Origin of the sequence: Mycoplasmopsis mustelae (assembly GCF_004365095.1) — a bacterium.
Lineage (GTDB): Bacteria > Bacillota_I > Bacilli_A > Mycoplasmatales > Metamycoplasmataceae > Mycoplasmopsis > Mycoplasmopsis mustelae.
The window spans coordinates 288358-403700 of sequence record NZ_SOCN01000001.1; the positions used below are offsets into that span (position 1 = coordinate 288358).

A 115343-nucleotide genomic window follows, 5' to 3' on the forward strand; every position below is an offset into this window, starting at 1 on the left:
TAATTAATAACAAAACACATAGTGATATAATTTCAACTATTAACAAAAACATTAAAAAGAAATCTAACAAAAACAAAACTTTCCCGGGCATGCAAAAATTTAATTTTAAAGGTACAAAATTTATTGGGGTTGCTACCGGTGGAACAAGTGCACAAAACAGATTATTTGAAGTAAAGAATCCAGAATGATTTGATAAAATTATCTCAAAAGATCCTAGTAAATCACTCGTTTTTAGTGAATCAACATTTGATAATAAAACCAAAATTCTATCTTTTGTTTATTATTTAAAAGATGAAAATTCACACACTAAATATACACAAGTTATAGATTTAAATTAAAAAACACAACTCAAACAATTGTGTTTTTTAATTTAAACAATTTAATTCAAAATTTGCAATTAAATTTGTTTGTTCTATCATTTCTCCGGTCTCACGAACTGGTGTAAATTCAATTTTTTTATAATGACTTTCTGGTAGAATAAAAACCAAAACATCACTGATATACCCAGATTTAGTGATTAAATCTATGTCTACTTCTAATAATGGATCACCAACAGAAACTTTATCACCTTGAGAAACTAAAATATTTAATCCTTGTCCTTCTAATTTTACAGTATTAATTCCAAAATGAACTAAAACATGTGCTTTATTTTTCGTTTCTATACAAATTGCATGCTTACTAGGAAATACCAAAACCACTTCGCCCGATACTGGCGCCAAAACCTTTTGTAAACCAGAAGGAGTTTGAAATTCAACCCCAAAACCTACACCCAATGCACCTTGTGAAAAAGCCGGATCTTTAATATCAACCAAATTAATAAATTTACCCGAAATAGGACTAAATAACTCATTTTTTATTTCTGGTTCTACATTTTTTTTACCAAATAATTTTGTGAAAAATCCCATAATTTCCTTTATTTAAAGTTTAAGTATTTTTGAATTTTTTCAAATTCTTCTGGTTGATATTTAGCTAAATAAACTGCACCAACTTTTTGAAATAAAATTGCATCTGCTATTTTTTTTGTATCTATTTGATTTAACATTACGGGATTAATTGAAAGTTGCACTCTCTGAACTTCTTCATTAAGTTCTTGTGAGCTAATGAATAAGTTAAATTTTAATGCTACTGCGTTTAATCAATAAAAATCTTCTAACGATTCGCGAACAATTTGTTCTTTATTACCCTCAAAATCTTTTGTAAAATTAAAACCTTTAATATCACTTTCTATTAAATCTTTAGGTAACAAAAGTTTTGGATTGTGTTTTTTTAAATCTAATAAAACATTTACTCCATATTTAAATATTGAATTTACAACTACTTCTTCAGTTAGATTTTGGTGCATAAATTCACGTAGTTGTGCAATAGTTTGAACTTTTTCAATTCCTAAGTCAATGACATTTGCATCGGTAAGTTTTTCGTTTGTATAAAAAAATACTCCTAATATTTTTATTTTTTTGGTATCTTGGTTAATTTCAAAGTCAAATTCAGCATCTAACTCTTTATTTAACAATGCTGCTTCTAAGGTTTTTGCATCTTTTGAATTTGCAATAAGTTCAAACTTTTGTTCGAGATTGGCTTTTACATCAGTTATCAATAAAACTACATGATCGTTCTCTTGAATTTTTCCTTCTTTACGATATTTTCTTAATTGATATTTTTGAATATAGTTTTCTATAAAGTCATTGATTCTTTCTTCGGAATCAGTAAGTTTAAATTCTTGTGGTTGAAAATCAAAATTAATTTTATCTAAAAACCCTTTTGGTAAATAATAAGTTTTCAAATCAAAAGATAAAGACTCTAGATTCATTTCCACGTTTTCAATAATTGGCATAAAATGCAATTCTCCCGAATCACGATTTTGCACGTTTTCTCTAAATAATTTTTCTCGTTCGAGTGTTACAACACCTCTTAGCGCAAAATCTAAAATATCTTTTTGAGTAACTTTTTTTTGTTTTTTTTCTTCATTTAAAAACTTTAAGGCCAAATTTTGATTATTAATTCATTGATTTTTTTGTACAACTATGCTTGTGATTTTAGATCTCATATTAAGCTCCTTTAATATAAATTTTACTATAATCTATTATTTCAAATACGAGAATTTTAATTTATGTATAATTATAAAATGCAACCAAAACTCAATGAAATACAAAGACAGATCCAAGGACTTGTTAATAAATTAAATCAGTGAGATTGAGAATACCACCAACTAGGCAACCCTAGTGTTTCAGATCAAGTTTATGACAATGAATATAAAACATTAGAAAGTCTCGAACAACAGTTTCCACAATTTATTTTACCTAATTCACCTACCCAAAAACTAGGTGAATGAAACTCAAATAAGTTTGCAAAAATCAGTCATAAAAAACCAATGTTATCGCTAAATAAAGCTTATAGCAAAGAAGATGTTTTTAAATTTTTAAATGATATTAAGCAAAAAGTAAATATTTCTGATTTAGCGTTTAATTTAGAACCTAAAATTGACGGTTTATCAATCGCACTAAAATATCAAAATGGAAAATTAATACAAGCCGTTACACGCGGAAATGGTGTACAAGGTGATGATGTTACTGAAAATATTTTTCAAATTAATTTGCTACCTAAAAAAATTCCTTATTCAAAGGATATTGAAATACGTGGTGAAATTTATTTATCTAAAACACGTTTCAAGCAACTTAATGAAAATTTAGAAAAATTAGGTAAAAAAGTTTTTGCTAACCCAAGAAACGCAACAGCCGGAACATTAAAATTATTAGACAAAAACATCGTTAAAGAACGCGGATTATCCATTCTTGCTTATGATATAGTAAATGCAAACGAACATCAATTTAATTACCAAAGCGAAATTACACAAAAATTAAAAAATTGAGGTTTTCCAGTAAGTCCATATATGCATCATAGTAGCGATTTTAATGAAATTTGAAGATATGTACAAGACTTTAAAAATTTAAAAAATGATTTTGAGTTTGAATGCGATGGGTTTGTTATTAAATTAAATAATCTACAATATTGAGATTTATTAGGGCACACATCTAAATTTCCTAAGTATGCTCTTGCTTTTAAATATGAAACCGAAGAAAAAATTGGAACCATCAAAGAAATAACAACAACAGTAGGTAGAACCGGAAAAATTACCTATGTAGCTAATTTTGAAGAAAAATTAGAATTAAACCAAACCCTTGTTTCTAATGCTACTTTGCATAATTATGAATATATTTTAGATATGAATATTAATATTGGTGATAAAGTTTTAGTAATTAAATCAGGCGAAATCATTCCGAAGGTAATTGCATTAGTTAGAAAAAATTCTGAAAATGCATTTGCTAAAATTTCAAATTGTCCGGCATGTGGTTCATTATTAATTGAAAAAGATGGACAAGTTGATCAATTTTGTATTAATGAAAATTGTAGTGAGCAACGTATACGTGCTTTAATTCATTTTTGTTCTAAACAATGTGCAAATATTGAAACCTTGGGTAATGAAATTGTGCGCTTTTTATATCAAAATAACTTTATTATTGATTTTGTTTCAATTTTTGAACTTAAACAACATAAAGAAGCAATTACAAAGTTTAAATCATTTGGAAATACTAAAAAAAATAACGAATTTAAAAAAATTGATAATATTTTAAATTCTATCGAGAAATCTAAGAATATCAAGTTAGCTAACGCTTTATTTGCAATTGGTATTGCAAATATCGGGCAAACTGTTGCGCAACTAATAGCACAAAAAATAACTAAATTAAGTGATCTAATAAACATTAATTTAGATATATTGTTAGAAATTAACACCATTGGTCCAATTATTGTTGAAAGTATAAAACAATTTATATCCAAAGAAAACAATCGTATGCAATTAATTGCCTTAGATGGTATATTTAATTATCAAAGCGAAAGCAAAGGAAGTGATAAATTAGCAAATTTAGTATTTGTAATTACTGGTACCTTATCACAAAATCGCGATTGGTTTAAAAATGAAATTTTAAGAAGTGGTGGTAAAGTTTCAAGTAGTATTTCAAAAAATACCAATTACTTATTAGCTGGCGAAAATGCTGGTTCAAAGTTAGATAACGCTTTAAAGTTGGGTGTTAAAGTTATCAATGAGCAAGAATTTATGGATATATTAAAAGCAGCATAGTTGCTGCTTTTAATATTATTATTTGCTTGAATTTAAGGCTAATTGCACTAAGGTTTTTACCATTGCTCCGGTAGGTTTTCCACCTACTTCTGCGGTTCCAGCTACATCTAAGTGGATGTACTCTACACCTTCTGTAAATTCTTTTAAGAACATTGCAGCAGATGAACTTCCTCCACCCACACCAGATAAATCAGTGTTTTTTAAATCCGCTACAACAGAATTACGAATTTCTTTTGCGAACGCTTCATCTAAAGGCATTCTTCATACCAATTCGTGTTGGCTTTCGGCTGCTTCTTTAAGTTCTTCTCAAGCTTTATCACTAGTTGCCCAAACTCCGGTATAAGTATGTCCTAAGGATACTAAAATTGCTCCAGTTAAGGTTGCTACATCTACTAAACGAGTTGCTTTTAGATTTCTTACAGCATATGTTAGTCCGTCTGCCATTACTAAACGACCTTCAGCATCGGTGTTGTTAACTTCAACAGTTTTACCATTCATACTAGTTCACACAGAATCAGGTAATGAAGCATCACCGTTAACACGGTTATCGGTAATACACATAATAGCGGCAACATTGGTTTTTGGTTTAAGTTGTGCGATAGCTTTTAAAGCGCTCGCTACAAAGACTGAACCAGACATATCAAATTTCATCCCAAGCATTACACGACTTGGTTTTAATGAATATCCACCTGAATCAAAAGTAATTCCTTTTCCTACATAAACTGTTTTTTCTTCTGATTCTGGATTTCCGTTATATTCAATAACAACCACTCTTGGTTCATACACGCTTCCACGGTTTACTGATAATAAAAGTCCCATTTTGTGTGCTTCAATTGCTTTTTTATCTAAAACTGTAACTTTTAAGTTGTCATATTGTTTTAAGTCATCAACAACTGCTTGTGCTAAAAATTCTGAATTACAAATATTAGGTGGTAGTATTTGTAAATTTCTTGCAAAATTTACTGCGTCTGCTAAAACATTTGCGGTATGTAGTTTTTCTGCATATCTAACTTCATCAGCTAGTGATAAAAAGCTTACTGAATGTTTTTCTGGTTTAGGTCCAGTTTTTGCTGAATAAATTTCAGCAGTTGTAAATTTAAAAGCATTTGTAAAGGCATCGACTACACAAGGGATGCAAACTTTACCACGCACAAAACTGTCTAAGTCAATTTGTAAACATCTTACTTGGTTTGCAAATAAATTTTTTGCAAACTTACTTACTACATCATAGTTATATTTTTGCTCATCTGCAAAATAAACTATTGCTTCATTTGTATCAAAATACTCTGTTAAAACTCCATCTTTTTGCACTAATGTTTCAGGAAATTTATCACCTTTAAACACTGCTTTAACTAACATAGATGAGTTTCTTGATTTTTCTACTTTTACCATTTAAACTCCTTTCGCATTTATTATATCAATTTCAAATTATTTTTGTAATTTTATCAACAAATCTAATTAAAAACATCATTGTAGTGATAATACTACAATGATGTAATATAAATTTATAATTTATGCTTGTTTAGGTAACAAATCCTTATTTTTAACTAAAAAGTCATTTGCTTCTTTATAACTTAAAGAGCCTTGAAGTTTAATAACAGAATTTTTAGGAACTACCAGAACTTGGAACAGAACCTCATTTTCATTTACTTTTGGTGTATATTCATTCAATGAAAAATTATAATTAAAAACTCTGTCTGATATTGTAGCAATAGTTATATTATTATCTTTTTGCTCATATTTAACCATTTGATCTGGTGTGTTAAATGATAAATAAGTTTTATTAATAATCATTCTTTGAACTAAAATTTTATTTTCTTTTAAAGTTGTTTCAATATCTCTATTCTCTATGTATTCTTGTTTAAAATACTTCCTAATTTTATCTGTGTCTATTTTTAGTGCATTATCATTTGCAATTTTTTGTAGCGGTGTTAGTATGATTTTGTTAAAATCATCCATATTCTCTATTGACTCAATTTCAGTATTTATAGTTAAATTCTTTATAGATTCATTATTTAATTTACCTAAAAAAGAAAATGGTTTAAATGTAACATTTTGATTTTGCTGAATTTTTTGAATTAACGTAAGTTTTTTATCAATTTCATATTCTTTGATGAAGTTGTCTAATTTATACTTAAATTCATTATATAAATCATTTAGTAATTTAATATTTTCTTTTTGACTTGTTTCAATAATTTTATATGTTTGTGTTTTTGGTATTAATATTACAGTAAAAACGTTTCTATTTGCTATTAACAATTTTGGTTCATCATAACCGAATTGATTATTAACATATTCTGGATTAATCTCAAGAATACTTATTTGATTTTCTTTTTTATTACTTGTATCTATAAGAAAGTAATTTAAAAAGGATGCTGAGTAAGCGTTGCTTGATTCGAACAATAAAATATCATTTTGTGCAAGAATTTCTTCTATTGTTTGTCCTTTTAAAAAGTCAGATTCAAAGGTTTGTTTAATTTTTGCATCTGACATTGATTTTGGTAAATTAAAGTCCTTATATAATGTATTGATTTTATTTATGATAAATTCATTAAAATCACTAATAGATTTAATTCTTTTATTTGAGGTTCCATCTAAGAAATGAAAGTTTCTATATTCATTTACAAATTCTGAAAATTTAGGAAAAAATTGGTCAAAAATAATACTGTTATTTGTTGTTATATTTTGTTTTTCTTGTTTTAATCTAATTAAATCACTAAAATATGCTGTTTTTCTTGGTAGTGAATTTATATAATTTGTTCCTGAATTTAGACACGACGAAACAATAGCAGTAGTACCAGATAAAAATGATCCTAATAAAATAAATTTCATTTTTTTAGTCTTGAATAACATATGTAAAAGCCAACCTATCTGGAACAGAATTTTTAAATAATGCGGAACTCTTTCTTCTTACTACTAATCTATAATTTCCTGAATCAATAGTCCTATATGCGATCAATTCATCATTAGATGAAGTAGATTCTGAACTTGCTATAACTTTTCAGCCAGAATTTCAATTATATTTTTCTAAAAATAAATCATAATTAGAAAATCAAGAATCTTGTCTTTTTCTTGTTTCATTTAGTTTTAATCAGTCCTCGTTCTTGTGAGATAAATTCCAGTTATTTGTATCTTTTTTTAATCTTTCAATTTCTACTACATTAGCAATAGTTCCACCTATTAATCCTAAAAAAAATCACCAATTAACATTTGGATTATAAGTTGGAATTCCTTCTTTGTTTTTTAGTAAACCTGCATTAAACAACCATGATAACGATGCTTTTATTGTTTTACCTTTCTCGACAAAAAAAGTCTTATTTATTGATATCTCATCATTTGTATTTTCATAATCTACTGTTACTAAATTTAAATTTTTAACTGCTTTGAGCATTTTTTCATAATCTGGTATTCCTGCACCATACTTGTTACTGAACCCATTTTTATTTATTTTCTGATTTTTATCTGTCGTCGAGATAGATGAAGCACTTAAAATACTTTTAACAGCAGGAATTCTATAAATATCTGTATCTATATCCGGATTAGTTCTTAATAAAGTTGAAATAATACCTGTTATAGCGGGTGCTGCCAAACTTGTTCCGGTTTGTAATTCATTCTCATACTTAAATTTATATCCACTAGGAGCAACAACAAACGGTTTAGCTATCTGGGGATTACCGGAATCTAATTTATAGTTAGAATAATCTGCTAGTCTATTTTCTTTTATATCAAAATTATAGTTTCTATCAAGTGCGCCAACAACAATTGAGTTATATGATAGTTGATAATCATTTATCCATCCCCTTACTTTTATGTTTTTATCTTTTTCTATCTCTTCATCATTATTTTCATTTCCTGCTGCAAAAACATTTACTACACCATATTTTCTTGAAAGATAATCCAAAACATAACTGTTCTCATCATATAATTTATAAAGTGTATCATCAGATTTACCATAACTATGATTTATTAATTTCAATTTTTTGTCTTTTACCATTTTTTCTAATCACTTTTGTCATTCACCTTGTTTATTAGTATAATCAGAAAATACAATCTTTGATTTAGTGTCAAAACCTTCATCACCTGCTGCTATCGATGAAACCAATATAGGGTGCTTTTTTTCTGTCGAATATTTATCTTGTAAAAATTCTATTCCATTTTCATTAAAATTATTAGTTATACTTTTGCCGAATCCATAATCAAACTCAAAAATACCAAGTCTTGTTTCCCTAGAACTATTGGTTTTTAAATCCCTTTCCCTTTGTTTTGTAAAATTTAATATTTTAAACGCATCATCTTTGTTTAAGATATCATATTTTGTATCATCATAATAATAACCACCACCATAATCATCATTATAGTATCAATCATGGTGATAGTTAACCATTTCAGGAGTATGAATTTGTGTGTTTTTAAATAATATAAATTTATATATTTTTTTGTTTTCTTTTGTTTTATTTACAAACTCCTCTCTTTGTTTTTCTGTATCAAAATACATTCAAACAATCGGTGTTTCATCACTAATGATGTACTGTTTAAACCTTAAACCCACTCTTTTTAGCGATTCGATAAATCCTTCATTTTGCTTCTTGATGTAATTAGAATCAAAAAAATCATCGGTTGAATCAAAATTATGATTTAAAAGTAATTTTAATTCAAAATCATTGTCTATTTTCTTTTCTACATTAGTAGATAATAAACTTTTTTGTAAATTAAAGGTATCCCTAACCTCCAAATTTAGTCCGTTTGTTTTTTCATACCACATTTTTCCATCATTTTTTTGTTGATGACTAAATATAAAAACTGGTGAAATACTAACTGCGAATAGTGATGTACCTAATAATAACTTAACTTTCTTTTTCATTGTTTTCCTTTTTAATATTTATTATGTTGACAAAATTTTAAAAGGATAATCATAAACTTAACATTAATTTTATATATAAAAATAAATTTATTTTATTCTTCCATATTCCATTTTTTACTTTTGTCTATATTATTTTAACATAGATTTTTTTGTGTTATCAAAAGGATAATAAAAACTAAATTTCTATAGAATAATCTTTATTATTGCACTGATGATAATATTTTTCATTTTTGCATAATTTTAATTAAAAAATTTTTTTGAATGTAAAATAGTTTTATGAAAATAAAATTTAACATTGCAAATTCAAAAGAATTAACTGATTTTGAAAAGAAGAAAAGAAATATAATAATTGCTATTTCAGAAAACTATAATGAGACAAACAAAAAACTAGCTATAAAACTCGGAATTTCTATAAGAAGTGTTTTTTTATTATAAAAAAGAAATAAGAAATTCTATCGGAACCGGAGAATCAATAAATATTGCTCTCTCTCTCACAAAAATAAATTTATAGATAAAAAATTAAAAATTAGTGATAAAGAAATTATAGAAATTTTCAAATTATACAAACAAACTACACTGAATTTAGTTGATATTGAATTAACTTCAAACGAACTTACAGTAAAAGAGTTTTACACAAATTTCTTAGACGAAAAACACAGAAGCAAAATTTCATATCAACATTTAATAAAAAGATTTAACCTTTTAGGATTAACAGCATCACATACAACAAAACTAGGTAGAAAAATAGCAAAAAACTCCGTTAAAAAGATTGATAAAAAACACGATCTTATACTATTTAACATTGAAAAGTTGGAAAAATTAGCTAAAAAGAAACGTGTATTATTAGAAAAATCAAAGAATTTATCATTCGGGGAAATAATAGAAATCGATGCACAAGAAGAACCATATTTAAAAAATGAAGAAAAAGTAACCATATATCATGCAATAGATTCTGCAACCGGATATTCACTCGCTATTCATATTGGTAAATAAGAAACAAACGAAGGATATAGAAATTATTAGAAAAAGTATTCTTAAAATTTTGTTTTCCTAAAAAGATTTATGCTGATAAAAGACGTACATTTTGAGGTAGCGAAGATACAGAAACAATGCTTTCAAAAACTTTAAGAGAGAAAGGAATTGAAATAGTTTATTCTAGCAATCCAACTCACAAACCACACGTAGAAAGCTCATTTAGAACTCTTTTAGACAAAATCTTAACATTTAAAGTAAAAAGAAATATAAAAACTTTTAATGAATTAGTAAAAGCAGAAGATAATTTATCAATTTTATTACAACGAAACTTTAAGTAAAAAGGTGAATAAAAAAATGTTTTTGACAAAAACGGAAGAAAAAATTCTAATTGACTAATATTCATAGAAATACCAAGAAAAATTAATAATGGTGTAGTCAGATACAAGAACAAAAATTTAGCTCCATTTGATACAGAAGGAAATCGAAAATATATAGATAGAAAAACTGATATTTCTTTTGTTATGAATTCTGATTTGAGTTTATTTTTTAAAATCGGCAGAACATTATTTACAGCAAAAGAATTAGATGGTAGATGGTTAACAGAAAATGAAAGTTGAGCACTATCGAAAGGTTTAGATATATCTAGACATGAAGTTTAAAGAATGTCTCAACTAATACAAAGTAATAAATCATTTTATGAAACAATGAAAAAATATGCTAATAAATTATTAGAAATTTTTAATAAAAATAATGTTAAAGATGAAGAAATAAAAAACGCAATTAACAACTTATTAGACGAGTTAGATGAATTGCGTATATTTGTTAAAAAAATTATAAATAATTAATTAAACAAATTAATTATAAAACCTTTTTAAAAACCACTCGAAAATATATGAGTTGTTTTATATAAAAACGAATAAATTTTAAAGTGAAATTTTTTTTCATTAAAATTAGAAATTTATGCAAATTTACTAGTTACTTTACACTTATATTTACTAGGACAGGTGGATGGTACCACCCACCTGTCCTAGTAAAATCATAGTATCTATATTTGTTTGTGTTTGCTTAGTTTCAAGTTTATCATTTATCACTGTTTTAATTAAAGGTGGTTGAGTTAATAATAACTTATCATAACTAATAATTCTATCTGTTTCTGAATAAATTTATAATTTATTTATGCTTGTTTAGGTAACAAATCCTTATTTTTAACTAAAAAGTCATTTGCTTCTTTATAACTTAAAGAGCCTTGAAGTTTAATAACAGAATTTTTAGGAACTACCAGAACTTGGAACAGAACCTCATTTTCATTTACTTTTGGTGTATATTCATTCAATGAAAAATTATAATTAAAAACTCTATCCGATATTGTAGCAATAGTTATATTATTATCTTTTTGTTTATATTTAACCATTTGATCTGGTGTATTAAATGATAAATAATTTTTATTAATAATCATTCTTTGAACTAAAATTTTATTTTCTTTTAAAGTTGTTTCAATATCTCTATTCTCTATGTATTCTTGTTCAAAATACTTCCTAATTTTATCTGTGTCTATTGTTAGTGCATTATCATTTGCAATTTTTTGTAGCGGTGTTAGTATGATTTTGTTAAAATCATCCATATTCTCTATTGACTCAATTTCAGTATTTATAGTTAAATTCTTTATAGATTCATTATTTAATTTACCTAAAAAAGAAAATGGTTTAAATGTAACATTTTGATTTTGCTGAATTTTTTGAATTAATGTCAGTGTTTTATCAATTTCATATTCTTTGATGAAGTTGTCTAATTTATACTTAAATTCATTATATAAATCATTTAGTAATTTAATGTTTTCTATTTGTTTTGTTTCAATAATTTTATATGTTGCAGCTTTTGGTATCAATACCGCCGTAAAAACATTTCTGCTTGCTATTAAATTTTGTGGTACTTTATATCCAAATTTATTATTAACATATTCTGGATTAATCTCGAGAATACTTATCTGGTTTTCTTTCTTATCATTTGTATCTATAAGAAAGTAATTTAAAAATGATGCTGAGTAAGCATTGCTTGATTCAAATAATAAAATATCATTTTGTTCAAGAATTTTTTCTAACGTTTGTCCTTTTAAAAAGTCCGATTCAAAGATTTGTTTAATTTTTGCATCTGACATTAATTTTGCTAAATTAAAGTCTTTATATAATGTGTTGATTTTATTTATGATTAGTTCATTAAAATCACTAATAGATTTAATTCTTTTATTTGAGGCTCCATCTAAGAAACTAAAGTTTCTATATTCATTTACAAATTCTGAAAATTTAGGAAAAAATTGGTCAAAAATAATACTGTTATTTGTTGTTATATTCTGTTTTTCTTGTTTTAACCTAATTAAATCACTAAAATACACGGTTTTTCTACCGAGTGAGTTTATATAATTATTTACTGAATTTACGCACGATGAAACAACAGTAGTAGCAACAGATAAAAATAATCCTAATAAAATAAATTTCATTTTTTTAATCTTGAATAACATATGTAAAAGCCAACCTATCTGGAACAGAATTTTTAAATAATGCTGAACTTTTTCTTCTTACTACTAATCTATAATTTCCAGAATCTGTAGTCTTATACGTAATTAATTCATCATTAGATGAAGTAGATTCTGAACTTGCTATAACTTTTCAACCCGAATTTTGATTATATTTCTCTAAAAATAAATCATAATTAGAAAATCAAGAATCTTGTCTTTTTCTTGTTTCGTTCATTTTTAATCAATCTTCATCCTTATGAGATAAATTCCAGTTATTTGTATCTTTTTTTAGTCTTTCAATTTCTACTGCGTTAGCGATAGTTCCTCCTAGTAAGCCTAAAAAGAATCATCAATTAACGTTTGGATTATAATTCGGGATTCCTTCTTTGTCATTAAGTAAACCAGCATTAAACAACCAAGATAATGATGCTTTTATTGTTTTACCTTTTTCAACAAAGAAAATATTATTTCTTGATATTTCGTTATTTGTATTTCCATAATCTTCTGTTATTAAGTTTAAATTTTTAACCGCTATAAGCATCTTTTCATAATTAGGTATGCCGGCACCATACTTATTGCTAAACCCATTTTTATTTATTTTTTGATTCTCATCTGTAGTAGCAATTGATGAAGCACTTAAAATACTTTTAACTGCCGGAATTCTATGAGTATCAATATCTATACCCGGATTAGTTCTTAATAAAGTGGAAATAATACCTGTTATTGCGGGTGCAGCAAAACTTGTTCCGTTTTGTGTCTCATTCTTATATTTAAATTTATACGAACCAGGAGCGACAACAAAAGGTTTTGCTACTTGTGGATTATTAGGATCTAATTTATAATTAGAATAATCTGCTAGTCTATTTTCTTTTATATTAAAATTATAGTTATCATTAAGAGCACCAACAACTATGGAATTGTATGCTAATTGATCATCATTTATTCATCCCCTCACTTTTATGTCTTTATCACTCGCAACCTCTTTATCATTGTTTTCATTTCCTGCTGAAAAAACATTTATTACACCGTATTTTCTTGAAAGATAATCTAAGACATAACTTTCCTCGTTATATAGTTTAAAAACAGTGTCGTCGCCTCTACCATAACTATGATTGATTAACTTCAATTTTCTGTCTTTTACCATGTTTTCTAATCGCTTTTGTCATTCACCTTGTTTATTAGTGAAATCAGAAAACAAAATCTTTGATTTGGTGTCAAAACCTTCATCACCTGCTGCAATTGATGAAACCAATATAGGGTGTTTTTTTTCTGTTGAATATTTATCTTGTAAAAATTCTATTCCATTTTTATCAAAATTATTAGTTATGCTTTTGTTAAACCCATAATTAATTTCAAAAACACCAATTCGTGAATTCGTAGAACCAGTTGTAATCAAATCCCTTTCCCTTTGTTTTGTAAAATTTAATATTTTAAAAGCATCATCTTTGTTTAAGATATCATATTTTGTATCATCATAATAATAACCACCACCATAACCATCATTATAGTATCAATCATGGTGATAGTTTACCATTTGAGAAGTATGAATTTGTGTGTTTTTAAATAATATAAATTTATATATTTTTTTATTTTCTTTTGTTTTATTTACAAACTCTTCTCTTTGTTTTTCTGTATCAAAATACATTCAAACAATCGGTGTTTCATCACTAATGATGTATTGTATAAAATTTAAACCATCTCTTTTTAGTGATTCAATAAATTCTTCATTTTGCTCCTTAATGTACTTAGAATCAAAAAAATCATCGCTTGAATCAAAATTATGATTTAAAAGTAATTTTAATTCAAAGTCATTATCTATTTTCTTTTCTACATCAGTAGATAATAAACTTTTTTGTAAATTAAAGGTCTCCCTAACCTCCAAATTTAGTCTGTTTGTTTTTTCAAACCACATTTTTCCATCATTTTTTTGTTGACGATTAAATATAAAAACTGGTGAAATACTAACTGCAAATAGTGATACACCTAATAATAACTTAACTTTCTTTTTCATTGTTTTCCTTTTTAATATTTATTGTTGTTAACAAAATTTCAAAAGGATGTCATAAACTTAACATTAATTTTATATATAAAATAAATTTGTTTTGGTATTCCATATTCCATTTTTTACTTTTGTCTATATTATTTTAACATAGATTTTTTGTGTTATCAAAAGAATAATAAAAACTAAATTTCAAAAAATCAAGTTTTATGTCGTTTAATTTTGTAATTTTAAAGCAAATTCTACTAAAGTTGCAACTAAAACACCTTGTGGTTCACCATTAATATCTGCAGTTCCTGCAACATCACAATGAATAAAATCCACCCCTTTAGTAAATTCTCTTAAAAATAGTGCTGCTTGATTGGAATCAGAGCGCACTGTCTTAGATCAGTTTGCTAAATCTGCAACTTTTGAACCTTTGTTTCCTTTATTAAAATCTTCATGAAGCGGCATCCTTCAAACTTTTTCCTGCATTCTAACTGCAGCTTGATTAAATAAATCTCATTTAGTGTCACTAGTTGATCAAACTCCAGTATAAATATTCCCTAAAGTTACTAACATGGTCCCGGTTAAGGTGGCAACATCGACCAAAGTAGTAGCTTTTAATTTCTCGGCCGCATAAAATAGCCCATCAGCAAGCACTAAACGTCCTTCTGCATCGGTGTCAACTACTTCTACTCATTTACCACTCATTGATTGATAAACATTTTCAGGTAATGATGCATCACCATTTAAGCGATTATCAGTGATGCACATTACGGCAGAAACATTAATTTTTGCACACATCTGTGCTAACACTTTAACTGCATAAGCAACAATCACAGAACCAGACATATCATATTTCATTCCAGACATATGATACCCCTTAGTGTTTACTCCACCCGTGTCAAAAGTAATTCCTTTACCAACAAATGACAACATTTCTTCACTATGTATGTCTCCTTGATATTTAACAACCACAACTCTAGGTTCGTGAGTGCTACCTCGATTAACTGATAAAAGTAATCCCATATTTAAGTCCTGAATTTCTTTTTTTGTTAAGACTTGTACTTCTAAGCCTGGAATTCCACTAAAATCATTACTTATTTCTGTGGCTAATTGTTCAGAATTTAAAAAGTTTTCTGGTGTAATTTGTAAATTGCGAACTTTTGTAACTGCTTTGGCAGTTAACATCATTTGTTCAATAACTGATCTTGCATCCTCATTAACTTCTTGCATATAAATGCTTAATTCTTTAAGCTGCGTTTGTTCTGGGTTTGAATGTTTTGCAAATAGGGTTGCTCTTACAAAATATGCTCCTAAGATAAACAATCTCAGCAATTTTTTATAACAAAAGCGTTGTGCAAATGCTTCCAAATCAATTTGATAATCAAAATTAATTTTTGCCGAAAACTCTCTAAATCAGGTTTTAATAGCATCTAAATTCTGATCTTTTGTCGCTAAATAAACATACGCAACTTTTTCAGATAAATTATTAGTTACATAAAATTCCTTTTGCGCCACATAGCTTGGAAATGTATCTCCTTGAAATGCTGGTTTAAGCAATAATGCTTGTTGTTGTCTTTCTGTTAAAACTTTAATCATTTTTTGTTCCTTTCCTGTTCATATACATGTTAATTGCATCAGATGCTAATTTACGGTATGCACGAATTAATCCGCTTGCACCTAATTTCTGTCCGCCAAAATATCTCACTACAACTACTAAAATATTCTTTAAATTCTTCAATTGAATTAATTCAAAAATCCTTTTTCCTGCAGTATTTTTTGGTTCACCTCCATCACTAAATGCTGCCGTTTCCGCTCCGTTTTCATTTATAACATATGCATAAGTGATATGAGTTGCATCTTTATGGTCACCTTTAACAATATTTTTTATAAAATTAGAAACACAACTTTTTTCGTGAACTTCCATACAATATCCAATAAATTTAGATCTTTTAACTACTGACTCTGTTTGTATAATCGGAATATCTTTTTGCTTAGTCATAAGTTACTCCTTTCAAATTCTTAACTCATTGTAAAAAGTGTTTGAATGCTTTTTGTATATCTAGTTTACCTTTGTGTTTATAAAAATTAAATTCTTGCGCATATTCATAAAAATGTCCATAAATACTAGTTTCATCAAAATCGGGTGTCATTTTGATTTCTTGTAGTTTCTGTGGATAATATTTAGATAGCAAAATCCAAATTTTAGTACATACATACTCTAAAGCGTATATATCGGATTTAATACTCCCAATCATTAATAATTTTATTGCAACTTCTTGATCATCAAATTTAGGTAGCAAAATTCCAGGAGTATCTAAAAATAAAAACTCTTTATTAATAACTCATTGTTGTTGTCGAGTAACACCTGGATAGTTGGCTACTTTTAAATTTGCTTTCTGAGAAAGCAAATTAATTAAAGTACTTTTGCCACAATTTGGAACTCCAACAACAAAGGATTTAATTTTAGTTGAAATGATTCCCTTTGCCTTGTTTTTTGCAATTCGTTCTGCGCTCATTTCTTTAAGTTTTTTTAAAATAATATTTTTGATATTAGCTTTGCGTAAATCCAACCATAAAATCTCTGAATTTCCAAAACGTTTAGCAATTGCTGTTTTTTTAGATGTATCCATTAAATCGCTTTTACTAACAATAAATAATCTCGGTTTTAGTGGAGCTACTTGATCAAAATCTTCATTATATGAACTAATTGGACATCTAGCATCTAAAACTACAATAATAATATCAGCCAATTGTGCATTAGTCTTTAATTCTTTGAATCCTTTTGCCATATGTCCCGGAAATCATTGAATTAAGTTTTGATAATTATCTTGCATTTGTATCCTTTTGCGTAATTTGTAGTTTTGTTTTTAATTCATTTTTTTCAAATTCTAAAGTGTTAATTTTAGTTTGCATATCTTGAATTTTTTGTGTTTGTTTTTGAATTAGCAAATCTTTCTGTGCAATTTCAGAATCCAAAAGTGAAAGTTCTTGATTTAAGTTAATAAAAATTTCATCAACTTCTTCAATATTATAGCCTTCTAAAATAATATGTATTTTTCGTGTTTTAATTTTATTAACCATATTATTAATTAATTTATGTTTCATTATCCATTCCTTATTTTATTTAAGACAATTGCTGCAGCAGATGCTACATTTAAACTTTCGAAAGAAATCGGAATATAAATTGATTCATCTGCTAATTCTTGTATTTTTGTTGTTATCCCTTGTCCTTCATTTCCTAAAATTATAATAATGTTTTTTTGTTGAAATTTAACTGCATTTAATGCCTTGGCGTGCTGATTTAAAATTGTTTGATAGAGATAAAAATCTTTTTTCAATCGCATTAAATCACGATATAAATCCTTTGTTTGTAAAATATTAACTTCAAAAATCGCTCCTTGACTGCTACGAATCACTTTTTCCGAATAAGGATCTAAATTTTCTATTAAAACACTGTCGAAATCAAATGCTTTAGCTAAACGAATAATTGTACCCACATTCCCTGGGTCTTGTAGGTTATTTAGTGCAATGATTTTGTTTGCTTTATTAGTTATTAATTTAGTTTTATCGCATAATGCCACTACTTTTGAAGCGCTTGATGTATTTGAAAGATATTCAAACAAATAATGTGATAATTTAGTTGCTTGCGGATATAAATTAGAATTTTCGCTTTCAAAAAGTTGGATAACAATACCTTTTTGTAACGCTATTTCAATTAGATGCTCACCAAAAATTACAAACTTTTGTTCTTGATCACGATATTTCTTATTTTCTAATTTTTTAAGATACTTAATTAAAGGATTTTGCTTACTTGTAATGCTTGTCATAAGTTAATAAAAAATCTTTTCCTTTTTCAACTTCATATAATGATAAGTCTTGAAAATCTAATTGTCGCATTACCTCAAAACCTAAAATACATACACAATTAGCTAAATTAATTGATCGCATTTGTGAAACCATTGGAATCCTTAAACAACTGTCTAAATGATTTGATAAAATCTCCTTATTAATTCCAGTAGACTCTCTTCCGAACATTAATCAAATTTCCTTATTTTGCTGATAAATCTGCTTAAAATCGACATCAGTATAAGTTTTAAGCCCATATCTAGTGATATAATAAATCTTTTTGTCATAATATTTATTATAAAATGCTTCATAATTTTCATGCACTTCATGTGGAATATCAGAAAGCATTCTGCCTGCTCCATAACGTTTTAATCATTTTGGATGCAAATCAAAACCCAATGGTTTAATAATGTGTAATTTAGCACCTAATGCAAAGCAGGTACGAATGATATTTCCTGTATTTGGACAAATTTCAGGTTGATATAAAACCACATTTAACATAAAACTCCTTTGACAAATCACATCAATAAATCAAAAATCTAATTCATACTTGTGTTTAGGATTATTATTTTTAAGGATGTTTAAATACATTTTAAGTTGACTACTTCTTCAAATTTAAATCAAATAAATATGTTTGTTCAAATTTCTTTACCACAAAAAATTATTTAAGGTTTATTTCATGACTACAAATAGAATGAAAGTTCAAAATGATAATTCATTGTGCCTTACTTTCGCCCGTTCTTGTTTACTTTGTTTTTTTTTTTTTTTTACAAGTACTACTACAACGGTTGCCTTTTAATATATCTTATGTTAAATTATATTTTTATAAAATTGTAGATAAAGAGTTTTGATTGTGCCCTCTAATAAAAATAGAAAACAGTAATTTAAGACATTTTTATTGGTAATTCTAATAAATTCAAAAGTCCTTGTACATTGTTTTCAGTTTAGGTGCATTTTAATTTATGTTAAACTAAATATATGGTGGGTCGAGCTAAAAAATTTTTTTAGATTTTTTTCTCTAATAAAATATCTTTTACAAGTTCTTCAAAACTTAAATTAAGATTAAAATAAAATAGTTAAAAATATTTCTTATAAAAACATAATTATTTTTTTAGAAAATTTTCCAACTATAAAGCGCATATTTTTTAGATTATAATTATCGTGCTTTTGTATATTAATTTATAGATAAAAAAAGATCTCAAAAGAATAATTTTAGTTAAAAACACCATTTCTTAATAACTAAAAAATTATGTTGGCACCTTTTCATTAATTGTTTTCAAAAAATAAAATCATCTCTATTTGTCTGATTTTATTTAAAAATCAAAACACTTTGGATAATATTAAAATTCTATAATATTTTTAAATCTCTATTACATTTCTTTAATCCAAGAAAACGAATTAATTCGATAACTTTAGATCTGATTATTAATCACAATAAAATTATCCTAATCATGTTTTCTTTCATTATTACTCAATTTTAGTGGAATTATAATTTGACATTTTTGTTATTTTTAAATAAATCTACTTTACGTTCTGTTTTCTCTTTAATTCGTATAAAATTGCTACGATGTGATCAGAGTAAAACAGCTAAGGCTAGTAGATAAAAAATAAAAGTAATATAGAAAAGATTTGTTTTTAATCAAAACATATCTCCATATCCATTAAAATATCCTAAAATATCAGCTGATATTCATGGAATTAAGGCAAATAAACCACTAATACTTGCCGCTAAAGCACTAGATAATGAAACATATTTTCAAAAATATAACACTATAAAATACACAATGATAAAAATAACTACTAAAATAATATTTATGGTTACTAAAATCCCAATAATAGAAGCAACGCCTTTTCCGCCTCTAAAATCAAAGAAGACGGGTCAAACATGTCCAATTAGATTACCAATACCTGCAATAATCGGAAATAGATATAGCTGATGAGTAATTAAACTCACAGCCCTAAAATCTACCAATTCATCTGAATTTTTTAAACGAGACTGAATATCTTTATTAATTACATAAGAAATTCCAAATGCAATTAACACTGCAAGAATACTTTTAAAAATATCAATAAACAAAATAAGTGCTGCTATTTTACTTCCTAATACGCGTTTTGCATTTGTATAACCGGCATTTTTTGAATGATGTTCTCTAACATCTATTTTAAAAAACTTTTTACCTATAATTAAAGAAGTATTTAATGAACCAATTAAATATCCTAATAACAAAAACATTAAATTTGTAATAATGCTTAAAAACGTAACCATCAATTATCCTTTCGCCATCATTTATACTTTTATTATAGTTATTTATATTAAAAAAATATAAATAATTATATAATAAGAAAATGAAACAAACAAAACAATTTGAAATTAATATTGTGCAACTTCCAGACGCTGTTTTACGTAAAAAATCCAAGGATGTACCAATTCCGCTACGACCCGAGGATGTTGAATTAGCAGAAAAAATGATCTATCACATTGATGATTCACAACAAAAAAACAGTCAATTTCGTGCCGGTGTCGGTGTTGCGGCGGTACAATATGGAATTTTAAAAAACGTTTTTTATGTTTATGTAACAGACGCAAACAATCAAGTGGCGTTTAAAGATGTGTTATTTAATCCAAAAGTATTTGCTCGTAGCGATAAGCAAATCGCATTAAGTGAAGGTGAGGGTTGTTTGAGCGTAAAAGAAAGCCACCCAAACCAAGAAGGTTTAGTGCATCGTAGTTATAAAATTGTTGTTGATGCATATAGTTATTATCAGAGAAAATATTTAAGATATGAACTACAAGGATATTTAGCAATTGTTTTTCAACATGAATTAGATCACTTAAACGGAAAACTGTTTATTGATCGCATCAATAAAAAAGATCCATTTTTAAAAAAGAAAAAAGCTATCTATTTATAAAGGAATTAAATGACATTAACTATCAATAATTATTTTCAAGCAAAACAAGAATCTAGTAATTCGCTTGATACATTAAAAAATATTTTATCTTGAATGGCTCAAAAGGGAAGTTCAATTAATTTTGAAGTGTTATGGGTGGTCTTTTTCATATTTTTAATTATTGCTTTTCTAATTGGAATTTGATTTAATTGAAAATACTTAATTGTTAAAGCAGTTATCATCATACTTACAATTATTTCAGCCTTTGTTTCGAGTGCAATTTTAAAAAACATTATAAATAATGATCCAAAATTAAAAGATTATAGTTCATTAGTAGGTTCATTAGTAACTATCATAACGATTTTATTTTATCTTTCACTAAGCTTGGTGTGTTGAATTGTATACTTTATCATTTGAATTATTTTATTTTTTGTTCGTTTTAAAAAACCAAAACGTAAAAAAAGTAAATTAGTTCGCTTTTTGGTGGGCGGTTTAGGTAATGTAGTAATTAGCATTCCTGGTAGTTTAATTCTTTTTAGTTTATTTTCAGCAAGCGAAAATAATCAAAAATCAACCTCATCATTAACTACAATTTCAAATGCTTTTACAACCAAGATAATGACCGCAAACCAAGGAGATTCAATTGCAGGCCTAGGAAACACTATCTTAAACGGAATTTTAGCAGCCGATGAGCTAAAAAACTTATTAGAAATTTTTAAGCTTTCACCACAAGAACGTAGCAAAGCACAAACAAAAGAAGTTGCAATAAATATAATGCGTATTGTACGTTTTTTAGAAGACCCCAGATTTAATTCTCTACTCAACCTAGCACTTAAACGCATTAATTTAACTAATTTATTTCAAAATTTAAACGAAGAAGCTTTTGAAAAAATTAAAATAAAAATAAAAATTAAAACTAAGGTTGCTTTTTCTTCTTCTCTTTTACGTAATCAACAAAAGGCGCGCGAATTAATTACTAGTTATATCAAAGAAAATACTTCTGAAGTCTTGCAACAGTATGTCATTGGTGATTCAAAAAATATTTTTGCCTTTTATCAAAGCTTAATTAAGCATATAAATCCTAAAATTGCCAGCAAAATTAATACTTATATTTTAAATATAATCAAAGAAAATAACGAACTAAATAAATATATTGATGTTAGTGTGGTTGCTAATGCAATTCTTGATGAAATTAGAAAACATAATTTTTATCAAAAAACACAAGCTAAAACAAACATTACTCCGATAGAGGTTAAAAATGTTTAAACCTAAACAAAATTTTGAAGAACTTCAAATTAAAACTGCGCAAGTTCCTTTAGATGTTGACAAAGAAAAGCGCGAAGAAGAAAAATATCGTGATGATAGAGGTTTACTCAATCCGGCTAATAATAAAATAATTATTAAAGAAAAATTTATTCGTCGTGTTGGTGCAATATTTTGAGGAATTATTTTATTAATTGCTATTATTGCTATTTTATTAATTTATTTTTTATCAACAGTTAAAGATAAAAGTTCAGGAATTGCCTTATATATCATTTTTTCTATATTAATTTTATTTGCTTTGTTTTTTGGAATTCGCTCTTTAATTAATTTTTCTGCTTGAAAACGCACCGAAGCAAATTTTCGTAGGGATTATAAAGAAGGTGAGACAGCATCAAATATGATGTTTGTGGAAACTTACAAAAACCTTAGTTTAAAAGGGTTAAGATTAAAATGAATTTACATCTTTTTTAGCACATATTTTATTTTATTTAATCTATACGTCTTCATTTTTTGAAAAATCGATGTGGTAGAAATCGGAGCTAAGCCGCAAATTCAAAACGGCCAAATTGTTTCTAATAGTTTTTACATAATCATACATTTTGCACGACAACTAGATAAAGCTTTCGGTAGTGTTAAGGTTCTTTTAATTATAGATTTAGTAATAGAATTTATCATTAGTGTATTATTCGTCGCAGTCCTACTTTATGATCATAAACGCATTCAAGATATAAGTGCTTTTTTTGGAAGCAACGAAGCAAGTGTTAAAATAGCTGAAAGCGTTAGCGAGCGCAAACGAAAAGAAAATAGAGCTTGATTGATAACATATATCATTATCTTTATTTTAATTGTATTAATTCCTTTTGCTTGAATTTTATTCTTGATATACAGACGTTTTATTAGGAGAAAAAAATAATGAAATTATTAGTTTTTATTGAAGACTTTTTTAATGATATTGAATTAGTTACTCCTTTATCTATCTGAAAAAAATCAAATAAATTTAGTCAGATTGATTTTTATCACCATAGTTTAAAATCCGCTAGAGGTCAATTTGGTTTTGCTCAAATTAATAATATTTTAAACGATATAAACTTAGATGAATATGATTTAGTTTTTATTCCTGGTGGTCGTGGTGCTCAAGATTTACGTAAGAATTTTGATGCATTGGATAAAATCAAAAAACTACTTAAACAAGAAACAAAAATTGCGATGATATGTGATGCTCCAAATGTATTATCAGAACATAAAATTATAGATTCTTCTTTCACCTCATTCCCCAGTGATTGAAGTAAAGAATTTAGAAAAGATAACTACATCAAAACTGATTTAGTAATTACTTCAAAATTTATGAGTGCCAGTTCCGCAGCCGTAGCTGAAAAATTAGCTTACTGTGTCTTAGCTAATATCTTCAGCCAACAAGCAGCAATTGATACATTCAAGTCTATCACAGGTACTACAGATATAACCTATTTAGAACATTTATTAATAAAATAAGATTAATTTGCATAAACTATAAATTTAGTTTATGTTTTTTTTATATTCCAGATAGCAATTAATGATTGATTATATCAATGTATGATATAATCATAACATGTCAACAATAGCAATATCAATAGTGGTTTTTAGTTGAATTGCGGCAGCAGTGGTAGCATCACTCGGAATTCCACAACTTATATCTTTATTAAAACATAAAAAAACAGGAAATGTAAACTTTGCTTCATTTTGAATATTTCAAACCGGAATTTTATTATGAATCATTTGATCATCATTAGGACATAAAAATTTACTCAATGCTTTTGTGGCAAACTCAATAAGCATTGTTTTCTATTCAATAATGATTTATTTGTTATATCATTATAAACAAGAATTTGGTAAAAAACAAAAATTTTTAGCGGCAGCAGGGTTATCCATATATCTTATAATCTGAATAATTTTTATTATTTTAAATCAAACCTTAAAATTCAGATGATCAACTCAAACACAATTAATTTTAGGATTGATATTCCCATCATTAACTACTTTAGCTTTCTTTCCGCAACTTATATATTCATTTAAAAAGAACGAATGAAAAGGAATCTCATATTGAATGTTTTTGGTATATGAAATCAACAATATTGTTTGAATCATTTTTTGAATTTTAAACATTGTCTCTACAGAAGAAAAACAGGCATTTATTGGTGGTTTAGTATGACAAATTATTTCATTTATTTTATTTGGTATTCAGTTCACATTTACATTAAGAGACCACATCTTAACTAAGAAAAAATCTGTAATTGAAACAGACTTTTAATCTTAATTGTTTTGTTTTACAACCAGTATTTAATGTTGATATTTAAAAAAATTTCTGTTGTTGAGAATAAATTAAATTAAATAATCTAAAAAGTCAAATTATAAATAAACATAAGCAGAAATAATAAAAAGGTAATTTAAATATATAAATGCTCTAAAAAAATTAAAAATTAATTACGAATATCAAAAACCGATAAATTTGTATCCAAATTTTGAAATTAAATTACCTGAATTAACTTCTTTTCAAAGAAAATAAATCCTTTTATATATTCTTTTATTTATATTGTCATCATAATCGCGATTGCATATTTTATGAAAACTTTTAAGATAAAATATAAAGTAAGTTTTATCTATTTTCATTAAATATTTCAAACACATAAAGTACTCTTTCTTATAATCAATAATAGTTTCTCTAAGTTTTATTTTATATTGTTTAATTGAACTTTCTTTATACCCATTAAAACCTGAATACATATCATTTAATTCAGGAATCATAAAATTGAATAACCCTCCTCAACCAACCGTTTCCAAAGAATTTTTATTTGGATGTGGATGCTCGATTATTTTAATATGTAGAACTAGGTGTTCTAATAAATTACAATAAATAAGTCTTTCACCCTTTTGGTATTCAAATGGATTTAAAATCGCAAAATGTCGGTTAGATAACATTATAGCTTTATCTTCATCAATATGATGTATATGTAATCCTTCGTTTCCTCGTGTGATTTTTTGATTTTTCGTTTTGCAATTTTCTTTAACAAAATAATTACCATTTATTTCACCGTATTTATTTCTTAAAAAATCACAGCACTGCTGATAAGTTAAAGTTAATAAGTATTGAATATCATTCATTTTAGTTCCTTCTTTAATTAGATTTTTTAAAAAATTATTTTATAGAAAAAATATATCAAAAAAAAAAAAAAAAAAAAAAAAAAAAAAAACAGAAGCAAAAGTTTTATTACTATAAAAACTTACTCAATTTATATTTAAAATATCTATCAACTTTTAGTAAAATAGATTTATGGGATTTTTTAAAAAATTAATTAACAAAGTATTCAAAAAAGAAAATAAAAGCGTCGAAGAAACACAATTACAATTAGAAGCACAAAGACAAGAAGAAATCTTAAAAAGTGAAAAATTTAAAAAATATGAAAGCGGATTATCTCATAGTTCAAACTTTGGTAAACAACTATTAGAGATTCAAAATCGCCACGTTAAAATAAACGAGGACTTCTTCGATGACCTCACAGAACTTTTAATCATGTCTGATATTAATTCATCATTAGTTGAAGTAATAATAGAAAAAATCAAGAAAGAAGTTAAAACTAATAACATTCAAGATCCAAAATTTATTGGCGAAATTGTTGCAGATCAGTTATTTGTAATTTATGCAAATAATAGCATAACCAATACACAATTGGATTTTAAAGATGATCGTTTAAATGTTTTTATTTTTGTCGGCGTTAACGGTTCAGGCAAGACTACCTCTATTGCAAAAATTGCATATAAATATATTAATGAACATAAAAAGGTTTTAATAGCGGCGGGCGATACCTTTAGAGCGGGCGCAGTTAACCAACTCGGAATTTGAGCCGAACGCATTGGAGCCGATATCATTAAACCCAACCGAGATGGCGAAGATCCCGCTTCGGTTGTATATAAAGCACTAGAAAAAGCAAAAAATGAAAATTATGATTTATTGATCATTGATACTGCAGGTAGACTACAAAATAAAGTTAACTTAATGAATGAATTGAATAAAATGGTTAAGATTATCAAGCGCTTCGAACCTAGCGCTCCACACGAATCATTGTTAGTTTTAGATGCAACTACAGGACAAAACGGTTTATCACAAGCCAAGGTATTTAAAGAAGTGGCAAACTTAAGTGGAATTATTTTAACTAAAATGGATGGAACATCAAAAGGTGGAATTATTCTTTCAATTAAAGATGAATTTAATTTAGGTGTTAAATACGTGGGTTTAGGTGAGAAGCTAACCGACCTACAAGAATTTGACCTAGAATTATTTATATATCAAATGACTAAGGATCTAATTAATGAGTAAAAAAACTCTAGAAAACTTGCAAAAATACTCAAAATTATATGAAAAGTTTAAGAACTTTTTAACACAAAATCAAAAACAAATTTTTGAATTGTATTTTTATAACGACTTATCATACGCAGAAGTTGCTGAAATTGTAGCTACCACCCGCACGTCAGTTTATGACACTGTCAAAAAAACCTTATTAAAATTAGATAAATTAAATTCACAAATAATATAAAAACAAGGGAAAGACCCTTGTTTTTATATGGATTATACTGTCTTAATAACCACTTCTTTTGAAAAGTGTTCTCCTTTTAAGTGATCTCTTTCAACGTGTACTATTTTTATCTTTTCATTTCCTTGAGTATGTACTCCATGTTTTTGACCACGACGAAAACCTTTAATTAATCCTTCTAATTCATCTAAAGAATTTGCTTTAGCAACTACTTCGTTGCTTGATAATAATCTGGCTTTGTATTTGTACATGTATAACTCCGTTTCTATGTAATAATTATAATATATCTAAATAAATTTAGGCGATAATTTAGAAAACTTTTTGAGTTCATATTTTAACGAAATATTAATTTAAAAACTATAAATGATTTAAAATGCATAGAAAAGCAATGTAAAATATCGCTAAAAAAATATGTTAAAATATATTAATACATCTAAAAAAGGAAAAATATGAAATTAAAAAATAAATTAAAAACATCATTATACTTAATTGCCTCAGTGACTCCATTAGGTTTTGTAGTAGCTTGTCAGAGCCTTTTAGTTGAAGAAAAAAAAGACTCTCAAAATGATACACAAAGTGAACAAATAAGAAATTTAAAAACTGAACTTGGTGGTTCTATTAATCAATTAACTGATAAAAAAGATTTTGCTTCAAAACTACAAAAAGCAAATACTGAACCAGAATTATTAGATTTAAAAGCACGAATTGAAATTGCTAAATTTAACGAAATAATAAATAAAAAACAAGATTTATTAACATCAATTCAAAAAATGCAGCCAGACACTATAGAAAAACAAGTATATTATGCTAAATATCTAAGCATCTCTAATAGTGATGATTTAGACTCACTTAGGGGCAATATAATTGGTTATTTTGCTAATTTAAAGGAAAATTTAAAAAAATCATATATTGATAAGGTTCATAATAATGATGATTTATTATCAAAATACAACCAATTGCCAAATGACTATCAAGCAATTAAAACTTTAATGCAAGAAGCAATAACTGAATATAATAAAGAAAAACAAGAAACACTTAACACAAAGAAACAAGAGTTAGCAACTAAAATTCAACAAATTGATAAGTTAAAACAAAGTGAGTATCAAGATAAATTAGATGCTATTGTGAATCTTGATGATTTTGCAGACTTAGAAACTGAAGTAAATGAAATTTTACAAAAACAGCAACTCAAAAAACTTTTTAGTGATTTAGATACACTCATTTTAGAACATAACGTCAAATCTACATTCTATAAAGGTCACGATGCATTAGCTGCTTATTATAAATTACGTGAAGATTTACCAAACCTATATAGAGAACTACAAATTAGCGAAAAATTACAAAACAAATATCAAATTACTTTATTAAATCAAGGACAAACACAGGCAAACCAAGAAACCGGCGTTATAAGTAATTTACAATTAATGTTCACTAAGGATAATCACTCTAAAACAGTAACCTTTACACTTAACGGCTTCAAAACATTCACTAAGCAACAAACAAATAATAAAAATAACTTTTTAACAATAAAACAATTAGATACATCAGTTACTAATTTATTTCCTTCCCTTGTTGCTCATATGTTGTTATATATAGAAAATCCTAATTTATATAACTCAAAGATGTTAAATGCTAGTGAAAGTTCGCAATTGATCAATTACCAAACCTTACTAAATAAAAACACCAACTTATTTACAAACACAACAACAAGTTTTAATCCTGCATTAAAAACTAAGTTTTTCGAAATAAATGAAGCAACAAAAACCAAGTACCAATATAGCATTGTAGCTGCTAAATTTAACGATCTAGAGGGAACTTTGGGATTGCAAGTTTTGATTGAAAACGCTGATGATAATACTAATTCGGAAGCATCGATAATTAAAGAATTTGAATTTAATGGTTTTAGAAACACTAAAACAATCACAGAACAGCAACCACTAATTAGTTTGTCTTTAGATAAACAATACTTTGAACAACTAAATAAAATAATTAACAATGATAAAGAATTAGATAAATCAAAAATAATACCAAATAGCGAAACATCTCAGGTTATATTAACCCAAGTATTTAGTGATAATCAAATCAGAAAAATGAAAACTTTTTTAATTAAAAATGCAGATGTAACTATAAACGATCCACTAAACACTTATAAATTAGCAGAAAAGCTAAAATTAAAAGATTTAATTGGTTTATCACAAAATTTCATCTTATATCCTTTTTATACTAGAATTGCTAATGATGAGATAAAAATCAATAACATTGCTTTAAGTGTTTTTCCAAGCTCTGGTATTGATGGATTTTCAGTTAAATTTAAAACTTCGGTTGACTTATATGTACCGGTCACAAACTCATATACCGATCTGACCGATAATCAATTAGATACCAAACATATTCTTCATATTCCTTTAATATTCTATATTCCTGGTTCACAAATTACCATCAAAACCGAACAGGCTGGATCAACATCAATTGAAAACAAACAAAATAACTAACATAAATCCAACAGGATTTTTATGTTTTTAACTAAATTTACTATAATATGTAAATGAAAAACGTTATTGAAGTAAAAATTGAAATTCAAAAAAATTCTAGAATCAAATACGAATACAACCGCAAGACCAACCAAATTGAGGTAGATCGCATCTTAAGAGGTGATTTTGTATACCCTTGCAATTACGGCTTTGTTCCTAACGCATTGGATTGAGATGGCGATGAATTAGATGTGTTGCTTTATTCACCAGAGACTTTCATTCCGGGCGTTAAACTAAATGCCCGTATTATAGGCGCAATGAAAATGATTGACGACGGAGAAACAGACACCAAATTAATCGCAGTACATAATGATGATTATCGCTTAGATGCAATCAAAAGCTTATCAGATCTCCCTGCACCTTTTTTAGATACTGTAAGAACTTTCTTTTCAATATATAAAAACTGAAAACGCCCTGGAATAACAAAAGTTTCAGGTTTTGAAGATGTACAATGAGCTTTAAATGAATATCAAGAATGCCAAGAATTAATGAAAAATTTTGGTTCAATGAATAAACAAGAATTTATTCAAAAAATGAAGCAAGAGCATCCTGACAAATATCAATAATTTTTTAAAATTTATCAAAAATGTGGAAATTTTCACATTTTTGATAATATTTTCACAAAAATTTAGATAAAATCGTATAAATTAAGAATAAGAATAACAAATATGTGTTATTATGAATATATTAAATGTTAAATATATATTCATATATTTATATTCAAAATAAAGGAGAATATTTAATTTATGAAAAAGAAGATTAAAAAAATATTTTTAGGGGTAACACCTGTTGTTTTAGCAGGAACTTCCGTGATTGCTGCTGCATGTGGAAATCAAAATGATGGAAAAATAGAAAAAGTTAGAGAAAAAAGAGAAATCACTACACCAGAAGCATATATTGCGCCTGCAGATAGAGTTGCAAAACTAGAAAAAAACAATACTTTTACACTACCAGAAGAAGACCGTGGAATTGGAATAGTTGTGGTTACAGATAGTGGTCATGTTACTGATAAATCATTCAATCAATCATCATGAGAAGCCGCATTAGCAATTCAAGATCAAACAAAAGGAAATGATGGAAAACCTACTGTAGTAGTAAATAACATTGAGCCTACAAATAGTCAGTATAACGCCGCATATGATGCCGCATTTAGAAGTGGAGCTGAAATTTGAGTTTTAACTGGTTTTGCACATAAAGGAAAAATTGATACATGAATTAAAAGAAATGCTACTAAATTAAAAACACGTGATATCAAAATCTTTGGTATTGATTTTGATTTAAAAGGAGTTGATTTAGGTGGATTCAAGAAATTTTATTCATTAAATTTCAAAATTAATGAAGCATCATATATTGCAGGATACGCTATCGCAAAATTCATCTCAGAAAATTCAAATAATAAAAAACTTAGTTCATTTGGGGGAGGACCCTTCAATGGTGTAACCGATTATATGACCGGGTACTTAAAAGGGATTTTAGATTGAAATACAGAAAACCCTACAAAAAAAGTTACACATGGTACAATCAATTTATCATCAGGTTTTGAACCAGGTACTGAAATGAATGCTGCAATTAATGACACTTTAGCACAAAAGGCATCAGTAATTTATCCTGTCGCAGGACCGGCAACTAAATCCACACTAGACATATTAAAAAGTAAAAACGATAACAATACTTATGTAATAGGTGTAGATGTTGATCAATCTATCTCATTAGGTACAGAAACAAAAGGAAGATTCCTAACATCTGTATTAAAAGATATTACACAAGCAGTTTATGACTCAATTTTAGAAGTAGCTTTTGGTAACACAAAGAAAGTTATTTTTGGTAACAAACAAGACGCCAAAGGGGATTTTGCTCAAGGTTGAGTTGGTCTAGCGGAATCAACACTTACAGATGAAGCATTACGCAAAAAAATGAATGATAATATTAAACTTGCAAAAGAAAAATTTAACGGATTGAGTGCCGAAAAGAAAGCATTCATCGATCAAGATAAAGCAGAAATGGGTGGTCCTAACTTACAAATAAACGATTTGGTTAACAAATTAGTTAAAAAAGTTAACTCTTAATAAATTAGCAGAAAACACATTTTGTGGATGTGTTTTTTTATCTAAATAAAGGAAATTATGCAAGAAATTAACGCAATAGAATTTGTGGGTATTTGCAAGTCGTTCGGTCAAATTAAAGCTAACCAAAATATTTCATTTAAAGTTAAAAAAGGTACCATTCACGCCTTAATCGGTGAAAATGGTGCTGGTAAAAGTACTTTAATGTCAATATTATTTGGACTTTATGAACCTGATAAAGGTTATATTAAAGTTAATAACAAAGAGGTTTTAATTAAACAACCAAACGATGCAAATAAACTACGCATCGGAATGGTACATCAGCATTTTAAATTAGTAGATGTATATACTAATTTAGAAAATATTGTTTTAGGCGCAGAGGATAATAATAAGATAACCAAAATTATTGATTATAAACCTGCAATAAGAAAAATAAAAGCCATTCAAGAAACTTTTAATCTTTATTTTGACTTAAATAAAATAACCGGAAAAGAAACGGTTGCAACTCAACAAAAAGTCGAAATTATGAAAATGCTATATCGTGATTCTGATATCTTAATTTTTGATGAACCGACTGCTGTTTTAACTGACCAAGAGATTCAAGGTTTATTAGAAACATTTAAATTATTCAGATCACAAGGTAAAACCATTCTTTTCATCTCACATAAATTGGGTGAAATAAAAGAGGTTTCCGATCATGCTACCGTATTACGTTTAGGCAAGGTAACAGGTGACTTCGACGTTAAAGATGTATCAATTGAAGAAATGGCCACTCGTATGGTTGGTGAAGAAGTTGAAATAGCCAGAAACGAATACACCAACACTTCCAATAATCCTATTGTACTTAGTTTAAAAAATATTACAACAACTGGTGAAAAACCTTTGAAAGATATTTCTTTAGACGTAAGATCTGGTGAGATTGTAGCCATCGCTGGTGTTGAAGGAAATGGTCAATTAGATTTAGAATACGTTGTTAGCGGAATGAAGAAACCCGAAACTGGTGATGTTTTACTATCGAAGACTGAATTAACAAACCAAAGACTTAAAGACATCAAAAAAAGTAACTTTATTAATTCATATACATACTTAAGTATTTCTATTTTATTATTCATTTTATCACTAGTATTTTATTTAATAACACCTACCACAAGCGATCAAATTTATACTTTTAAAATCTTAGGAACACTATTTATTTTAAGTTTTGCTATATTTTTGGTAATCTTTATAAAAAAACAATTTGGTTGATTGATTAGTAAATATATTAACCAAATAGAGAAAAATCCTTGGCATAGGCTACACCGTTCTCAGAAGAATTTTGCTAGAAGTTCTATTATTTTAAGTGCTATTAGTTTTTTAGGATTTCTTATTTATATTCTTTTATTAAGCTCTTTAAAATCAGGTCCTATGCAACTTACAAATTGAATAGGATCAATCTCATTTTATATTATCGGATTTTTAATTATTTTATTAATGTCCGCTAGTTGAATAATAACGCAATATTATGTAGTTTTTGCTTCCGAATTAGGTGTTAAGACATGTAATAAATTACAAAAATTAAGTTATATAACTACAGGAACAGTGATCACAAACGTATTATTTACTTTCATAACTTTTATAACAATTTTTGGTTTTTATAAAAGTCAAACATTTGATTTTGTTAGTGTAATTTATACATATATCGCAATGGGAGAAATAACATTTATTACATTTACAATAATGATTGTTAATATTGCTTTAGTGTTTAAAGAAGATTATCAAAAAATGCAGACACAAACTATCGACGATTCATTTCTTTCATTAAACAATTTCAGCGTTCGCGATATTTCTCGTTTAGGTTTAACCTTTATACCTAGCGACAGACATAAACATGGATTAGTCTTAGATTATAACATTAAAAGCAATACAGTTTTAAGACGCCTATGAGATGCAGAATTCATCAAATTTGGAATTTTAAGAGATGCAAAAATTAAAAAAGAAAATCAAATAATTATTGACAAATTCGATGTTCGTGGTGCTAGAAAAGGTCTTTCTCAAGCACGCCAATTATCTGGTGGAAACCAACAAAAATTTATTGTTGGTCGCGAAATGAATACACCACATGATTTTATTTTAATTGTACAACCAACTCGTGGTTTAGACGTTGGGGCTATTAAAAATATTCACGAACAAATTTTATTAGAAAAGAAAAACGGAAAGGCTATTTTACTAATTTCATATGAGTTAGATGAAGTTTTAGCATTAGCAGATAAGATTGCAGTTATTAATAGTGGTGAAATTTTAGCAATAAAAGATGTTAAAAACCTAAGTAGAACCGAAATTGGTATTTATATGGCACACAAGAAAGGGGCAGAAGTTCATGCAAAAGCATAATTCACAAGCAAATAAGTTTGCTAACTTTATGGAATCAACTCGTCGCTTCTTTCAATTTGAAGATAAAAAGAACACAAGACGTAAAATTTATTCTTCATTATGATCAATCTTTTTTGGTCTTTTATTAGCCTCGATAATTTATTGAATTATTGGTTCAACAGGCAAAAACGCGCAGAACACTACAATCTTTACTTTTATTTCATATGTGTTTTCTTTTGCTACCGATTCATTAAAAACTAAAGACTTGTTATTATATTTCATCTTCTTTGGATTTGCCGGTTTAGGTGTCTCGCTTGGTTTTAAATCTGGATTGTTTAACATCGGGGTGGCCAACCAAATGACTACACCTGCTATTATCTTTTTTACAATTTTAATCTCGGCAAGAATGGACACAAATAATATTCCCACTGCTTATTTAATCTTAATGCTTTTTATATTTATGATTGTCGGTTTTATAATGGGATCTATTTCCGGAATTCTAAAAGCTTATTTTAGGGTTCACGAAGTTATTTCAACAATATTTTTAAATTGAATTATCGCTTATTTATCACAATATTTATTTAATGCGAGAAACGGTGCTTTTGGTTCTGATGCAAATCAATGATTTTCAGAAATTGGTGGTACAGCAACCATTTTCATAGAAGAAAATACAATTTTTAATTTTATATACGTTGGAATAATATTAGTTATAGTTGCTTCTGCTGTAATTTGATTTATATATTCAAAAACCACAATTGGTTATAAAATAAAAATGGTTGGATTGAACAAAACCAATGCTAAATATGTGGGAATTAACGAAAAAATTATGACAGTAATAGTCATGGGTATTTCCGGTGGTTTAATTGGAATTGGTGGATTTTTCTACATTATCTTACAAAATGGTGCTTTATTAGCCAAAGGAGCCCCGCTCACAATAGGATTTGATTCTATAGCAATAGCACTAATAGCTTTAAATAGTCCAATTGGAGTAATATTAACATCTTGATTATATAGCTTCTTATATACTTCCGAATCCTTCTTCCAATCAGTACCTCAAGGAAGCGAACAAATTAAGTCAGAATTCTTTATGCTAATTTATGGAATTATAATTTTTATAGCTTCACTTTCATTGATGTTCTATAAATTTAGAGTAATGAGATGATTCGCCAAATATAGTTATCTAATCACCAATAAAGCATATTGAAAAAAATTTAATATATATTGAAAACACAAATTTAATGAAACAATCCCTGGTCGTTTTAAACTAATTCATAATTGAATACTTTTACAAAATAAGAAAATAAAATTTAAAAAGCAACAAAAAGAATATGAAAACTACGTTGCCCAAGAAATTCTAAGATCAAAACAATATACTAACGAAAAACTTATGCAAATGTACAACGAATTTTCAAAGAAAAAAGTTGAGCAAATTCAGAAAATGGAAAGTTATGGTTTAAATGATTATACTGATAAATTAAATATATTTAAAAACAATAAACACACTATGAAAGTAAAATATAATGAATTTAAAGAAGATTTATATATAAAATTTTTGGATTTAATTAAACAAAAATATTTTAAAATCTTTAAAATAACCGAAGGAGACGCATAATGGAAGTCATATTATCACATGCTGTATTCTTCTTTTGTATTTTACTTTTAGGTACTATTTCTGGAATTTTTTCAGAGCGCGCCGGAATTGTAAATATTGCTATTAATGGTTTCATGGTTTTTGGAGCCGTGATATATGGTGGATATTCAACATTGTTTACTGAAGTCTTTAAATGGCAAAGTCTTTGATCTAACATTCCACTAATGTTTTTATCATCTATAACTACTATTTTATTTGCGTTATTATTTGGGTTTGCTGTAATTAAATTAAGAGCAGATCAAACCGTAGTTGGGTTTGCAATAAATATTTTAGCCGCAGGAATTGCTGCTTTAATGGTCTTATTAATTAGTCAAAAAGTTTTTGGTGGGATATATTTATCATTTAGAGAACGTCAAGAATTAGCTTTAAATACAGATGATAGTAAATTTGGTAATATTATTTCGTTAAAAGTATTTGTTACAGTAATTATTGCATTTTTTTCTTGATTTGCACTAAGAAAAACAAAATGAGGTTTGAGATTTCGTGCGATAGGGGAAAATCCACAAGCAGCCGATGTTGCTGGTATTAACGTTAACAAAATTAAATGAGAAGCGTTAGTAATTGTAGGTATTATTTCAGGTGTCGCTGGTTCTATATTTATACAATCAAATTACCTCGCAAACTTCTCTCTTACAAAAGATGTTAATGGTTTTGGATTCATTGCCTTATCTATTATGATTACTTCAAGATGAAAAGTTTCGCTATCTATTTTAGTATCTGCATTTTTTTCATTACTATTATCGGTTTCATTTTACGGTACTGTTTCATTCGGGCCTTCGTTTGAACCGTATAAAAACATTTTCCAAGCCTTACCTTATGCAGTAACCTTGATTGTCTTAATCTTAACAAGCAAAAATACTCAAGGTCCGGCCGCGGCGGGTATTCCTTATGACAAAAGTAAACGTTAAAAAAGCCATCTATACAGATGACTTTTTTAAATATTATGCTTCACTTGCTATCTTAACTAACATTGAGAATGTTTTTGGTTCATTAATAGCTAATTCTGAAAGCATTTTACGGTTAATTGTAACATTCGCTTTTTTAAGTCCGCTAATAAATCTCGAATAACTCATTCCTTCTGCTCTAGTTGCAGCATTAATACGTGCAATTCATAGTTTACGGAAGTTTCTTTTTACTTGTTTACGGTCTCTAAAAGCATAAGTTCATGATTTTATAACTGCTTGTTTGGCAACTTTATAACCAATTGATTTATGACCAAAATATCCTTTAGCTAACTTTAGTCATTTTTTACGTCTTGCTCTTGTAACTGTTCCACCTTTAACTCTTGCCATCTTAATTTCCTTTCATTAATTTTAGTGATCTTGCAGAAAAATAAATAACAAGATTAAATAAGTGCTTTAAATCTTTTGAGGTCGCTTTTTGACATTTGAACTGACTTACGGGCTTGACGTTTTTGTTTGGTTGTTTTATTCTGCGCTAAGTGTGAACGGTAAGCTTGTTCTCTTAAGATTTTACCAGTTCCTGTAACCTTGATACGCTTTTTCAAAGCGCTCTTAGTTTTCATCTTTGGCATTTGTTTCTCCTTCTTGAGAACCTTTTTGCTCATTAACATTAAGATTCTTTTCTTTTAAGTATTTAGCGATTTTTGTTTTATTTGGTTGGAGATTCATATCTAAGAAACGTTCATTAACTAATTTTGGTTCAGTAGTTTTATCAGCTACATTTTCAACTTTTGCAAAAAATCTTTGCAACACACTTTCGCCTAAATCTTTTCTTCCTAATTCGCGCCCTCTTAGTTTTACAGAAACCTTAATACGGTCGCCTTTTAAAAGAAATTCTTGAGCTTTTTTTGCTTTTGTAACTAAATCATTCTCACCAATTAACGGAGTTAAACGAATTTCACGATTTTGAATATTAGTTTGTTTTTCTTTGATTTCTTTTTGACGTTTTTTACGGTCGTATTTAAATTTTCCATAATCTAAAATTCTTGCGATAGGTTTAGGATCAATGCTAATTAAAACTAAATCCATTTTTTCACTCTTAGCTAATTCTATAGCTTCAGATGTAGTTTTTACACCTATTTTTTCACCAGTGCTTCCGATTAAGAAAACCTTTGGATAAGGAATATCATTATTAACATAATGCTCTGAAGCAGGTTTTTTTCTTTTATCTTGAATAGTAATACTCTCCTTAAATAATTAAAAAGTTTGATTCGCTCTCCTACTAAAAAAGTATCAGAAGTATGATACATTTTAATTGTAGCTAAACCCAAGGCTATGGCCATCAGGTGAGATGTAATCTACTTTCTGCAATTAAATTATGTAATATTTTAGATTGCTTTCTAATTTTATCATATTTAATTGCTTATATAAATTTGCTCAATATTATTTTTAAAACTTTTACATCTACGTGTAAGTTAAAAAACTTTCTATTTTATAAAAATATTGAAAAATTCCTTATTTTAGAATTCATCTTTATATTTTTGTGCTACTTTTTCTAGTTTCCGAAATCAATGATTAATTCCGCTTTTGCTAATAATAATATTATGTTCTTTTTGAAGTTGCTTTGCTAAATCAGTAAGAGAAATTCAGGGATTTTCTAATTTAATTTCAAATGAAATTAATTGTTGAGAATCAAATAATTCTATAAGTTTATGTTGTTTAATGAATTTAATATTCTCTAGATGTTTATTAGAACTATAAACAATTTTTTTTAGATTAGAAATATCTATATTATTCATTCGGTTTGTTACATTTTCCATATCACGACCAATTTTTATATTTTGCAAATTAAATCAGGATTTTTTCGCACCAATTGCGGATAAAAAATCTAATAAATAATCTAACTTTTTTGTATATGCTACATATTTTTCTTTACGCGTTAGCATATGAAATTCAAATTCGTATTCATTTAATTTATCAATAATATCTTTAGTATGTTGTTGATAATTAGTTTTTAGTTCCAAGTGATAAGAAGTAGAATTTTTATCAGAAATACTTCCCCCACCTACAAAAATTCCGGCAAAGAAAAAAGTTAAATTATTTTTAAAATTCATTGAAAAATTAATTTTAAAGTCTTTTTTTAAAATTTTAATTTTAGTGTTGCTTGTGTCCTTTTGAAATAAGATGTTAATTTTATATAACTTAAGCACTACTTTATTTGCGATATAACTATTGCGAAGATTTAAAATATAATGATCATCATTTATAATAGCATTAGAAAAAATTAAACCATTCAAAAAAGAAACGATTTCATCGTTTTTTTTAATATTATTAATAATTTCTTTTTTAATTTCTCTCGAAAACGAAAGTTTATTGCTTTTATTTTGCATATTTTAATTTTACAAAAATCTATTTAGAATTTATAGAATCTTAATATAAATAATTAAAAATATATTTATAAATCTATAATTAAAAAATAATATTTCTAAAGTCAAAGATATTGAATTAAGAAATAATGATATAGATTCTGCAACTAAAAAAATTAATATTTTTAATATCAAACTTTTTTCCAAGTTTTATAAGGTAATTTTTGTAAAATATGCAACAATAAGTCGTTTCAACAACATTCCTACAAAAGTTTTATTAAAAAATAAATCGCTAACTCACTTAATAATTTTCGAAATATCTTTGTTTAACTTAATAAACACTCCAGAAATATCATTAATTACTTTGTTTATACTTGAAAACTACTTTTTTTCGTTATTTTGCATTATTTATAGAGAAAATAATTTAAACTTAAACAACATCCTTATCAATAATTTAAATTCTCTGTTTTTAGATTATTTTTATTTTAATAATTATTTAAAATCATTGAAAAGAACTAATAATGAACTAATTTTTCTAATATCTGTCTAGAGTAGGAAATCAAGTTTCGAAAAGTACCAAACGGTCAAACATATTTATCAAAATGTGATTTATTTCAAACTTTAAAAAGTTTATTAATTTTTTCTTTTAATATATGATTTTTTCTTTTTTTTCCTTTCTATATCTTTATTCTTAAAATTTCATTATAATTAAAATAACTTTTAAAATACTATAAGGATTGATTATGAAAAAAATTTCAAAATATGTGAAGGTTTCATCGCTGGCAAGCGTTGCTAATATTGCGCTAATTTCTTGTCAAGCCCAAGAAACACCACAACAAAAACAAATAAATTTAGTTGATATAACTTATAGTAACATCACTGAAAGCTCAATTCAAATAAAGTTAGAATTTAATCAAAAACTAAAAAAGAATTCAAATGTTAAATTAGATATTAACAAAAAAATTTATCAGATAAATTTAAAAACCGATACCAATATTGTAAATTTTAATATTACATCTCTAAACGCACACACAATGTATGAAATAAATAATTTAAAAATTAGCGATATGGAAATTTCATTAAAAAGTATTAACAATAAATCATTTAAAACTAATAAAAAAGAGATTTTAGAAAATAACCTTCTAGGAACAAAAATAAATGATGTAAAAATGAATTCTGCTTCAATAAATTTTATCTTCGCACATAACATTACCCAAAACAAGAAGGAGATAACGTTAACTATAAATTCAAAAAGTGTTAATGTCAAAAAAAATAGTATTGATAAAAATATCCTAACTGCAGAGCTTGATAATTTAAATATAAATACAATTTATACAATTACTAATCTAAATTTTATGAATCAAAAATATCTAATAAATTTAACTTTTCAAACTCTAAAAAACAAAATAGAAAAATCTGAACAAAAACCAACAGGCCCTGAAACATCTATTCAGGATCAAAATACCAACGAACCGACAAAACAGCATGCAAAAAATCCTAAACCAAATAAACCAGAAATTTCCAAACCTACCGAACTTGATAAACTTGAAAATCAACTACCAAAAGAACCAAATAAAACTATTAATACTGAAGATAACCCAAAAATTCAAAATGAGACATCTATTCCGGGTGTTTATAAAAAAACAAACGAATACGGAAATGTATATGACTTGCAAAAAGCAAATTTACTACAAAAAAATGAAATAAACATTAAAAATAGTGATTCTTTCAATGAATTAAACAAAAATAATTTAATAACCAAGCACAACTTTTACACACAATATTTTAATGTTTTAGAAAATTATAATAAAAAAGAACAGGTCGAAAAAGAAACCACATTAATAGAAAAAACCAATATGGTTGATATTGATAATATTACAATTGGTAATAATCATATAACTCTAAATTTAAGTAATCAATCAAATCAAACAATAACATCTGCAGTGGTTTTAGTTAAAAGTTTTGATCATCATAATCCTTGAAGTAAATATATAAATTTAAATATTAATAATGGTCTAGCAACATTTTCAAAAAAATTATTAAATAATTCAATTAACAAATATATTATTACTGAAATCATTATTAATAAGGAATTTAAACAAGTTTATAATATTGCCACAAAATACAAATTTAAAACTTCGCCTCAAATAACAAACTTAAATTTAGAAAATTTTGATATTTATAAAAATGAAAATTCTAAAGAAATTTTTGCAACCGCAGGTTTCAACCTAACAAATGAACAATGACAAATTCTATATGATAAAGTTTTTGTATTTTATTTTGAGGTAAAACCTAAAGTATTTACTCCTGAAAAAGACCTTTTTGATCAAACCATTAATAATAATGATAATTTTGATGAGAAAAACACTGTTCAAACATTCAAAAAAATTTACATTCCATTTAAACAATTACAAAAATTTTCATTAGCTGCTTTTCAAGAACAAATTTTATATAAACTAAAATATATAGATGTTGTAAATTCTGGTAGTTATCTGAATTTTTTAGACCGTATAGATATTTCAAATAAAAATATTGCTTTTGCATATAATTTTGATTGAAACAATTCAAATATACACCTAAAAGATCAACTGTATGAAAATGATACAAAATTAGATAACAATCTTTATTTAAACCATGGGGGCTTGGTAATCAAACAAGATTTAAAATTAGAAAATAATAAGGAAAATGCAAAAACTAAGATTAATTTTTCTATTAAAAACTTTGCTAACTTGTTAGATTTTAATTATGATTTTTATAATCTCACACATAGATTTGCAAATAATAACTTTAAACAAAATAAAAAAGATTTTACTTTATTTAAAAACTCAAAACAACAAGATATTCACTGATTCAAAACCAGGGACTATTTAAATAATGCAATCTTTAAAATTAATGATGCTAAAACAGAAGCCGTTGCAACTGTGAATTTAAATGATATTAATATGCAAACAAGCGTTAATGATGAAGATGTGATTTTTTGATTTGTTTTTGAATTAGACTTAAATCCAAGAAAATCATATAATTTGACAGAAATAAATGATATTCCTTCGCGCGTTCGAGTTCCTGTTTCCTTAAAAAATATTAAACAGAAGCAACAAATGAATAATATCGATTTCCTTTTTGATTATATCGCTGAAGACAATTTATATCAGCAAAGTTTATATCAAAAAATAAAAAACAAAATTCAATTTAATTTAATTTTTCAAAATAATCGTTTATCATTGCAAATAACTTCTAGAAATAGTAATTTTAAATTTTATGATAACTTAACACTACACAATTTCCAAAACGAATCAGGTGGTTATATAAATCGTTTTGATTTCTTTGTAAACTGAGTTCAAGATAAAAAAACCAAAACCAAACAAATTACTTATCAACAACAAAAGAAATTAGATGCCAACTCCCTTTTAGGAGAGTCAACAGCATACAATAATACTTATGAGTTAAAAGCTTCTGATTATAGTGCAAATGGAGAAACTACCCCAAAACTTTTAGAAGAATTACCAAAAAAAGAAGATAGAGGGAAACGTCTGTTTAAGGAAGCAAAATCTGTAGCATTAAACGAATCTAGAAGTCGTGCATTTTCAATTGAAAAAAATTTAGATGGAACTTGAAATATTTTTGCAAAAGTTAATGATAATCCTAACGATTATCGCTTCTATGCTTTTGTTAACTACCACGTATGAGATACCTTAATAAACCAATATGCAGATTTAAATAAAATTGCTAAAAAGACAGTTACAAAAACACAACAAAAAATCGAATTTACAACGATTGATTTAATTGCTCCAACTTTAATTAATAAACCTGTTGACTTAAGACGTCCGGTTTATACAGATCAAAACAAAGGTTTATCACCAGAAGGTAATATATTTACTTACCATATTCCAAATGATAAACAAGGGATTATTTATAATTTGTTTATAGACTTTTCAAGACATTTTAATAATGATGGTTTAGATACATTTAAGGATAATTTTGCTGAGGTTTCTAATAAAACAAACATTCATAGTAAGTTAGACACCATTATGGTGATAATTGACTTTAAAACTCTTTTTGAAGAATTTCAAAACAAAAACCTAGAAACTTATATATATCAAGAAAAGTTATTAACTCAACAACAAAAAGACGCAATTCAACACTTTCTAAACTTTAAAAACTTAAAACCATTAAAACTTTCTAGTTTATCAATGTTTTTAAACTCATTTAATAACTTAAATTTTTATATTTCCACACTACCTAAAACTAGACTCTGCGGTGAAAACCCGGATTGCATTAACAAAGACACAGCATACGGTTTAAGATATCGTGAATATATTATTGGAAATAATCCAATTCAAATCAATGATTCTGCAAATATTGTCGAAACTATCGGAACGGCTATTAGTGGTTTAGTTGAAGATTTTGATTGATTTAGTGGTTCATCAGGTTCCGGTGTTTATGATTATCAAGGTAATCTTATCGGATTAGATAATCAAGGTGGCAGTTGAAGTTCTAATGGATTTTTAGTTTTTGATACACCACAATTTGCACACTTTGGAAACAGTGAATTAAACCTAAATCCAAGAACATTCTATGAAATAATCAAAAAACTAGCATATTTATATCCGAATAAATACAAAGATATTTTTAAAGAGAGGTAATCTAAAGTTTCTAAAAATAAATACATAAAAAGCTTTTTTACCTATAGTACAGATTAAAAAGCCATATGTTTATTAAATTTACTTGTTAATTTTAAAAACACACGAGACTATAAAGACTATAAAAAGTTTAATGTATAGCAAATATATAGCGAAAAAAAATCGTCTTTTGTTTAAATATAGGCAAAAACGATTTTTTAATTCACCAAACTGGGAAACCAAAAAACAGTACATCCGTACTGCTTAAATTAATTTGTTTCTAACTTTTCAGCTAATTTACGCGCTTCTTCTAATTTAACACTAAAGAAGCTGGTAACTCCACGTTTTTGCATTGTTGCACCAAATAATGCATCTACACGAGACATTGTACCTGGACGGTGAGTTATAACTAAAAATTGGGTTTGCTGTTTTAGTTCTTGTAAGTATTCTGCATATCTGACAACATTTGCTTCATCTAAGGCTGCTTCTACCTCATCTAAAATACAAAGTGGTAAAGGTCTAGCTTTTAAAATTGCAAATAATAAAGATATAGCGATCAATGATTTTTCACCGCCCGAGAAAAGTTTAAGATTTTTTACACTTTTACCTGGAGGTTGTGCATAAATACTAATTCCGCTTTCTAGAATATTTTTTGGATCAACAAATTTAACTTCTGCGGTTCCACCACCAAACATTGATGAAAACACCTTATGCATTTCTTGATTTACATCATCAACAATATTAGTTAGACGAGCAACTATTTTCTTATCCATTTCTTCAATCGCTTCTTCACAAATGCGTTTTGCTTCTAAAACCTCATCTCGGTTTTTTACATTAAATTCATAACGCTCTTCAACTTCTTGTAATTGTTCAATGGATTCTAAATTAACATTACCTAATTCAGCAATTTCAGCGCGAAGTTCTTTTACTAATGCTTCAGCTGCTGCAGGAGCCATTGTTAGTGGATAATTTTCTTTAGCAAATTCCAAAGTAAGTGTGTAATGTCCAGATAATCTCTCTTTATGTTTTTCTAACATTACTCTTGAACGCTCACATTTAATGGTTTTTTCTTTGAATGAAGCACTTAAAGTTTGTAATAGTTTTGAAACTTTTTTGCGTTCTTCTTCTAAAATAGTTAATGAGGAATCTAGAGATTCTTTAATCTGTACATTTGAAGAAATATCAAAATTCAGAATACTTAAATCTTTTTCTAAACCTGAAATAGTTTCTTCAGAAATTGATAAATTATTTACATCGACTGTAATATTTTTACTTTGCGCAACTTGAGCTTCTGTTTTATATTTTTCGATTTGATTAAAAGTAGATTTAACATCAAAACCTAATTGTAATGATTGAGCATTATAGTTATTATAAAATGTTTTTTCGTTTGCTAATCGTTCTTGAATTCTTTGAATATTTTTTTCTGTTTCCTTAATTACTCCTTTGAGCCCAGGGAGTAAATTTTTTAATTCAACAATTTTATCATCTAAACCAATCACATCTTCACTAGTTTCGACGGTTCCACCAACCATAACACCACCAACACGGATAACATCTCCATCCTTAGTAACAATCATGTATTTGCGTTCCATAATTGTTGCGATTTCATTAGCAGTATTAACGTCTTCAACAACTACAACATTACCTAATAAGAAGCCATTTAATACTTTGTATTTTTCATCAATTTCAACTAAATCTTCAGCTATCCCTAAAAATCCAGGATGGTTTCTCGTTACTAATAAATAATCATCTCGTATGAATTTTGGTTTTATTGAAGCGAGTGGAATAAATGTCGCTCTACCACCATTATTCTTTTTTAAAAAATTAATTAATTTTACAGCAGTGTCAGAATGATCTACTACTATATATTGTGCCGCATTTTTTAGGATAGTTTCGATTGCGGTTTGATATTCGTGTGGTACTTTAATTAAATCGGCCACCATACCTACGAAACCTTTAAAAAGGACTTTATTTTCTAAAACAGTTTTTGTTCCTTTGTAAAGATTAGTGTGTTTATTCTTCTTTTCTTCTAATAATTCTAATTTAGCAACTAATTGGCCTAATTTATTTTGGTAATCTTTGATTTTGATATTTCCATTGTTTATTGCATTTTCAAATTCTGAAATTTTAGCGGCTGATAAATTACGTTTCTCTTCCATTTCTTTAAAAGAATCAGTTAAATAACGATATTTATTTTCTAAGGTTCTTAATTCACCTAAAACTGCTTTAATTCTTTCTTCTTCAGAAACGTTTCCTTGTCCGCTTGCAATCAATTCTCTACGTGCCCGTTCGGAATTAATTGCACGTTCTAAAGTTTGAATTCTTGCTTGAATACCTTCTTTTTTACCACTAGCATCAGATAAAATTTTGTTTATTTTAAGAATTTCTTCACGCTTATTTAAAATTTTTTGATCAATATCTTCAATTTGATTGTTATAAGATTCTTCAGTTTCCTGAACCCCTGAAAGTTCTTCTGTTAAAGTTTTAAAAATTTCAGTATGCTTTTGAATTTCGTGCGCTAAATAACCAATTTCTACTTTTTTAAGCTCATCAACCATTGATTTATATTTCATTGCTTTTTCAGCATTTTTACGTAAAGGTACAAGTTGCTTTTCTAATTCTTTAATCGTTACATCAACACGCCCCAAAACATCTTCGGCACGCTCTAATTTCTTCAATGATTCGGCCTTACGAAACTTATACTTAGATACTCCGGCCGCTTCCTCAAAAATCAATCTACGGTCTTCATCTGATGAATGTGCAATATCAGATACGGTTCCTTGCGAAATGATTGCTAGCGAGCTTTTGCCAATTCCAGTTTCCATTGCAATTGCTTTAATATCCTTATGGCGACATTTTTCATTGTTTAGATAATATTCATTTATTCCTTTTCCACGCTCTAAAACACGTGAAATTGTAATAATATCGCTATCTACTGAACTTAATCTTTCTTTATTATCAAATGTTAAAGTAACTTGTGCGCGCTGCATCGGTTGCACAGTTTTAGAACCAGCAAAAATAACATCTTCCATTGAATCACCACGTAATTCTTTAGAACTTTGCTCTCCTAAAACTCAACGAATTGCATCATTTATATTACTTTTTCCTGAACCGTTCGGACCTACAATTCCTGCCACCCCACCATCAAAACGTAACACAATTGGGTCAGCAAATGATTTAAAACCTAATGCTTCAATTTTTATTAATTTCATTTATATCCCCTTCTTTTGCATCTTATCCAAAGCCGCTTTTGCCGCTTCAATCATTGCTTCTTTTTTTGAATGTCCTTTACCTACACCATAAACCATATCCTCATGTACCGCCCTCGCAGTAAAGAGTTTATTATTTTCTTCTAATACATAATGTATATTATTTTTACTGATACTTTGAAAATATTCTTGTAATTGAGTTTTAGGATCTTTGCCGCTACTAAACCCCTCACTAATAGTCATTTCATTCTCATCGTTTAACAAGTGCTTTTGCACAAAATTTCATGCAACTTGTAGTCCTTGATCAACAAAAATCGCGCCCAACATCGCCTCAAAAACATCTGCTTGAACTTTTAATGATTCAACAACATCGTTATGCATTTGGCCCGGTCCAGTTCGTAACATCTGTAATAAACCCAATCTTTTACTTACAGCACTTAAAGTTTCGGTTTGTACCGCCGAAGCTCTTCATCTAGTAAGCTCGCCTTGACTATTCTCACGAAATTTTTTAAACGAATAAGTAGAAGCAATAAAATTTAGCAATGAATCTCCTAAAAATTCTAACCGCTCATAATTTAAAGATTTAGTTTTATCATTAGTATTATATGACTTATGAGTGGTTGCTAACATATATCAATTTAAATTTTTAGGGACAATATTTTCTTGATCTAAAAATTCTAAAAGTCTGTCTTTTTTATTCATTTAAAGCACCTGTAAGTTTATTTAATAAATCTTTTTTTATTGCTTCATTCATTTGTTTTAGTGCATTATATAATGTTTTTCGATCTGAAGCACCATGTACTTTTAAAGCCAATGCATTCACACCTATCACTCAAGCACTAGCAACATTGCGATAATCTAATTTTAAAGCGATATTCTTAAATGCTTGCTTTAAAAATAAAGCACCAATTTTCGCTTTCAATGAGTTTTTAATTTCGTTTTTTAGTGAATTTTTAAAACTAGTAATTGCACCTTCATAACTTTTTATAATCAAGTTTCCACCATAACCATCAATTACACCAATATCAATTTGTCCATCTAATAAATTACGACTTTCAACGAAACCAATATAATTTAATGATTTATCATTTAAAATTAATTGATGTGCATCCCGAGTTATTTGTGGTCCTTTATAAGGTTCGGTCCCGATATTTACTAGCGAGATTTTAGGATTAGTTTTATCAAACATAGTCTGATAAAACACATCAGCTAATTTAGCTCATTCATACAAATATTCCGCTTTAATTTCTAAATTAGCGCCAACATCTAAAAGTAACATTTTTTGATTATTTAATGTTGAAATAATAGGCATAAATGCGGGTCTTGATAAATTTGGTAATCTTTTAGCTTTTAAAGTTAATGCACTAATATAAGAGCCTGAATCACCGCCAGAAATAATTCCATCTACTTGATTGTCTTGTAGAAGTTCAATCGCTTTATTCATTGAAGTTGGTTTCTTTAAACCACCAAGAATGTTACGCGGATCACTATTTTTATAATCATTAAAAATAACTTCTAAATTATTAAGTTGGCGGTCTGCTTTTTTGATATCACCGATTAAAATCACTTTTACGTCTTTGTTTTGCAAACAAAACTCTAAGGCAGCATCATAGGCAACCTGTGGTGATAAATCCAAACCATTAGCATCTAAAACAATACGATTCATTATTCAACCCCAATTAATAATTGATAATTAGGTTGTTTGCCTTCAACTATTTCCACTTCAACTTCAAAATTTGCTTCTATATAGTTACTTAATTCTCAAACTGTAGTAGTATCAATGTCATCACCATAATACATTGTTAAAAGTTGACTAGTAGGTTTAATCATTTTGGCAATTAATTTTTTAAACGTGTTATGAATCTTGCGTTCTGATAAAATTATATTTCCATTTAAAAGACCTAAATAATCACCTTTTTTGATATTAACTTTATTTAAGTTTGTTTTACGAGTTGATTTAGTTATCTCACCGGTTACAACATCCTTAATGCTATTTAGCATTAATTCTTCATTTTCTTTCAGAGTAAATTCGGGGTTAAAATTTAAAACCGCGGTCAATCCTTGAATTTGAGTTTTAGTAGGTATCACAACAACTTTTTTATCAGTAACAACTTGTGCGACTTGTTGCGCAACTAAAATAACATTAGAATTATTTGGTAAAATAAAGATATTTTTAGCATTTACTTTAGAAATCGCATTAATTAAATCTTGAGCAGATGGGTTTTGAGTTTGCCCTGATTCTACAACATAATCACACCCTAATTCGGTCATTCTAGAAACTATTCCACTCCCTAAATTACATGAAACAATTCCACATTCAGCCGCCTCTTCATCATTGTTTTTTTGATAGAGAGTTTTTGAATTGTTGGCCTGTAATGTCATATTTTCAGATTTAATTTTAATAAATTCACCATATTTCTGTGCAATATTCAAAAATTTTCCAGGTTGAATTGTGTGTCCATGAATCTTTAATAAATTATTATCATTCACTATTACTAACGATGAAGCAACTTGATTCATTTTTTTTGATAAAACCTTTTTATCAAAAGAAAATTGGTCTTTTAAATCAATTAAAACCTCGGTACAATAACCAAATTCACCATTATATATCTCGTTATCTGAAACAAAAACCGAAATATCTTCGTTTTGATCTGTTTTTTCAATAGGGTTTCCTTTTAAAAATTCATAAAAACCTTTAAAAATTAAATAAAGTCCTTCTCCACCACTATCAGTAACTCCCACTTCACGCAGGGTCTTTAGTTTATTGGGTGTTTCGTCACAACTTTTACGCGAAAATTCCAAAACTTTACTTCAAAAAGTTAGTAAATCTACATCAGTCTTTTCATCAAATTCATTATGTAACATTTCGGTTGTCTCACGAATTACTGTCAACATTGTTCCTTCAACCGGTGTAAAAACTGATTTATATGCTCTTTCTTTTGCGTCATCAAAGATTTTTAAAACGCTAGATAAATCTAACGCTGTTTTATGTTCACATCCTATAGCGAAACCCTTAAAAATTTGCGATAAAATCACGCCCGAATTTCCGCGCGCCTCATACATCATATTTAAAGCTAATTGTTTGGTAACTTCAGAAATAGGTAAATTAAAATAACTATCATCTAACTTAGCTATTGCTGAAGATATCGTTGAAGACATATTTGTTCCGGTGTCTCCATCAGGTACAGGGAATACATTTAAAGCATCAATTCGATTCTTTGCATTAATTAATAAATTTGTCCCTGAAAGCATTCCTTTTAAAAAAGTATGACTATCCAGTATTATTTTTGACATTACTTAATCCCTTCAATTATTATGGTTAGTTTATTGAATTTAAGTTGATTTTTTTTCATTTCAAAAGTTAGTCTTTGATGAAATTCGCTAATAATTACTCGCGCAAAAATACCTACAATTAAAGTAACTGAGATAAAAAAATTATATCCATTTGGTGTTGAAATTACATTCACACGATCAGTAAGAACTTCAGAATTAGAATTCTGTAAACCGGAGTTTTGTGCTAATTCATCAGTTAAAAAATTAATTTCCTTAATTCCTGGAATTGAAATTGCAATGTCTACGAGCATTTCTTTCAATTTTAAAATTTCCATTAAGACCTCTTAATTATTAAATCTAGACAATAAATATATTTATATATTTATTTTATAATATTATTATTAATATTAAAAAAGTTTTTATTTAGGAAAAAAATGGCAGAAAAAGTAATTAAAGCTGTGGTGTTAAGAATTGAACAAAAAGCAGAAAATGAGTTTTTAGTTTCTTTTTTTACTTTATATGGTTATTTAGCACTATTTACCCAAGGTTTAAATAAGCAAACCTCTAAAAATCGCGCAAATTTGCAAATTGGTGCTTTAGTAGAAATTGAATATTTTCGAAGTCGCCTAAAAAACAGGATCGGACGACTTAAAAAAGCACATTTTATACATAATTTTGATATTACAAACGCTATTATTAATCTCTTTTTTTTAAAACTTGTTAAATTATTTCAACACCTTAAATTTCCTAATCATCTTTTTGAAATTTATGTAAAAAACCTAAGTAAGTATAATACATCAAATGTAGAAAAATATTTAACATATTTTTATGCGCAAGCTACAACTTATTTTGGTATTAAACCTTCCTTTAATAGTTGTTATATATGTGGGAGTCGTAAAAATTTAATTGATTTTTCAATTAATAACGGTGGTTTTATTTGCTCAAATCACAACCATCAATTCAACCAAACCACAGAGAAATTACAAGTTTTTTGAAATTTATACTACAACTTAGATAAATATCTAACAACTGTTTCTGAAGAAGAAAACCAAAAACTCCAAGGTGAATTAAAAAATATTATCCAAAATGCAGGTTACTATATATAAAAACAGGTATTTACCCGTTCTCATTAAGTTCTAATACATGCAGTTCCAATTCTATTAAAATTATTTAAATTTGCATAAGAATTTTCTGTTTTAGAAAGAGTTTTCAGAAACTATATTTTTTGCAATTATATTCAATAGCACATCATTTCTTTGTCTTCTGGTGATAAAAGAATTACATTATCTTTGCCAAAAATAAACATCTAAAACACCAAATCTAGAACTCCGAACAGGCAGATTCTTAAATACAAATTCACGTTCTACTTAAGTGTTTAAAATCGTAGGTATCTATTTTTTGTTGCTTTGTTATTTTCTTTTTACCGATAAGATCTTATAATTATTCTTTTGTTTTTGAATTTAGAGGTTTGATGAATTTACTTTCTTATTATGGTGCTTACAATTTGTGTAAATTGACATAATACTTTTACAATAAAAACACAACTTAATAAGACTGCTGATAGCAGCAATATTTTTTTAGTTTAATCTTTACCCTTAATTTATCATTATTAAATTTTACCTTATTTATGAAAATAATATAAATAAGGTAAAATAAAAACATGAAAGGAAGTAATGCATAAGGAAAATATAGTGTTATTTGGAATGGAAAATTCTTTAAAATTAGCTGAAAAAGTATCAAAAATAGTTGGAGTACCAGTCTCAAAAATCAATCGTACTATATATGCCGATGGTGAAGTAATGCTTGTTTCAGGACCAACAGTACGTAATAGAGACGTTTTTATCATCGCAAGCAATAGTAAACCAGTTAATGATAATATTATGGAATTATTAATTTTTATTGATTCACTTAAACGCGCAAGCGCCAAAAGTATTAATGTTTGTTTAAGTTACTATGGTTATGCCCGCCAAGATCGCAAAGCCAGCGGAAGGCAACCGATCGGTGCTAAATTAATTGCTGATTTGTTACAAACCTCAGGTGCTACAAAAGTAACTTGTGTTGATTTACACAATCCGTCAATTCAAGGATTCTTTAATATCCCAGTCGATGATTTAAGAGGTCAATATCCTCTTTCTATTGCACTTAAAGAAACTAAAGAAAAATTTACCGTAGTCTCGCCAGATCACGGCGGAACTGTTCGTGCTAGAAAACTTGCTGAATTAATCTCACAAACTATACATATTTGTATTATTGACAAAAGAAGAAATGGTATAAATCAAACTGAAGTTATGGGGATTTTAGGAAACATTGAAAATCAAAATGCAGTAATTATTGACGACATTATTGATACCGGAGGAACAATTCTAAAGGCGGTTGAAACTTTAAAAAAATATGGCGCAAAAAAGGTTATTGTAGCCGCAACTCACGGATTGTTTAATCATGGTTTTGAAATTTTTGAAAACCATCCCGATGTTGATAAAGTAATTGTAACTGACAGTGTAGACAATTATGAACTACTAAAAAAATTCAAAAAATTACAAATCGTTTCTTTGGGTGACTTTTTAGGAAGGGTGATTAGCGCCTCTTTTAATGGGAGTAGCATTTCAGAAATTTATAAAGAATACCACAAACAAATTGCGAAGATGTAAATCAAATCACATTTTTGTTTTGTAAAGTATAAATATGAATTCAAAAAAACAAATTGTAGAACAATTATGTAAGCAAAATAATTGAAATTTTGAAAAACTTTGTCAATATGTTGAACTTATTGAAGAAAAAAATAAAATAATGAATTTAACTGGTTTTAGTGGCGATGCATTATGAGAAGAGGGAATTTTAGAATCATTAGAATTTATGCATAAAGCAATTGGTGGGCGACAAATAAGCAAAGTTTTAGACATTGGTGCCGGAGTAGGTTTTCCTTCTGTTCCCTTTTTTATTACAAATCCAATATTTAATTTAGATATTTTCGAACCTATCCAAAAGCGTTGTGATTTTCTAAATTTAGTAATCAATGAATTAAAGTTAAAAAATATCAAAATTTATAAAAAGCGTATAGAGGACTTCAAACAAAAAAATATCTATGATCTAGTAACTGCGCGTGCGGTTATGGATGTGCAAAGTATGCTTTTAGCCGGTTTTCATGTTGTAGGATTAAACTCTGAAATGGTTTTATTAAAAAGTAAAAACGTTTATAATGAACTTAAAAACGCCGCTTTTGCTCTATCTAAATTAAAAATAGAAATTAACATTGAGGATTTAAATCCTAATTATAAAACACGCGATAATAAAGTGTTAAGAATTAAAAAGTTACGTAGTTGTCCTGCTGATTTTCCATATACTTGAAAAGAAATATTAAAACTTAAACAAAAATCATAACCACCATTATTATGTGATTATGATTTTTTATTAAATAGAATTTTTATAGGTTGCTTTGATTATTATTTATGTATTTTATTAATGAAAAATTTTTCTATTGTGTTATAAAGAGAAAAAAATCACACTGTTCAAATAACTTTATTTAAGTTATTTTATTATATAAAGTAAATAAATTTAAATTGATCTAAAATATCAAAAGTCTAGAAATATTAAAACTTAGACAAAAATACAAAAATTAACAAAAATTATGATAATAAAAAATTATTAAAATGATTCTAGAGATGTTAAGAATATTAATGTGAGAAAGAAATTAATAAACACATAAAATTATTATAAGAATTTTTACATTAAAAAAAATATAAAGGAGGCTTGCAAATGCTTAAATTATTAAACACCAAGAAAATAAAAAACAAATTAAAAACCTTAAAAATGAAAAAAATAAAAACCTAAAATATAAAAATAAATGACAAAAATAAAAAATGATAATTTTTAATCTTTATGTTAATAAAAATTAAATAACAAAACGAACGACGAAAATAATTATGGTAAGTATATTTTAAAAATATAAATTAATAGGAATTTCCTAATAATGTAAAAACATAAAAAAATAAATAATATACTATAAAAAGAATTAAATTTTTGAGAAAATATACGAATATATAAATTTTAATTACCGAAACAAATAATTTTCTATAGGTTTCTAGCCTCACAAAATAATATGAAACTAGATAATTATTATATCTTAATTTTGTAATAGTTTAAAAATTCTTCAACTAAATTACATTTTCTCTCTTTATTATTTTTTCCATTTTTTCAATATAATCAATGTCTTCTTCTCTAAAACTTATATTAGAATCGATTCATTCACGGCGCTTTGCAGAATCCTCACCCATCAAAGTACTTACTCTTCGTTCAGCTGAAGATGCATCTTCAATATTAACATTAATTAAGGTTCTTGTTTCAGGATTCATAGTAGTTTCTCACAATTGGTTTGCGTTCATTTCACCTAAACCTTTGTATCTTTGTAATTCGAAAACACCTTTAATTTTTAATAAGATTTCTTTTAAATCATTTTCATCTCAAGCATATTCAATTGTCTTTTTACTTTTGTTAGTAATCTTAAACAAAGGTGGAATCGCAATATAAACTTTTCCTGATTCAATTAGTGGTTTCATAAAACGATAAAAGAATGTTAAAAGTAAAATTTGAATATGTGCACCATCAGTATCGGCATCGGTCATAATTACAATTTTATTATAATTACATTTACTTAAATCAAAATCTTTACCAAAACCTGTACCAATTGCATTAATAATTGTTGCGATTTCAGTATTCTTTAGCAAATCCAGAATTCTCTTTTTTTCAGAGTTAATAACCTTACCGCGAAGCGGTAAAATGGCTTGATATTTCCGATCTCGTCCACTTTTTGCTGAACCACCAGCCGAATCCCCCTCAACAATAAATAATTCTCGCTCAGATGCTTTTTTAGAGGTTGCCGGAGTTAATTTATCACTGATAACATTTTTTTCTCGTAATGATTTCTTAGATTGTCTTGCTTCATCGCGGCGCTTACGTTCTTCAATTCGTATTTCATAAGCATTTTTAATTTTTTCTAAAACTTTTTTAAATTGAATTTTGTGTTCTAAAATTCATTTTTCTAAACATTTAGAAACCAATTCATCAACAACATTTTTAGCATCTGGAGTACCTAATTTATCCTTTGTTTGACCAACAAATTCTAGTAAATTTTCAGGAATTTTTAATGAAATAACGCATGTTAATCCTTCGCGAATTTCATCAATATCAAAACTTCCTTTTGATTTCAAAAAACCCTCTTTTTGAGCATATTCATTAATTATTTTAACTAGCGCACTTTTTAATCCTAATTCATGATTTCCACCATCACGCGTTTTTACATTATTGACAAAACTTAATGTTAGATTAGAATATGAATCAGTTCATTGAAACCCCAAGTCAACTTCAATGTCTTTTTTCTCCCCTTTAAACGAAATTACCTGTGTAATAGAGTTTTTTGAGTCATTTAAAAAATTAATAAAGGCTTCAATTCCGTTGTTATATTGATATATTTGATCAAAATTATTTAATTCATTAACAACGTGAATTTCTAAGTTAGAAATCAAAAAAGCACTTTCTTGGAGTCTTTCGGCGATCGTATTTACATTTAATTTTGCATTCTTAAAAAAGGTATAATCAGGTCAAAATTCAATGGTTGTTCCTGTTGTTTTGCTCTCTCCAATTTCTTGGGTTCTTTTTACAATTTTATCTCCATTAAATTCAGTAAGATACAACTTTCCATTTCTCGCCACTGTTGCTATTAATTTGGTTGATAAAGCATTGGTTACGCTAGAACCAACTCCATGCAAACCACCAGATGTTTTATAAGCATTCGAATCAAATTTACCACCAGCATGCAATTCAGTAAATACTACTTCAACACCAGTTCGTGTATCACCTTTTACTATATCAACCGGAATTCCGCGCCCATTATCGGACACTAAAACCGAACCATCTTTACGTAAAATTACTGAAATTTTATTTGCATACCCTGCTAAAACTTCATCAATAGCATTATCTACTATTTCTCAAACTAAATGATGTAAACCATTAACATCGGTTCCCCCAATATACATTCCTGGACGTTTACGAACTGCTTGTAAACCTTTAAGTTGTTGTATACTACTTGCATCATATTCTTTATTAGTCATATTTTTATTATATTATGAAAAGTCAAAATAAAAATATCATTGCTAAAGATTATATTTTCAAAGCACTTTTTAGTAGTTAATTAATAAATCTTAAAAGTTTAAATATATCTTTTTGTTAGTAAACGAAAATTTAAAAATTCTATATAATTATTTTAATTTTTTATAAAGGAGTTAATTTGTTAAATATTTCAAATTTATGATATAAATTTACAAACCATTGAAAAGGGTTTTGAGTTAATAAAAATCTAACAAAAAAAATTATTTTTACTTTGGTAATGTTAACTATTTTTGTGTTAGGGACTACTATTACAGCGCCTTTTATTAGAATCTCAAATCCAAGCCAACTGAGTAGCAATTCATTTTTAAATACTTTAAATTTGATTGGTGGAGGAGGTTTACGTCAATTTTCGCTTTTGGCCCTTGGAATTAGCCCATTCATTAATGCTTCCCTAATAATGATGATTTTACAATCTAAAATTGTTCCTCCTATTCATCGGATGAGTCAAAGTGGCCCACAAGGTCGTAAAAAAATTAATGTTATTACTAGATTTATTACTTTATTAATAGCATACCCACAAGCAATTTTCTTAACAAGAACACTCTCAAGCGGTGCCCCACAATCTATTTTTATCCAAATTGTCGGAACGCAATATTTTAGTGAAAATTTATTAGTTTACTTTATTATTCCTACCATCTTGGTTGCCGCCTCATTATTCGCTTTATTCATTTCTGAACAAATAACTAATAAAGGTGTGGGTAACGGAACTAGTTTAATTATTTTTACTGGTATTGCTTCAAGATTACCATTTCAATTTCAATCAGCTGTTGCATATTACATTGGAGATGGTGGAAACATTATGAGGGGTGTGGTAAGTTTCTTCGCCTATGTTTTAGTTTATGTTGTTGTAATTATAATCATTGCAATCGTTTATGTTTCAGAAAGACATATTCCTATCCAACAAGTTGGTGCCGGGCGTTCAAAAACACGTAAAGAAATGGGTAAATTACCTATTAAAGCCAATCCTGGAGGAATTATGCCAATTATTTTTGCTATGCTAGTTTTATCTTTTCCTACTATGATTGCTAATGTTTTACCAAATTCAAGTCCTTCAAAACAATGAATAAATACAAACTTACAGTTTACTCAACCTATCGGATTTACTTTATTAATTATAATTATTTTAGTTTTCTCGGTTTTAATGGGGATTCAACAATCAAAAGTTGATAAAATTGCTGAAGATTTTTCAAAGAATTCAACATTCATTCCCGGAGTTAGACCAGGTGAAGAAACACAAGACTATTTAGTGGGTATTGTCTTTCGTTTGAGTGTATTTTCTGCATTATATTTATTAATTTTAGGAAGTATGCAATTTGTATCAATTATGCTACACATTCTACCACCTGTAATTGCTTTTGGTGGAACTGGTTTGATGATTTTAGTTTCAACTTCATTAGAAACACTTGACCAACTAAAAGCAAGAAATAAATCAAATAGATTATCAAAAGCAAAACGTTTAACTCAACAAAATTATGAAAACATTAATATAAATAATTCTAATAATAATAAAAATACAAATGATGCAGGTTTATTATGATAACAAAAAATTTAATTTTAATGGGTAAGCCAGGCGCTGGTAAAGGTACCGTAGCTGAAATTATTGCCAAAGAGGCAAATTTAGTGCACCTATCAACTGGCTTTATTTTTCGTAATGAAATACAAAATAAAACCGAATTAGGTCAAAAAGTAGAATTTTATGTAAATTCAGGCGGATATGTTCCAGATGAAATTACTAACGAAATAGTTAAAAACGCAATTTTAAAGCTTAAAAATGAAAAAAAACTTTTTATTTTAGATGGATATCCAAGAACTATATCTCAAGCTAAGTTTTTAAAACAACTTCCTGAATTTCAATTTCAAGTAATCCAATTAACTGTTAGCGATGAGGTAATATTAGAACGTTTATCAGGTCGCAGAAGTTGCAAAAAATTTGGGCACGGTTACCACATAAAATTTAATCCAAGCAAAATTAAAGGAATTTGTGATATTGATGGTTCAGAATTAATGGTTCGCACCGATGATAAACCTGAAAAAATAATTAATCGCCTTAACATTTATAACCAACAAACTCAACCACTTTTAAATTATTATAAAAATAATAATGAATTAATTATTTTAAATGGGGAACAAAGTCCTAAAGAAGTTGCTAAAAAAATATATGATAATTTATAAAAAAAGAAAACAAACTTTACTTAAATAAAATATTAGAATTTTTTTAATAAAATATTTTAAAAATTTAAAAATTTTATTTTGTATATTTTCTTTTATTGCTATAATAATATAGCAATTTAAGAGTTGCGAGTGTAGTTTAATGGCAGAACTTCAGCCTTCCAAGCTGACTATGAGGGTTCGATTCCCTTCACTCGCTCCATTTCATTTTTAATGGCCAACAACAAGCAAATGCTTGTTTTTTTTTTTTTTTTTTTTTTTTTTTTTTTATTTTTTTTTTTTTTTTTTTTGTTTTTTATTATAATATAACCCGGAGGAAATATGAAAGAAACACAAAAATTAAAAGAAGTACAAGCTAGTTTACAAGTATTCTATCAAAAAGTTAACAATATTCACTGAAACGTAAAAGGATTAGAATTTTTTGAAATTCATTCACAAACTGACAAACTTAAAGAAGACGTTCTAGAGTTTGTTGATGAGATTGCTGAAAAAGTAGTTATGCAAGGCGGAGTTGCTTTAGGAAGTTTTCAAGAAGTTCTAGAACTTTCAGTAATTAAAGAAGAAAAATCAAGAACTTTTGATTACAAACAAGCAGTATCATTTTTAGTTGAAGACTTAAAAACCTTATTAACTTTATCTGAAGGTTTTGAATGGACCGATAGAGTACAACCTATTTTTGACGAAGTATTATTATCACTTGATAAGTGATTATGACAATTTTCAGCAATGTCTAAATAGATATTAATATTAAAAATCCACTCAATGTGGATTTTTAAATTTTTGTTTTACTATTTATATTTTTAAAAATATAAGCAAGTATGAAAAAAGACCAAAAAATTTAGTTTAAAACAGATATTATTTATTTTGAATTGCTTCTACGCCAGGTAATGGTAAGCCTTGAAGTAGTTCTAAACTTGCTCCACCACCAGTTGATACGTGTGAGAATTTATCAGTCATTCCAAGTTTTTCGACAGCAGCAACTGAATCACCCCCACCAACTACAGTATATGCGTTTGGTAATTCTGCAATTACTTGACAAATAGAGAATGTACCATTTTTATAATTTTCAAACTCCGCTACTCCTACTGGACCATTTCAAACAACAGTTTTAGCTCCTTGTAGCGCTTGTTTAATTAATTCAATAGATTTTGGACCAATATCTAATCCCATATAACCATCTTTGATTCCGCCAGTTTGGAATTCTGGTTTAAGATCTTTAAATTCTCTTGCAACTGCATGATCAACCGGCAATATTACTTTGTTTTTGTATTTTGCTAAAAATTCTTTAGCCATTGGTACAAAATCTTCTTCAACTAAAGAAATTCCAGTTGAATATCCAATTGCTTTCAAGAATGTATAAGCCATTCCACCACCAATTATCATTTTATCTGCCTTTTGAATTAAATTTTCTAACATCTGAATTTTATCAGAAACTTTTGCTCCACCAATTATTGCAACATATGGGTGTGTTGGATTTTTAATTACTTTATCTAATGAAGTAACCTCTTTTTCCATTAGATAACCTAAAGCGGATTCGGCGATATTTTTAGAAATACCAACATTTGAAGCGTGTGATCTATGCGCAGTTCCAAACGCATCATTAATAAATACATCACCTAATGAAGCTCAATATTTACCTAACGATATTTCGTTTTTACTTTCTGCCTTATCATTTAGATCTTGGAAACGAGTATTTTCTAAAACTAAAACATCACAGGGTTGCATCGCTTGAACTGCTTTTTCAACTAATCTTCCACGTGTTTCAGCAACAAAACTAACTGATTTTTTAAGTTGTCTTGCTAATTCTATAGATACTACTCTTAAGGATTTAGTCTGTAAGTCGTCAGTAGTTTTAACTCTACCTAAATGCGAAAGAATAATTGCCTTTCCACCTTCTGAAACGACTTTTTTAATAGTGGGTAAGGCTGCTGTAATTCTTTTTGTCGATGTAATTACGCCGTCTTTTAGAGGAACATTAAAATCTACCCTAATCAAGACTTTTTTGTTTTTTAAAACAACATCATTAATTGTTTTTTTCATTTATGTCTCCTGTTTTTATATAAATTTAATTAAATTATAATAAAAATTAATACAATAAAAATAAACAAATGCAAAAATTTCAAAATAATTGCTATTTTGGCTATTTTTAAATCACAAAAATCCCAAAACCACTTAATATAGTATTAAAAATTCAAATAATTTTGGTACAATAAATTTATATAAATTTATAAGTTAGGAGAATAAATGAAGCTTACTGATAAACGCACAAAATTAATCGCTACAATTGGGCCTTCTAGCGACAATATTGCAATGATGCGTTCTTTAATTTTAAATGGTGTTTCAACTGTTAGAGCAAACTTTAGTCATGGTTCCTATGAAGAACAAGCAAATAAATTTGTTTTAGCTAAAGAAATTTCTAAAGAACTACATATTCCGGTCTCACTACTTTTAGATACCAAAGGACCTGAAATTCGTGTTGGTAAAATGAAAGATGGGGCACAATTAGTATCTGCAGGAAGTGAAATCTTAATTCATACCACACAAGAAAAATATTTAAATTTTGAAGGAACACCAACCGAAATCACTGTAGCCTATGATATGGCTAAAGATTTAGTGGTAGGTAATCAAGTTTTAATAGATGACGGTAAATTATCAACCGTTGTTATTGAAGTAGGTACAGGATATGTAAAGGTTCGTGCTGAAAATACGCATAAATTAAAAACCAACAAACGAATTAATTTACCTGGAGTTGATTTCTCATTGCCATTTTTATCAGAAAAGGATATTAATGATATTAAATTCGGAATTAGCCAAGGAATTAACTACGTAGCTGCGTCATTTGTTAATACAGCAAAAAACGTTCATGATTTAAGAAAAGTTTTGAATGATAACGGTGGTTCACACATTCAAATTATTGCAAAAATTGAATCGCATTTAGGATGCATAAATATTGATGAAATTATTGAAGCAGCCGATGGAATCATGGTAGCCCGTGGTGACTTAGGTTTAGAAATTCCTTATTATGATGTTCCTTTTTATCAAAAGAAAATGATACGTAAATGTCGTGAAGCAGGAAAGCCGGTGATTGTAGCTACTCAAATGTTAGATTCAATGGAAAACTCACCACATCCAACTCGTGCAGAAGTAACTGATGTTTATTACGCAGTAGAATTAGGTGCAGATTCAACAATGCTTTCAGGAGAAAGCGCAAACGGTTCATTTCCGTTAGAGTCAGTTAAAACCATGACTGCAATCTCTAAACGTGCAGAACAAGAATTCTATTCAAGAAATTACTATGAAAGACAACTAGATGCAGTTTGATGCAATTGTGAGCAAGATAACAAACGTGCTCAAATTTCATTTCACGTCGCTAAAAAGACTAAAGATGGTGAATATAGATATGTTGTAGTGCTTTCACGTAGTGGAGAATTGTTAAAACATGTATCTAAATTCCGTCCAAATACCATCACAATTGGATTATTAGATAATGAAAAATTAATTCATGGATTCGGAGTTTATTCAGGTGTTTTTGTTTCAGTAGATTCTAAGAAATTATTTAATGTAGTTAAAAAAGATCCAAGCAAAGCATATGAAACCTTAATTCCTTACGGAATACAAAAAGGTGACAAATTCTTAGTTGTTGAAAATGATAAATTTACTGAATTTACAGTAGATTAAGAAGAATGACCTATATCGTTAGGTTATTTTTTATTATAAAATAAACCCAGTTTTGGGTTTATTTTATATTATTTATTTTTCTTTTCATCAACTTTTTCTGCTCTATTATATTGATTGTTATATACAACAATTCCGGTGTCTGGAAGAACTATTTTTTCTCCCGCAACAGGATGTTCTTCTTTCTCATCTATCATAATTAATGAACTAAATTCTTTAATTAAATGTCTTCCAAAGAATTTACGTTCTAAATATAAATTAATGTATGGTCATACTAAAAAGAATAAAATATTAATAATAATATAAACAACAGGTAGATAAAATGGAAAGGCCGCTGAGTTTCTATCTGCAAATAATCCTCATCCATTCGGATTTGATTTATTTGGTTCTGTTAAGAAAGTAAATACAGCAACTAAATATACAATTTCTAAAACTGCAATTCCTATTACAGTAAATACTGCAGAGATGTAGAATAAAACTTTGTTAATTTTTGTTGTTTCTTCTATTTTTCCACGTTTAAATGCATATAAAGCAATAATTAAAGCATAAATATTAAAGAAGAATATGGTCGGGTATCCAGAGCCGGCATCAATTAAAATATCTGAATTTAAAACAAATGATGGAATGAAGATTGATAATGATCAAAATCCCAAGATAAATCCAATATAAATAAATGTTGCTGCAGATAATCCGAAACGATTAACAAATCATTTTGAAGCAAATAAAAGTTTAGTGTTAACTACATTACTTACTTCATTAAAGAACGCAGATGTAAGTCCATTAATAACTCCTAGTGTTGAAATTATTAAGAAAAATAAAATTATAGGTTCAATATATATTGCTACGGTTTTTGGAAGTGAGTCTCTTAGCAAATCACCCACGTATCCTTTGTTATGTAAAATAGTAGAAACCGCAATTAATGTATAAGTTACTAAAACTAATATCATTCCTAGTAAAATTGCTTTTGGTAAAGTTTTGCTTGGCTTTTTCATTTTGTGTGATAATGATGCAGAAGTCAAGAATGCATCATATGCAAATAATACTGCAGGTAATGCTGAAACTACCGCTTTAAATGAAAATGAACCACTTACAAATGCATTTACTCCAGATGGGTTAGAGTTATGTGTATTGGGAAATATAATTCCAATTAAAAGTGCCGCTAATAATGGAATGAATTTTAAAACGGTAAATAAGGATTGCATTATCCCCACTGTTCGTACCGAATAATGATTAATTACTAAAAATGTTATAACCAATAAGAATCCAACCAAAATATGCACACCTATATGGATTTTATTAAAGTCTAAATTAGAAACAGTAGCAATGAATTTAAAAATGATTTCTGAACCAAAAATCCCTAAAACAGTTGCTAAGATTCCCATATAAAATGTTGAATAATTTACTGCTGTGAAATATCCAAACCGAGACCCCGAAACTTTATATGCTCAGTTTGATAATCCTACTAATTTTGTTTTCTTGAACGAACCAATTTCTGCAAAACTTAATGCTGCTGATAGCGAAATAATTCCACCAATAATTCAGGCAAGCAATCAAGAAACCCCATTTCCTTCTACAACTCTGGAAATACTTAGGTTTTTAAAAAATATCCCGATACCTACAACCGAACCGACAATCAGCATCAATGAAACAAATAGTCCGATTTTTTTGTGAATTTTCATTTTCCCCTTTCTTTAAAATTTTAAATTATAAAATAAGTTTGATAGTTCGTATTTAAAAATAGGTAAATTATCAAACGAATTTATAAGTAAATTATACATATAATTTACAAAAACTTGTTCAATTAAGTGCGGAATTTCTAAAATGGCTGTTTTTTGTTCGCTATATGTTATTCAGTCACTTCATTTGATATCACTTGTGATAAAAAGTGCGTGTTTATGTTTTTGTGAGAGTTCATTAATTACTACAATATCACCAGAACCAGCAAAGAAAATTAATTCAGTAAATTTAGTATCTAAATATTTAAAATTACTACGAAAATCTTGTAAATTAAACTGATTTTTTAGTAATTTTAGAATCTCATTAATTGACAATTTAATATCAACTATTACATAATATTGATTATCTTCAACTTTAATAAAGTCTTTTAAACCTAACTGATAAGCAATTTGATAAGATGTACCGTGAATAAAATTGTCAAAATTAGTATGGATAGAATATGCTGTAATTTGATTAATACGTAGCATTTTTAAAATCGGAATTTTATATGGGGCTTTTTGTTGAATCTCAGAACGTGTTTTTTCAAAGACAAAGGGATGGTGTGTAATAATTAAATTACATTGATGTGTAATTGCTGCTTGATAAACTTCCATATTTAAATCTAAAGCAATCATAATTCCTGTTATTTTTTTGTTTTGCTTTGTTTTTAACGCATATCCACTTGGATCTCAATCCTCTTTATAAAATATCGGAAATTTTGCCTCTAAAAACTCTATTACTTGTTTAATAGTCATTTTAATTACTTAAATAGTCTTTTAAATTCTTACCATATTTAGCATTATTTTTAAGTTTTCTTAAAATTTTATTTTCTATTTGTCTAATTCTTTCTTTCGAAACATTATTTCGCATAATGGCAAGCTCTTCAAGCGAATGTACCCGATAACGATTACCGTCTTTATCATAACCCACACCAAAACGACGACAAATTAATTCTTTTTCATCTTCTTCAAGTTCGCTAATCATATTTAATAAAATTGTCTTAAGTTCTTCTTTCGCTGAATAATCTACTGGATTAATTACTACTTCATCTTTTACAAAATCGCTAAATGATGAATCATTTTCTTTTCCTACTTGTTTATCCAACGAAATTGGGTCAATATTTATTTTTTTAATATAGCTAACTTTATCGGCGGTAAACTCGCCGCCTAAGCGTTCTGCAATTTGTTTTGGAGTAGGATCAACACCCAATTCGTGTTGCAATTCGCGCTCAATTTTAGAAACTTTATTAATTGTTTCAACCATATGCACAGGGACACGGATTGTACGTGCCTGGTCTGCTACCGCGCGGGTTATAGCTTGTCTAATCCATCAAGTTGCATAGGTAGAAAATTTATATCCCTTAGTTACATCATATTTTTGTACTGCTTTCATAATTCCTTGGTTTCCTTCGGAAATTAAATCAATGAATGATAAACCACGATTTTTATATTTTTTCGCATTATTAATAACCAAACGCAAATTACGTAAAATTAACTTATCGCGTGCTCTTTTACCTCTAAAACCTCCCCTATCCATTTCTTCTGATAATGCTTTTTCTTCTTCTTCTGTTAATAGCTTTCCATATTTACCAATTCAACGCATATATCATTTAACAATATCATTTGTTTCGGTTAGCTTGTTAGTTAACACACGTGATTTCTTAGTTTCAGTTTCTAATAATGTCATATTGGATGATAACATTTCAGAATTAAAATCTCCGAAATTGAATTCATCATCGTCTGAAGAGTCATCAGAATATATCGTTTCTTCTTCCTCTTCCTCATCTTCATCTTCGTCTTCATCTTCAAAGTATTCTTTATCGTCGTTTTTAGATAAATCATCTAGATCATAATCTGGTTCTGAAAAATCACTCATATCGTCATCAAAATCTTCTAATTCATCTTGTGATTCTAAAATTTCATCTTTTTGATGAGTCTTTTTGGATTTATTAATTTCCGCTTCTATAGCATCTTTATCATAGTCATCCATATCGCCAAAATCAACATGATCTTCAACGATTTTTGCTTTCATTAATGCATTTAAAAATTCATCAGAATCATCTGCCTCTAAACTTAAATTATGTTCTAATAAAATATCAAAAACCTCTTCTTGTGAGAGGTGTTTTTCTTTACGAGACTTCATTTCAGTTTTTAAAAGCTTAATAACTTCTTTAAATTGAGACATTTTACCTCTTTTCTATTTTTATACTTTCTTTTTTTAATTGATTTAAATTTTCATTAAAATCGTTGATTTTTTGACTGTTATGTATTTTATTTTTTATATAAAAATCTTGATTTGCTTTTCCCGCTTCCCTAATATAAGGTAATAATTTAAATTCTACCTTATTATGTTTGGCTTGTAAAAAACTTTGATCTATTTGTTGTTGACATTGATTAAAATATTCATTGAAATATGTAGATAAATCACTATTATTTTGATATTTAGATATGTTTATAAACAAATCCTGTAGTTGTTTCTTAAATACTTTAATTTTAGTTTCTACTTCTATATTTTCGTATGCTTCTGTTATACTATCAAATATTGCTTGTTGAATATTTTTAGTAATCTCAAGGTTAAAAAGTTTGATTTCTTTATATAAATCGCGCAATTCAGAAGGCTGACTAAATAAAATATCTATTCCTTGTTTTTGATAAAATAATTGCGCAAAATCGTTTCTTAATAATAAGAATACTAAAACCTTAAATCTTTTGTAATGACTAATTGTATCTCAAAATTCATTTTTTTTATTCTGAAGATGATAATCTTCTTGAACTAATTTTCAATCACCATATATATCATTTGCAAAATTGTTTTCATTAATTATTTGTGCGTTATTTTTATTATCAAATAACAACTTATGATGAAGATAAGAAATTATCAATTCATAATTGAACTCATTTTTTATTTTATTTATAAAATAGTTTTGAGTTTCTTGGGGGTAATATCTTAAATACAATTCAAATTCTTTTGCAAATTCTTTTATCGCTGCAAAATCAGAATTTTTATCAATCTTATAATTATTGATTAAAACATTATAAATAAAATCAATTGCATCTTTAGTGGTATTTATGACTTTTTGCAATGCTTTAACACCTTGTTCGTTCAATGTTTCATCAGCATCTTTTTGGTACGGATTTATTACAATCTGAATACTTTGAAAACTGTTAGCTAGCAGTGTTTTCACGGTTTTTAAAGTAGCTGTAATTCCAGCATTATCATTATCTAAAAAAATTTTAATTTTCTTTCCATAAAGCAAACTAAGATGTTTGCTAGTTAAGGCTGTTCCCATAATCGCAACAACATTTTTTATATTTGCACGATAACAAGCAATAACATCCATGTAACCTTCAACAATAATTATTTCTTTATTAGCTTCTATAAAATCTTTAGCATCCGAGTAATTATAAAGTATTGCAGATTTATCAAATAGAGCGCTCTCTGGTGAATTGATATATTTTGCATTAGATTCACTTAAACTACGACCACTGAAACCTACGATTTCTCCGTATTGGTTTTTAATTGCAAAGACTAAACGGTTTCTTAATAGCTCGTTTCCTTCGGCATTAATTAAGCCCGCTTGCAATAATTTTTCCATTGGATAATTTAAACGCTCGATTAAATAATTAATTAATTCATTTGCAAGAGGGGCATAACCAATGTTAAAATGACCTAAAATTTCATTATCAAAAATGTTCCTTTGTGTTAAATAATTTTTTACATTATTATTTTTTAACACTTGTAAGCGATAAAAATTATTTGCTGCTTTTAAAATTTCAAGTATTTCACTATCAATAGGATTATAATTTTTTTGATTTTGTTGATTATATGAACTAAAATCAACATCTAAACCACCAATTTCAGCGATTTTTTGCAAGGCTTGTAAATATGATTTATTTTCTTTTTTTATGAGGAAAGTTATCATATTTCCGCTCTCACCACAAGCAAAGCATTTGTATATTTTTTTACTTTCTGAAACCGTAAAGCTTGGATTACTATCTTGGTGAAACGGGCATAATCCGATGTAATTATTACCCTTTTTAGTTAATGAAAGATAATGGGAAATAACATCAATAATACTAATTTGAGAAGTTATTTTATCTACAATTTCTGAACTAATTGATTTAGACATAAACCTCCCGAGTTAATTTATAAATATTTTTTTATATCATTAATATTAATTCGCATTTGTTGCATCGTATCGCGATTACGTAAAGTTACAGTTTGATCTTCTATACTTTGATGATCTACAGTTAAACACCAATATGTTCCTATAGCATCTTGGCGACGATATCTTTTTCCGATAGAACCTGTTTCATCATAAATTGCCGCAATTCCAACATCTACTAAATCGCCATAAATATTTTTTGCTTGCTCTGAAAGTTTTTTAACCAAAGGTAAAACAGCAATTTTATAAGGTGTAATCCAAAGAGGAAATCTTAACACAACCCTTTGATCACCTTCGACAATTGTTTCAACATCATAAACATCACTAAGAACCGCTAACATTAAACGGTCTAAACCAATGCTTGGCTCAATAACATATGGAACAATTTTTTGATTAGTTTCTGTAATTAGATATTCTAAACTCTCTCCAGTAGCTTGCATATGTGCGGATAAATCAAAATTAGTACGATTTGCAACTCCTAATAATTCGCCTCAACCAAATGGAAATTTAAATTCTATATCATTTGTAGCATCTGAGTAATGTGCCAATTCTTCTTGTTCGTGAACACGAATTCTAATACTATTCTCTTTTATTCCTAATTTTTTAACAAATTCTGCTGATTTTTTAACATAATAATCAAATCAGTAATTAGCTTCAGAAGGTAAGCAAAAAAATTCTAATTCCATTTGTTCAAATTCACGAGTTCTAAAAATAAAATTTCCCGGCGTTACTTCATTACGAAAACTTTTTCCGATTTGTCCAATTCCAAAAGGCAACTTAGCGCGAGTTGTTCTTTGCACATTTTTAAAATTAATAAAAATTCCTTGCGCTGTTTCGGGACGTAAATAAATTTTATTTTTATTTCCTGCCACTATGCCTTGTTCTGTTTCAAACATTAAATTAAACTGTTTAATTTCCCCTCATCGGGTTTTTGTACCTTGATATTCTTTTAGATGTAAATTAAGAAAATCTTGAATTTCTTGATTAGTCATTTTTTCGACAACTAAATCGGGTTGAATTTCTTGAACTAATTTATCAGCACGATATCTTTTAGAGTTAACTTTATTTTCAATTAATGGGTCATTGAAATTGCCTACGTGCCCGCTTGTTACTCAAACCTGTGGATTCATTAAAATTTTCGAATCAATTAAAAAATTGTTTGCTTCTTTAAGAATAAATTCTTTTTTTCAAAAATCTTTAATATTATCTTTTAATAATGAACCCAATGGGCCATAATCTCATGTATTAGATAAACCACCATAAATTTCACTTCCTTGAAAAACAAAACCGGTATTTTTTAGGTGATTGACCAAATCTTGCATTAATTCTTTATTGTTTTTAAAATTCATTTCGGATATTATACTCTTTTTATATTTTTTAAATATAAAAAGGTTATTCTATATTATTTTTCCAAATAAAGAAATAAAAAGCCATAAATTGTGGCTTTTTATTATTATATTATTTTGGATAAAGTGGTGGTATTTCTCCAACCCATAGAAGAATTACTAGTAAGAATAAAATAGTTAATGATAATGTAAGTAAAAATGTGGTTCAGAATAAATAAGGAAATCTTTTTTTAGTAGCTTCTAATGATTCGACCGCAGCAGCAACTGGTGCTGATTTTTCATCTGCAAATACAACTAAATGGGTTTCAAGTTTTGCCTCTGCTTCATAAATTGCAAATTGATATTCTGTTTCAGGAAGAAAAGCAACATGTTTTTTATCAAATAAAACAAATGATAATTCTTGTGCTAGCAAGGCTTTTTCTCCAGTTGTTTTAACAAAATATACAAAAGTTTCTGGAGTAAATTTAATATCTGTTCTTGCAACTACAATTTGTGCGAATTTTTCTACTGATTTTGCTAGTGAAATAGAAATTAATTTTAACAAATTAGTTGCTTTTTCGTTATTCATAAGTAGTTTTTTTAATGCTTCCGCTGCTGTTAATACAAGTTCTAATTGTTTTTTTACTCTTGCTAATTCTTCGGGTGAAGTTACTTGTTTTTCAGTAAATCTTGTTGAGATTTTTTCAACTTTTGCTGAATAGACTGCTAGAACTTCTAATTGTTTCAATGGTTCTAAATGTCCGATAAACGCGAACTTAACAACTTCACGTTCTTTTTTATAAACAACCTTCTCAACTTCAACAACTTTTTCTACTTCTACTACTTTTTCAACAACTTTTTCGACTACTTTTTCGACTTCAACAACTCTAGGTGCTTCTGTTTTGGTTTCTGTAATAACAACAGGTTGTTTGTTTGCTTGTTTTTCTAATTGCTCATTTAATTCACGAAGTTTTTCTATTTCTAAATCTTTTGCTGATTTTTTTCTTTCAATTACAAATTCATCATCAACTGGGAAATATGTCTTGTGATCACTTACAACTTTAAAGTCAGTAACTGTTTTTAAAAATTTTTCAGCTTCTTGAGATTTTCTTAAACCTGTTTCAACATTAACAAAAAATTCTTCCAAAACTTCTTTTTCAACTACATTTCCATCAAATTTATCAACATTAATTTCAAATGATCAATTGTTATCTTTTCCCTCTGAAATAAAAATTCCACCAAAAACTTTTTGATCAGTTTGGAATCAGGTAGCACATTCATAACCAAGTGATAAAAATCAATTCATTGCGTCCTTGCGTGTTTTAAAACGAGCTAATTCGTCCTTTACTTTTGGATGTCTTAAAACCCAAGGATAAGTTTTATTTTGCACTGGTTTAAACAAACATAATAAACGTTTCATATTTCTAAATACCTCTTTTGTTCTTTCTTTTCTTATATTTTTGCTATTTACGCATGATTACTATTACTAAATTAGTGCTTAACAATAAGATTATAAAAAATAATCTTTATTATTATATAATAATAATTATTTAAAAATATAGTGATTTTTATATTTTTATTCCTAAAATATAGGTAAAAACGAAATAAATTACATTTTTTATAAATATAATCATAAATTTCATGTGTTTTTTTCTTTTTCATCTATATCATAATAGAAAAAGTAAAGGACACCGATGCAAAATCAAAATTTAATACTTAAAAAAATTAATGACACCGTGCCTGAAACCACAGGTGTATATTTTTGAAAAAACGCAAATAATGAAATAATTTATGTTGGTAAAGCAAAAAATTTAAAAAAAAGAATGAAACAATATTTTGAAGGACATATAAATTCTTGACTAACTCCAGCTATGTTGGATTCTATTAAAGATTTTGAATTCAAAGTGTGTTCTAGTGAAAAAGATGCATTTTTATCTGAATTAAAATTTATCAAGGATTTTAATCCCCGTTATAATATTAAACTTAGATACAAACGTAGTTATCCATATTTTATCTTTAGATTAAATAAAGGATCATTAAATATAGAAATTAGCGACGATCTAACTAAAAAAAACATTATTTATTATTTTGGACCACTTACTCCTAATACTGATTTTTCCTCTTTTTATGATGTTTTAGTAAATTCTTTTTTATATCATAATGGCCAAAAAATTGAAAATAAAGAATTAACATATTGGTACGAGCAATTAGATATTATTAAAAGCATTTTTAAAAACAAATATCCAAAATTTCGTGAAGAAATTTTTAAAAAAGAAATGCAATTTAATTCAAAATTAGAATTTGAATTAGCTGCGAAATATAAAAATGCTTTATCTTTTTTAGATTCTTTATGGCAAAATCAAATTACAGAAATTAAAAATACTGATACAATAGATATTTTTTCTTTCCAAAAACTAAATGATAAAGTATTCGTCGCACTTCGCTCATATCAGCACGGTTCACTTGTTTTGTTTGATAGTTTTATAAGAAATTGAAGTGGATTAATAAATGAGTTTATAGAAAATTTTATTACTAACTTTGTAGCAAATAAAAAAGAAAAAAAGTCTAAAATTAATTTAGATTTTAAATATAAAGATGAAAATTTAATCTTTGATGAAAACATAAATAAACGAATCGTATACCCACAAAAAGGTATTTTTAAACTCATTATAGATAATTTAAATGAAAATAATCAAGCACAAGTGGATAAATACATAAAAACACATAATAATAAAAATACCAAAGTTGTTTGAACAAGTCTTCAAGCAGATTTAAACTTAGATAATATCGATAAATTTATTATGTTTGACAATTCATTCGAAAATAACCGCGATGAAATTGTGGGTTTTGTTCTAGCACGCGATCAAAACGGTACTATTCCTTCCTTTTACGTCACAAATAATCTGTCAAAATTAAAAAAAGAATATGATATCAAATCCGATGTTCATTTTACTTACTATAATGCATTAATTTTCATTCAAAAAAATCTACATAAAATTACAAATAACGATATTTTTATAGCCGATGGCGGTTTAGCGCACATTAATGAAATTAAACAGGCATTATATGATATGAAATTAAATAATAAAGTTTTTGGTTTAATTAAAGATGATAAACACAAAACTAAAACCCTAATCAACGATCAAAATAAAAAAATTAATATTAGCGATCAATCATTCTTATTTTTTGCAGATATGCAAGATAAAGTTGATAAATATGCCAAAAAACACTATCGCAGTTTATCGAATAGAAAAATTTCAATAAAACAAACATTAAACATTCCTGGTGTGGGTGAAAAAAGTATCAAGGTGCTTATTAAACATTTTAAATCTTTTGAAAACATCAAAAATGCAACTCAATATCAATTATCAGAAATTGTAAATAAAACAATTGCATCACAAATCTTTGAACATTTTAATAAAAAAAAATAATTTTTTAACTATATATAACTGCTAAAAAATTATTTTTTATTTGCTCTTCTTTGAAAGAACAAAAAAGCTTTCTAAATTAAATGCAAACGACTGTGGACCTCTAAGTTTGAATAAAATATTAGGATTAAACACTCCGCGGCCTATTTCAAAAGCTTGAATAGGATTTGACACTCATTTTAAATTTTCATCCTGAACAGTTTCTTTAGTAGGCTCACCGGTGATTGGATCAACTTTATAAATAGGTTTTTTACTTGCTACAAAATCTGACACTCTAGCAATATACACTCCATCAACTCTCGCAATTGTTGGGTTGCTATTTGTTTTTGTAGGATCATAACTTTCTACCCGATCTCCATAAAGATTCGGTTTAGTCAATTCTTTTGAAAAATCATTATCATTTAATAGTATGGTGTTATTTGCGTAAGTTGTTACGTGCACGTGTGGCATTCAACCACCATTGGTTTCGAGAGAACCTATAAATGCTAAAGTGTCACCTTTGTTAAATTTTTGAGGGGTTTTAGGACTAACACTTTCTATAATATCAAAGGTTCTTTTACCATAAGTTTGTGTTATTGGAGTTCAATCAAATTGTTTATTATTTAATGTTAAATTAGCATCCAAATGAATAAATCCAATATACACTCATCGGTTATCGCTTAAATCATATGTACCAAAGTATTCTTGTAAAATTTTTGGTGATAAGTTTAATTTAGATAACCTAACACGAATTAACATCACTGTCCCGACTCCTGCACCAGTTTTAATTTGTTGTTCATTAACATGTGGATAATAAACTGCAACGATTTCGCCATCATATGGAGCAAGAATTTTTGTATGTTGTTCTGTCAAATAATCTTCACCAACATGTACTGAAATTGGTGTTTGTAGTCCTTGAGTATAAAATGTTCTAGTTTGGTCATAACCACCAGTAAAAAGTTTATTTCCATATACTGAATATATTGATGCATTAACTCTAGGTAAATCTTCAAATGTAAGATGGTCAACTTCAAAGTTATATGCATTTGTATTTTCTTTTAAAAATTCTGTATCAAATAATTCAGCAAATTTACCAACACCAATGTGTTTAGTTAGTTTTATAAATTTATTGTTATATTTTGCAATAAAAGTCAACCATCCATTACGATAATCTGTTGGTTGAAATGAAACCTTTTTATATTCAAAAACATTATTAATAGGTAAAACAGTAATATCTCTATCAGTTAAATCCTCAAAGTTTTGATTATAGATATTAGAATTTGCTGGCTTTGCTAAAAGATTTTCTTTTAACTTTTCATCTCTTAATAAAGTATTTTCTGGGTCAAAATTAATTGTAAAAATTTTGTCAAAACCTACATTTAAAAATGGTAATTTTTTGTTAACTTCAAGAGTATTATCGATTCCGTTTGCAACTCTTACTTTGACTGAAAGTTGATTAAATTGTTTTGAATGTGTAAAACTAACATCATTAACAAAAATTTTGATTGTTTGATTTTTGTATTTTTCTTTTAAAGCAGTCAAATCAGGAATGTCTAACGTAAACATAGATTCAAGTTGTTTTCTATTTAAATCCTGAAAACTATAAATCGCATTTTCTTTATTATCTATAAACTGTTTAATAGTTTCAAATGATGCATCATTTTTATCTTTCAGTGAAACATTAATTTGATTGGTATCTAAAAATGTTTTCAATTCATCAAATAATTTATTTATTTGATCATAACTTTTGGCATCACTAGTTGATAGTTTGATGCCCTTTAAATAAAAAGGTATAGTAACTTCAGAATATAATTGTAACTTTGAATCAGTCCCTTCAATTGGAGTCTCAATTTTTATAGGTATAACTACATTGTTTTTATTATTTAAATCTTCACGAATATTATGATAATCAAACTTGAAAGATAATTTTTTTGTTTGCTCATCATTAACTAATTGATTTTGTTTTAGAATGTTAATAAATGTATCTTTATCGAATGATAGATAATCATCTATATAATTATTTGAACTTAGATTTTTAAATGTAATATTAGAAGCATTAGTTTCGATTTTAAATTTCAGAACCTGCTCTGATACATCATTATATTGAAAGAAATCTTCTATTTTAGTTAAAAATAATGATTCATTTTGCGTTTTAGTTGGATTTGTAATACTTGCAATTTGATATTCTTTTTGCAATAAATTTTGTTGTATATCTTCGGGTTTTTTAGGTTCTTTAGTTTCTACTAACGGATTATTACCACCTGTTTTGTGATCAGAATTTTGAGAATCTTTCTTTTTTACATTAGTGCACGCAGCAGCTAAGGCAACTGTCGCAGTAGTTAAAGGAGAAAGTAATCAAAATAGTTTTTTTAATCTTTTCATTTTTCCTTTCTATATTTAAAAATTAAGCCTAATTTTTACACTTTTCGCTATTTCGATAGCAATAGTTCCATAAATAAACGGAATAAGAATTGTAAAAATAATGACAATTGAAATTTTAATGTGTTCTAAAATAATGACATTTTTTATGTTTTTAAGATTTTTATTATTTCATTTATATAAAACTTCTATTAAAAATAGTATATATGCAATGACATTAAAAACTATATCAAATGCAAAAAAACCAAAATAACTTGAAATGAACAAAAAAATTCAAACAATAATTAAAGTTATAACTAATTTTCAGATACCATTAGTTCCATATTCTGCGTTTTCAATATAATTAATCATTGGTACCACAACCACAAAAATTGATATAAAAACAAATTCTTTAATTAGATATTTTCATCACGAATTATTAATGTTATGTGGAACTTTTAAGATATCTCATATTTGCAAAGTTTGAATATTCTCCTTACATTCCTCGTTTTTTAATAAAGATCTTTTAATTAAGTAAAATAAAAGAGAAAATATTAAGAAACCAGACAAACCACCAGCAAATTGGCCCCCTATTAAATAAAATGTTCCTTTATATGTTTCTGCAACTTGTTCGGAATTTCTAATATTAAAACTTTGTAACTTACTTTGTAAGATCACGTTCACTGGATTTATAAACGGAGTAGCCCTACTTTGTGAAGTAAAATAAGACAATGCTCAGGGTATTATAAACGCTAAAAAAGTGGCAGCAGTAAAACCAAGCGTTGTAAAGAATTTATCGTTTTTAGGTTTTTGTATGAATTTAATTAATATTCAAATTAATACAAAAAATACCAAAGTAAATGATCCAAAAAATTCAAACAGAAAACCACTTTGATTTCAAAACACAAGAAGCAACTTTCGAGGTGTCATTTTTCCCCCTTCGTTTTAGTTTTAACTTTTTTTAAGTTTACTCCGTTTTAAAAATATGAAATTTAATAATAAATATTTTTAGCCAAAAACGCTTTCTAGAAAAGAAGAAATGTTATTTTACATTCTAATATTCCCGTTAGTTCTAGGGAAAGGAATACTCTCACGAATATTATCCATTCCTGTAACAAACATCACCAATCTTTCAAATCCAATTCCAAAGCCCGAAGATTTCATATGTCCAAATCTTCTTAAATCAAGGTATCATTGTAAGTCTTCTTGATCAATTTTTAATTCATGAACTCTATTTAAAATTTTTTGATAATCAGTTTCCCTTTGACTACCACCGATAAGTTCTCCAATTCCGGGAACCAATAAATCGAAAGCAGCAACCGTTCTTAAATCATCGTTTTGATACATATAAAATGCTTTAAAGTCCTTCGGAAAATTAATAATAGCAACTGGAGATTTATATAAAACATCCGTTAAATATTTCTCGTGTTCGCTAGCTAAATCTAATCCAAATTCTATATTTTGCGCCTCAAAAATATTTTTTACTTTTTGAAGCTCTAAAATTGCATCCTTGTAATCTATTATTTGTAGTTGAGAATCTAAAAAATGATGAAGTTTTTTGAGTAAAGTACCATTGCTTAAATTATCTAAAAATTGCATTTCATCTAAACGTTTATTAATTACGTTACGAATTACTACTTTTAATAGATTTTCAGAAAAGTGAATAGTTTGTTTTAAATCAAAAAATGCCATTTCAGGTTCAATCATCCAAAATTCCGCTAAATGACGTTTAGTATTTGATCTTTCGGCGCGAAATGTCGGCCCAAAAGTATAAATATTTTTAAATATATTTGCGAAACTTTCTCCATGAAGCTGACCAGTAACGCCTAAACTTGATTTATTTCCTTTACCAAAAAAGGGATCTTTTTTATTTCCATCACTAACTTCAAAAGTTTCCCCTGCTCCCTCACCATCATTACTAGTAATAATAGGGGTTGTTACATAATGAAAGTCTCTAAAAGCAAAATATTTATGAATCTCTTGAGCCAAGGTGGATCTAATTAACATAACTGCTTTTAAAACATTTGTTTTAGCTCTTAGATGTGGTATTTCTCTAAGAGTTTCTAACTTAATTTCTTGGCCTTGAATCAAAAAATCTTCATCAACATTTTTGTATTCTATTAATTTTGATGCTAACATTTCTATAGGTTGTGGCGCTTGAGGGGTTGCTTTTAAAGAACCCTGTAGTACTATTGCGGCTCCAGGTTTTAATTGATCTAGTATATCGAAATTAAACTCATCACCTTTAAAAACAACTTGTAGATTTTTAATAGTTGAACCATCATTAATTTCTAAAAAACGTATCTTCTTATTTCCTCGGTTCGATGAAATTCAACCTTTAATTTCTATATTTTTTCAACCATCATAAAACACCGGTTTTAATAATATTTTTTTAATTGAATGCATATACTCTCCTTTAAATGTTTTTATTATATAAATTTTGTTAATTTTCTTTAGTATTTTGTATCAACTGATTATATTTTTTGTTTAAACATCTTAAAAATAATTCTCTCTTATCTATGCTCATTTCATTATCATAAATAAATTTATAATTTTTAAATAATGATGTTGCATTTAATTTATTTTCATTTAGAAATTTATGAAAGGATTTTTTACTTCGAAATTCTAGAATAGGATTATAAAAATCAAAATTAACATAACGTTCGACATTTAAATATAATATTTCATTATAGTCATTATTAAATGCTTTTCTTAATTTTATGATTTCTGATTTAGATTCTAATTGTTGAATTAATTGAAAAACGGATGTTTTTGTCTTTTCTTTGCTATTAAACAAATAGATATCTACATCTTTCAAGTTTTCAAAATTTATTGTTTTAATGGGTTGTAAGAACGTTTTTATTAAAGTACATTTAGAATCAACTAATGAAAACATTGCATATTGTAAAATAGCATCTCTATAGTATTCTAAAAGTTCATTTTGTATTAATTCTACTGTATATACTTCTAAAAATTTTAGATTTTTCAGAATTTGATTTATTTTGTCTATATTCAAAACTTCTTGTTTCATAAGTTCGCTTAATTCTAAAAGCTGTAATGCAAAGAAAAACTCTTTATTTATAAAATATGTTTTATATTGATATTTAACATATTTTGCTGGTATAAATTTAAAAGTTAATCATATTACATCTTTATCTATAATGTTTGTCTTAACTAAATATTTATCATTATTTTCAATTCAGGAATTTGGTGGTTTGATAAGATTATTATGAGAATATATCGTTATTTGCGATAATTCTGAGTCATACAAAGATAAAAATAAATTAGAATCACCCTCAGAAGCAACCCCATATTTGGATAGTTTTTTTAGGAGCTTAAACTTTTGTTTTTGTCCTTTTGTTATTTTAAAAACACCAAAAGTTTTATATCTAAAAGTCAAAAACATAAGCAATTTAATAATATTTATTGCAAATAGTAAAATTGAATTTTTATAGAATAAAATGAATAAACTTTTCAAAAAAAATAGAATAATTAAATAAAAACTAATAAAAATTATGATAATAAAAGCTATAAATTGTTTTACGTCTTTTGAATTAAAAATTATAAAAAAAGAAGAAACAAAAATATTTAGCAGAATAAAAATTAAAAAATACCTAATTCAATTAATCTTTTTTAAATTATATTTATCAAAATATTCCCTTAAATATAAATGAAGTTTTATCATTTAATATTTTAGCCTTCACTCGTTTTCTTTATATTTATGTTCTGCTATTTGTCATTGTATCTTTGCAAATGCTGCTAACTCTTTTGCATTATCTTTATAAATATTTCTAGATATAAACATAAGCTGTCATAACATTGGACTATATTTATCTATTAGTACATATAAGTTGTATAAAGCATTTGATATTTCATTCATATTTTCTCTTCTATTTATCATTGAATATATTTCGTCAATTGCTTTATAAATATAATCTTCACTAAAGTTAAAAACCTTTAAAACAAAGTTTGTACCTGATAAAATAGCAGAAACAACTTCGACTTGTTCATTACCTGAATTTCTTGCACTACCATCTAAAAAGTCCGCTATAGGTTCTATAATTCGCTCTTGGAAAAATTCCTTTATTTTATTAAAAAACCCCGTTATAGCTCCTCTGTATTTTCTTACGTTATACACTCAGGTTTTGTATTCACTAGATAAATAATCTCATGCAATTTTAGGTATATAACTATTAACAGTATAAATAGTTTCATCAGGGACTATAATTGTTTGTGCAACACTTAATGTTCTTGCGTTTATTATTTCATTATTTTCATTCATAGTTACTAAATCATTAAAATTGTATAATTCTTTTTTTACTAACTCTTTATCAAAATCTGCAAATATAGATTTTGGTGAAAGTTTAACTTTGTCATTATTAAGGTAATCATCCACAAATTTTCATAAATAATCCATTGAAAATTTAAGTAAATCATCATTTTCATCAATAAATTTTGCTTTTATTTCTTCAAAAATTTTTACCTTTACGTTAAATAATTTATCTATTGACTGCATTCTTGCTTTTTGCAGTTTTTCAATATTTGGATCTAAAATCATATTTTCTCCTTGATATATTTGCTGCTTTATGTAAATTAATAGAATTTATTCTTATACTTACTATTAGTTTATTTATTTAATTTATATTTTATCTAACTCTATTTCTAATTTTGAAACCTTAAAAATACTATTTAACACAAATACAATCAAACTGTCATAAAAAACAATAATAAAATAAAAGAAAAAGTTTAGTTTTGTTAACTAATATATCATTTAATATCAATAAAACACCACCACTAAAACAAAAAAAAGAGCTGTCACAAAAACATTAAGAGCGTTTTTTTACCATTTTTCTTTTTTTTGATTTATACTAAATTAAATATAAATTTCAATTTGTTAAATCCTTAACATATATACATTTATACATTGGTCTAAGGAGCTTTATTACTTATACAAAAACAATAGAGATTATACTTCAGTTAAATTTGTTCTAAATTCTTTATTTATTCAAATTAAAGATAGAATAGAAACTACAAGAATCAATATTTCTGCACCTATTCCAAAAATAAAATCTAATACGATAGGGACCTCAAAAAACTTTAAAATCCCAAAGGTAATTGATATAGAATATAAAATAAGTGCCGGCAACCATTTTAAATATAATTTATGAATTTTCAAATCGTCGTTTTTATACTTTGATGTTATAACAACAATTAATATTAAAAGTACAAATATCGAAATTTCTAAACCAAATAAAATAAACGGTATAAATATATCCAATGCAAGAAAAATTATTAATGTCTTATCTATATTATCATTAAATTTTCCTTTGTCAAAATCAAATATAAAGGGTAAACCTCATAAAAAAACTATAATAAATAACGAAAATAAAACAATTTCTATTATTATCAAAATAAGTAAGGATAAACTAATTTTTTGAAGTCTTTTTAAAATACTATTTCGATTAATTATCATAAATCCTTTCTTTTTTGTTATCTTATAATTAATTAAATTATATTAAATCCTTAAAAGAAAATATAAAAATATATAAATTTAATAAGAAAAGATTTAAAAATGATAGCTTAAAAGCATATAAGAAAAATTGTTTTTAACTATATGGAAGTTAAAAACAATTTTTAATTAAGTTCTGATTGAACACTTTGAACATCTATTGATTCTATATCTAACATATTTAGTTCTCTTTTAGCTCAAATAATGGTTAAACTAGCAAAAACTATATTTATAATAAAAGAAGCCAATGATATGACGGTACTTAAAACACCGATACTTGAAAAATGATTAATTAAAGATACAATATGAATCACTAAGGCAGAAATTCAATAAGGCAAGAGTTTTTTAAATAATTGATTTTTCTCTGAATTTTTATATGAAATAACTAACAAGGAAATCAATAGTGATAATACTAATACAAAAAGAATTATTCCGACCGGTAAAGTAATACTCAATACAGCGCTTTGATTAATCTTTATATTACCATTATTTTTTAATGCCTTTTTAGCTACACTAAAACCTAAAATAAAGGTAAAAACAAAAGCAAAAATAACCGAAACTATTAATGTTGATAATATACCTCAACTCAAACCAATAATCTTTTTAAGATTTGTTTTAATTTCCTTCATTAATATCCGCCTTGAGTTTCTTTACCTTCAACAATCGCTACAGATCTACTGGTTCCAAATCTGGTTGCACCAGCTTGATACATTTTTTTTAAATCATCTAAATTACCAATTCCTCCAGCGGCCTTAATTAAAAGTTTATCACCACAAACGCTTTTCATTAATTCAATGTCTCTTAAGTTTGCACCTCTAAAACTGAAGCCAGTAGAAGTTTTAATAAATTCGGCACCCGATTTCATTACAATTTCAGTTGCTTTTTTAATTTCCTCTTCAGTAAGTAAAGCTGTTTCAATAATAACTTTTAAAATTTTGTTTCCGCATGCTTCTTTTACTTTTTTAATATCATTTAGAACATATTCATAATCACCTTGCTTAAAGCGACCTACATTAATTACCATATCAATTTCATCCGAACCATGATCAATGGCTAATTTTGCCTCTTGAGCTTTTGCTTGTGTAATCATCGCACCTAACGGAAATCCCACAACACTAGTAATTCCTACTTCGGTATTTTTTAATCTTTCTGATACATATTTAACTCAAGATGAATTTACGCAAACAGTTTTAAATCCATATTTTTTAGCTTCATCAATCAATTTATTTATATCTTTCTCAGTACCTTCAGGTTTTAAATAAGTATGATCAATCATTTTATTATAGTTCATTTCTACCTCTATTGTAATTTATCTAAAATTATTTTATTTTCTACTTTTTGTTGATTAATTTTATAACCTTTATTAAGTTCCTCAATTAACGTTAAATCAATTGGTTTTGATGAACTTAATGTAAATAAAATATCATTGACATTTGCAAATTCGTTAGTTTTTTTATGGATACTAATTCCGGCTTCAAAATCAATCACATCATCCTTGGTTTGTCTGCCTGCTCCTAATTTCATCGCTACTAAACCAAATGTTAAACTATCAAAAATTTCTACATAACCTGATTTGTTTGCTTTGATATCAATTTTGTATTTAGGATCTCAAAACCCAGGTTTTTCTAGTGCATGTACGTCTCCGTTTTGTGCTTTAACTAGTTCATAAAATTTATGTAAAGCTTGCTTATTTTTAATAACTGCATCCACCATTTCTTCGGCTTGTTTTTGATTTTGCGCTATTTTTGCTTGCTGTAAAATGGTGGCCGAAGATGAATATACTAATTCCTTAAAATCTTCTGGTCCATTACCTTTTAGGGTTTCAATGGCTTCTAAGACCTCATTTTTATTGCCAATTTCGCGCCCAATCGGACGATTCATATTAGTAATTTCAACACGAACATCAACTTTTAATTCTTTCCCAATATTGATCATTGTTTGAGAAAGATGTCTTGCACTTTCTAAATCTTTCATAAATGCACCATTACCACATTTAACGTCTAATAAAATTGCATCCGCCCCGGTAGCTAATTTTTTAGACATGATAGACGAAGCAATTAATGGAATCGATTCAATAGTAGCGGTCACGTCGCGTAAAGCATATATTTTTTTATCGGCTGGAACTAATTTATTACTTTGACCAATTAATGCGATTTTATGTTTTAAAACTTGATTGATAAAATCTCTTTCATCAAGTTCAACCTGAAAACCGGGAATTGACTCAAGTTTATCAATAGTTCCTCCTGTATGTCCTAAACCACGACCACTCATCTTTGCAACAGGTGCGCCTGCGGCCGCCACAATCGGTGCTACAGCTAAAGTAGTTTTATCACCAACCCCACCAGTTGAGTGCTTGTCTACTTTTATTCCAGGGATGCTTGATAAATCAATTACATCACCAGAATGCATCATAATTCTAGTCATTGTAGCAATTTCGCGCGAATTCATCGAATTAAACACTACAGCCATTAAAAATGCACTCATTTGATAATCTTTAACATCTCCATTAACATAACCAGAAATTAAAAATTCTATTTCTTGATCTGTTAATTCAATATTTTTTCTTTTTTTATCAATTAAATCTACAACTCTCATTTTATCTCGCTAATCTTAATGCAATTTCCATCATTTTTGTAAATGCAGTTTGTCTTTCATGTGCTGTAGTTTCTTGATGTGTAATTAAATTATCACTAATGGTTAATAAACATGTTGCTTGTTTATTGGTTGCTTCCGCATTACTAAATAATGCATATGACTCCATTTCCACACAAAGCGCTTGAGTTTTAGCAATTCTTTGTTCTAGTGGTACAATAGAATAAAATACATCAGATGAATGGACTCTACCTAAATGTAAAGGGATGTTTAATTCCTTAGCAATTTTTATAATTTCTGCATTTAATTTTTCTGAGGGAAGTGCAACATTTCCGCCTTTATTTAAAGCTAATTTACGAAATGAATCGCTATCTGCAAATGCTTCAGTTGCTAAAACTACTTCATATAATCCTAAATCCTTTTGATATGAACCAGCCGAACCAATTCTGATGATGCGATCTACATCATAAAATTTAAACAATTCATAAGAATAGATTCCAATTGACGGACAACCCATCCCACTCCCTGCAATTGTAATTGGTTTACCTTTATAAGTTCCTGTAAACATTAACATATTACGAACTGAATTAACTTGTTTAAATCCAGGGTCTAAAAAATTTTCAGCAATATATTTCGCTCTCAGCGGGTCCCCAGGCATTATTACTGTTTTTGCGATTTCTTCTTTTTTTGCATTAATATGTGGTGTCATTTTTTTCTCCTAACCTAAAGTATTTTTTAAACTTTCGACTTTCATAAGTTGTCTTACTTATCTGTTAATAATTTTACACTAATTAATTTTGAAATTTCAAACAACTAAAAAATATCATCAACTTATCTAATTTTTAGAATATTATAAAAGTGTAATTTTCAGAAAATAAATTTTTTGTTTTATTTTTTTAAATTCTATTGTGTTATAATTAATTCGGTCTAAATGGAACAGTACTCAAGAGGCTGAAGAGGCGGTCCTGCTAAGACTGTAGGGGAGACAACTCCCGCGGAGGTTCAAATCCTCTCTGTTCCGCCATTTTTTAATATTTAAATTCAAATTTTCATACCTTTTTTTAGAAGTAAGTTGGTTTCAAATAGAAATCCTACTTAATTTGTTTATCTTACTTGAACAAATTTTTAATTTTAATAATTAAAAAAATCTCCTATCCCGAGGAGATTTTCTTATACTTTTTGATGAAAACAACTAATCAATCTGAATCATTTAATCCTAGTTCAAAACTTACTTTATTTTCACAAAAACAAATGAATTCGATATGGTTACTACAAAGGTAGCATTTTTAAACATTGAAATATCATTTTTTTAGTTTTAAAAGTGCTTATAATTAATTTTGACTTAATTGTAAAGAAGAATTTAAAAGTGTACCATCTAAACTAAAATTATGTTTAATTAATTTTAATGTCACAATTTTATAAATATCAATATTTAAAACTTTTAATAGTATAGTGCTTTGTTTATACTCAAGCAAGATATATTTGTTATTATAATCAAAGTTTTTAAAAGAGCTATCATTTATACTTAAACAAAATTCTGTATTTGTTTTTTTAATTCTAAAAATTGTTCTAAATTAATTTGAAATCTTCGTTTCATTTTTAATTTAATAATTCATTTATGTTATCAAGGTCTTCTTGAGATAAATCTGTTTTTTCTTCTAATTCTAAAATTAATTCAGACGTTTTAACAATATTTTCTTTAATTTTATTTTTACGATTAGAGATGTTTAAAAAAGATTGAATTGAAATTATAAAAGTTAAAATAGAAGTAATTAATGCCATTGCAATAAAATATACCATTGTTTGTTCTGGATATTCATTTCACCTTATTGAATATAAATTTAAAACAACTATTAATGCAGATAAAACAATAGACAACATACTAAATGAAATAAAAAATATTTTACTTATTAAGAATTTACGTCTCACTTTATCGTAAATTAAATGCATTTTATCATCAAAACTTAAGTCATCATTATAGGTTTTCTTTATTTTTTTCATTTTTTACTCCTTTTTTAATTTTGACATCAATACTTACATCTAATAAAGCTGTCGATTTATAACGGTCAACTTCTAGAATTTGCAATGCTCGTTTATACAATAAAAATCTATTGGTTGCTTGTTCTTCTTTATAAATAAATGTTTTTGATTTATAAATGCTATATTCCATTTTTAATTGTTGTACCTTTTTTTTGTAAAAAATAAACTTATTATTAACTACAAAAAAAGATAAAATTCCGGACACTAAACTAAGTGATGAGTTGATAATAGTGGTTAGTAAAATATAGTTATTACCATCATTAAAATATGGATCATTGTATGGATTATCACTAATACTATTATTATTTCCAAAAAATTTATTATTCCCGGCTAAGAATTGTATTGCTAAAACACTTAAATAAAAAGCAGTTACAATGCTGGTTAAATTTAAAATATAATACAAAACACCATAAATATATTTCTTAAATTGTGCATATTTTAAAATTTTTGTATAAAGTTGTCTTGGCGTTAAATCCTTTTTATGAATCATTTTAATTTGTAAATCCTTTCTTTAACTCGGTTTTTAAAATTTTACTTAGTGCCATTTTTCTTTTTTTATTGGCTTTTTCTCATAAAGTATCAACGATAGCTTCTAAGTCTTTTTTAGAAATTAATCTACTATTGTATTTGATATCTAAATATTGAATAGTATTCATAATTTTTTTATATTGTACTGTACGATCAAAATATTTATAAATTGATAAAGCAACTGTAATAAAAAAGGAAATAATAATAAAAACAACTAAAAATAATAGCAAAATAAACGATGTAGAATTAAGAACATCTTTATATTTGTTACTAATTTGAACCAATTTATATAGTATATAGGTTGCTAAACTTATGGATGCAATTGTAAAAAAAGAAATAATAGATGATATTATTGTATCTATGATTGAATATATTTTTAGAGTTCTTTCATCTTGTTTTTTCTTTTGTTGTAATCTTTCAATTATTAAATTCATGCATTAATTATATTTTAATTAAAATATTTTATATAATTTTTATATGAAAAAATGAGCAATTTTTAGTGATGTAGATGGAACCATCTACCCGTTTCCAAACAAAAAACTATCTGATGTAAACCAAAAAAAAATTTGAGAAGTCCAAGAAAAAGGTGTTGAATTTATCATTAATACCGGTAATGCACCTTATCAAAAAATACAAAAATTAGCTGATTGAGCTAATTCTAGATATATAGTTTGTTCTAATGGTGCTTTAATTTTTGACAACAAAGAAAAACAAATTTTAAATATTGAGTATATTCCTTTTACTGAAGCTGAAAAAATTTGAAAATTAGCAGAAGAACTAAAAGTTGGTTTATATTACTTTGGTACCCATCGCTATTTTTTAAAAGACGTAACTACATCGTTTAAAAAATTTATTAGCGATTTTGCCGAATACAACCAATGGATAGAAACAGGCGAAATTCCTAAAGACTTACATAAAATTGAATCTTATGGAAACCCTGATGTAATGAAGAAGTTTTTTGAATTAGCCAAAGAACGTAATATTAATTTAAATATTGTTTATTTAGGTGGACATATTGAAATTACTAAAAGTGGAATTTCTAAAGGTAGCGGAATTCAATGAGTTTGCAAAAACATTTTAAATGAAGATGTTGAAAACGTTATGGCAATTGGTGACAGTCAAAATGATATTTCAATGTTTGAAATTGTGGGTTATTCATATGCAATGGAAAATACTGATGCTTATTCTAGACAATTTGCAAAATACTTTACCTCAAGCGTTGAACAAAATGGTTTAGCAGAAGCAATTGATGATTATTTATATCGTAGTGATTTTGAACTAAAAAGAATGATTTCACAACAAAAAAAGCAAAAATAAAATTCCGTTATTCTAGTTATCGGAATTTTCATATAAAAAATCAACCTGGGGCGGTCGACGGGATTCGAACCCGCGAATGACGGGACCACAACCCGCTGTGTTAACCGCTTCACCACGACCGCCATTTAAATTTTTTTGGTTGATTTTTCTTATTATACTACAAAATAAATGAAATTGACATGAATTTTTATTAGTTTTATTGGATTTTTATTCATTTGATATATAATATTTACTCTATCATTCAAAATTAAAAATTTATCGCTCCAATATCTAGATCTCAAAGAATAAATAAAAAAACTGCATTATCTTTCCAAACGCAGTTTTTTTATTTATTTATCAATTCATATTCTTTTTCTTTATATAGTTGCGTGATTTTAGCAATTTGTGTATCAACCTCTTTTTGAACTACGTCTAAGTATCTTTTTTCTTCATCCTCTGATAATTCATCATTAGATTTGATTAATTTATTGACGTCTTGACGAGCATTTCTTATCCCAACTTTTGCTACTTCTGTTAATTTTGCTAAATTTTTAATCATTTCCTTACGTTTTTCAGTAGTCAATAAAGGAAAAGTTAAACGCACTTGATTACCTTCATCTACCGATAAAACTCCTAAATTTGCTTTTTCTAAAGCTTTTGCTATTTCTTTTACTGAAGTAATATCATATGGTTTAACTAAGAGTTGTTGTGGTTCCGGAATACTTATATTTGCAAGTTCTTCTAAAGGCGTAGGAACATCATAATAATTTACCCTAACCTCTTTGATCAGTTGTGGGTTTGCGTGTCCAGTTGAAATTTTTGACATTTCAAATTTATAATGACTAATTGCTTTTTTGCACTTTTCATCTAATTCAAGTAAATATGTTTCAATATCCATTATTTTGTTACCTCGGTGTGAGAAATTGTCCCTTCTAGGGCTTTTAAAATAGAGTCTTCTTCCAATAAATTAAATACTATTAAATTAACATTATTATCTCTAGCCATACTTGTGGCAGTTAAGTCCATAACTTGTAGTTTTTTTTCCAGGATTTCATTATAGGTAATCTTATCGTATTTTTTCGCATTTTTATTGATATGTGGATCTGAATCATAAACTCCATCAGTTCCATTTTTACCCATTAAAATAACTTCAGCGCCTATTTCAGATGCATATAATGTTGCCGCCGTATCAGTAGTAAAATAAGGTCTTCCGGTACCACCTACAAAAATCACAACTTCACCATCTTGTAAATATTTCATCGTTTTTTCATTTACATAGTTTTCTGCAACTTTGCTATCAATATTTAATGAACTTTGCACCCTTGCTTTTAATCCTACTAATTCAAAACCGCTTCTAAGCGCTAAACCATTCATAATAGTTGCCAACATCCCAATATAATCTGCACGATTTCTTGGTATTCCGTTTTTAGCGGCCGAAGCACCTCTTCAAAAATTTCCACCACCTATTACAATAGAAACCTGAACTCCTTGCTCAACAATTTCTTTTAATTGTAGAGCAATTTTTTTAACCAATTCATTGTCAATAGCTAAGTGTTTTTCTTTATTTGAAAAACCTTCACCAGATAATTTAATTAATATTTTTTTATATTTGATCATTTTGCCTCTATTTAAAACATTAATAAGTTAATATAACCTATACAATTAAATTATAATTAAAAACTAAAAAATGATTATAAATTAACCAAATTTATACAATTCTATTTCGCACATAAAAAAATTATTTTTTTAATGAAAACAGAAAAAATTTATACATATATTAGAGAAAACTATTTTGTGAGGATTATGTTTGCTCGTTTGATAAAAAATAAAAAATTGTATAATTTAAAAAATATATTTAATGTGCTATGTAATAGACGAAAAAGGAAAAATATGGAAAAACAAAAATTCTTATTTGCTATTGATTTAGATGGAACTACACTTCGTTCATCTGCAACCGGCGAAGTGCACGAACAAACTATTAAAGCAATAAAAAGAGCAAAAGACGAAGGACATATTGTCTGTATTTTAACAGGGCGCCCGTGAAGAAGCACAAAAAGCATCTATGAAATTTTAGGATTAGATACAGTAGTTTCAAATTATAACGGTGCCCACATCCACCATCCAAATGACGACGGTTTTATACCGTATATTAAATATTTAAATCTTAATGAAGCCTTATATATTTTAGGCGACGAAAAAGTTCAAAACGAAGTTTCAAATATCGCTATCGAAGGCCCTGACTGAGTTCAACTACAACATAGAGACGAAGATTTAGAAAAGGTTTTTAGTTTTACTAATACACCAAAATTTAAAGTAGGGTTAGATTTTCATAAAATTCCCTTAATGCCTACAGGCATTATTTTTGATGTTAAAAAAACAACAGATGTGGAAAAACTAAGATGCTATCTAAAATCTAAATATGGGGACTTAGCTGAATTTTCTTATTGATCAAAAGGTGAAGGATTAAGTCCGGTATTTGACATGACAAACATCACAGCAAACAAAGGTAAAGCCTTGAGCATGCTAATAAGATATTATAAAATAGATGTGGATAATACTATTGCTATCGGTGATGGTTTTAATGACGTTCCGATGTTTAAAATTGCAAACGTCTCAGTTGCTATGGGTAATGCAACTAAAGACATAAAATGCTATGCTACCATAAAAATTAACAAAACAAATAAAGATGGTGGAGTAGGTTGATACATTAATAAATTTTTGGATAACCCAGAAGAAGAAATTAGAAAATCAAACGAAAAAAGAAAAAAACGCAAACAAGCAGAGGAAGAGTAATGTTTTTTGTTGAAAATTTAGATATTAATTTATCTAAAAAAAATGTATTTGGTATTGATGAAACCGGTGTGGGTGATTATTTTACACCAATTATCGCCTGTTGCGCATGACTTCCTGATTCTTTTATTAAATGGGCTAAATCTATTGGTGTTAAAGATTCAAAATTGCTTAGTGAAAATCAAATTATTAAAATTGCTGAAGAACTAATTCAAAAAATTCCTTTCACAAAATATACCCTTTCACAATATGGCTATAACAAATTAATTGATAAAAAATTTAATGCAAATGAAATCAAATACTTCATACATTTTCATTCACTTGAAAGTTTTCTTAAAAAATATTTTTATAATAAGAGTTTAAAAAATTCTATAGTTCTAGTAGATCAATACTCAACTTTTAATTCAATAATAAAATATCAAAAAAGATTTGATCAGTGATCTATTTTTAAAGAATTAGATAATTTAAATTTAAAGATTTTTTTTAAACAAAAAGCAGAAAATTTACATCTTTCTGTTGCCTGTGCTTCAATCATAGCTCGTTATTATTTAATTAAATATATGCAAAAACAAAGAATAGACTGAAATTTTAATTTTATTCTTGGAGCAAGCCAAAAGACAAAAAATCTGGTTAACAAATTTAAAATTGAATATGGAGAAAAAAATCTTCTTCAAGTTTGTAAACGAAATTTTAAAATTAATTAAATAATCTTCATTAAAATTTATTTTTAATCTTATACCAAATCAAAAATATTCAGGGGACATATGCAAAAACTAACAGAACAAGAAATTATCAGAAGAAATAAACTTCAAATTTATACTAATATGAATATTGAACCTTTTGCAAAAGTTGATGATTTAAAAAAGCTTACATATTCAGACGAAATAGAAAAGAAATTTTCAAATATTTCAAAAATCGAATTGGATGAATCTAAAATCTCTGTCAATGTAGCCGGAAGAATTTTAACAATGCGTGGTCCTTTTATATTAATAAAAGATTATCATTCAAAAATTCAAATCTATTTTAATAAAAAAGTAGATGAAAAATTAGCTAAATTATTTGAAACCTTTGATATCGGTGATTTAATATATGTTGAAGGTATTGTGATGAAAACCAACACAGATGCCGTAACTATTAAAGCACAAAATATTAAATTACTAACCAAATCTTTAAAACCCTTACCTGACAAATACCATGGCTTAGCAGATATTGAAGAAAGATATCGTAGAAGATATGTTGATTTAATTATTAACGACGAGGTAAAAAAAGTTTTTTGAACAAGAACAAAAATAATTTCTGAAATTCGTAAGTATTTTGATAATTTAGAATATATGGAAGTAGAAACACCATTTCTACATGATTATTTGTCCGGTGCTGCTGCCAAACCTTTTACAACACATCATAATGCATTGGATCAAGAATTCGTTTTAAGAATCGCAACTGAAATACCTTTAAAAAAATTAATTGTTGGTGGAATTGATAGAGTTTATGAAATTGGACGAATTTTCAGAAACGAAGGAATCGATACAACACATAATCCTGAATTTACTTCAATTGAATTTTATGAGGCTTATTCAAATATTGAAGGAATGATGAATCGAACCGAAACATTAATTAAACAAATTGCTAAAAAATTAAATAAAGAAAAAGTAATAAATAAAGGTGTTGAAATTGATTTATCTTTACCCTTCAAAAGAATAGATATGGTAGATGCCGTATCTTCGATAACAGGATTTGATTTTAGAAATATTGCTTTAGAAAAAGCTATTGAAATAGCAAAATCACACGGAATTAAAATACAAAGATTTTTCAAACTAGGACACATTATTAACGAATTATTCGAAGAATTAATAGAAAAAACATTAATTCAACCAACATTTGTGTACGGACATCCAATTGAAATTTCACCTTTAACCGCTAAAGCAAGAGATCCTCGCTTCACTGAACGGGCTGAATTATTTATCAACACAAAAGAATATGCAAATATGTATACCGAATTATCTGATCCAATCGACCAATTAGAAAGATTTCAATCACAATTAAAAGAAAAGGAAAATGGAAACGATGAGGCAAGCGATATTGATTGAGATTTTGTTGATGCATTAGAATATGGAATGCCACCTACCGGTGGATGTGGTATTGGAATTGATCGTTTAACAATGTTGTTAACTGAAAAAGAATCAATTAGAGATGTTTTATTATTTCCTACTTTAAAGAGAAAAATATTTAGATAGAATTCAAAAACAGATTTTAACCAGATTAGTTGAGCATTATATAACTTGCCATTCTGGTTATTTTTTAATTGTTTTTTTAAAAGTAAATAAACTTCATTGTGTAATATTATATAACCTCCTTTCTATAAATATATTTTAGATTATCTCACTATTTAATTTACTTATGTCAAAATATGTATACTACATATACCACAAAATTTATCGCCACGAACAAATAAAAATTCCTGTATTTCTAGAAATACAGGAAAAAATATAAATTGAATGTAAAATCTATAACCCAAGATAACGGATGAGAATTTAATAAATTATCTAATCTAATACATAAACTGGTATATACCTATAAAACAAAAACATATGCATCACAACAAAAAGCAAGTATTGAAAATTTTAATAGCATTATTTAAGTTTTATTTTAAGAGGAAATAGTTTTAATTATTATAAATGAAGGAGAGGTTTTTAAACACATATTTCACTTCTCACTGTCTTATTTATTTTCTTATCAATACTTTTATGTAAATGCACTTTTCAGACAAATAAATATCAGTAATTATTTCAAGGATCGAATGTTATCAGAATCTTTTCTTTATTTTTTATAATAATCGCTATTCGATATTTAAAATTAAAAGAGTATTATTAAATTCCATAAAAATATCTTGCATTTTATTCCAAATTTTATATAAAAACCACCCGACACAACACTTCCTCATGTGGCTGCTGTATTTCTACCCTGACCAAGTTAGTGGGTTATTGTTCTGATGGCATATATATTATAACACAAATATGTTACTAAAAAGTATTGAAATAAATTCATTTTTATGATTGTATAATTAAAAAAGATTTTATTAATTTAAATTCCTTTTTAATTTATTTTTTTTCAACTTTTTCATTAAAAAATTCAGATGCTACGCTCATTGTTTTCGCTACATCGCTTAGATTAGGAGGAATAATAATTTTAGTTGCTTTTCCATTAGCAATATTACCTAATTGTTCAATTGATCTGAGAGTTAGAATTTTTGATGTTAATGGTGAACTATTAAGTAATTCAATTGCTTTCCTTTCTCCTTCGGCCCTAAGAATTGATTCTTGTTTTTGTGCCTCTGCGCGCAAAATTTGTGATTCTTTGTCTGCTTCTGCCTGTAGAATTTTTGCTTGTTTCTCCCCTTGTGCCCTTAAAATTTGAGCTTCTCTTTCTCCTTCGGCAGTTAAAATATTAGCTCTTTTTTCTCTCTCAGCACGCATTTGTTTTTCCATCGCACTTTGAATGTCTGTTGGTGGTAAAATATTTTTAATTTCTACACGGTGCACCTTTATTCCTCAAGCATCTGAAGCCTCATCCAAAACAATTGTTAATTTTGAATTAATTGTATCTCTAGAGGTTAAACACTCATCTAATTCCAATTCTCCTAAAAGATTTCTTAGAGTAGTTGCTGAAAGATTTTCAATGGCTCTAATTGGATTTTCAGCTCCATATTTATATAATTTTGGATCAGTAATAGATAAATAAACCACTGTGTCCACCTTAACTATTGCGTTATCTTTAGTAATAACATCTTGTTCCGGAAAATCAAAAACTTTTTCTTTAAAATTTTCATTTCCAACTATCCTATCAATAAATGGTATTAAAAAATTAATACCTTTTTCTATAATTTTGTGGTATTTTCCTAATCTTTCAACAACAAAAAATTCAGATTGATTTACTATTTTAATTGATTTAACTATTGTTATAATTACAAAAACTAATAATATTGTTAATACAACTAAAACAATAATTAAAGTTACTCATCATTGCATTTTATTGTTCCTTTCTTATATATAAAATATTCCCTTTAATAGTTTCTACAACAACCATTGTTCCTTTTGCAATTCTGCCTTGCCCCTTTACCGAAAGAGTGCGATAATATTTTCCATCGATTTTTATCTTTCCATAATTATTGTCACTATGTCCATATTCGTCACAGTCTTCTAAAAGTTCATTTGGTACAGATTTTGTCAGTCCATCTAAACGTTCATTTTCTGTTTGACTTTTGAGTTTATTTTTCAATAATTTAAAAAATGAAAAATATAAAATAATTCAAAGTATTGTAAAGATTGCAAATTCTATCAAGATAATTCATCATTTACTTTTTGTAAATATGGCTACTAAAACTGACGGTATCGCAGCAACACTAGTTAAACCAAATCAAATTCCATTTGTAGATACTTCTAATATTATAAACAACAAGATTATAGCAACTCAAAAGGTTATAAAAACTATTTTTAAAATCTCTGTCATTTTTCCTTTCTATTTATTAATTTTATATTAATTTAAGTTAAATTTATTATTGAATAAAACTTTTTTAAAGTCAATATTAAAAAAGTTTTCCTATGTATATGTTTTGTTTTTTATATAAGATATAAATAAATTATTAAATGAATTATTTTAACGATAAAATCAAAAACACAAAAACAAGAATTTACTTCCGTTTTTTTTTTTTTTTTATTATTATATAATTGATTACCAAAATTAATTTTTACTATTCATAAGGAAGAGATGGATAAACAAAAGTTATTACTAAGTCTAAGTATATCAACATTAGTTTATAATGTAATCTCTGTTGTGCTATGAACATTAACAAGCATTGTTTTAATTATTAATTTTTCAATGATAAATAAAATTCACTTTAATTGAAGATATTGCTTTCCGTTAAGCTTACTTTATGTCATTCCTACTATCGTTAATGTTTTTGTTTATATTACCTTTTATAAGTTCAACAATAGTATATTTATAATAGCTTTAACTTATTAAAACGAAAAAAAATTCAAAAAATAAAAATATTGGTAATTATTATTCTTTCTTTTATGGTTTTTTCACAATTTTTTTGTTTGAATTCCTATTATTAGTATTTTTACACTACTGCTACACGTTACAATTACAGTGCTTTTCTATTTCATAATAAAAAAATTACGAAATAAAACACCATAAAATCTATTTACTTTAAATAAAGGAGCTTTTTTAAAAATGTCTTGAAACAACGAATCATTACAAAAAAATAAACAAGAACTTGATTTATTATCAGAAAAGTACCATCCACCTAAAATTCTATTATCTTTAAATATTGCTGCATTAATTCTTACTTCTATTATCTCTTTATTTTGATTTCTCATCTTAATCTTAGTGATCGTTTCACTTACTACATTTCATGTTCCGCCCGTTCATAATGATATTGGTTTTGGTTTTGCAAATCCTGCGATAGTTACTGAATCATATAAAGCGATATTTATTGCATCAATTGTTTTTTATGTCATTATATTCTTACTTCTTATTAGTTTATTTTTTATTGTTTTATTTAGTTTTATTAACTCATCCAAAGAAAATAATAAACTATTCAATAAATTCAAATGATATAACTTAATTTCATTCTTTATAATTATTTTTATATTCATTTCGATAACTTTAAGCATTTCCATATTTAATATTCTGTGAATTTTTGTTTTAATAGCCACTTTAATTATTTTATTTACATTATTAATAATTTCACTAAAAAAACAGAAATTTTAAGAAATAGAATAAATTAAATTCTAATCTTATTAATGTATAATTACAAAGATAAAATTAGAATTTATATTACAATATTAGGAGAAATAAATGTCAGCAATTAAAAAAATTCACGCACGCGAAGTTCTTGATTCTCGTGGTAATCCAACTGTACAAGTTGAAGTATTTACTGAGTTAGGTGGATATGGATCAGCTATGGTTCCATCAGGTGCTTCAACCGGTTCAAGAGAAGCGCTTGAATTAAGAGATAAAGGTTCAAAATACGAAAATAATTGATTTGGTGGAAAAGGGGTTATGTTAGCTGTTGATCATGTTAACAACGATATTGCTCCTATTGTCGAAGGAATTGAAGTTACACAACAACGTCTTATAGATCAAAAAATGATAGTTTTGGACGGAACACCCACTAAATCTAAATTAGGAGCTAATGCTATCTTAGGTGTTTCATTAGCCGTGGCTAGAGCAGCTGCAGATGAATTAGAGTTACCACTATATAAATACTTAGGTGGTTTCAATGCGCACCAATTACCAGTTCCAATGTTAAATGTTATTAATGGAGGAGAACACGCTTCAAATACTCTAGACTTCCAAGAATTTATGGTTATGCCAGTAGGTGCAAAATCATTGCGTGAAGCTTTACAAATGGCAAACTTCGTTTTTCATAACTTAGCTAAATTACTTAAAAAACACGGACACGGTATTCAAGTAGGTGATGAGGGTGGATTTGCACCCAACTTTAAATCACATGAAGAAGCATTAGATTTTTTAGTTGAAGCTATTAAACTTTCTGGTTTTAATCCTGCTACTTCTGGTGAAAAAACCGTTGCTATTGCAATGGATTGTGCCTCATCAGAATTATTCAGCAATGGAATATATACTTTTGGAAAATTAAAGGCTGCCATAGAATCAAAAAAACCAGGTTTTGAACATTTAACAAATGTTAAATTAACTTATACAACAGACGAAATGATTACATATTTAGAATCATTAGTTAAAAAATATCCAATTATTTCTATCGAAGATGGATTAGCAGAAAGTGATTGAGCCGGGTTTAAAAAACTTACAGCTGCTATTGGTAATAGAGTACAAATCGTTGGTGATGATTTAACTGTAACAAATACCGAAATTTTAAAGCGCGCTATTGAAGAAAAATCAATGAACTCAATTTTAATTAAAGTAAACCAAATTGGTTCACTATCCGAAACTTTTGATGCAATCCAAATGGCACAAAAAGCAAATATGACAGCTGTAGTTTCACATCGTTCAGGTGAAACCGAAGATACAACAATCGCTGATATTGCAGTCGCAATGAATGCAGGACAAATCAAAACCGGTTCAATGTCTCGTACAGATCGTGTTGCAAAATACAATCGTTTGTTAGCTATTGAAGAAGAATTATCAACAACAGCTAAATTTAAAGGTGTTAAATCTTTCTACAATATCAAAAAATAATTTATAAAACTCTATTAGATCTAATAGAGTTTTATCATATTTTCTGAAAATAAATATAATTTGTGATGATTTAATTGCTTTTACAAAAAATTATCTTAAAGACAATTTAGCATAAAACCACTATTTAAAATAGTGGTTTTATTTCATTATCTTTTGCCAGATGACATGAATAGTTGTAAAATGTAAAACAACAACATTGCAGCACTAATAAAGAGTCTAATTCCTAAATCAAATGCAAATCTAAATTGAATATTTGAATCCATTCATACAACATTTTCAACTTCTTTTTTTGCTTGCATTATATCAGCAACTGTTATTGCAGAAATTAGAATAACCGAAACTAAGGAATAATATCAAGTAATTCTAAAAACAAAGATTGATACAAAAAACATTACTAATAAAGCAACCGATAATATTCCTATAAAAAAATATAGAAAAAATTCTTTAATTAATTGAAAATAACCAATTAAACCAGAAATTAAAATGATACCTAACGGCAATAATGCTATTGCTAAAAATGTAATTGAATCAAGTTCGTAAATATATGTAAAGTAAAATAAAATACTAGTTAATATTAAAGTTCATGCCACAAGTTGTAAAACATAATAAATATATAATCACGAACCATTAATTTTTTTTGTATAATGACTAGTTAAATTCAGAATTATAAACAAGAAAAAACCAACGAATATTATAATTTGAGGTGTTCAACTACCAATATTTGTTTTCAAATAAACTTTGAGAGCATACTGAAAAAATAATGATCCTATTACAACAACAATAAAAGAAAAAGCCATTATTGCTAAAGAAATTCCTCAAATTTTTCTCTTTTGTATTTTTATAATACTTTCTGTATTATATTCATTTACATTTATATTTATTTTTCTCATTTCTCTCCTAATTTGGATTACCTTCTGCTATGACATTAGCTGTCATTTTTAAATGATAAGGGCAAGTTATTTGTTTTTGGTCCTTAGTAAATTGCACATATCAAATTGTATTAGTATCATATTCTCTATTATATTTTTTTCCATTCAAAAAAAATAATTTTATCAATGGAATATTAAAAATTTCTCGTTCTGTTGGATTTTCATTCACTGTAATAACTGGATAAAATTCCAATTCATGTGAAATTAAAATATTAGATTTTATTAACTTAATTTCATCTTCTTGAAAGAACTCTAAGATAGAATGATAATTTTGTTTTAACAATTCCTTCTTTTTTTCTTCAGTTAATTGCTGATATTCATTTGAATTCTCATTCATTTCTTTATTAAAATATTCTATAAATTTATCTTCTACAAATAAATCTACTTGTTCTTTTTCATATTTAGACAAAAAAATATCAAATAATGCTAATTCTTTTGAAAAACCAAATACATAGTAATAATTTTTATTACATAAATCACATTTAGCAATTACTTTAGACGACATTTTCGCTCCTTATGTTTAATTATACAATAAATGATATAAAATTAAACATATGTTAGATTATGAGATCAATAATTTACCTAATAAAATAATTATAGGTTGTGATGAGGTAGGACGTGGTTGTTTATTCGGTCCTTTAGTTGTTGCTTGTGTAATGCTACCAAAAAATTATATTAATTTACAAATTAAAGATTCGAAGTTGTTAAATAAACAAAAACGAGAAATTTTATATAAAAAAATAATAAATGAAGCAGTTGAATATCACATTGAAATACGTGATGTAGATACAATAAATCAATCGAATCCTAAGCAAGAATCAATAAACGGCATGCAAATAGCAATATCTAAGTTTAAAAACATACCAGATGTTGTTCTCACGGACTATGAAAAAATAAACATAAATTATCCACAAATTAATTTAATTAAAGGTGATAATATTGCTTTATCAGTTGCTACCGCTTCTATATTAGCAAAGGTTACTAGAGATAAAATTATGTTTGATTTAGATAATAAATATCCACTTTATGGTTTTAAAAAACATAAAGGTTATGCCACAAAACAACATCTTCAAGCAATTCAACAATATGGTTTAATAGATGGTTTATATCGTATTAAATATAAACCAATTCAACAATTTTTACTAAAAAAGAATTAAATATTTTTTAGAAGAAGATATCAAAAACACCTTATAATCCTTTTTTTAAAAGAAAGAAATGTTTTAAAATAACAAAAATTTTAAAAATTTTATTGATATTAAATAATTGAATTAACTTTATATTAAAATTTTAATTTATTTTTTTATATTTTTATAACTTTATATTATAATATTTGCAAATTTACTGTCAAGTATTTTTACTTGACAGAGTTAGGAGGATTATTTATATGGTCAAAATAAGACTTAAAAGAATGGGAAGTAAATTTAAACCTGTTTATAAAATAGTCGCTGCGGACGCTAGAGCACCACGTGACGGAAAATTTATTGAAGCATTAGGACACTACAATCCAAATACTAAAGAGTTTGTTTTAAACAAAGAAGCTGCTGTAAAATGATTAAAAGAAGGCGCTAAACCTACCGATACTGTCGCAAACCTATTTAAAGCAAACAAAATTTCTAAATAATGAAAATTAATTTCTTAACACTTTTCCCTGAATACTATCAACCTTTTATAACAGAAAGCATTATTTCTAAAGCTATTTCTAAAAATCTTATTCAAATAGAAATAAAAAATTTTAGAGATTATAGTTTAAGCAAACACCATAAAGTTGATGATGAAATATACGGTGGTGGACATGGATTATTACTTCAAATTGAACCTATAGATAGAACTTTAGATTCATTAAATGAAAATCGCGGAGGTTTTAAAATTTTAGTTTCTCCGCAAGGAAAGATCTTTACACAAGAAATAGCACATCAATTATCAAAACTACCAGAGATAACATTTATTTCTGGTCGCTATGAGGGATTTGATGAACGAATCGTAGAATTAGTTGATATAGAGTTATCAATCGGTGATTATGTTTTAACTGGTGGTGAATTACCATCAATGGTAATGGCCGACTCAATTATTCGTTTGATTCCAAATGTTATAAAAAAAGAATCATATGAACATGATTCATTTCAAGGAAATGGTTTATTAGATTACCCCCAATATACAAGACCACGTGAATATAAAAAAATGAGGGTCCCTGAGGTCTTGTTAAATGGAAACCATCAAGAAATTGAAAAATGAAAACGGGAAGCTCAATGAGCAAAAACTATAAAAAATAGACCCGATATCATTGAAAGGATAACTAAAAATGAGAAATAAATACTTAGAATTTGTTGAAAAAGCACAACTACGTACCGATTTACCTGATTTCCGTGTTGGAGACAACGTTAAAGTTTTCGTACGTATTCGTGAAGGTGAAAAAGAACGTATCCAAGTCTTTGAAGGTTTAGTAATAACTAAAAAAGAATCAGGTACCAGAGAAACATTTACAGTAAGAAAAATTTCTTATAACATTGGTGTTGAAAGAACATTCCCAGTACACTCACCTTTAATTGCACATATTGAAGTTTTACGTTCAAACAAAGTACGTAGAAAAAGATTATACTTTATGAGAGATCGTAAAGGTAAAAGTGCACGTCTTAAAGAAATTAAAAGAAAATAATCATCCTAAATTTAAAAGTAAGCGCTTTGCTTACTTTTAATCATCTTTTTTTGGTAGTGATATAATAATAAAAAAATTGAAGGCAAGAAATGAAACAAATAAAATATCAATATCCATATGTGTTTAAAGACAATAAACAACCTATAAATCCAATCATCTTTATTCATGGTTTTAATTCAAATGCAGAAAATCATAATATTTTTATGCAAAATTGAAATTTAAGTGATTATTATGCTATTAGTTTTCCGGGAAACAATTTATTACAACCAAAAAATAGCGATGCTGTCAGCGTTGAATCTTTTGCTGATTTATTAATAAAATTTATTCAAGACAATAATTTAAAAGATGTTGTAGTTATCGGACATTCTATGGGTGGGGGAATTATTTCTTTAGCATACAATAAACAACCAAGTTTATTCGCTAAAATGATATATGTTACTCCAATGAATAAATCCTCATTAGTTAAAAAAGACGAATATTTCGATTCGTATTTTCCTAAAACATTTGAAGAATATAAAAAATTTTTACAAGCTTTATATTATAATACTAACAAACTCTTTAAAAACAAAGAATTTATGAAACGTGAAGAGAAAAATTTTGATCCATATTTATATAATAATAAAACTATAGTAAATCTCGGAAAAAGTTTACCTAACCTCAGTTTAATGAATCAAATAGAAAAAGGTTTAAATAAAATAACGGTTCCTGTCTTGCTTTTGTTAGGTGAAAGAGATACCGTTATTGATCGAGATAATTGTATTAAATACTTTAAAGAAAATGTAAAGAACATCCAAATAGAAGTATTTAATAAAGTCGGACATATGATTTATTATGAAAATTTTGATAAATATTTGCAAATTATTACTGAATTTTATAAAAAATAAGCGTTGATTAAACATAATATAAAAAAGATGAATAAAAATCAATTGATTTAAATCTACATATAATATATTTATGATGCATCTATTTCTTAAGTTAAATTTGATAAAACTTTGATTTTATATTATAAAAACCAAATTTATATTTACTCTAAACCATTTTTATTTTTAAAATTAATTTTGATTGGACACCCTTTAAAATTAAAACTTGCGCGCAGTTGGTTCTCTAAAAATCTTTGATATGAAAAGTGCACAAATTTTTTATTATTTACAAAAAATGTAAATGTTGGTATTTTAGACAATTCTTTTCTAACATAGTATATATTTAATCTTCCGCCATTAAAAGGTTGTGCCGGTTGAATTAATTGAGTTTCTAAAACTAAATTTGACAAAAGAGATGGTTTAATATCTCTTTCCATATTTTCTCTTACCTCAGTCAAAGTTTCAATAAGTTTTCCTATTCTTTGATTAAATTTTGCTGATATAAAAACAAATGGAACTCATGGCACAAAATGAAATTTATTACGCATTTTTTTTTCAAATTCAGCCATTGTATGAGTTTGTTTTTTAATTAAATCTCATTTATTAACAACTATAATTATTGGTTTTTCATTTTCTAAAGCATAACCAATAATTCTTGAATCAAAATGCGAGATTTCCTCTTGAGTTGCATCTATAACTATTAAAGACAAATCTGCTTCCGATAAAGAATTCATTGCACGCATTAATGCATAGTGATCGACACTTTCTACTAACTTAGATTTTTTAGTAATACCTGCAGTATCAATAATATTATATCATTGAGCATTAATTTCAACTTTAGATTTAACACTATCACGTGTTGTACCGGCGATTTCTGAAACAATTGAACGATATTCTTTTGACAAATTATTCAAAAGTGAACTTTTACCTGCATTTGGCTTACCAATAATTGCTAAATTAAATAAATTCTCATTTGATTCACCATTAAAATTTAAATATTCTAAACATTTATCTAATACTTCTCCCACGCCTTCACCATGTAGTGCAGAAATGGGATAAATATGTTCAACACCTAATTTATATCAGCCATAATCAAACATTTGTGCATCTTCTAATTTATTTGCAACAGCAATAATTGGTTTATTGCTCTTTCTTAAAATATTCATTATAAATAAATCATCATTACTAATTTCATTAATTCCATCAAATAAAAATATTATAACATCCGCTTCTTCAATCGCTATTTTTGCTTGAATTTGAATTTGTTCTTGAAATGCTTTATTTTCTATTTCAATCCCGCCAGTATCTATGATTTTAATTTCGTGTCCAGATCAGTTAATTTTTTCATAAAGTCGATCTCTAGTTACACCTGGTTGATCATATACAATAGAAATCTTTTTACCAACAACACGATTAAATAAAGTACTTTTTCCCACATTGGGCTTACCTATAATCGCTACTGTATTACGCATTTTTTGTTCTTTCTATAACTAATTGCATAATTTTTGCAATTACTTCATTTATATTTAACTCAGTACAATCTATATAAACTGCATCTTCTGTTTTATGTAATGGATCAGCTTCGCGATTCATATCTTGCTCATCACGTTTTCTAACATCATAAAGCACTTCATTAAATGCAGTTTTATAACCTAATTCAATGTTTTGTTGCATCCTTCTTCTTGCTCGCTCTTCTTCTTCGGCTCATAAAAAGATTTTAACTTCAGCATGTGGCATTATTTTAAAAGTAGTATCTCTTCCATCAATTATATATCCTTTATTTTCTTTTGTCATTTGTTGTATGTAGTTAACTACGAACTCTCTAACTTCAGGAATTTTAGCTACAGATGGAGTAATTTGAGAAATATAATCAGTGCGAATTGCTTTTGTAATATTTTCACCATTTAATTCGATTTGATCATTTTCTAAAAGTTTTATCTCACAATTTTTTAGAGTATTAATCACAGCACCCTCATCACGAGAATCAACACCATTATCAATGATGTTTTTAGCAATAGCACGATAAACACTACCACTATTTATAAATTTAAAACCGTATCTTGATGCAATCTCTTTAGAAACAGTCGATTTTCCAACACCACTTGGCCCATCTATTGCAATATTTACTTTCATATTTCTCCTTATAAATCTTTATTTTTTAAAATAACTTGGGTAGTTTTTGTTAAATGTTGTTTATTATCTTTAATTTTTAAATAATCTATGAGATATTTTGTTTCTTTTTCATTATAAAAAGATAAATTATCCATAAAAACGTCTTCTTTCTCAAAAAATGCAAGTTTTAAATCAACAAAACTAGAGTATAGGTCATCATAAAGTGGATCTGTTTGAAACTTTGAAACATCCTCTTTGATAATATTCATAGATACCTCTGGTTTTAATTCTGGCTTGTAACTTACATCAATATTTTTTTGAAATCATTTTAATTCTTTTTTTAGTTCTCAATTATTAGATAAAGATAGTAAAAGCAGGTTTTCCTCAACACCTTTACCTTCAATAAATTCTTTTTTTTGAGAATCTTTAAAATTCATATCTTTATTTTACTTTATTTTATTAATTTTAGATAAGAAAAAGCACCAAACTTGGTGCCTTCTTTTATTTTTTAAATAATTGGAGATATTCTCCATATCCTTCTTGTTCTAATTTATCAACTGGAATAAATCTTAATGAAGCAGAATTAATACAATATCTTAACCCACCCAATTCTCTAGGTCCATCTTTAAAAACATGTCCTAAATGTGAGTCCGCATTTAAACTTTTAACCTCTGTTCTTACCATATTATGTGAATAATCAGCAACATTAAATACAACATTATCCTGAATTGGTTTTGAAAAAGCAGGTCAACCACATCCTGAATCAAATTTATCTTCCGACTTAAACAAAGGTGTACCATCAACTATATCAACGTAAATTCCTGGTTCAAAGTGTTTATCATATTCATTAGTAAATGGTCTTTCTGTAAAGGATTCTTGAGTTACTTTATATTGTAATTCTGTAAGTTCTCTTAATCTTTCTTCTTTTGTTTTCTTTTGCATAATTTTTCCTTATAATTAAGCGGATTTCTTTTTTTTTACTTCTAATCTTAATTTTTTGTCTTTTTTGTTTAAAAGTTCAGTGTCATTTTATCATATAACCAATCAAGATAAATGCTAGATAAACCACAACGGTAAATGTATTACTTTGATTTCAACTATCACCCAATATTTCTGGAACCAATACTAAAATAACTAAAGTAGAAATTCATAAGATATTAGTAATATAAATAATTTTTTCTCACAAAGGAATTTTTGCTATTTGTTTTCTTTTTTCTAACAATAAAGCAATAACTGTAGTTAGTGCATCTTCAATTAATAATGCGACACTATTCACATTTATAACTGCTATAAAATAAGGATTTTTTTCTGATGTATCATTACTTAATAATGTAGGTATAAGTCATAAAATGATCATTGATATAAATGTAATAATAGCCGTTAGTATAATAGCATTACGATATTCACCGTGTTTGTTATGGTTAGCATAGTTCGGATTAATATGGTTATCTAAAGCTAATGGAATTAACTTTCTTGCTGTTGCAACGGTTTGTGTAATTTTATATCCTATATCATTAAATATAAAACCTAATACAAATATAACTGTACCCGCATAACCGATTGCAATATAGTAAATTTTAGATATTTCTGTACCTAAAATAGATCTACCTGCTAATAACAATGTATAAAACACTAAATAAATAACAGCAACTATCCCAAGAGATATAAATAGAATTTTACGAAAATTTTTAAATTCTACATCTTTGATCATTGATGCCATATCTTCTATTCCGGCAAATGCAAAAATGAACAATAGCACATTCGCAAATATCAAACTTGCCTTAATTCCTTTAGTTTCTGCTTGTGTAGATAAATCTAAAAACGCTTGATCTGATTTTGAAATAACATTAAAAAGCAAAATAAATAACCCTATACCAAGAAAAGCTCATTTTACTAATGAAGTCATATAAATAATCTTAGTATTAACATTTAAACCTTTAGTAGAAACTAAAATTAAAGCACCAAAAAATACAAAAGCTGTAATTCTTATAGTTCATATTATAGTATAAAAATTGTTAACTTCTTTAGGAATGACTAATTCAAATGTAGTTGATAAAAATAAAGGAGAAATCGATGATAATACCGGTGATTGTAAAAATTGATTTCATCCAACAAAATAACAAAAACTTTTGATTATTTGTTTTTTTAATTTTATTTTTCGTGGTTCGTTCGGATTTTGTTCTTCGAATAAAGTACTATCTAAATGTCTTGCGTACGAATATGAACCACCATAGTGATCCTTAAATGCATTACCCATCCTAGAGAAAACTAGACCGGTACCAGTTACTGTTAAGATACATAATCCTATAATTAAATATCCTCAAAGTCCTGTATCTACTACTTCTGAAATAGTTGTAAGAAAACCAAGGCCGACAATAAAATTAATAGTAAAGAATGTAAAAGTTCTTTCGTTAAAGTGTTTTTTCACTATTCTTTAAATTTTAATTCCTTCTTAGGCTTTTGTTTTTCAAATACAACATTATAGATTTCATCATAATTATAAACAGGTATATAAGTTATATTTTCTTTAATTTCTAAAGGAACATCAAATAAATTTTTTATATTACCTGCAGGTATAAATACATATTTTAGTTTCTTTTGAGAAGCAGCAAATGATTTTTCTTTTAAACCACCAATGTCTAAAACTTTACCTCTAAGGGTTATTTCACCGGTCATTCCAATATTTGATGGAACTACCCTTTTTGATAAAGAAGAAATTAATGCAGTAGTAAATGTAACACCTGCACTTGGCCCATCTTTTGGAACAGCACCTTCTGGAACGTGAATATGAATTGTGGTATTATCAAAATCAAAATCTTTAATACCATATCTTTCTGCATTGGCTCTTACATAAGAAAGTGAAATATTTGCAGATTCTTTCATAACATCTTTTAAAGAACCTGTTAATTTAATTTCGCCTTTTCCTGAATAAGTATTAACTTCTATTTGTAATGTTGTTCCACCGACAGAAGTATAAGCTAATCCATTGACAACACCCGGAGTTTGATAATCATCATTATCATTTTCCTTATATTTAGCAGGACCTAAAAGTTCTTCTAAATCCTTTATTCTAACTTCAAATTGCTTAGTTTTATTATCTGAGAGTTCTAATTTTTTATAAACAAATTTTCTGGCTAATTTATCTAAAATTCTTTTTAATCCGCGCACACCAGCTTCTTTGGTGTAATTTTGAATAATATATTTCATTGTTTCAGTGTCTATTTTAAGAAATTTCTTGTCTGCTCCAACTTGTTCTGTCACTTTTGGCATTAAGTGTTCTTTAGCAATATTAAGTTTTTCAGTTAATGTATAAGCAGACAATTCAATAACTTCGACACGATCAATCAATGCAGGTGGTATATTTTCATAATAATTAGCTGTTGCGATAAATATAGCTTTTGATAAATCATATTCATGTTCTAAGTAATGGTCTTGAAACTTAGTATTTTGTTCTGGGTCCAAAACTTCTAACATCGCTGATGCAGGATCACCTTTGTTTGTTGAAGCCATTTTATCAATTTCATCTAATAAAACAACCGGATTTGAAACACCTGACTGCATAATTCCTTTAATTATTTTTCCAGGCATTGCACCTACATAAGTTCTTCTGTGCCCACGAATTTCACTTTCATCGTGGACCCCACCTAATGAAATTTTTACAAATTTTCTAGATAAAGATTCAGCAATAGCTTTAGAAAGTGAAGTTTTTCCTGTCCCTGGAGGTCCCACTAAACAAATAATTGGAACATTGTTAAATGTATTACTATTTTGTTTTTTATCTTCTTTAAATAAATTCATATCGATTTCTAAATCTTTATCGTAAGGAAATTTATTTTCTTTGTCTTTTTTATTTTCTTCAGTGTTAATAATAACGGCGATATATTCTAAAACTCTTTGTTTAACTTCTTCTAATCCATAGTGATATTTAGAAAGAGTTTTTTTAGCTCTATTAATATCTAAAATTTCAGTTTGAGTTAATCTTCAAGGAAGTTTTTTAAGATAATTTACATAAGTTTTAGAAATGTTTGCTTCTGGTGATGTTGCCATCATCTCGTTTGCTCTTTTAGATTCATCGGCAATTATTTTTTTAACTGATTCTGGATATTTATTTTTCTTAACTGAATCTTTTAATTCTTTTGTATATTCATCTTCATCATTTGGAGAAAGATTCATTTCTTCAAGTTCATCTTGAATTCATTTCATCTTTTCTCTTAAAATAAATTCTTTATGTTGTCCAGCTAGTTTTTGAGTCATTTTTTCTGTCATGTCGGTTTCATATTTTATATTTTGACCTAAAAAATTAGAAAGATCTGTTAATAAATCCATTACACTTATAGAGTTAAAATTATTATATAAATCTAATTTGAATTTAAACTTAAATGAAATAAATGATAAAACAGAAAATAAATATTTTATCTTTTCTTCTTTTGTTGATAATTTTGAAATATTTAAATATTTTTGATCTATTAATTTAAGTATTTCTTTAAATTTATATCTTTTCTTTGGTTCTCAAGGTTTATTTGTAAAAATTATTTCAGTAGAAAATGAATCTTTTACCACTGGAATATTATCACTATCCTTAATACCTTGAATTGTAGCTAGCATAACATCTAATTCTGCATCATTAGGAAAATATTCACCAACATTTTTTAATTCAGCTTCCTCTTTATTTAAAATGAATTTAATATCACCATAACAAACAGTAAATCACCCCTCATCTTTACCAAGAGTATTATTTAATTCTGGAACTAAATTTTCAAAATTAACAAATGTCTCTGGAAAATATATTGCTTTCTCTGGTGTTAATTTTACTTTAACAGCTCCACATTGATCTAAATTAAAGAAACCTAAATTAATATAAGTCACTATAAATTTTATTGTATTAGATTTTGTTGAAGCTGGTGCAATTTCAACTAATTTAGCAAAAACTGCTTTTGATTGAATGTTAAAATCTTTATTTGAATATGCTATAACAAATTTATCATTATCACCACTTAGAGCAATTAATCCAGAATCTTTAACAGTTACATAATCTACTTCAATTTGGTGAATCCCTTGTGGAAATGAGAGATTTTTAATTTCTGTTAAAAGTAATGGATATAAATTTTTTTCTTTCGGCATTTTTTCTCCTTATTTAATTACAAAATTAATTATTTTTTTAGGTATAAAGATTTTCTTCACAATAGTTTTACCATCTAATCATTTGCTAATCTTTATTTCCGCTTGTTTAAGAATTTCTTCTTCATTTACATCTTTTGATGCTGTTATTTCTGCACGAACTTTTCCATTTATTGTAATACCATAACTAAATTCATCTTCTAATAACGCGGTTTTGTCAATTTCAAAATTACTTAAATTTTTTAAATTGAAATATTTTTTTGAATATTCTCATGAAATGTGTGGTGTAAAAGGTTCTAAAACATTTAAAATTACATAAAACATTTCTTTTAATAACTCAATATTTGTAATTGATTCATATTCATTAAATGTTTCCATCACTGAAGCAATTACTGTGTTAAATGCAAACTCATTATCTCTATTATTAAATACATCTAAAAATTTTTGTAAAGTTAAATATAGTTTTCTTCTAGCTTTCTTTTCTTGACTTATTAATTTATTTGAATCAAATGATTTTAATTGGGTATTTTTAGGAATTTCAAGAATTCTATCACTTAAACGGTTTAAAAATTTAAAACATCCATTTAATCCAGAATCACTTCATTCTAGTTCTTTAGTAGGTGGTGCCGCAAAAAACACAAATAAACGCGTTGCATCAGCTCCATATTTATTTATCATCTCTCTAGGTTCAACTACATTACCCTTTGATTTAGACATCTTGTTTCCATCTTTTAAAACCATGCCTTGTGTTAATAAATTTAAAAATGGTTCTCTATAATTTATTAAACCAATATCGGAAATAGCTTTTGTAAAAAATCTAGCATAAAGAAGGTGTAAAATAGCATGTTCAATTCCACCAATATATTCATCTACTTGATTTCAATATTTTATGCTTTCAGGATCAAAAATGAGTGAATCTCTTTTTTTGGCAGGTGTGGTATAACGCATAAAATATCAACTTGATTCAAAAAATGTGTCAAGTGTATCTGTTTCTCTTCTTGCTTTACTCCCACAAATATGACAATTTATATTTATTCAAGATGAATTCGTTAAAATTGGATTTCCATTACCTGTAAATTCAACTTTTTCAGGTAATAAGATAGGTAATTCTTTTTTATCTACAGGGATTGTACCACATTTTGAACAATTAATTAAGGGTATTGGTGTTCCTCAATATCTTTGTCTCGAAATACCTCAATCTTTTAAATTAAATTGAACTTCTTTTTCTAAACTACTTTCTAATAATACATTTTTATTTTTTAATTCATCAAAATCAATTTTGTTAAAAATCATAAAGCTTTTTTGTATCTCGTCTTTATGACTTGCAAATTTCACATTTTTACTTAGATTAAAACTAGCAAAATCTGTTATATAAATTTTCAATATTTTGTTTGATACGGGATTTATAGTTGAATAAGGAGTTTTAATACAAATTTTCTTACCAAAAATTTTGTTAATTACATTATTATTTATTTCATCTAACTTTTGTTCATCATTTTTTGAAAAATAATTTAATTTCCTAAGTTTTTGAACTAATGGATGTCTAAAACTTATTGCAACAAAATCTGCATCAATAATTTTTTGAAATGATTCTTCAAAAATATTAAATTTAAATTTATTTTCTATAACTTCTAATGTTAATTTATATTCTTCTGTCTTCCCGATTCAGTTTTTCTGCATTGTTAAAACTTGTTGAGGTCAATGATTTTTTAGCCCATTTAAGTCTTTTAAAAGTTCGTCTGCGTATTTGGTAATTTTTAGATAATATGTATCCATTTCTTTTTGAATAACATTAGAATTACAGCGTCAACATTTATTATCTAAAACTTGTTCATTCGCTAAAACTGTATTATCTTTTTCACATCAATTTAATATACTTTTTTGTTTATAAATTAGGTCTTTATTCCAAAATTCAATAAATAAAAATTGTTCTCATTTCGTATAACTTTCATCAGCTGTCACACATTCTTGATCTCAAGAAAAAGATAACCCAAGTTTTTTTAGTTCATCATCCATTTTTTTTATGTTTTCATATGTTCATTTTTTAGGATGTATACCATTTTGAATAGCTGCATTTTCAGCAGGAAGGCCAAACGCATCTCAACCAAACGGATGAAAAACATTAAAACCTTTTCTACGATAAAATCTAGCCATTGCATCACTTATAACATAGTTTTTGACATGTCCCATATGAATTTTTCCACTCGGATATGGAAACATACTAACAATATATTTTTTAGGCAAAGAATAATTATCAATTGGTTCAAATTTTTTTTCTTTTAACCAAAAATCTTGTCATTTTTTTTCTATTTCATTAAAATTATAATTAGACATTTATCTCCTATTTCGTTCCAAAAATCCTGTCTCCTGCATCACCTAACCCTGGTTCAATATAACCGTGTTTATTTAATTTTAAATCTAAAGATGATAAATATATATTAAAATCTTTTCCAAAGTGTTTTAAAACATTATCAACACCCTCTTTAACACCAACTAAACAAACTAATTGTATATTTGTAAAACCCTCTTTTGAAATCTTAGATATCGCATCCACTGCAGAGTTGCCAGTAGCTAGCATCGGATCAACTACAATAATTAAACTATCTCTAGGCACATCTGGCATTTTGAAATAATAATCATGTGGTTGTAGAGTTTTTTCATTACGATACATTCCAATATGTCCTACTCGTGCTTGTGGAATTAAATTAAGTAAACCTTCAGTCATTCCTAATCCAGCACGTAAAATCGGTACTAAAACGATTTCATTAAAAAATGTGTGTCCTATAAATTCAGAACCTAAAGCAGTAATTATTTTTTTTGGTTTTGTTTGATAGTTTCTCATAATCTCATAAACCATTAACGAAGCTATTTCATTCAAATTACTTCTAAATTCTTTATGCGAAGTATTTTCATCGCGTAATTTTGTTAATTTAATTTTTATCAAAGGGTGATCCAAAATTTTTAACATCTTTGCCTCTCTACATATATAAAATTATTTATAATTATAAACTTTTTTATTTGTTTTCTTAATCAATAAATAATGAGGTTTCATTATATATATAAAAATTTTTAATTAAACAAACTAAAAAAGAACTAAATACAAACTTTTTAAAAACAAAGTTTATTTTTTAATTTTCATGTTAATATATTAAATTAAGTCAAAAATAATTTCATCAAAATAATCAAAGTCTGTAGCAACGTTTATGATAAAAATAAATACTATAAAGTTTAATTTATATCCACTTTTTGCTTATCTAATAAATATTATAAATAAAAATGACAACTTATCGTAGTTGTCATTTTTATTTATTTTATGATTGGTTCTTTACAAGCGTCTACAACTTCCTGAAAACCTGCACCAGAATTTGCTAAAACATATGCTGCAAAAGTATTTTCAACAATTCCACCGCGACTAATATAAATTTGTTTATTATTTAACATGGATGTAATGCTTTCAGCGGTTAAAGAAGCAGAACCTAAATCAGGAAATATAAAAATTTCATTAATATTAGGATAATTATTAATAACTTCTAATAGTTCTAAAGGTTGAGTTCCTAATACTTCTCCATTTTCTAAACCACCTATTGCTTCTATTTTTACATTGTCGGTTTGAATTAACATTTTTGTTAAATATTCTTTAATAGCTTGTGATAATCTTAAGTAATGCGAAATTATTATAAATAATTTCATTATAAAATCTCTATTAAGTTTTTAAGTATTAAATAACTTGAATAAGATCCTGGATCAATTGTCCCAATCGATCTTTCTTTAAGATATGATGCTCTACCTTTGGTTGCTAATAAATTTTTAGTTGAATTAGCACATTCTAAAACAAAATTAATTAAGCTTGACTTATCTAATGAATCTGAATTTTGTAGACGTAATTGTAATGGTTTTCATACATCATACATCGTTTTTTCCTTTAATTGAACTCTACCAAGTGTTTCCAAAGTTTTACAAAAAGAGTCAACTAAAATTTTAAATTCATTAAACATAAATTCAGAATGTTCTTTAAGATTATTAGCAGTATTTATAAAACTCATACCATAAAGTGGCCCAGAAGCACCACCAATTTTAGCTAATAAAGTTCTACCAATTAAATTTAAATAATCATTTAAATTTTGATTTTCTCAGGCAATTTTCTCTACTTCAACAAAACCGCGCACCATATTAACACCATGGTCACCATCACCAATATTTTGATCTAGTGTTGATAAAAAATCTTCGTTTTGCTTTAAATCTTTGGTTAAGTTTTGAATACCTAAAACAAAATTTTTAAATTTTACTTCCAATTTTTTACCTCAGTTGGTTGATCTAATAACTCTTTTAATTCAGTATCTAATTTCAGTAATGAAATAGAAAATCCTTGCATTTCTAACGAAGTCATAAAATTACCAACATGACTACTGTAAATGGTTATATTTTTGGTTTGTAAATAATTATGTATATCATTTGCTGCTATAAATAATTCCATTTCTGGGGTTCCACCTAAACCATTTACCATTAATGCTACTTCTGAGTTTGTATAATCTAAATCTTCTAAAATTAGATCTACCATTTCTTTAACAATTTCTTTAGATGATTTAATTTTTTCACGTTTTATCCCAGGTTCTCCATGAATACCTAACCCAAATTCAATTTCATTATTTGCTAATGTAAATGATTGCTTACCAGTTGATGGAATATATACTGAATTTAATGAAATACCAAACGAACGCACGTTTGCAATTACTTTTTCAGCAACTCTTTTAACTTCTGATAGTTCAGCACCCGTTTCTGCTTTTGCACCAGCTATTTTATGTACAAATACTGTTCCTGCAATACCACGACGACCGATGCTATATGTAGAATTTTCTACAGCAACATCGTCGTCTACTAATACAGTTTCAACTTGTTTTCCGTTTGCTTGTGCTAATTGTTGTGCAATTTCAAAATTAAGACGATCTCCAGTATAGTTTTTAATTATTAATAAAGTTCCTTTTTGTGAATCTACTGAATTGATAGCTGCCTCTACTTGATCTGGAGTAGGTGAAGTAAAAATTTCTCCTGCAATCGCTGCTGCTAGCATTCCTTTACCTATATAACCTATATGTACGGGTTCATGACCTGAACCACCACCACTTATCAAGGCAACTTTCTTTTTATTAAAATTTTTATTATAAACAACATTAAATTCTGGTACTTTTAAAAGATTTTTATTAGTTTTAATAATACCAGAAATCATTTCTGAAACAATATCTTCAGTACGATTAAGAATCTTTTTCATTTAAATACTTCTTTCTTTTATTTAATTAAATTAATCCAAATAAACCAATAATTATTCCTGCAGTAGATGGTGCTAAAACAGGAACTCATGAATAACTTCAGTTTCCAGTAATATGTTCACTTTTTCTAGATTTAAGTAAAAATTTCTCCATCAATGTATATACAACCCTTGGTCCAAAATCTCTAGCCGGATTAATTGCATAACCAGTAGAAGCCCCTAATGAAGCACCAATTCCTACAACTAATAATGTAACTGGCAATGGACCTAAAGAACCTAAATTATTAAGTCCTTTACCAAAAGCTAAAATTACCCCTACTAACATTAATGTTCCCACTAATTCATAAGAAAAATTAAATATAGTAGATTTTTCTTTATTATTAAAAGCAGGTCCAGTACAATGTGCACTTCTTATAATTGCTAATTCTGTTTCTTGAATATGTTTTCAATTAATGAAATTTAAAACAATTTGTCCAAACATTGCTCCAAAAATTTGAAAAATAATTCATATTAAATAAGCAGGATTTTTGGATGATATTGTTTTAAATAACGTAACCGCTGGATTAAGATGTGCTTCACCACCTAATGCTAATGAAACAATCACACCACAAAATACTGCAATTCCTCAACCAAAAATAATTACAATTCATTTTCCTGATTGATTTGCAAACATTCTACGTGCTGACACACTGTAATTTACACCATTACCTAAAATAATTAAAACCATTGTTCCTAAAAATTCTGATAAAACCATTAATCAATATGCTGTAGTATTAATTTCCATTTGTTATTCTATATCCTTTGTTCAATTTAAAGTTTTTAAAACTGCAGTTTTTCAACCTTTAAGTAACTTTGAAATTTCTTGTTGTGTTAATAGCGGTTGAAATACTCTATCAACTTTAACAATTTGTTTTAATTCATTTAAATCTTTTCAATATCCAACTGCTAAACCGGCTAAATAAGATGCTCCCATCGCTGTAGTTTCAATATTAGCAGGTCTTACAACTTCAAGTTGTGAAATAGATGATTGAAACTGCATTAAATGGTTAGATTTAGAAGCACCACCATCTACTTTTAAAGCAACAATTGGTTTCCCTAAGTCTTTTTGCATTGCACTAATTAAATCGTTTGATTGATATGCAATTGAATCTAAAGTTGCTTTAATGATGTGTTCACGTTTGGTTCCTCTTTCTAAACCAAAAATTGCTCCTCGTGAATATGAGTCTCAATATGGTGCTCCTAAACCGGTAAATGATGGAACTACATAAACTCTTTGATCATCATTAACTAATGAAGCAAAAAAATCTGATTCAGCTGCATTATATAAAAGTCTAATCGAATCTCTTAATCATTGAATAGCTGCACCAGCCACAAAAACCGAACCCTCTAATGCATAAACCACTTTTTCATCACCTAATTTTCAAGCAATAGTAGTTAATAATTTATTTTTACTTTCTAT

Annotated in this window: 104 protein-coding genes, 3 tRNA genes, 1 other RNA gene and 1 pseudogene (2 of these 109 only partly in view); 42 read left to right on the top strand and 67 right to left on the bottom strand. The window is 27.1% G+C overall.

Annotated features, from left to right (window positions below; all coding sequences use genetic code 4):
* Nucleotides 1–338: the final stretch of a hypothetical protein gene (locus tag BCF59_RS01220; protein WP_134110453.1), read on the top strand. It extends 2212 nt beyond the left edge of the window; the window shows 338 of its 2550 coding nt (coding positions 2213–2550); its start codon lies beyond the left edge, outside the window; it ends in the stop codon at nucleotides 336–338.
* Between the two features lie 27 nt (nucleotides 339–365).
* On the opposite strand, the gene BCF59_RS01225 is transcribed toward BCF59_RS01220, so the two are convergent.
* Both BCF59_RS01225 and BCF59_RS01230 read right to left on the bottom strand, forming a co-directional pair.
* A complete protein-coding gene (locus BCF59_RS01225; protein WP_134110455.1) occupies nucleotides 366–905 on the bottom strand; it encodes a PTS sugar transporter subunit IIA in 540 nt (179 codons plus the stop codon).
* Between the two features lie 8 nt (nucleotides 906–913).
* Nucleotides 914–2044, bottom strand: a complete 1131-nt coding sequence (locus tag BCF59_RS01230) for a trigger factor-related chaperone (protein WP_134110457.1) — start codon at nucleotides 2042–2044, stop codon at nucleotides 914–916.
* A gap of 63 nt (nucleotides 2045–2107) precedes the next feature.
* On the opposite strand from BCF59_RS01230, the gene ligA reads away from it, so the two are divergent.
* Nucleotides 2108–4135 carry an NAD-dependent DNA ligase LigA gene (gene ligA / locus BCF59_RS01235; protein ID WP_134110459.1) on the top strand — a complete coding sequence of 676 codons (2028 nt, stop codon included), beginning with the start codon at nucleotides 2108–2110 and terminating at the stop codon, nucleotides 4133–4135.
* An 18-nt stretch (nucleotides 4136–4153) separates the two neighbouring features.
* On the opposite strand, the gene BCF59_RS01240 is transcribed toward ligA, so the two are convergent.
* From BCF59_RS01240 to BCF59_RS01250, 3 genes are all read right to left on the bottom strand, one after another.
* Nucleotides 4154–5527 (bottom strand): M17 family metallopeptidase, encoded by a 1374-nt coding sequence (locus tag BCF59_RS01240; RefSeq protein ID WP_134110461.1) that lies wholly within the window; start codon nucleotides 5525–5527, stop codon nucleotides 4154–4156.
* Nucleotides 5528–5647: 120 nt separating this feature from the next.
* Nucleotides 5648–6967 (bottom strand): hypothetical protein, encoded by a 1320-nt coding sequence (locus BCF59_RS01245; protein ID WP_134110463.1) that lies wholly within the window; start codon nucleotides 6965–6967, stop codon nucleotides 5648–5650.
* A gap of 4 nt (nucleotides 6968–6971) precedes the next feature.
* Nucleotides 6972–8996, bottom strand: coding sequence for a S8 family serine peptidase (locus BCF59_RS01250; protein WP_134110465.1), 2025 nt, complete (start codon nucleotides 8994–8996; stop codon nucleotides 6972–6974).
* A gap of 276 nt (nucleotides 8997–9272) precedes the next feature.
* Between BCF59_RS01250 and BCF59_RS03655 the strand changes: the two genes are divergently transcribed.
* The 5 genes from BCF59_RS03655 (at nucleotide 9273) to BCF59_RS01265 (ending at nucleotide 10816) form a co-directional block, all read left to right on the top strand.
* A complete protein-coding gene (locus tag BCF59_RS03655; protein WP_166666786.1) occupies nucleotides 9273–9431 on the top strand; it encodes a hypothetical protein in 159 nt (52 codons plus the stop codon).
* Between the two features lie 375 nt (nucleotides 9432–9806).
* Complete coding sequence (locus BCF59_RS01255) at nucleotides 9807–9989, top strand: hypothetical protein (protein ID WP_134110467.1); 183 nt, start codon at nucleotides 9807–9809, stop codon at nucleotides 9987–9989.
* A gap of 116 nt (nucleotides 9990–10105) precedes the next feature.
* The gene (locus tag BCF59_RS01260) at nucleotides 10106–10309 is read left to right on the top strand and encodes a hypothetical protein (protein WP_134110469.1); all 204 of its coding nucleotides are present in this window, start codon (nucleotides 10106–10108) and stop codon (nucleotides 10307–10309) included.
* 183 nt (nucleotides 10310–10492) lie between these two features.
* A complete protein-coding gene (locus BCF59_RS03660) occupies nucleotides 10493–10630 on the top strand; it encodes a hypothetical protein (protein WP_166666787.1) in 138 nt (45 codons plus the stop codon).
* Nucleotides 10631–10633: 3 nt separating this feature from the next.
* Complete coding sequence (locus BCF59_RS01265) at nucleotides 10634–10816, top strand: hypothetical protein (protein ID WP_134110471.1); 183 nt, start codon at nucleotides 10634–10636, stop codon at nucleotides 10814–10816.
* Between the two features lie 329 nt (nucleotides 10817–11145).
* Here the strand turns inward: BCF59_RS01265 and BCF59_RS01270 are convergent, their stop codons facing one another.
* The 9 genes from BCF59_RS01270 to plsY all read right to left on the bottom strand — a co-directional run bounded on the left by BCF59_RS01270 (nucleotide 11146) and on the right by plsY (nucleotide 20582).
* Nucleotides 11146–12465 carry a ligand-binding sensor domain-containing protein gene (locus tag BCF59_RS01270; protein WP_134110473.1) on the bottom strand — a complete coding sequence of 440 codons (1320 nt, stop codon included), beginning with the start codon at nucleotides 12463–12465 and terminating at the stop codon, nucleotides 11146–11148.
* Nucleotides 12466–12469: 4 nt separating this feature from the next.
* On the bottom strand, nucleotides 12470–14494 hold the full coding sequence (locus tag BCF59_RS01275; protein WP_134110475.1) for a S8 family serine peptidase: 2025 nt from the start codon (nucleotides 14492–14494) through the stop codon (nucleotides 12470–12472).
* A 204-nt stretch (nucleotides 14495–14698) separates the two neighbouring features.
* Nucleotides 14699–16066, bottom strand: coding sequence for a M17 family metallopeptidase (locus BCF59_RS01280; RefSeq protein ID WP_134110477.1), 1368 nt, complete (start codon nucleotides 16064–16066; stop codon nucleotides 14699–14701).
* Nucleotides 16059–16469, bottom strand: a complete 411-nt coding sequence (locus tag BCF59_RS01285) for a YigZ family protein (RefSeq protein WP_134110479.1) — start codon at nucleotides 16467–16469, stop codon at nucleotides 16059–16061. The genes BCF59_RS01280 and BCF59_RS01285 overlap by 8 nt, the downstream gene beginning before the upstream one ends.
* Nucleotides 16462–17304 carry a ribosome biogenesis GTPase YlqF gene (gene ylqF, locus BCF59_RS01290; protein ID WP_134110480.1) on the bottom strand — a complete coding sequence of 281 codons (843 nt, stop codon included), beginning with the start codon at nucleotides 17302–17304 and terminating at the stop codon, nucleotides 16462–16464. Before ylqF ends, BCF59_RS01285 begins: the two co-directional genes overlap by 8 nt.
* Nucleotides 17294–17575 (bottom strand): hypothetical protein, encoded by a 282-nt coding sequence (locus BCF59_RS01295; RefSeq protein WP_134110482.1) that lies wholly within the window; start codon nucleotides 17573–17575, stop codon nucleotides 17294–17296. The genes ylqF and BCF59_RS01295 overlap by 11 nt, the downstream gene beginning before the upstream one ends.
* Nucleotides 17575–18297, bottom strand: a complete 723-nt coding sequence (locus BCF59_RS01300; protein WP_134110484.1) for a TrmH family RNA methyltransferase — start codon at nucleotides 18295–18297, stop codon at nucleotides 17575–17577. The genes BCF59_RS01295 and BCF59_RS01300 overlap by 1 nt, the downstream gene beginning before the upstream one ends.
* Complete coding sequence (locus BCF59_RS01305) at nucleotides 18278–18817, bottom strand: tRNA (cytidine(34)-2'-O)-methyltransferase (protein ID WP_134110876.1); 540 nt, start codon at nucleotides 18815–18817, stop codon at nucleotides 18278–18280. The genes BCF59_RS01300 and BCF59_RS01305 overlap by 20 nt, the downstream gene beginning before the upstream one ends.
* A 985-nt stretch (nucleotides 18818–19802) precedes the next feature.
* On the bottom strand, nucleotides 19803–20582 hold the full coding sequence (plsY, locus tag BCF59_RS01310) for a glycerol-3-phosphate 1-O-acyltransferase PlsY (protein ID WP_134110486.1): 780 nt from the start codon (nucleotides 20580–20582) through the stop codon (nucleotides 19803–19805).
* Nucleotides 20583–20662: 80 nt separating this feature from the next.
* Between plsY and def the strand changes: the two genes are divergently transcribed.
* The 5 genes from def (at nucleotide 20663) to BCF59_RS01335 (ending at nucleotide 24755) form a co-directional block, all read left to right on the top strand.
* The gene (gene def / locus BCF59_RS01315; RefSeq protein WP_134110488.1) at nucleotides 20663–21226 is read left to right on the top strand and encodes a peptide deformylase; all 564 of its coding nucleotides are present in this window, start codon (nucleotides 20663–20665) and stop codon (nucleotides 21224–21226) included.
* Nucleotides 21227–21235: 9 nt separating this feature from the next.
* Nucleotides 21236–22471: a hypothetical protein gene (locus tag BCF59_RS01320; protein ID WP_134110489.1), complete on the top strand. Its 1236-nt coding sequence runs from the start codon at nucleotides 21236–21238 to the stop codon at nucleotides 22469–22471.
* Nucleotides 22464–23381, top strand: coding sequence for an MSC_0882 family membrane protein (locus BCF59_RS01325; RefSeq protein ID WP_134110491.1), 918 nt, complete (start codon nucleotides 22464–22466; stop codon nucleotides 23379–23381). Before BCF59_RS01320 ends, BCF59_RS01325 begins: the two co-directional genes overlap by 8 nt.
* Nucleotides 23381–23959 (top strand): DJ-1/PfpI family protein, encoded by a 579-nt coding sequence (locus BCF59_RS01330; RefSeq protein WP_134110493.1) that lies wholly within the window; start codon nucleotides 23381–23383, stop codon nucleotides 23957–23959. The genes BCF59_RS01325 and BCF59_RS01330 overlap by 1 nt, the downstream gene beginning before the upstream one ends.
* A 97-nt stretch (nucleotides 23960–24056) precedes the next feature.
* Entirely contained in the window at nucleotides 24057–24755 is a 699-nt protein-coding gene (locus BCF59_RS01335; RefSeq protein WP_134110495.1) for a PQ-loop domain-containing transporter, read from the top strand.
* Between the two features lie 173 nt (nucleotides 24756–24928).
* Here the strand turns inward: BCF59_RS01335 and BCF59_RS01340 are convergent, their stop codons facing one another.
* A complete protein-coding gene (locus BCF59_RS01340) occupies nucleotides 24929–25606 on the bottom strand; it encodes a hypothetical protein (protein WP_208317573.1) in 678 nt (225 codons plus the stop codon).
* Nucleotides 25607–25775: 169 nt separating this feature from the next.
* Between BCF59_RS01340 and ftsY the strand changes: the two genes are divergently transcribed.
* Both ftsY and BCF59_RS01350 read left to right on the top strand, forming a co-directional pair.
* On the top strand, nucleotides 25776–26819 hold the full coding sequence (gene ftsY, locus BCF59_RS01345) for a signal recognition particle-docking protein FtsY (RefSeq protein WP_134110497.1): 1044 nt from the start codon (nucleotides 25776–25778) through the stop codon (nucleotides 26817–26819).
* Nucleotides 26812–27036, top strand: coding sequence for a sigma factor-like helix-turn-helix DNA-binding protein (locus BCF59_RS01350; protein WP_134110499.1), 225 nt, complete (start codon nucleotides 26812–26814; stop codon nucleotides 27034–27036). The genes ftsY and BCF59_RS01350 overlap by 8 nt, the downstream gene beginning before the upstream one ends.
* Nucleotides 27037–27068: 32 nt before the next feature.
* On the opposite strand, the gene BCF59_RS01355 is transcribed toward BCF59_RS01350, so the two are convergent.
* A complete protein-coding gene (locus BCF59_RS01355) occupies nucleotides 27069–27284 on the bottom strand; it encodes an MAG6790 family protein (RefSeq protein ID WP_134110500.1) in 216 nt (71 codons plus the stop codon).
* Between the two features lie 198 nt (nucleotides 27285–27482).
* Here BCF59_RS01355 and BCF59_RS01360 point away from each other — a divergent pair, with 198 nt between their 5' ends.
* The 6 genes from BCF59_RS01360 to BCF59_RS01385 all read left to right on the top strand — a co-directional run bounded on the left by BCF59_RS01360 (nucleotide 27483) and on the right by BCF59_RS01385 (nucleotide 36535).
* Complete coding sequence (locus tag BCF59_RS01360) at nucleotides 27483–29525, top strand: LppA-related lipoprotein (RefSeq protein ID WP_134110502.1); 2043 nt, start codon at nucleotides 27483–27485, stop codon at nucleotides 29523–29525.
* Nucleotides 29526–29578: 53 nt separating this feature from the next.
* Nucleotides 29579–30130, top strand: coding sequence for an inorganic diphosphatase (locus BCF59_RS01365; RefSeq protein ID WP_134110504.1), 552 nt, complete (start codon nucleotides 29579–29581; stop codon nucleotides 30128–30130).
* A 180-nt stretch (nucleotides 30131–30310) separates the two neighbouring features.
* Entirely contained in the window at nucleotides 30311–31630 is a 1320-nt protein-coding gene (locus tag BCF59_RS01370) for a BMP family ABC transporter substrate-binding protein (protein ID WP_134110506.1), read from the top strand.
* A gap of 57 nt (nucleotides 31631–31687) precedes the next feature.
* Complete coding sequence (locus BCF59_RS01375) at nucleotides 31688–33997, top strand: ATP-binding cassette domain-containing protein (protein WP_134110508.1); 2310 nt, start codon at nucleotides 31688–31690, stop codon at nucleotides 33995–33997.
* Nucleotides 33984–35588, top strand: a complete 1605-nt coding sequence (locus tag BCF59_RS01380) for an ABC transporter permease (protein ID WP_134110510.1) — start codon at nucleotides 33984–33986, stop codon at nucleotides 35586–35588. Before BCF59_RS01375 ends, BCF59_RS01380 begins: the two co-directional genes overlap by 14 nt.
* A complete protein-coding gene (locus BCF59_RS01385) occupies nucleotides 35588–36535 on the top strand; it encodes an ABC transporter permease (RefSeq protein ID WP_134110511.1) in 948 nt (315 codons plus the stop codon). The genes BCF59_RS01380 and BCF59_RS01385 overlap by 1 nt, the downstream gene beginning before the upstream one ends.
* A 33-nt stretch (nucleotides 36536–36568) precedes the next feature.
* Here BCF59_RS01385 and rplT read toward each other — a convergent pair whose 3' ends face one another.
* The 4 genes from rplT to whiA all read right to left on the bottom strand — a co-directional run bounded on the left by rplT (nucleotide 36569) and on the right by whiA (nucleotide 38919).
* Nucleotides 36569–36919, bottom strand: coding sequence for a 50S ribosomal protein L20 (rplT, locus tag BCF59_RS01390; protein WP_134110513.1), 351 nt, complete (start codon nucleotides 36917–36919; stop codon nucleotides 36569–36571).
* Between the two features lie 53 nt (nucleotides 36920–36972).
* Nucleotides 36973–37161 carry a 50S ribosomal protein L35 gene (gene rpmI / locus BCF59_RS01395; protein ID WP_134110515.1) on the bottom strand — a complete coding sequence of 63 codons (189 nt, stop codon included), beginning with the start codon at nucleotides 37159–37161 and terminating at the stop codon, nucleotides 36973–36975.
* Nucleotides 37142–37765: a translation initiation factor IF-3 gene (infC, locus tag BCF59_RS01400; RefSeq protein WP_234851421.1), complete on the bottom strand. Its 624-nt coding sequence runs from the start codon at nucleotides 37763–37765 to the stop codon at nucleotides 37142–37144. Before infC ends, rpmI begins: the two co-directional genes overlap by 20 nt.
* A gap of 284 nt (nucleotides 37766–38049) precedes the next feature.
* The gene (whiA, locus tag BCF59_RS01405; RefSeq protein ID WP_134110518.1) at nucleotides 38050–38919 is read right to left on the bottom strand and encodes a DNA-binding protein WhiA; all 870 of its coding nucleotides are present in this window, start codon (nucleotides 38917–38919) and stop codon (nucleotides 38050–38052) included.
* A gap of 719 nt (nucleotides 38920–39638) precedes the next feature.
* Between whiA and BCF59_RS01410 the strand changes: the two genes are divergently transcribed.
* On the top strand, nucleotides 39639–43538 hold the full coding sequence (locus BCF59_RS01410; RefSeq protein ID WP_134110520.1) for a hypothetical protein: 3900 nt from the start codon (nucleotides 39639–39641) through the stop codon (nucleotides 43536–43538).
* A 245-nt stretch (nucleotides 43539–43783) separates the two neighbouring features.
* Here BCF59_RS01410 and BCF59_RS01415 read toward each other — a convergent pair whose 3' ends face one another.
* From BCF59_RS01415 to BCF59_RS01435, 5 genes are read right to left on the bottom strand one after another with little or no spacing between them, the layout of a single operon-like run.
* Nucleotides 43784–46726 carry an AAA family ATPase gene (locus tag BCF59_RS01415; protein WP_134110522.1) on the bottom strand — a complete coding sequence of 981 codons (2943 nt, stop codon included), beginning with the start codon at nucleotides 46724–46726 and terminating at the stop codon, nucleotides 43784–43786.
* Entirely contained in the window at nucleotides 46727–47425 is a 699-nt protein-coding gene (gene rnc, locus BCF59_RS01420; protein ID WP_134110524.1) for a ribonuclease III, read from the bottom strand.
* Nucleotides 47418–48389, bottom strand: a complete 972-nt coding sequence (gene plsX, locus BCF59_RS01425; RefSeq protein ID WP_134110526.1) for a phosphate acyltransferase PlsX — start codon at nucleotides 48387–48389, stop codon at nucleotides 47418–47420. The genes rnc and plsX overlap by 8 nt, the downstream gene beginning before the upstream one ends.
* Entirely contained in the window at nucleotides 48389–50017 is a 1629-nt protein-coding gene (locus BCF59_RS01430; protein ID WP_134110528.1) for a DAK2 domain-containing protein, read from the bottom strand. Before BCF59_RS01430 ends, plsX begins: the two co-directional genes overlap by 1 nt.
* On the bottom strand, nucleotides 50017–50331 hold the full coding sequence (locus BCF59_RS01435) for a hypothetical protein (RefSeq protein WP_134110530.1): 315 nt from the start codon (nucleotides 50329–50331) through the stop codon (nucleotides 50017–50019). The genes BCF59_RS01430 and BCF59_RS01435 overlap by 1 nt, the downstream gene beginning before the upstream one ends.
* Before the next feature lie 99 nt (nucleotides 50332–50430).
* Between BCF59_RS01435 and recO the strand changes: the two genes are divergently transcribed.
* The 3 genes from recO to rsmG all read left to right on the top strand — a co-directional run bounded on the left by recO (nucleotide 50431) and on the right by rsmG (nucleotide 53374).
* A complete protein-coding gene (recO, locus tag BCF59_RS01440) occupies nucleotides 50431–51102 on the top strand; it encodes a DNA repair protein RecO (RefSeq protein ID WP_134110532.1) in 672 nt (223 codons plus the stop codon).
* Between the two features lie 567 nt (nucleotides 51103–51669).
* On the top strand, nucleotides 51670–52644 hold the full coding sequence (locus tag BCF59_RS01445) for a ribose-phosphate pyrophosphokinase (RefSeq protein WP_134110534.1): 975 nt from the start codon (nucleotides 51670–51672) through the stop codon (nucleotides 52642–52644).
* 34 nt (nucleotides 52645–52678) lie between these two features.
* On the top strand, nucleotides 52679–53374 hold the full coding sequence (gene rsmG / locus BCF59_RS01450) for a 16S rRNA (guanine(527)-N(7))-methyltransferase RsmG (protein ID WP_208317575.1): 696 nt from the start codon (nucleotides 52679–52681) through the stop codon (nucleotides 53372–53374).
* Nucleotides 53375–54147: 773 nt separating this feature from the next.
* On the opposite strand, the gene BCF59_RS01455 is transcribed toward rsmG, so the two are convergent.
* Nucleotides 54148–56100: a DNA gyrase/topoisomerase IV subunit B gene (locus BCF59_RS01455; RefSeq protein ID WP_134110538.1), complete on the bottom strand. Its 1953-nt coding sequence runs from the start codon at nucleotides 56098–56100 to the stop codon at nucleotides 54148–54150.
* Between the two features lie 176 nt (nucleotides 56101–56276).
* Here BCF59_RS01455 and secY point away from each other — a divergent pair, with 176 nt between their 5' ends.
* The 4 genes from secY to BCF59_RS01475 all read left to right on the top strand — a co-directional run bounded on the left by secY (nucleotide 56277) and on the right by BCF59_RS01475 (nucleotide 59065).
* Complete coding sequence (gene secY / locus BCF59_RS01460; protein ID WP_234851411.1) at nucleotides 56277–57698, top strand: preprotein translocase subunit SecY; 1422 nt, start codon at nucleotides 56277–56279, stop codon at nucleotides 57696–57698.
* Entirely contained in the window at nucleotides 57692–58330 is a 639-nt protein-coding gene (locus BCF59_RS01465) for an adenylate kinase family protein (RefSeq protein ID WP_134110542.1), read from the top strand. The genes secY and BCF59_RS01465 overlap by 7 nt, the downstream gene beginning before the upstream one ends.
* Before the next feature lie 125 nt (nucleotides 58331–58455).
* Nucleotides 58456–58529: transfer RNA gene (locus tag BCF59_RS01470), tRNA-Gly, on the top strand.
* Between the two features lie 119 nt (nucleotides 58530–58648).
* The gene (locus BCF59_RS01475) at nucleotides 58649–59065 is read left to right on the top strand and encodes a Dps family protein (protein WP_134110544.1); all 417 of its coding nucleotides are present in this window, start codon (nucleotides 58649–58651) and stop codon (nucleotides 59063–59065) included.
* Between the two features lie 117 nt (nucleotides 59066–59182).
* Here the strand turns inward: BCF59_RS01475 and BCF59_RS01480 are convergent, their stop codons facing one another.
* On the bottom strand, nucleotides 59183–60367 hold the full coding sequence (locus BCF59_RS01480; protein ID WP_134110546.1) for a phosphoglycerate kinase: 1185 nt from the start codon (nucleotides 60365–60367) through the stop codon (nucleotides 59183–59185).
* Nucleotides 60368–60571: 204 nt separating this feature from the next.
* On the opposite strand from BCF59_RS01480, the gene pyk reads away from it, so the two are divergent.
* Nucleotides 60572–62005, top strand: a complete 1434-nt coding sequence (pyk, locus tag BCF59_RS01485; protein ID WP_134110548.1) for a pyruvate kinase — start codon at nucleotides 60572–60574, stop codon at nucleotides 62003–62005.
* A 68-nt stretch (nucleotides 62006–62073) separates the two neighbouring features.
* Here pyk and BCF59_RS01490 read toward each other — a convergent pair whose 3' ends face one another.
* The 6 genes from BCF59_RS01490 to BCF59_RS01515 form a co-directional block, all read right to left on the bottom strand.
* Nucleotides 62074–63681 carry an APC family permease gene (locus BCF59_RS01490; RefSeq protein WP_134110550.1) on the bottom strand — a complete coding sequence of 536 codons (1608 nt, stop codon included), beginning with the start codon at nucleotides 63679–63681 and terminating at the stop codon, nucleotides 62074–62076.
* A 12-nt stretch (nucleotides 63682–63693) separates the two neighbouring features.
* Complete coding sequence (locus tag BCF59_RS01495) at nucleotides 63694–64473, bottom strand: Nif3-like dinuclear metal center hexameric protein (RefSeq protein WP_134110552.1); 780 nt, start codon at nucleotides 64471–64473, stop codon at nucleotides 63694–63696.
* A 1-nt stretch (nucleotide 64474) separates the two neighbouring features.
* On the bottom strand, nucleotides 64475–65902 hold the full coding sequence (locus BCF59_RS01500; RefSeq protein ID WP_134110554.1) for an RNA polymerase sigma factor: 1428 nt from the start codon (nucleotides 65900–65902) through the stop codon (nucleotides 64475–64477).
* 1 nt (nucleotide 65903) lies between these two features.
* Nucleotides 65904–67847 carry a DNA primase gene (dnaG, locus tag BCF59_RS01505; RefSeq protein ID WP_134110556.1) on the bottom strand — a complete coding sequence of 648 codons (1944 nt, stop codon included), beginning with the start codon at nucleotides 67845–67847 and terminating at the stop codon, nucleotides 65904–65906.
* A 17-nt stretch (nucleotides 67848–67864) separates the two neighbouring features.
* Nucleotides 67865–69205 carry a glycine--tRNA ligase gene (locus BCF59_RS01510; RefSeq protein WP_134110878.1) on the bottom strand — a complete coding sequence of 447 codons (1341 nt, stop codon included), beginning with the start codon at nucleotides 69203–69205 and terminating at the stop codon, nucleotides 67865–67867.
* Between the two features lie 136 nt (nucleotides 69206–69341).
* Nucleotides 69342–70628, bottom strand: coding sequence for an MAG3090 family protein (locus BCF59_RS01515; protein ID WP_134110558.1), 1287 nt, complete (start codon nucleotides 70626–70628; stop codon nucleotides 69342–69344).
* A 274-nt stretch (nucleotides 70629–70902) separates the two neighbouring features.
* Here BCF59_RS01515 and BCF59_RS01520 point away from each other — a divergent pair, with 274 nt between their 5' ends.
* Nucleotides 70903–72639: a GIY-YIG nuclease family protein gene (locus BCF59_RS01520; RefSeq protein WP_134110560.1), complete on the top strand. Its 1737-nt coding sequence runs from the start codon at nucleotides 70903–70905 to the stop codon at nucleotides 72637–72639.
* Between the two features lie 36 nt (nucleotides 72640–72675).
* Here the strand turns inward: BCF59_RS01520 and BCF59_RS01525 are convergent, their stop codons facing one another.
* The 10 genes from BCF59_RS01525 to deoD form a co-directional block, all read right to left on the bottom strand.
* Nucleotides 72676–74997 carry an MSC_0775 family lipoprotein gene (locus BCF59_RS01525; RefSeq protein WP_134110562.1) on the bottom strand — a complete coding sequence of 774 codons (2322 nt, stop codon included), beginning with the start codon at nucleotides 74995–74997 and terminating at the stop codon, nucleotides 72676–72678.
* 15 nt (nucleotides 74998–75012) lie between these two features.
* Nucleotides 75013–75903, bottom strand: a complete 891-nt coding sequence (locus BCF59_RS01530) for an MAG4940 family membrane protein (protein ID WP_134110564.1) — start codon at nucleotides 75901–75903, stop codon at nucleotides 75013–75015.
* A gap of 117 nt (nucleotides 75904–76020) precedes the next feature.
* Nucleotides 76021–77379 (bottom strand): asparagine--tRNA ligase, encoded by a 1359-nt coding sequence (gene asnS, locus BCF59_RS01535; protein WP_134110566.1) that lies wholly within the window; start codon nucleotides 77377–77379, stop codon nucleotides 76021–76023.
* Between the two features lie 37 nt (nucleotides 77380–77416).
* A complete protein-coding gene (locus BCF59_RS01540; RefSeq protein WP_134110568.1) occupies nucleotides 77417–78379 on the bottom strand; it encodes a hypothetical protein in 963 nt (320 codons plus the stop codon).
* A 279-nt stretch (nucleotides 78380–78658) separates the two neighbouring features.
* Nucleotides 78659–79531: a hypothetical protein gene (locus BCF59_RS01545; RefSeq protein WP_134110570.1), complete on the bottom strand. Its 873-nt coding sequence runs from the start codon at nucleotides 79529–79531 to the stop codon at nucleotides 78659–78661.
* 408 nt (nucleotides 79532–79939) lie between these two features.
* Nucleotides 79940–80446, bottom strand: a complete 507-nt coding sequence (locus tag BCF59_RS01550; RefSeq protein ID WP_134110572.1) for a hypothetical protein — start codon at nucleotides 80444–80446, stop codon at nucleotides 79940–79942.
* Nucleotides 80447–80607: 161 nt separating this feature from the next.
* Nucleotides 80608–81111 carry a hypothetical protein gene (locus BCF59_RS01555; RefSeq protein ID WP_134110574.1) on the bottom strand — a complete coding sequence of 168 codons (504 nt, stop codon included), beginning with the start codon at nucleotides 81109–81111 and terminating at the stop codon, nucleotides 80608–80610.
* A complete protein-coding gene (deoC, locus tag BCF59_RS01560) occupies nucleotides 81111–81773 on the bottom strand; it encodes a deoxyribose-phosphate aldolase (RefSeq protein WP_134110576.1) in 663 nt (220 codons plus the stop codon). Before deoC ends, BCF59_RS01555 begins: the two co-directional genes overlap by 1 nt.
* Before the next feature lie 8 nt (nucleotides 81774–81781).
* Nucleotides 81782–83077, bottom strand: coding sequence for a thymidine phosphorylase (locus BCF59_RS01565; protein WP_134110578.1), 1296 nt, complete (start codon nucleotides 83075–83077; stop codon nucleotides 81782–81784).
* Between the two features lies 1 nt (nucleotide 83078).
* The gene (gene deoD / locus BCF59_RS01570; RefSeq protein ID WP_134110580.1) at nucleotides 83079–83783 is read right to left on the bottom strand and encodes a purine-nucleoside phosphorylase; all 705 of its coding nucleotides are present in this window, start codon (nucleotides 83781–83783) and stop codon (nucleotides 83079–83081) included.
* 224 nt (nucleotides 83784–84007) lie between these two features.
* Between deoD and BCF59_RS01575 the strand changes: the two genes are divergently transcribed.
* A tRNA-Ser gene (locus BCF59_RS01575) sits at nucleotides 84008–84098 on the top strand.
* A gap of 575 nt (nucleotides 84099–84673) precedes the next feature.
* Here BCF59_RS01575 and BCF59_RS01580 read toward each other — a convergent pair.
* Genes BCF59_RS01580 through BCF59_RS01590 form a run of 3 tightly spaced genes read right to left on the bottom strand, consistent with a single transcriptional unit; the run spans nucleotide 84674 to nucleotide 86076 of the window.
* On the bottom strand, nucleotides 84674–85075 hold the full coding sequence (locus BCF59_RS01580) for a hypothetical protein (protein ID WP_234851412.1): 402 nt from the start codon (nucleotides 85073–85075) through the stop codon (nucleotides 84674–84676).
* On the bottom strand, nucleotides 85050–85604 hold the full coding sequence (locus BCF59_RS01585) for a DUF4231 domain-containing protein (RefSeq protein ID WP_234851413.1): 555 nt from the start codon (nucleotides 85602–85604) through the stop codon (nucleotides 85050–85052). The genes BCF59_RS01580 and BCF59_RS01585 overlap by 26 nt, the downstream gene beginning before the upstream one ends.
* A 1-nt stretch (nucleotide 85605) precedes the next feature.
* Nucleotides 85606–86076 carry a hypothetical protein gene (locus BCF59_RS01590; protein WP_134110582.1) on the bottom strand — a complete coding sequence of 157 codons (471 nt, stop codon included), beginning with the start codon at nucleotides 86074–86076 and terminating at the stop codon, nucleotides 85606–85608.
* 43 nt (nucleotides 86077–86119) lie between these two features.
* On the opposite strand from BCF59_RS01590, the gene BCF59_RS01595 reads away from it, so the two are divergent.
* Nucleotides 86120–86959 carry an HAD family hydrolase gene (locus BCF59_RS01595; protein ID WP_134110584.1) on the top strand — a complete coding sequence of 280 codons (840 nt, stop codon included), beginning with the start codon at nucleotides 86120–86122 and terminating at the stop codon, nucleotides 86957–86959.
* Between the two features lie 46 nt (nucleotides 86960–87005).
* Here BCF59_RS01595 and BCF59_RS01600 read toward each other — a convergent pair.
* From BCF59_RS01600 to pyrH, 3 genes are all read right to left on the bottom strand, one after another.
* A tRNA-His gene (locus tag BCF59_RS01600) sits at nucleotides 87006–87081 on the bottom strand.
* 203 nt (nucleotides 87082–87284) lie between these two features.
* A complete protein-coding gene (frr, locus tag BCF59_RS01605) occupies nucleotides 87285–87836 on the bottom strand; it encodes a ribosome recycling factor (protein WP_134110586.1) in 552 nt (183 codons plus the stop codon).
* On the bottom strand, nucleotides 87836–88555 hold the full coding sequence (gene pyrH, locus BCF59_RS01610; protein WP_134110587.1) for a UMP kinase: 720 nt from the start codon (nucleotides 88553–88555) through the stop codon (nucleotides 87836–87838). The genes frr and pyrH overlap by 1 nt, the downstream gene beginning before the upstream one ends.
* Nucleotides 88556–88828: 273 nt before the next feature.
* On the opposite strand from pyrH, the gene BCF59_RS01615 reads away from it, so the two are divergent.
* Genes BCF59_RS01615 through lysS form a run of 3 tightly spaced genes read left to right on the top strand, consistent with a single transcriptional unit; the run spans nucleotide 88829 to nucleotide 91962 of the window.
* Nucleotides 88829–89731, top strand: coding sequence for a Cof-type HAD-IIB family hydrolase (locus BCF59_RS01615; protein WP_134110589.1), 903 nt, complete (start codon nucleotides 88829–88831; stop codon nucleotides 89729–89731).
* The gene (locus tag BCF59_RS01620; RefSeq protein WP_134110591.1) at nucleotides 89731–90432 is read left to right on the top strand and encodes a ribonuclease HIII; all 702 of its coding nucleotides are present in this window, start codon (nucleotides 89731–89733) and stop codon (nucleotides 90430–90432) included. The genes BCF59_RS01615 and BCF59_RS01620 overlap by 1 nt, the downstream gene beginning before the upstream one ends.
* Nucleotides 90433–90492: 60 nt before the next feature.
* Nucleotides 90493–91962 carry a lysine--tRNA ligase gene (gene lysS, locus BCF59_RS01625; protein ID WP_134110593.1) on the top strand — a complete coding sequence of 490 codons (1470 nt, stop codon included), beginning with the start codon at nucleotides 90493–90495 and terminating at the stop codon, nucleotides 91960–91962.
* 671 nt (nucleotides 91963–92633) lie between these two features.
* Here the strand turns inward: lysS and ffs are convergent.
* The 3 genes from ffs to BCF59_RS01640 all read right to left on the bottom strand — a co-directional run bounded on the left by ffs (nucleotide 92634) and on the right by BCF59_RS01640 (nucleotide 94234).
* Nucleotides 92634–92729, bottom strand: an RNA gene (gene ffs / locus BCF59_RS01630) — signal recognition particle sRNA small type.
* A 97-nt stretch (nucleotides 92730–92826) separates the two neighbouring features.
* Complete coding sequence (locus tag BCF59_RS01635; protein WP_134110595.1) at nucleotides 92827–93753, bottom strand: SPFH domain-containing protein; 927 nt, start codon at nucleotides 93751–93753, stop codon at nucleotides 92827–92829.
* A 1-nt stretch (nucleotide 93754) separates the two neighbouring features.
* Entirely contained in the window at nucleotides 93755–94234 is a 480-nt protein-coding gene (locus BCF59_RS01640; protein WP_134110597.1) for an NfeD family protein, read from the bottom strand.
* 726 nt (nucleotides 94235–94960) lie between these two features.
* On the opposite strand from BCF59_RS01640, the gene BCF59_RS01645 reads away from it, so the two are divergent.
* Nucleotides 94961–95500: a hypothetical protein gene (locus BCF59_RS01645; RefSeq protein ID WP_134110599.1), complete on the top strand. Its 540-nt coding sequence runs from the start codon at nucleotides 94961–94963 to the stop codon at nucleotides 95498–95500.
* A gap of 87 nt (nucleotides 95501–95587) precedes the next feature.
* Nucleotides 95588–96949 (top strand): phosphopyruvate hydratase, encoded by a 1362-nt coding sequence (gene eno, locus BCF59_RS01650; protein WP_134110601.1) that lies wholly within the window; start codon nucleotides 95588–95590, stop codon nucleotides 96947–96949.
* A gap of 146 nt (nucleotides 96950–97095) precedes the next feature.
* Here eno and BCF59_RS01655 read toward each other — a convergent pair whose 3' ends face one another.
* Both BCF59_RS01655 and BCF59_RS01660 read right to left on the bottom strand, forming a co-directional pair.
* Nucleotides 97096–97839: an MAG0110 family membrane protein gene (locus tag BCF59_RS01655; RefSeq protein WP_134110602.1), complete on the bottom strand. Its 744-nt coding sequence runs from the start codon at nucleotides 97837–97839 to the stop codon at nucleotides 97096–97098.
* A 7-nt stretch (nucleotides 97840–97846) separates the two neighbouring features.
* Complete coding sequence (locus BCF59_RS01660) at nucleotides 97847–98383, bottom strand: hypothetical protein (protein ID WP_134110604.1); 537 nt, start codon at nucleotides 98381–98383, stop codon at nucleotides 97847–97849.
* A gap of 49 nt (nucleotides 98384–98432) precedes the next feature.
* Between BCF59_RS01660 and BCF59_RS01665 the strand changes: the two genes are divergently transcribed.
* The 5 genes from BCF59_RS01665 to BCF59_RS01685 all read left to right on the top strand — a co-directional run bounded on the left by BCF59_RS01665 (nucleotide 98433) and on the right by BCF59_RS01685 (nucleotide 101415).
* Entirely contained in the window at nucleotides 98433–99035 is a 603-nt protein-coding gene (locus BCF59_RS01665; RefSeq protein WP_134110606.1) for a ribonuclease HII, read from the top strand.
* Between the two features lie 227 nt (nucleotides 99036–99262).
* A complete protein-coding gene (gene rpsP, locus BCF59_RS01670; RefSeq protein WP_134110608.1) occupies nucleotides 99263–99499 on the top strand; it encodes a 30S ribosomal protein S16 in 237 nt (78 codons plus the stop codon).
* Nucleotides 99499–100188 carry a tRNA (guanosine(37)-N1)-methyltransferase TrmD gene (trmD, locus tag BCF59_RS01675; RefSeq protein ID WP_134110610.1) on the top strand — a complete coding sequence of 230 codons (690 nt, stop codon included), beginning with the start codon at nucleotides 99499–99501 and terminating at the stop codon, nucleotides 100186–100188. Before rpsP ends, trmD begins: the two co-directional genes overlap by 1 nt.
* On the top strand, nucleotides 100178–100531 hold the full coding sequence (gene rplS / locus BCF59_RS01680; protein WP_134110612.1) for a 50S ribosomal protein L19: 354 nt from the start codon (nucleotides 100178–100180) through the stop codon (nucleotides 100529–100531). Before trmD ends, rplS begins: the two co-directional genes overlap by 11 nt.
* A gap of 89 nt (nucleotides 100532–100620) precedes the next feature.
* Nucleotides 100621–101415 (top strand): alpha/beta fold hydrolase, encoded by a 795-nt coding sequence (locus BCF59_RS01685; protein ID WP_134110615.1) that lies wholly within the window; start codon nucleotides 100621–100623, stop codon nucleotides 101413–101415.
* A gap of 140 nt (nucleotides 101416–101555) precedes the next feature.
* Here the strand turns inward: BCF59_RS01685 and der are convergent, their stop codons facing one another.
* The 13 genes and pseudogenes from der to glpK form a co-directional block, all read right to left on the bottom strand.
* The gene (der, locus tag BCF59_RS01690; protein ID WP_134110617.1) at nucleotides 101556–102863 is read right to left on the bottom strand and encodes a ribosome biogenesis GTPase Der; all 1308 of its coding nucleotides are present in this window, start codon (nucleotides 102861–102863) and stop codon (nucleotides 101556–101558) included.
* Nucleotides 102856–103524 (bottom strand): (d)CMP kinase, encoded by a 669-nt coding sequence (cmk, locus tag BCF59_RS01695; protein ID WP_134110619.1) that lies wholly within the window; start codon nucleotides 103522–103524, stop codon nucleotides 102856–102858. Before cmk ends, der begins: the two co-directional genes overlap by 8 nt.
* Nucleotides 103525–103532: 8 nt before the next feature.
* Complete coding sequence (locus BCF59_RS01700) at nucleotides 103533–103940, bottom strand: hypothetical protein (protein WP_134110621.1); 408 nt, start codon at nucleotides 103938–103940, stop codon at nucleotides 103533–103535.
* A gap of 64 nt (nucleotides 103941–104004) precedes the next feature.
* Nucleotides 104005–104445 (bottom strand): peptide-methionine (R)-S-oxide reductase MsrB, encoded by a 441-nt coding sequence (gene msrB, locus BCF59_RS01705; RefSeq protein WP_134110623.1) that lies wholly within the window; start codon nucleotides 104443–104445, stop codon nucleotides 104005–104007.
* On the bottom strand, nucleotides 104390–105931 hold the full coding sequence (locus tag BCF59_RS01710) for an APC family permease (protein WP_134110625.1): 1542 nt from the start codon (nucleotides 105929–105931) through the stop codon (nucleotides 104390–104392). Before BCF59_RS01710 ends, msrB begins: the two co-directional genes overlap by 56 nt.
* Nucleotides 105931–108039: pseudogene (lon, locus tag BCF59_RS01715) on the bottom strand (endopeptidase La); the annotation flags it as partial. The gene BCF59_RS01710 and the pseudogene lon, both read right to left, overlap by 1 nt.
* Before the next feature lie 594 nt (nucleotides 108040–108633).
* The gene (locus BCF59_RS01720; RefSeq protein ID WP_134110629.1) at nucleotides 108634–110955 is read right to left on the bottom strand and encodes a class I tRNA ligase family protein; all 2322 of its coding nucleotides are present in this window, start codon (nucleotides 110953–110955) and stop codon (nucleotides 108634–108636) included.
* A gap of 7 nt (nucleotides 110956–110962) precedes the next feature.
* On the bottom strand, nucleotides 110963–111589 hold the full coding sequence (gene upp / locus BCF59_RS01725) for a uracil phosphoribosyltransferase (protein ID WP_134110631.1): 627 nt from the start codon (nucleotides 111587–111589) through the stop codon (nucleotides 110963–110965).
* A 338-nt stretch (nucleotides 111590–111927) separates the two neighbouring features.
* Nucleotides 111928–112311: a PTS-dependent dihydroxyacetone kinase phosphotransferase subunit DhaM gene (locus BCF59_RS01730; RefSeq protein ID WP_134110633.1), complete on the bottom strand. Its 384-nt coding sequence runs from the start codon at nucleotides 112309–112311 to the stop codon at nucleotides 111928–111930.
* A complete protein-coding gene (gene dhaL / locus BCF59_RS01735; protein WP_208317577.1) occupies nucleotides 112311–112913 on the bottom strand; it encodes a dihydroxyacetone kinase subunit DhaL in 603 nt (200 codons plus the stop codon). Before dhaL ends, BCF59_RS01730 begins: the two co-directional genes overlap by 1 nt.
* The gene (dhaK, locus tag BCF59_RS01740) at nucleotides 112904–113887 is read right to left on the bottom strand and encodes a dihydroxyacetone kinase subunit DhaK (RefSeq protein WP_134110634.1); all 984 of its coding nucleotides are present in this window, start codon (nucleotides 113885–113887) and stop codon (nucleotides 112904–112906) included. Before dhaK ends, dhaL begins: the two co-directional genes overlap by 10 nt.
* A 25-nt stretch (nucleotides 113888–113912) precedes the next feature.
* Nucleotides 113913–114668 carry an MIP/aquaporin family protein gene (locus tag BCF59_RS01745; protein WP_208317579.1) on the bottom strand — a complete coding sequence of 252 codons (756 nt, stop codon included), beginning with the start codon at nucleotides 114666–114668 and terminating at the stop codon, nucleotides 113913–113915.
* A 3-nt stretch (nucleotides 114669–114671) separates the two neighbouring features.
* Nucleotides 114672–115343, bottom strand: partial view of a glycerol kinase GlpK gene (gene glpK / locus BCF59_RS01750; protein WP_208317604.1) — the end only. 849 nt of this gene lie beyond the right edge of the window; only the last 672 of its 1521 coding nucleotides appear in the window; the start codon falls outside the window, past its right edge; it ends in the stop codon at nucleotides 114672–114674.